Source organism: Aureivirga marina (assembly GCF_015767265.1).
Classification (GTDB): domain Bacteria; phylum Bacteroidota; class Bacteroidia; order Flavobacteriales; family Flavobacteriaceae; genus Aureivirga; species Aureivirga marina.
In genome coordinates this window covers 1-115343 of sequence record NZ_JADPIB010000009.1, presented here as the reverse complement: position 1 = coordinate 115343, position 115343 = coordinate 1, and the positions used below count along the sequence as shown (strand labels likewise).

The window sequence follows — 115343 nt, the reverse complement described above, 5'->3', positions numbered from 1 at the left end:
TTCGGCAAATTCTCCTGCTGTTCCACCAAAAAATTCAGCTGGAATCAGAGAAACTTGCTGCTTTAAGTTATCTGTAAAGTTTGCACTCACATCAATTTGTGGTAAACCTGTAGCAGTAGCTTCCCATTTTCTCTTTTTTGCAGCTGCAATATCATTTTCAGCTACACGAACATCAAAGTTGTTTTTTAATGCAAGATCAATTGCATTTTCAAGAGATAAACTTTGGGAATCTTGTGCAAAAACATGCATTTGCATCAAAGCAAATAGAATAAATATGTATTTAATGTTCTTACGCATCTTTATTTAAATTATTTAATTGTTCGATTAATACTTTCAATCCTTCTTCTGTGGCAATTGCTCGAGTATGATATTCTAAAGCTGCTTCTTCTAATTGTGCTAAATCATATTTTTCATGGTTGTGGTAATCTTCTTCATGAATACCAAAAACAATTGAAAAATAGAATCGCGAAACCACATCAATATCTAATTCTGCTCGATACAACTTTTCTTCTATTCCTCGTGTCAAATTACTTTGAACACAATCTGAAAACATACACCATTCTCTATCAATTAATTTTGCATAGGTTTTCGGATAATATTTCTTCAATTGATACATCGGAGAAGTTTTTGAATTTTTAAATAATTCTTTAAACATCTTCTTAATCTCGAAGTTTTCCTTAATCGGATTATATCCTTTTGATGTAATTGAAGTAATAATGTTGTTGATTTGAACATGAACATACTCTGTTGACTCATCCACTAATTCTTCCTTATTACCAAAATACTTGTAAATCGTCTTTTTCGAAATTCCAAGTTCTTTGGCAATGTCATCCATGGTTACACTCTTAAACCCGAAGTTTAAGAACATAAAACCTGCTTTATTTAATATCTCATCTTTCACAATTATTTGAATTGATTTAAAATAACGAGGCAAAAGTACAACAGGAAACTTAAAATACCAAAAAAGTTTCCAAAGTTTTTTTATAAAAATTTTTTAATGCAAAATTGTATCTATATTTGTATTCTATTTTTTAAAAGAAGAAACCTTGAACATAGAAAGATATAAATCGATTTTTCTTTCGCACTTAGAAGAAAAATCTATCGAAAAAGAACCAGTAAATCTTTATGCTCCAATCAATTATATATTAAATTTAGGAGGAAAAAGACTACGTCCGATTTTAGCTTTATTAAGTACAGATGTATTCAATGGAAACCCAAAAGATGCACTTGATGTAGCACTTGCAATTGAGGTTTTTCACAACTTTACACTGATACACGATGACATTATGGATGATGCTCCATTACGTCGTGGAAAGGAAACTGTACATGAAAAATGGGATATAAACACTGGAATTCTTTCTGGAGATGCCATGCTTATTTTGGCATATCAAATCTTGGAAAGTTATGATTCAAAAATCTATAAAGAACTAATGCGTGTGTTTAATCAAACTGCTTTGGAAGTTTGTGAAGGACAGCAAATGGATATGGATTTTGAAACTCGAATGGACGTAACACTTTCGGAATATATGAAAATGATTACGCTAAAAACTTCTGTTTTGGTTGCTGCTGCACTTCAAATGGGAGGAATTATCGCTGGAGCTTCTCAACAAGATAAACAAAGAATTTATGATTTTGGTTTAAATTTAGGTTTGGCTTTTCAATTACAAGATGATTATTTAGATGCATTTGGAAATCCAGAAACTTTCGGAAAACAAGTTGGTGGAGATATTATTGAAAACAAAAAAACATTCCTTTATTTAAAAGCTTTAGAAAATGCTACTTCGAAACAAAAGGAAAATTTAATACATTTATATACGACAGAAAACGAAAATCAAGAAGCGAAAATCGAAACTGTAAAAGAATTGTTTCAAGAAACTAGAGCTGTAAAAATGATTCAAGAGGAAATTGAAAGTTATACAATTCGTGCTTTTGAATATTTAGAGCAAATGAATATTGATGTGGATAAAAAACAAATTTTAGTAGATTTCGGAAACTTCTTGATGAAAAGAAATGTATAAATTTGAATTCAGAAGAAAAAAATACCTTACAATCTATTCATGATTTACAATCTGAAAATCTTTATGAAATGTTGGTGCAACAAATCATTAAAGATTTTCGGTTTGCAAACGTGGAAATTTCCTTTTCAGAAAATGTAAGTCCAGATAACTTAGTTTTAGAACTTTTTCAGATTATTAAAAACTTACTTTTAAAGGATTATAATGCATATTTGAATTTATTATACCGAATTGATGTTTCGGAGAAAGAATTAAAAAACGCAACTTTTAAAGATAATATTGAAGAATTTTGTAAGCATGTTTGCTTTTTAATCTTAAAAAAAGAAATTCAAAAAATCTATTATCGAAAAAAATACCAGTAACAACTATTGAATTTCAACGGATTATATGGTATCGTTAAAAAAAATTAACATTTAGTTGTCTGAAATAAAAAAAAGTTATAATATTGCAGTCGCAATAACAGGGACCCATAGCTCAGCTGGTTAGAGCACCTGACTCATAATCAGGGGGTCGAAGGTTCGAGCCCTTCTGGGTCCACAGGCTGAAATTGTCTATAACCTCTTAGGAAACTAGGAGGTTTTTCTTTTTTATATACTTTTCTATTTTATTTTGTCTTGGTCATTTTGGGTAAATTATAGTAAATTTACTGTAAAAACTGTCCGAAAAACGTCCGACAAAATGAAAGCAAAAATTACATTATACACGTCTGATAAAAAAGCAAAAGAAGGATTTCCAATAAAATTGATTGTTTCTTCAGGAAGTAAAAGAAAAAGAAAATCTCTTGGCTTTTATTCAACAGAATCAAATTGGGATTTTGATAAAGATTTACCTAAACGATCACATTCGCAATTTTCTGAATTATTTCCATTCCTGGCTAACATTCAATCTAGAATTATTTTACTTCCAACTATGCAATTTAACTCAATAGATGAAGTAATTAATTTTCTTTTAAAAAAACAGGCAAAAGAAATCTCTAAATGTTTTTATGAATTTGCTGACGAATTTATCCAAAGAAAAAGAAATCTTGGAAAAGAAAAAACTGCTGAAATTTATCGTACTGGAATCAATCAATTAAAAGTTTTTTCTCCAGATTTAAATTTTGATGAATTGACGTATTCTCTTTTAATGGATTTTAAAGAGTATAAACTTGCTGGAAAAACTTCTAATAACACAATATCAAATTATTTTAGAACATATAGAAGTATTTATAATGATGCTTGTAAACGAGGAATAGCAGAAGATAAAAGTCCATTTAAAGGAGTATTTTCTGGATTAAAAACTAGAGCTGCACAAAACAAAAAGAAATATCTAACAAAAGAAACTGTAAAGCTATTAGAAAATGCAGAATTAACTGGAGTAAAAGATAAAATTAGAAATATGTTTCTTCTTCAGTTCTTTTTAGGTGGGCAAGATTTAAAAGATATTTATTACTTGAAATGGAATCAAATATATGATGGTAGAATATTTTTTAAAAGAAGTAAAATTGGACAAAAAGGATATGAATTTGATTTAAAAATATTTGATAAAACTCAAACAATTTTAGACAAACTTTCTAGTGATGATTCTATTTATGTTTTAGATGGTAGAAAAGACTTTACAGGCTATGAAACTTTTCGAAGAAGATATACTCGTTATTTAATCCAGATACAACAAGAACTAAAAATAGAAGTACAACCAAAAGGTGGAAATCTTGGAATAAAAGTAGCACGACACACTTTTGCTAATATTGGAAAAAGAGAACTAATTGAAGAAGATTTATTACGTGAACTTATGGGACACGAAAGAGATGATATTGATAATTGGTATAAAGATCGTTTTCCAGAATCAATTAGAGATAGAGCTTTATGGAAAATTATTTGTTAGTTTATTCTTAATTTTGGAATTACAAATTTAAACGCAGTATCAATTTTAACTTTTGGAAATAAAGTATCATAATAACCTAAAACATCTTTATATTCAATAAAAGAAAATCTACATAAGTCATTAAATACTTGGTTGATTAATTCAATTTCATTAGTAGTTACTTCTAAATTAATTGGATTTAAATTGTAAGTTATTGAAAAGGGGGGGCTTTTTAAATCATCTATTTCTATTTCGATAGGATTATTATTTTTAAATTTTAAGACTTCCTCTTCTAAATTATTTAAAACATCTAATAAATTACAAAATGATAAATTTTTATTATAAAAATTTTCTATTTCATGTAAGTCTTTAAAATTACTATTATAATCATTTATTCCTTCAAAAAAAAGATTTGAATTCTTTTCTATAAATAATTTATTTCCTTTTAAAAGTAAGTTTTCAGGAGAGTTTTCAGGAAATAATGAAGAATATAATCCTAATTTATCATAAAAATCAATATCAAATCTATCTTCTAATTTCTCAAGTACTTTTTCAAACTCTTCAACATGTTTATAATAATTATTAAAAGTATTCTGAGCTTCTGAAGTTTTAATATTTAAATGCATTTGTTTTGCTCTAAAATTAGAAACTGCTAAAGCACCTAAAGGAAACATTAAAGTAGCAACAAATAGAGGAAATTTAAACCAATTCATGATATATGTTTTTTCATCATGACCTGCTATTGTATATTCTACAGAGTCATCATATATATAATAAATCAAAATAATAGCGATTATTAATGGTATTAAAATTGAACTTAATACAAATACATCATAGAATATATTTTTTTTATTTTTCATTGAATTATTTATTGTTAGAATCCACGTTGTTTTGAATAGATTTCTCTAACTTCTTTTTTTAATATGCTTAACCATTTATTATTTTCAAAATCTAATACAGAATAATTATTTTTAACTTGACTAAAATTTAATAAGTCATTTAATACTTCTTTAATTATAACTAAATCTTTGAAGAACTCTATATCATTGTAACTAATTTCATAATAATTAAATTCAGGTAATTCTTCTAATTCACCACGAATTAGTACATAAGATTCTATTTTAAATCTTAATTCTCCTTTCAATGAACAAATTTTATCTAAATATTTAAAAATTGTATAATTATTATTTTCTTTAGGTTCTTTATCTATTTCTTTACATAAATCAATTAAACTATTTATATAAGTAATATCGCCAATTAAGTTTAAACTATTTTGAGTATTTTCAGGGAATAATAAATTATATAGTTCAAATTTATGTGTGAATTTAATTCCATAGCTATTTTCAAGTTTAACTAATCTTTTCTCAAACTCCTCAACATGCTTATAATAATTATTAAATGTATTTTGAGCTTGTGTTGCTTCAATATTATTAAGAGCAATTTCATGATTTGATTGAGCCAATTCTATATTTTTTTGAGCCGTTTCTAAATTATGATGCATCTGTTTTGCTCTAAAATTTGAAACAGTCAAAGCTCCTAAAGGAAAAGCCAAAGCAGCAGTATATAATGGTATTTTAAACCAATTATAAAAGTTCTCAAATCCTTGTATAGTTAATTTTGGTCTCAAAAAATTATCATTAAAATATAGTTCTCCCAAAAAAATGGAAACCATAAATATAAAAGCCAAAATTAATGGTGTTAAGATTGACCATATCACTAATTTATCTTTAAATATATTCTCTTTATTTTCAAATTTTTTCTCTTCTTTCATAATTTATCTCTTAATATTTTCATTTTTTCGCACACCTAAAATAAACAAAAAATCATCAACCCACACAAAGAATTCCCCCCCATTTTCCAACCAAAAAACACCCAATTCCACACTTTTTTGTAAATTTTTTCAAAAGAAATGCAATTTAAAATCGCAAATTGTCTTACATTAGTATTGTAAAGTATTACACGAATGTTTATCACGGAATATTTGTAACAAAGTTTTTAGTTTTAATTTTTAATAATCTTAAATTTGAGTTTATTCAAAAAATTTAAAAATTTCTATTATGAAAAAATGTTTACAAGTACTTACAATCGTGATGCTTACATTATTTACAATCTCGTGTGAAAAAGAGGACGATACTGAATAAAACTTAAATCTAAATGAAAGTACCATTTCAGTAAGAGAAATCAAACCGCATCATGTGTACTTCGACTGCGATGAGCATCAAGAAGAACATAACATCTACTTGGAAGACGGAAGATTATTCCACAACTGGGGAAGATGGGAAGCTCCAACAGAAAAAACAAATTGGAACTACTGCTTCGAACACAAAGAAAACCACATCAGAGTTTTGGAAAACGGAAGAGCTTTACACGACATCGGAAAAGACGAATTGAATCCAGAAGACTTTTAAAAGCTTAACCTCAATAATTATGTAAAAGGCAATGTTGCTATAAAAACTAACAACATTGCCTTTTATTCATGATATTTTTCCTGCTGAAAGTACTGAGAGGTTTATGGGATTTAGAAATCATAGAGTTTTCACATATATTTCAGGCTCACATATTTTTAGCTTAATCGATTGGTATATAGCTTTTATGCTTGCAAAAAACAAAGAATTCCGTTTTGCTATCCTAGTTCCTTTAGGAATTCAAGCATATCAGACTGCTGGATATGTTTTTAATATAAAAAAAAACTATTTTTTTGAATACGAATTTAAGTTTGTTGCAATCATACTTGCAGCAATCTTTTTTACTATTGTGTACTTTCAACAAGATAAAAACCAAATACTAAAATAATTGCATAATGAATTTTGAAATCATTAAATCAATACTATTAATTAAGAAACAAGAGGGAAATGGGAAATTGGATGATGCAAGTAAAAAAATTGTGGAAGAAAAATTGGTAGATGAATTAGAGAATAAATTAAAAAAATTAATACGAAAAATCAGTAAAAACATTAACGGTTACTAGATATAACCTAAAATATATTTTTCTTGCCAAGTTAAATTTTGTTGAAAACCTGTATAAATGAAAAACTGACCCAAAATTGGGTCAGTTTAAATTATTTAGCTTTTATAATTACCTTATAAAAAAAATTTATTTTAAAAAATTTCAACAAATTAGAAATAAAGTCTCTTCTATTAATCTTCTATAAATACCATTCTACTTCCTTTCCAACTATTCCCCACTCTTGTCATACCCATAAAATTTACTTTTATTTCAGAGAAATCGTATAGTTTTCCTAATTCAAAAGCATTAAAATAAGTACCTACTTCATCCCAATCATCAAAATTAGTAGAAACAGATCCATTATTATTAAAACTCATAGTAAACTTAACTTTAAAGCCCCAATCTGCAGCTAAAGTGTTTTTAAGTTTTCTAGCATTAGTTTTTCTTTTAGTTACATCTACATATTGAATGTAAACTTTTTGTGGTGTTTGGTAGATGTATGTAACTGGTTTTTTTTCTCCTAATTTATCCATTAGACTTTCAGCATTACTCCAAGCGTTTTCCCAAAACATTTCATTTAACTTTTCTGATTCAAGTGTAACATTACCAATTTCACCAATTAATGGTAAGTTTGCTATTTGATGAATTACTATATCATCTGTAAAAGGTGTACTTGGTATCCATTCACCAGGAATAGAATGTCCAATATAACTAGCTAAAGGAATCTTATCTTCTTCATAAAGTTTCCCATCATAATAATATAATCTACTATTAGAAGTTAAATTTTGGTAATCTGGAATTTGTTCTGGAGCTTCTACAGCAAAATAGACTTGATCCATAATTACAGCTAATTCATCAGCTTTTTTCCTATGCCATCCTAAGATTTTGAAATTTTTTTGATGTTTAACTAGTACTCCAACAGACTTATAAATTTGATAATCTTCATGCCAAAAAATTGTTTTCGCTCTTATTTTATCACTATGATAAGCAAAACATTTTTCTCTTGTTCCAAATGGAGACCAACCTCTATTTTTACAAGGTTCTTCATTTCTTAAATAGTTTGCTTGATCTAACATTGTAAAACTATGCTCATTAGCTGCTTCCCAATGACTAGGACCATCACTACCTGTACAAGGAATTGACGAAATAAAAACATCTGCTTCATTATAATTTCCAAATCCATTATCTACTGCAATAGGAGCTTCTGTAGTATTATGTTGCCAACAAGGACTTTCTAATTGATATGTATTACCTGGAGCAAAAGAAGTAACAGTTTCAGATACTTGTATTTCCCCACGAGTTATTTGATACGGATCATAATTATCTTTTAAATGTAAATTATTATCCGTTATATAGTTATCGACATCATTTTTATTTTTTATATCTGAAGATAAAACACCAATTGAAGTATATCGATAAAATTTATTAGCTACAATTACTTCTCTTTTCACAGTTAATACTGCTGCAAAACTTTCATCATTTATAATATTATCTTCTTGATCAATTTCTTCCCCATTTGCTCTAAGTTTTTTTTCTTCAAGCCAAGGTTCAAAATTTTCCATATCATCTAATCTAAAAAATGGAAATAAGGGAGTAAAACCTTGTTCATAATAATTATACATCATTTCTGATACTTCTTCATCAGTATCTAAATCCTTTATTAAGTCTACAAAAGATTTTAGTTGTTCTTTAGTTTCAAATTTTAAAATTCCATTTTCAACAGTTGGTTCAAATTTAGAAAGTTCTCTCTTCTGAGCATTGTTTACATCTTGCGTTGTTATATTTTCTTCTTTTTCGCAAGATGAGATAAGTAAAAATATAGCAAATATTTTTACTAAAAAAATCGTCTTTTTCATATTAATTTAGGGTTATTATTTATTAATTCAATGTTTATCAAAAATCATTGTTATATCACTTAATTCTCCTTCAACTGGTAATCTACCCTTTAAAGTAAGAATTGTTTTATCTTCATTTAATGTATAATCAAAATGATAATCTTCTTTATTTCCATCACTTGCAATAAAAATAAGGATAATCCCTTCTCCATTTTTAGCAAAATCTCCAGAATCACTAATTGACTCAGCACAATTTTCATTAAATGTTACTCTTTTAAAAGTTCTATCTTGTTTAAACTCGTAGTAATCTTTTTCACAATCAGGCATATGGTCATATAATCCAAACACATCATCTATACCAACAGAATTAAAATCCCACCTCCCTATAATTTCTGTTGGAACTAAAAAATCTGGATCTGGATTAACTATTACAAAAGTACCATCATCATCATCATTACATGATATAAACATTATTGAAGTGACTAATACAAATAAAATTTTGGTGATAAATTTAATATTTTTCATTTATAAAAATTTTAATGATTCAATTACAATTTTATATATTCTCATTACATAAATTTTCTTTAATCAGATATTAAAAAAAATCCCTTCTATTCTATTTCTCTTTTATAGCTTTTTTCTAATGAATCTATAATATAACTATTGTTATACTTACAAATTATTAAGTCTTAACAATTGCAAAGTTATAAATTTCTAGTTATAATATTAATTTTTTGTGTTTTTTAAAAAAATTTCACGGTTTTCCGTTATTTCCTATTATTTTTTTTAAAACCGAAATTGTTTAAAAATATTGTATTAAAAATCAATAATTTAGATTATTCATTCTAAAATATATATAATCTAAAAATGAGGGAATAAAATAAGATGGTATTAAATAAATAGAAAGGCTTATTGAATTTTACTGATTTTATGGTAAAGATTTAATTGTTCTTTTTAGTTGTCTTTTATTTTACTAATATCAAGCGTAGCAAGACTAATTATAGTTGAAATAGCTTCCAAATGTTCTTCAAACTCTTCCGTTTTTGCATTATTCTTTTCGTGAAATAAAGTAATAATATCCTTAAATTGATCCATTATCTCATTTGTTCTATCTAACTTATTAGATAAACTCAGAAAAGCATCTTTATTTGAACGAACTTCATTCTTAAGCTCATCTAAATCTATTTTTTTCTTATTGCTAAAATCAGCATAAAAATCAAGTGGTGTAACTTCAAACAATTTAGCTAACTTATTGATTTCATTATATTTTAATTTTGTAATATCTTCTTCATAATTATAAACTGTTTTCACAGAAACACCAATTGCTTCAGCTACTTCAGTAATTTTTATTCCTTTCTTTTCTCTAAGAGTTTTTAAAATATTATTAGAATCAAATTCAATTTCTGGTTTATTTAAAATTTCAGATTTATATGATTCCAAAGGCTCTTTTACAAGAGAATTCTCATCTTCTTTCAACATCTGATACAATTTATCGAGCATTTAAAATCCTTTCAAAAAAAGGTTTGATAGAATATATTAAACATAATAAGAAAGATTATGTTCGACTTTTGAAAAAAGGAAAAGGTTGGAATTCTAGCAATTTTAATAACTCGGAAATGAATCCGAAAAACCCACTAACTCGGATTTGAATCCGAAAACGAAAACAGTACCTCAGATACTATAAAACCTGAAAATTTGGTCAAAAACTCGGATTTCAATCCGACAAATAATAATAATAATAATAATAATATAACTAGAGATAATAATTTCTCTAATGATAAAGAGAGAGAAATTTTTCATTTTAATTCTTTAAAAAAGCAAATGGAAAGTGCTTTAAGTTGTCCAACTTGGAGAGAACATTTGCAAAGAATTTTTAAAAGCGATGAAATAGAATATATTCCTGAAGAAGTAAATAAATATCTCGAAACTTTTATGAAATCAAAAATCGCTGGCAACGATTTAAATCACAATACTTCAAGAATTCGCTCCATGGCATCAAGCTATCTCTACAAATGCTTAGCGAATAATCAGAATTCTGGTAAATCTACTTTTCAACAAAATCAATCATTTCAACTTTCTCCAACAGATTTAATCATTGCGAGAAAACAACAAGAATTTCAAAACTATGGCAGAAAACAATAAAACTATTCAGATTCCACACGATTTGGAAATCGAGAAAGCTGTTTTAGGAGCAGTTTTAATCGACAAAAATGTAGTAGATACAATGCTTACAACGATAAAAAACAAAGAAGTTTTCTATAAAACTTCACATAGAATAATCTACCAAGCAATTGAAAATTTAAATAATCAACAAATTGGAATTGATATGTTGACGGTTGTAGATGAAGTAAAGAAAATTCTAAAGAATGGAGAAAATTTAGATGCTGAAATTGTAGGAATCACACAAGCTGTCTCCTCCTCTGCTCACCTCGAATTTCATTGCAGAATTTTACATCAAAAATGGATTAAAAGAGAAATTCATTTTAATTCATTGAAAATTGCAAATGAAGCTTTAGACAATGATTCGGACGCTCTTAATGTGATGGGAAAAGTGGAAAAAATCATTGAAAACATAAACTCAAAAATATCTGGAGATGGTCAAGAAAAAAGCATGGAAGATGTTTTGATGGAACTTGGAAAAAAAGCTGAAATACTCTCGAACCTAAAACCAAATGAAGTTTGCGGAGTTACTTCTGGAATTGCAGCAATTGACAAACAAACTGGAGGTTGGCAAAATTCTGATTTAATTGTTTTGGCAGCTCGACCAGGAATGGGAAAAACAGCAGCAGTTATCAAAACCATGAGTGCAAATGTACAAAAAGGCGATGCAATTGGTGTTTTTTCTTTAGAAATGAGCAAAAAACAATTAGTTATGCGCATGATTTGTAATGAATCTGATTTTCATATGGACCATTTTACAAAAATTGGTTTTAAAGAAAAAAATCAAATCGAAACATACATGGATGTTGCTAGTAAAATGAAAGATTATCCACTTTTTGTAGATGATAGACCAGGATTGCACATCAAAGATTTATGTCACAAAGCAAGAAGTTGGAAAGCAAAACATGATATAAAAATGTTGATTGTTGATTATTTACAACTGATAAATGCAGAAGATGGAGCTGGAAAAAGAAATAGAGAGCAAGAAATATCTACGATTTCAAGAAGCTTAAAAGGTTTGGCAAAAGAATTAGATATTCCAGTAATTGCCTTATCTCAATTATCACGTTCTGTAGAAAATCGTGGAGGAATGAAAAGACCATTACTTTCTGACCTTAGAGAATCTGGAGCAATCGAACAGGATGCAGATATAGTTGCCTTTTTATATCGTCCAGAATATTATGGAATGGAAGTAAGTCCTGACTTTTTTCCACACCTAACTCAAACAAATGCAAATTCAGAATTTATTATTGCAAAATTTAGATCTGGAGCAACAGATGTGATTCCAATTTTCTTTGATAAGAACAAAGCAAAGTTTATGGATCCAAATGAACGTGAATTCATTTCGAAAATTCCAGAAGAGAATGAGATTCCTTTTGCCTAATGGAATTTATTAAAACTACTCCTACTCTTTTAAACGAAACACATTAAACAATTCAAAATTTATGATTACCTCAAATAATACTCAACAACAAATTTTAGAATTGCAAGCCGAACATGAACTTTTAAAAAAACTGGCTACTGCAAAAGGTTTTTATGATGAATTTTTTAGAATCATCAAATTTCATAGGAATTATATTGAAGCTTTTAACTATCTAAATGATAAATATTTTGATTTGGTAGGAGAATATAAATATTCGAGCTATAACAGCTTTAGAACTGTGAGAGATAGGATTAGTAAGAGGAAATAAAAAACCATTGATTAATGGTTCTTTATTTTTATTGTTAATCGATTGGCTTATACAAATTAACAGGGTTTATTTTCTTTGTGTTATCTGACTTTATTAATATTTCTTTATTAAAGAAACCATTTCTTAATTTAAGACTTGAATCAAACCAAACACAATCTACAAGAGATGAATTTATAGAATTAATTGTCATTATAGGATACTTATATCCCTTAACTGTAACAGTGTCTCCTTTTTTTAGCTCCATGTTATAAAATTTAAATACATCTAAATTAAACAGTTAGATGTTTCCTGTCGGATTTTTTTTGTATTTTGGATATAAATCATATTTTTGGTCTTCCAAACTTAAACTATGATTTGTTCATCCAAGGTTAATAAAATCTCACTTCTTAACCTTCATGGAAATTCTAGACAAATTATATACCAGTGTTAATATACTGACAAAAAGACAACTAAAGGCATTATTTTACCGGAATAATGTCTTTATTCTTTTAAAATTATGTCATATATATTGAACTTTTAAGATTAAAATAGAGAAAGTCATCTTTGGAAGTGACTTTTCGTCATTTATCTTAAAATGATACTTCTAATTCATCTGAATTTCCCATTCACTTGAATCTCCTACAAACAATTCTTTTAAAAAATCAAAAACAATATTTCCAAAAAATTTTCCGAAGAAAACTGTGAAATAGTATTTAAAACCTTCTTTCGAAGAACTGCAAGTGGAGATTTTCTTTTTACTCATAATTTTGATTATTTTGTGTTGTTTACATTACTCTTCCATCAAAGAATTCCTAGCTATTTTGAAACAAATCAATTCAATATGAACATTCTTTCATAACATAGATTTAATCTATCTTGGGGAGCAATTTGTTAGGTTTGTTTCCGCAAAGGTAATGAAAGAAAAATGACTTAAACAAGAAAAATTTCATTTTTTTTTAAATTTAACCTGTCACTTTCCCATTCAATTTACATTATGTTCATTTATTAACATATTATGTTGTTATATGCTTAATTATATTAATAAAACACTTATTTGATAGATTAAATAAATTTTTTTATAACTATAACATATATCTATACCTAATTGATTAAATAAAATATATTATTAACTGTATATAGACTCATATAATTAATTAAATATAAATTAATATTAACTATAAAATAGACACTTATAAATTAATATAAACCAGTATTAACTATAATATTGACACTTATAATTAAATATAAACCAGTATTAACTATAATATAGACACTTATAATTAAATATAAACCAGTATTAACTATAATATAGACACTTATAAATTAATATAAACCAGTATTAACTATAATATAGACACTTATAAATTAATATAAACCAGTATTAACTATAATATAGACACTTATAAATTAATATAAACCAGTATTAACTATAATATAGACACTTATAAATAAACTTATTAAATATCTTATAATATTATTTTTTTAATATATAATTTTCAATCTTTAATTGATCTTTTTATTATATAAAACCATGTATAACGTTTAGACCTATAACTTTTATTTTTTTCAATCTACTTTCATCTATACAAAGGCATTTCTACTTACCGTTTTACCTCACTTTACATGTTGATTATAAGCCTTTTTTATATTAAAAGACTTATTCAATTTCTTATAATATTAATTTTTCTGTTTATCTTCTCATTATATTATATTCTATCCTAAATTGATTATTATATCATATAAAAATTAATATAACGTTTAAACCTATTGTTTATGATTTTTAAATAGAATTTGTCCTCTATTTTTGAGCATATTTATCTATTTTCTTAATTATATAAATTAAGTTTTAAATTTATTTTATTAATTCTCTTTTATTTATTTTAATTATTTTCTTTATATCTCAAATTAATTATTATTATAAATTATAAAACTATAATAATAGCTGTTATTATTAAGTAATAAAAAACCCGTTCTAATGAACGGGTTTAAATTTGTTTTAAGGAATATTTTCAATTATACTTTGAAGATATATTGAAAACATTTTAACAATTACTAAAACAGATATTTTTTTTATTATCTTTGTAATTGACCATTTGAATACTTTTTGAATCATATTCAAATTGGTTTTTTTGATTGTTTTTTTAAAAAACTTGTTCATTTCAATTCGTTTTTTTAAAAAATTATATAATCATTTTTAAAAGCTTTGTATTGCCGTACAAAGCTTTTCTTACCTCCTTCAAATGTACAATCTTATTTTAAAATACAGTTACGAATTAAGTATATTTTTTTAAAAACAACGTATTTTTTACTATAAAACAGACTTAACATTTACACTTAACACATTATATTAGCGAATTAACTAACAATTCCATACTTACATATAGGGTTAGCATAGTGACCTATCCTTTTATTTTACTTCATAGGTTGTCCTTGATACTATCATTACATAAGATACCATAATGACTTTGCTTTTAAGTATAGTCATAACTGAATACTATAACTTAAAGCGGTAGTTTAATAACCTATAGAGTATTATTATATAAGCATTCATTATACTCCATGGCATTTAATAATTTAATTCTTCTATATGGATATATTTGTTTATTTAATTTCTACTCTAAATTGTATAATAAAAAAGCCACCCAATAATGGATGGCTTTTAATTTTAGTTTTTATTAAAGAAGATGTATAAACCCTCATATATCCATATTCTATAATTTATCCATTTCAGTATCTGAATTAGCACCTCTAGAAATAGTTTCATCTTTTTTCAAATAACCACTTTTATCGCCAAGACGACTTTTCACCGCAAAAAATAAGCCTAATACTTTACGTCTCCTTACTTCCACATTTTTGGCTATTTTCTTTAAATCATTTTCTATGTTAAATTTCAAAATCGTTCCATTTGTTTGGGCATATTTTTGATCTACCCTTTCACTTGCAGGCACTTCTAAAATATCACTCTCTTTTGCTAAATTTTGTTGGTTAATTATAGTCAATGCTTTATTTAAATTTATTAATGATTTTCCTACCTCTGAACCAAGTTCTTGATGATATATTGGAGAACTTCCTATCCCACTTCCTTGTGAACCATGAAGTTTGTCTGCATCTTCAGAATCAATAAAAGAAATTAAATCTTTACTTGTTGGATGGTGATTTTGACTTACTTTACCTCCTAAATCACTATGACGAGTCACTGATTTTAATACAATATATTGTGTTGCTATATTTGTGTAACCTTGATAACTTAAATGAGTCATAACTTTTCCATCACTTGTTTTTGGTAATTCTTCTGGATGTTCTAAATCATACAAAACTCTTTCTGCTGTCTTACTTGTGATTAATTGCTCATGTTCACTTCCTGCTCTTACATAAGTATCTGTATAGTATTTTGCAGCTGTAGGTATTTTAAATAAAGTTATGAGTTCTCCTCTATATATATCCCATTTCCCTCCACTATCAGATGGATGTGTAATAACTTCATTTAATGCATTTCTTACTTTACCATGCATACTATTTCCTGATATTCCTTCAGCATTTATAATTGATTTGATTTTATCAGTAAGAGATTGATCCACAACTTTTGAATCTTCTGAAGGAACACTTTCCTTATTTAAACTGAAATATTTTACTGCTGTAAATTTAGGCCCCCCATTAGAAAAACTTGGAAATAATTCATCATTTTTACGAAGTATTAGGATTGATTCTAATATTTGATTCCAAGTTAAACTTTTTTTTTCTAGAATGTTAATTAGATTTTCCTTAGATATTACATCTTTCGATGCAAAATTTTCTTTAATGGCTTTTAAACAGATAATAGCTCTTTCCCCTGGTTTTTTTAATTTCTTTTTATAATAATCTTCCTTCTTAAGAAATTCTTGATTCTCCAACCATTCAATTGCCCATAAATCCCACTCTGAGCGTTTTGGTAAAAGATTAAATTCATTTATAAGAATCTTAATATATTCTAGATTAATTTTATAAGTTTCATCTTCATCAAAATGTTTAAATCCTGTGTCAAGCAAAAAACCCCATATAAATGCTGCTTTATTTTCATCATGTGTTCCTGGAATATCTCTACCATCAATATAAATAACTGTTCTTTGAATAGGTAAAGAATTAGTTGAGTTAAACTTTTTTAAACTTTGCGCATCTTTTCCTTTAGTAGAAAAAGCTAAAGCTTTAGCCCCCATTAAATCTGCTTCTTTTTCTAATCCAGCATCATCATTAATATTAACCTTTCCTTTCATTTGAAAAGTAGGTTTAACTCTATCTTGTTTCTGCTGAACTACATGCCAAGCTTCATGAGGTAAATGTTTTTCTTGTCCTGATGCAATATGTATTTGGTTTCCTTGAGCATAAGCGTGAGCCTTTAATTGAGCAGGTTTATCGGAATTATAATGCACTTTTACATCATCCATAGAATACCCTGAAAGATTTTCTATTCCAGATTTTAAATTATCAGGTAAACCTGTATTATTTTCTTTTTTCTGAATAGATGGTTGTTTTTTAGTTGAATTATTATTAATAATAGACTGTAATTGAGCTGTCTTTTTAACTTGTGGACTATTATTAACCATCTCATATAACTTTTTTTGAGCAACTACTTCAGGTCTATTGTCCATAAACTGAAAAGTAGATTCTCCACTACCCTGCATTTGACAAACAGCATTCAAAATCGATTTACTCTTATTGTCTTGTGTTTTTTCAGTGCGAGTATTCATAATTCATTAATTTTCAGAATTTGGTTAAACACTTACATTAATTTAACAATTAATTACCTTATAATCAACTATATAAATACAAAAAACCATCCATAATGGATGGTTTATAAATTTTAGCGTTTAGATAAATCTTTCATCATAGTTGTTTATTTTTTTTAAATTTTTCTACTTGAAGATTTAACTCTTCCAATTTAGATTGCCAGTACTCTAAATTTTTAAATCTGTTATTATACACCTCTGTTCCTGGTGTTGCTTCTTCAACTCTTTTTGTGTAGATATTTATATTGTTATTAATTTTTGATTTATCAACACGAGTGTTTTTGTGTGCAACTGTGTGTATATCTGTTAGCTCCTGTCTAGACAAGGATTGCAGCTGTGTTGTTTTTTTGTTTTCAGCTGTTTTTTTGTCTGTTTTTTTGATTGCTGAAACATCAAAACCAATTTGCTTTTGTTTCTTTTTTGAGTTTAAAAGATAATTTTCATTTGAAATTAATGTTGGAGTAGGAACTACAAAATCTTGAGAATTCGTATTCTTTAAAGAATAGTAGTAGATTGCTGTTTCACTTAGCTCTGAATGAGTTCTATATTTATACTAAGCAATATAAAACATGAGTGGAAAATAAAGGAATTGCAAAATAACCGCCACTAATGCAAGAGTATTTCCAGTAAGCTTAATTTCTTGTTTTTGCTTGTTTATACTCTGTTTATATTCTGTTTTTGCATCTGAAACTGTTTCTCTATTTTGCTTTTCAACTTCTGCAATTTCTTTAAGCATTTTTTCTTCTATTTGGTTTGCTCTTGAAATCTTAGAAAGATATTTCTGTTGATTTTTATTAGAGATTTTTCCTTTCCATAATTTAGTTTTTCTCCATTCTCTTGCTTCCTGTTTTTTCTTGTTTATTAGCTGTGTATATCTGTTTTTAATGCTTTCTGTTTCTAAAAGAGAAGGATCATTATAAACAATTTTCTTAGCAGTTTGTTCAGGAAAAGTATAACCACCTTGATAAGATGCAAAAACAGCAAACCCAGAAATTACAATAGAACAGAATCCTGTTGCTATTATTTCTCCCAAATAATTATTTGTAGTGTGATAATGTTTTAAAAGTTTATAAAGATGAAAATGGTGATTTTACTCAAAATTATGTTTATGCTAATAAGAATCGTTATCAGGAAAAAGGATTAAATGAGTTAAAGTATTTGATTTTTGAGAAATGTTTAATAAAAAAGAAAAATGCTAATTCTAATATGGATTTTGAATATATTTTAGGGTAAAAGAAATCAAGATTGATTAGTTTGTAATTAAAAAATTGTATTTCTTCTGAAATCATTACCAATATCTATCTTTTCTATTCTAGAAAAAATGATAAAAATTCAATATATAAAACATTATACAATCTATTAATTGAAATTAAAATTTACACTTTAAACTTATTGGTATTATTGTATTTTTGTTTTACCATTTAGAAAAATATCATATTCATGGATATAATTGAACAAGGAATAGAAAAAGGACTTATCAGATTTGATGAGGATAGAAAAAATATTTATTATATACACCAAGATAACAAACGTAGAAATTACAACAACCCTGAAGAAAAAGTTCAAGCAGAAGCTTACTTAAAACTTGTTTTAAACTATGGTTATTCTACTAATAGAATAATACAATTTAAATCTGTAACAATGGGTGCTTCTATAAAAGAAGTTGATATTGTGGTATATAATGATGATGAATGTACACAACCTCATATTGTAGTTGAATGTAAAAAAGAGGATATTTCTGAATTAGAATTTGAACAAGCAATAAAACAAGGTGCAAGCTATGCGTATGCTCTTTCTGGAACTGTGAAATATCTATGGGTAACTTCAAAAATTAAAAATGAATCTTTTTTAATTGACAAAGAAAGTGACGAAAGACAAACTATTCCAGATATTCCTAGATATGGTATTACAGAAATACAAAAATACAAATATGTCAAAGGTGGTAGAATTGGAAGCGAAAAAGCAACAAACGACATCAAGGAAAAGTTTTTTGAATTAGAAGTAATCAGTGAAGAAGATTTAACAAAAGCATTTAAATCTGCTCATAATTCACTTTGGGCTGGTGGTGAATTAAATCCTTCAGAAGCATTTGATGAATTAGATAAACTAATTTTTTGCAAAATATGGGATGAAAAAAATGATAAAAAAATTGGAGATCCTTACGATTTTCAAGTTTTTAACGAACCAATCCCTAAGCATGCAAGCAAAGAACAAAAACTAAAAATAGAAGAAAAAATCACAAATGATTTATATAATCGTGTAAAACGTTTATATTCAATTGGAAAAAAAGAAGACCCTGAAGTTTTTAAAGATAATATTAGATTATCTCCACAAAAAGTAAAAACGGTAGTTTCTTATTTAGAATCTATAAATCTAAACGAAACAGATTTAGATAGTAAAGGTCGAGCTTTTGAAGTTTTTTTGGGTAGTTATTTCAGAGGGGATTTTGGACAGTATTTTACACCAAGACCAATCGTAAAATTTATAGTCAATTCTTTATCTATAAATAATAAATCAAAGGTATTAGACACTTCTTGTGGTAGTGGTGGTTTTTTACTTCACGCTTTAGATAAAGTAAGAAAACAAGCCGATAAAATGGCAGAAGAAGGTTATTTTGATAAAAATATACCTTCAGACTTCGAAAAATGGAAGAAACATTGGCACAGTTTCGCATCTAATAATCTTTTTGGAATTGAAATAAACGAACAAATTGCTAGAACTGCTAAAATGAATATGATCATTCATGAAGTTGGACAAACAAACGTGATTTCTTCTGATGGTTTATTACGTGCAGATGTTATTCAAAAAAATACAGGAAATAAAGGTTTTGAATATGGTACTTTTGATTACATCATTACCAATCCACCTTTTGGTAGTTCAATAAAACAAACTGAAAAAGCATATTTACACCAATATAGTTTAGGTAATAAAGATGTTAGTTGGTTAGATACTAAAAACTCAGCTGTTAAAGGTCGTACAAATCAAAGTACAGAAGTTTTATTTATAGAGCAATGTCATAATTTCTTAAAAGAAAACGGTTTTTTAGCAGTTGTAATTCCTGACGGAATATTAACTAATAGTAGTTTACAATATGTTCGAGACAATATTGAAGAATGGTATAAAATAATTGCAGTGGTTTCTTTACCACAAACAGCTTTTGCACATACTGGTGCAGGTGTAAAAAGTTCTGTTCTGTTTTTAAGAAAATGGCCAAAGAATATTACTGAAAAATATCAAACATTAAAAGCAGATTTACAAACTAAAATTAAAACTGAAAACAATTATTTAGAGGAAGTTACACGAATAGAAAGAGAAAAAAAAGCAACTATAAAAAACCATACTGGTTTTGAAAATACAACAGAAATAGAAGACAAAAAAGAGCTTGAAAAAACAGAGTTATTTAAATCTTGGAAAAAAGAAACTGGAGAAAGTTTTAATCAACAAATTATTGATCTAAGAGAAGATTTAGCAGATAAATACATTGCTTTAAAACAAGAAATGTTAGATGATTACTCAATATTTATGGCAATTGCAGAAGATATTGGATATGATGCAACTGGTAGAGAAACAGGAAATAATGAATTAGAATTAATTGAAACAGAATTAACTCGTTTTATCCAAAATTTAGATTAAATATTATGGCAGAATTTAAATTAAGTGATAAAGTCAATCCTAATAAAGTTTTTATTCTTAAAACTTCTGAAATTGAAAAAAGACTAGACCCTTTTTATTATATACCAGAAATTAAAGAGCTTGAAAAAAAGGTTAGAACAAAAGATATAAAACCACTAAGACATTTCGTTAAGAATGTTTCAAGTGGTGCAACACCCAAAACAACAGAAAAAGAAAAATATTACTCTGACAAAGAAAATGGAATACCTTTTCTACGAGTTCAAAACCTATCTCCTACAGGGATTTTAGACTATGAAGATTGTAAGTATATAAATAAAGAAACACACGAAGGATATTTAAAGCGAAGCCAAGTTAATGGTGGGGACTTGTTAATTAAGATAACAGGTGTTGGTCGAATGGCTGTTGCTTCTGTAGCACCTGATGGTTTTATAGGAAATACAAATCAACATATGGTAATTATTAAAACTGGCAGTAAAGAAGTTAGTACAATTTTAGCTTCTTATCTAAATTCTGATATTGGAGAAAAACTGGCAAGCCGAAGAGCAACAGGTGGAACTCGTCCAGCACTTGATTATCCAGCTTTGTTATCAATTCCAATTTTTTATGATGAGCGTATTTTAACAATTACTAAAGAATCAGTTGACAAAAAAAATAAAAAACAAAAAGAAGCCAAAGACTTATTAGCAAGTATTGATACTTATCTATTAGACGAATTAGGAATTACACTACCAGAAAAAGACAATTCTCTTGAAAATAGAATTTTCACTACCAAATTAAGTGAAGTTAGTGGAGTTAGATTTGACGCAATTAGTGTCAATAATTCATATTTAACTGAGGCCTTAAAAGCTGGAAAGTATCCAGTTAAAAAATTAAAGAAAATCACAAAAAATATAAGAACAGGTACTACTCCAAGTTCTAAACTTAAACCTTATGAAAATAAGGGTATAGTGTTTTTAAGAAATAGTGATTTACAAAACGGTGAAATCACTTTGAAAAATGTTAAATATGTAAAAGAAAGTTTACGCGAACATTTAACATTTTCAACTTACAATGATATAATAATTTGTATTGCAGGTACTGTTGGAATTTCTGCAATAAACAAACAAGATGTGGATATTTCAATCAATCAAAATGTTTCTTCAATAACCATAAAAAAAGAAAAGATAAATATTGAATTCATTAATTATTATTTCAACACAAAGTACAATATTTCAATTGTTAGAGGTTTTTGCTCTGTTGCGACAATTTTATATTTAAATAATGAAAATTTATTTAATATTCCTATTCCAATTCCACCAATAGAAAAACAAACTGAAATAGCAAATCATATAACAGATATAAGAAATCAAGCAAAACAATTAGAGTTGGATGCAGAACAAATAATGATAGAAGCAAAAACTAAAGTAGAACAAATAATCTTAGGATAATGAGTATAGTTAAAATACAAATAAACCATACTAAAAACTTAAGTAAAGAGAATTTGGCTTTTTATTTATATGATTTAATTGGAGAAGAATACAATTTAAGTGAAGAAGATGTAGAAGATTATTTTGAAATTGAAAATGTGTACAAATTACCTAGTAATAATTTTATTAGCATTTTTACAATTGATTTTCCAGAACTATCACATAACAGGGATTTTCAACCAAAAGATACCATAAAATCCTACTTAGATACAATAAATAGTTTAGAAGAAGTAATTAGTTTAGTTAAACTACAAGATGCTTTTTTACAAGAAATTGCAAATCAATATTTCAATAAATTATTCATTATTGAAATGGAATTAAGAAATGTGTTAACCTATATTTTAACTTATGATGAAAAGGCTATTGAGAAAGGAACTTTTAAAGAATTTGGTGTACAGTTAGCAGAATCTTATGACAATAACAATGTTTCCGACAATTATGAAAATGGTTTGTACTATATACTTTTCAATCATTACGCAAGTTTTGGAGAACCTAAGAGATTAAAAACAGACCAAATTTCAGAAATATTACAAGATATAAGTTTATCCGATTTTCAAGAGTTTAAAAAGCGACTTCAACAAAGATATATTTCAGAGGAAAGACATACAGAATTTTTATTTTCAATTAAACAGAAATTGAAACCATTAGAAAATATGCGTAATTCTGTAATGCACATTAGAAATCTTTCAGATACAAAAATGGCAAATTTTGATAAAGCAGTTAATGATGCTAATTTAGAAAAAGGAATACAAAGTCTAATCTCGGAATTTTGGAGAGCAGAAAATGATATCTTAAAAGAACTAACTTGGTTATCTTTAGCTGAGAAAGAGTTAGAAAAATACCAGTTAATAAAAAAGGATGAAATTTTATTAATTAATTATCCTATTAATCAATCTTTACCATTACTTAATGATTTGGATGGATATGATAATTTGGGTGATGTGAAAGATTATATTTATGAAGAATTAAAAGACAAAATTGAAATAAATGATTTTATTCCCGAATGTAAAGAACAAATAGATCTTTGGATAGATCAAGTAAAAGTTCTAGAATACAATCAAATCAATATTTCTTAGTATTTCATTGTAACATCTTAAATAAATACAAAAAAGAGCTAAAAGATATTAGCTCTTTTTTATCAGTTATAAAATAATATTATAATTTTGGACTTCAAATAAATTGTTATGAATCAAAAAGAAATTATTTCTGATATTTCTAAAAGACTATCTGAACATCTATTAGAAGAAAATAAAATTTATGAAAAAGAGGCTTCTTTTTTAAATCTATTAATAGGATTATCTTCAGGAAGTTTTATTCTTATCTTTTCTCTAATATTTAAAAATAATACTGAAAAAGTAATATCAAATTTAAATTTAATTACTATTGTAATTTGTTTTATTTTAATGTTAATATTTCTTATATGGCATCAAAGAGCAATTAAAAAAATTTCTTTAGCATATTTCCATCGAAGGTTTCTTTTTGATCTTCAGGAAAATATTCTGATACAACGTGAAGTTGAACTTAAAACAGCAAGCGATATTATTAAATTTAAAGATGCTTTTTTTAATTATAAATATATAGAAAATGAAAAGAACAAAACAGATATTTTATTTCAGATTAGTCTATATCCATATTTAATTCATCGCAAAATAAGTTATTTTTCAGTTATAATCTTATTTATAATTCAATATATTTCTATAGCAAAAATTATACTAACTATTATTAATTAAAATATTTTTTTGAGTTTCAATTTTAAAAATCAATAGTAAAGTCATCTAAATAATCTTCTGGTAGATAAACTTAAATATTTTTCTAAAGTTTTAATGTTAGTATGTCTATTGATTGTAAAATAATTTTATTTTAGATTCTATAGGAGTCTGTCCGAAAAATATCCTTATTAATTTAAAATAAAACAAAAAAACCTATTATTTACAGTAGTTTAAACAAAAAAATAAACCTGACTCATAATCAGGGGGTCGAAGGTTCGAGCCCTTCTGGGTCCACAGGCTGAAATTGTCTATAACCTCTTAGTTTCCTAAGAGGTTTTTCTTTTTTATATCTAAAAGTTTTCTAAATCTGACAAATTGATAATTTTTAAAGTTTAATTATGTGATTTTAAAAATTCCCAATAAGGATCTATTTCTTCACTTTTCAATCTATTATTAGAAATTATTGATTTAACTCCTTTAGTTAGTGCATAACCTAAACCACCAACTGCTACTGGTACAATTGAAATAGCCAAAATTCCAGCAAGCATTCCACCACCAACAGTCGCTCCAATTGCTGCTAATCCTGATGTTATTCCTGCTGCTGACAATCCTACAACTGCTCCAGAAGCTCCAATAGCAGAAGTTATTGTTCCAAATCCTAAAACACCACCACCTAAAGCTCCAATTTTTTCAGAAATCTTTTCTTTATCAGCTTTTGTTAATTTTTTATATTCTTCAAATCCTATAGAAATCATTATACCAACTTGTTTGATCATATTTGAAGTGGCAAATGTTTTTTTAGCAATAATTCTTTTTAAAGTAGCTATTGAACAATTAATTTCTTTAGCAACTTCTTTAATCTCTAATTTATTTTCTTTCATAAATACAGCTAAGAAATGTGGGACATTTTCTACGTTAATTTCATCCATATATTTTATTTTTTAAATTTTCGAAATCCAAAATATTTTTAAAAAACTTAAAATTGAACCTATTAAAACATCTAATTTTTCAAAAAGAAGAAATTAAATCTTTATAATTTCATTAATAAATCATTTTAAGTTTCATTTTATTAATTACTCCAAAATTCAAATTTCTGTTTCACATTTCCTTACGGGAAACCGTAAATAAAAAAAATACTTCTTCTAACCCATTCACAATAAAAATCTTATAGAAAAAAATTTCAAAAAAACTGTAATTTATATTTAGAAAATATATTACATTAGTGTTGCAAAATATTTCAAATAATTAAAAAACAATAATTTGTAACTAAAATTGTAAAAAAAACACAATCATAATGTTAAATTTGAGATATAACAATTTTAAAATTTATACTATGAGAAGTTTTTTACAAATTTTCGTATTACTATGTTTTGTTTTTACAATTCAATCATGTGACAAAGAGGAAGAAATCCAACAAATAGAAAAAGAGCAACATGAAATCAACCAAAATGCAGAACGTAAGAGAGAACACGTGTACTTCTTCTGTGATGAGCATCAAGAAGAACATAACGTCTACCTTAGAGACGGAAGATTATTTCACAATTGGGGAAGATGGGAACAGCCGAATGGAGTTTGGTTTGAATGCGACGAACATAAAGAAAAACATGTCCGCATCTTACAAGACGGAAGAGTCTTCCATGATATTGGGAAAGATGAATTGGACCCAGAAGATTTTTAAAAAAATAAGCCTTAATAACTATATAAAAGCAATGTTGCTAATATTCTTGGCCACATTGCCTTTTATTCATGACATATTTCCAGCTGATAGCACAGAAAGATTTATGGGTTTTAGAAATACTAGAATTTTTCTTTATGCAGCTAATTCAAACATTTTCAGCTTAATTGGATGGTATTTAGTTTTCATTCTTGCTAAGGAAAGAGAATTTAGGTTTGCTATCTTAGTTCCTCTTGGTTTGCAAGCATATCAAACCGCTGGTTATGTTTTTAACATTAAAAAAACTCATTTTTTTGAGTTTGAATTTAAGTTTGCTGCAATAATAATCGCTGCAATCTTTTTCACAATATTATTTTTTAGAGGCAAAACTTTCATAAAAAAACAAAAACTTACAGATGAGTGAAGAAATTGTAAAATCGCTAATTCTATTCAAGAAAGAGAAGAGTAGAATGAGTAAAGAACAAAAAAAAGTTACTGAAAAAAATTTGAGAAAGGAGACGATGTCGATGATGGAGAAGATTATTAATAAAATAGAAGTTATTGGAGAAAACATCAATAATTACTAGACTTTATTATTCTCAAATTTTAATTGATTTCATATAGATTTACATTTAGTTTTTTAAAACTTTTTGTACTTCTATGATGAAACACACACAATTTTGATGTAAAAATTTTATATCAATAAAACACTCATTTCTAAAAAATTGCAATAAACACAAACCAATATAAAATTAAAACCTATGAAAAACACATTAAAATTCCTTGCATTTTTATGCATTGTATTTACTTTACAAAGTTTTGAAAAAGAAAGAAAACACATTTATTTCTTTTGCGAAGAACATCAAGAAGAGCATAACATTTTCCTGCAAGATGGAAGACTTTTTCATGATTGGGGAAGATGGGAAAAACCTGATGGGAACTGGAAAGGCTGTGAAGAACATCAAGAAAAGCACATTCGTATTTTAAAAGATGGAAGAGTATTTCATGATATTGGAAAAGACGAAATAGATCCAGAAGATATTTAAAAATTAAAACCTATGAAAAACACATTAAAATTTCTTGCATTTTTATGCATTGTATTCACTTTACAAAGTTTTGAAAAAGAAAGAGAACACACCTATTTCTTTTGCGAAGAACACCAAGAAGAACACAACATTTTCTTACAAGATGGAAGACTTTTCCATGATTGGGGAAGATGGGAAAAACCAGATGGAAACTGGAAAGGCTGTGAAGAACATCAAGAAAAACACATTCGTATTTTAAAAGATGGAAGAGTATTTCATGATATTAGAAAAGATGAAATAGATGATGATGATATTTAAAAAATAATTTACAATTTGCATTGTTGCTGTTTTTTTGGTGACAATGCATTTTTACATGATTTTTCAAGAATAAAAAAGAAAAAATCAGTGCAAAAATGAAGAAAGAGAAAAATAAGAGATTAGGAGAAAATTGGAAAGATAAAACAGTAGATTTATTCGAGAAATTTATCAACACTATTGAGTTTATAGGAGAAAGCATTAATAATTATTAGATTTTTCTGACTTTTCTATACAAGCTTAATTGCTCTTTTTGTAAATCATTTAAGGAGTCAATATCTAATGAAACCAAGCTCATCACTGTAGAAATTGCATCCAAATGTTCCTTTACATCTTCATCCTTTAGCGAAGCAGAATTCTCATGAAACTTTGTAATAATTTTCTGAAATTTTTCCATCACAGCAAGTGATTTATTTAACTTTTTCATCAAATCATTTGTGGTTTTATTATTCTGTTTTAATTCCTTTCTGATTTCTTTTAAATCTACTTCTTTTTTAGTTCTATATTCTGTAAAAAACTCTAATGGGGTGACTTCGAAAACAGTGGCAAGTTTCTTTATTTCACCATGTTTAATTTTTGAAATATCTTCTTCATAATTATAAAGTGTCTTTTCTGAAACTCCAATTTCTTCAGCAATTTCACCGCGTTTTTTACCACTTTTTTTGATATAATCTTTAATAATGTTGATTTCTTCTATTTCATTTTGCAATTTTTTGATTTCTTTATTTTTTCTTTTTTCATCTACGCGAAGCATTTCCCCTACTTCTCCAGCAGTTAAAATCCAAGCTGGATTTAATTCTGGAAATTTTTCTGCTAAAAGTTCAGCATCATAAGTATCTCTGTAAAACCAGTTTATGATTGCATTTGGCTTTTTTCCTAGAAATTTTGCAAAAGCAGTTTTATTTTTAAAATTAAAATGTTCAATTATTTGATCTAAAATTATTCCTTTCCTTCCTTTCATCATTTTTTAATGATATTTTTTATCATAAAAATTTTTATATATCATTTAATATGATATATTTGTATATATATAATCATTGTTAGTGTAAAGATATGGAAAATTCATCTAAAATTTAGACTAACAGCAGTTGCACAGATAAAAAAGCATGGAGTTATGTAACTTCTAAATTCAATGATTATACAACACTAAAATAGACAGCTTATAAGCTTGAAAAGATGGGTTGCAAACAAATTGAAATTTATTGCAAAATAAATTTGAAATTCAGATATAGCAAAGAGAGAATTTCATGAATGAACAAAAAGTATTTAAGTAATAAAAAATGTCTAAAAATCCCAATTTTAAGACAAGAAGTTTGTATTCTACCCTATCTCAATGACCAGTAATTGACAGATTACTGGTTTTTTCATTCAGTAATTTTATACAATAAACAAAAAAACCTGAGATTACATCTCAGGTTTTTCATTAGATAATACAAGTAAACTATTTATCATTCCCCTACAACAACAAACTCAGTTCTTCTGTTCATTTCTTGTTGCTCCTCTGTACATTTAGCACCTTTTACACAACCATCAACTGGGAATTTGTCTCCGTATCCTTTTCCAGTTAATCTATCCATTGCAATTCCATGAGCAACTAAATATTTCACTGTAGACATCATTCTTTCGTCTGATAATTTTTGATTATAAGCATCTGAACCTCGAGTATCTGTATAAGAACGAACATCCACACGAATCGTTGGATATTTTTTCATAATTTCCACTACTCTATCAAGTTCTTTTGCTGCATCTGGTCGGATATTATACTTATTAAAATCAAAGTAGATTTTGTTTGTATTAATATACTTCACACCATCTTTCATCATAAACTCATTTGGTTGTAAAATAACTTCAACAATATGAATTTTATCTTCTTCAAATGTTGTACTTAATTGATCATGGCTTGGAGAATGAAGATCCGCAGTTGTATGAATATCATAAATTGCATCACACTCTACATCAATTATAAACCCACCATTAGAACCAGTATAAACGCTCATATCTTTATTTCGCTTATGTTTAGGTTCGTGATGTTTATGTTTTTTATGATGTAATTTTACTAAAGCTCCAGGAAGAATTGGCCCATTTGCTTGTTTTACAATTCCTCTAACTTGCTGTGTACAAACGAATACAATTGGGCTTTCTTCTTCAAAATAATAAATATCATCGCTTCCAACTCCTCCTTTACGATTCGAAGAAACAAATCCCATATCTTCATTAGCATCAATAAAAAAGGCAAAGTCGTCTGCTATTGAATTAATAGGAGTACTTAATCTTTTTGGTTTACTACAATCTCCATTTGGATACACTCGAACTCCAAACACGTCTAAACCTCCTAGACTTTCTTTTCGATTAGAAGAGAAATAAAGTACATTGTCTTCTCCCATAAAAGGAAACATTTCATTGTATGGCGAATTTACATTTGTTCCTAAATTAATAGGCTCTCCTAATTCACCATCTTCTAAAATTTCAGCGATGTAAATATCAGTTCCTCCATGCGAACCTGGCATATCAGAAATAAATAATAATTTTTTTCCATCAGGAGTTACCATAGGATGTCCTACAGAAAAATTTGGATTATTAATATCTAAAGATTCAGGATCTCCAAAATCACCATTTTCTTTAATCTTTACTTTATAAATTTGAAGTTTATTCTTATGGTTTTTAGATTTTTTAAACTTCTCATCTAAGTAATTGTTACTTGTATAATAAAGCATTGATCTATCTGGTGTAACAGTTGCAGAGGCAACATGAAATTTCGTATTTATCTTCTTAGGAAGTTCTTTAATACTTGCTATTTCACGAGCATTCGGCATCCATTCACCTTTAAAAAGTTTAAGATAAGGCTGGCCATTTTTACTCCATTTCCTATCTTGAACACTTCTTACCTTTCTGGCCGAAGTAAATACAACCGTATTTCCATCTAGAAAGGTAACTCCAAAGTCAGAGTTTTTAGAATTCATATCTAAAAGTTTGACTTTGTATTTACCTGTTTCCTGAGCACACATACTATACGCAAAAAACAATGTAATAATGAATATAATTTTCTTCATAAAACAATTAATTTTAATATTTAGAAAAATCTTGGACTATAAATATTTGTTCTACTAAAGTTGAATAACAACACAATTTCATGAGATCCTGAATTGTAACGTCCAAGATTATTTAGTGTATAGTCATATGCATAAGCTACTTTAAACCCAGGAGATAAATTAAACCCAGCTAAAGCCGTTATTGCATCATTCCAACGATAAGCCATACCAAACTCTACTTTGTCTTGTAAAAGCACGTTAGCAGCTAAATTCCAAGTCAATGGACTTCCTGCTGAACCTCTTACTAAAGTCGATGGTTTGAATTTTAAATCTTCTGTAATATCAAATACATATCCTCCAGTTAAGAAATAGTTTGATTGTTCAGATGCATTTGAAATAATTCCATCTGATTTTTCAAAGTGTTTATTTTCTAACAAATTTGGAATCGAAAAACCTACATACCAACTTTCTGTATGTATAAAAGTACCAACTCCTAAATTCGGATAAGCTTTACTGACATTTTCATCAAATAATGGATCATTTTCATCCAGTGTCGTAAGTGATAACAATCCAATATCTTGGAAAGTCACTCCAGCTTTTAATCCTAAAGCTAATTTCACTTCATCTGAAAGAAATAAAGTATAAGAGAAATCTCCATAAAGGTTTGTTTCTTTTACTGGACCTATTTGATCATAAACTCCAGAAAAACCTAAACCTACTCTATCTCCAACTGGCGATTGTACGACAACTGTTGCTGTTCTTGGTGCACCTTCCATGCCAACCCATTGAGTTCTTCCTAAAATCCCTACACTAAAATCTCCTGAGGAACCAGCATAGGCAGGATTCACAACATTCATATTATAGTAATATTGTGTATATTGAGGATCTTGCTGCGCAAATATTGTCAACGGCAGAAAGACGATAATTCCTAACAGTAATTTTTTAATTTTTTTCATAAAATCAATTTATATGGTTATGAAATGAAAGAGAGTAACCAAAGAGTATAGCTACTCTCTTTTCAGAATTCTTTTTATTTATTTAAATACACCCAACCTGTTTGTGGTTTTCTATTATTATTATTGAAATTAATCACATAGAAATACGTCGCAGCTGGTGCCGTCTCGCTTGAGCTCAATGAGAAATCTCCATCATAGTACCCATCCCACCATTTTGGTGTTTGATTTGGATTACCATTATGCGCATACTCATAGATTTTATTTCCATTTCTGTTATAGATTTCATAACTAAAGTTTGGATATAATACTTGAAGGTATTTGATCTCAAATACATCGTTTATACCATCACCGTTTGGTGAGAAACCATTAGGAATTTCTAATTTTATGATTGGTTCGATAACTATTTTCGCATAGTCATCTTCGAAGATATCTCCGTTATTTGGTGTTGAATCAAAATCAAATTCATCCACAAATACTACCTCAGCAATATTTTCGTAATTACCTGTTGGCTGTACAATTACTTTTACAAATAATAATGCTGTTGCTCCACTTTCGATGAAATTAATATTCCAAATTCCAGTGCTTTCGTTATATGTACCATTAGTTGTTGAAGCTTCTACAAACATGAATCCTGATTCGATATAATCATAGATTTGTAAGTTATTAGCATCACTTGGTCCATCATTTTTAACTTCCACTGTGAAAGTGATTTCTGTATTTGCGTCTGGATTAAAGTTGTCAACTGTTTTATTTAATGAGATATCAGCTGTTCTGATAGGATAAGTTTCTACACAAGACTCGTCATTTGCAGGATCTGTATCTTCTTCAAATACATTTGTTACTGCTGCACAGTTTACATACTCATCAATTACATCATTAATTGGAAGTACTTTTGCTGTGATTGAAAGTCCTTCGCTCGCATCCGCAGGAATAATTCCAACAATCCACTCACCACTCACTTCATCATAAACTCCTACCGAAGCATCATAACTTACAAACTCATATCCTGTTGGTAATAAATCTGTAATAATTACTGCTGTTGCTTCACTTGGTCCTTCATTTGCTACTACAATATTGAACACTACATTATCTCCAACATAAGGAGTTTCATTGTTTACTGATTTTAATACGAATAAATCAACAAGTGGAATTGGCACAATGTCAACCACACAAGCTTCATCATCTTCAAAATCACTGTTATTATTAATTGTAGAATCAATATCTTTTTCATTTAATCCTGTAATAGCAGAACAGTTAATATAGCTTCCTTCAGGTTTTACTGTTGCTTCAATTTGAAGTGTTACAGAATCTCCTGCAGCTAAAATTCCAATATCCCAAGAACCAGTATATTCATTGTAAGTTCCAGCACTTGGATTTGAAGCTACGAAGTCAAATCCTGTTTCTAATAAATCTGTTACAACTAAACCTGTTGCCATACTTGGACCATCATTCGTTACAGTTAATGTAAAGAATACATTCATTCCAACATATGGAGTTAAATTGTCAACAACTTTTTGGATACTTACATCTACAACTTGTGTTGGATAAACTTCCACACATGCATAATCATCTTCTAATGGATCTTGGTTTCCATTGTTTGGATCAGAATCTGGATCAAATTCATTTGAAGCAATTACTTCCGTACAGTTTGTATATTCTGCCTGTGTTTTATCTGGAGTAACTGTCGCAACAATTGTTAATGTTTCAATTGTTGGTCCATTTGCTTCTACATAAGGAATTGTCGTAATTGACCAATCACCTGTTCCATTATCATATGTTCCATTTGTAACTGTGTGTGATACATAATCGAATCCAATTGGTAATAAATCAGAAACTAAAACATCTGTAGCATCACTTGGTCCACTATTTACTAATTTGATTGTAAATGTTACATCAGTTCCAACATCTGGAATTTCATTATCAACTTCTTTGAAAATTGATAAATCTGCAACTTGGATTGGCACTAAAGTGATACAATCTTCTAAAATTGGTGAGTTTGTATCTTCATCTGAAGTAATTGTCACACAGTTTTGATATTCATCAATTGTTCCAGTTGTTTTTTCTACTTTCGCTGTAATTGTCATTACTGCTGTATTATTAGCAGGAAGTAAATCAAACAACCAAACATTTGTCAATGGATCAAATTGTCCAACAGAAGGTGCAGTACTTACAATTGTAAATCCTGTTGGTAATAAATCTTCTAATTGAACTTGTGTCGCATCACTTGGTCCAGCATTGAAAGCTGTAATAGTAAACACAACATTATCTCCAACAAATGGTGTTAAATTATTTACAGTTTTAGTAACATTTAAGTTCACCACTGGAATTGCGTTAATACTAACTTCTGTAGTATTGTTTTCCCAAAGTGGATCTACTTGATCTAATTGTGTAATCTCAGTGATGTTAGAATAATTTCCTTCTGGATTAACAGTTGCTTCAATTTCTAAGAATTTAACTTCACCAACAGCAAGACCTCCTACATTAAATAATCCAGTTGCTGGATCATAATTTACTCCATCTGTTATATGACCTACATATGTAAATCCTGTTGGTAATAATTCATTAACTAAAACTCCTGTTGCATCACTTGGTCCACCTTCTAAAACATCTGGGAATTGTGTAAGATCAAGTGGTGTTGGATTCGCAACTTCAATTAAGAAGAATACATTTGATCCAACTTCAGCTTCTGTAATTAAGTTTGGTGTTCCAGCTTGTGGATCATCAAATACTTGTTTTACAATTTCTAAGTTTGAAATTGGATTTGGATACGCTTCTTCTTCCGCTGTATTATTTGTTTCATCTAAATCAACCTCAACTGGAGCTCCTGGAGCATCAATTAAAGTAATTGTTGTGAAATTCTTTAATAATGGTGAATCTCCATTTGCAATTCTTACAGTTGTAAAGTCACTTTCAATAAATAGAAGAACTGTATAAACAACTTCCTCTCCTGGTTTTAAGTCGAAAATACTTTCATTAATATTTCCTGAACCAACTGTTGTTGGAATTGTTGGTGTTCCTGTTACAGAAGTAACTTCCCAGAATGAAATACTAGATTCAGCTGGTGCATCATTTGCAATTTGCACTTCTGTAGCTGTACTTGGTCCATCATTCTTAACTCTAATTTCATATTCGATTTCCGTTCCAGCAGTATAAACTACGATTCCGTCTTCCATATGAACTTTAATATCCGAAACTTGTGTTGGTAATGTGTCTTCACAGATATAATCATCTTCTAATGGATCTCCATTTCCTGGAGTAGAATCTGAATCAGTTTCATTTACATTTACAATCTCAGCACAATTTTCATAACTAATTACAGTTCCTGCTGCATTTCCATCATTTACAATTGCTGTAAGTGTTAATACCATTGTTGCATCTTTTGGAAGTGCATCTACTAACCAATAATTATCTTGATCTGTATTATCTCCATCATTATCATCTGGAATAAATACTCCCATTGAAGGATTTGCACTAACAAACGTATATCCATTTGGTAAATAATCTACAATTTCTAAACCTGTTGCAGTACTTGGTCCGTCGTTTCCAACTGTAATTGTAAATACAACTTCCTCTCCTACATTTGGCTCATCATTATTTACTTGCATGATAATTCCTAAATCAACAATCGCTACTGGAGCTGTATTATCCTCTACAATGTTATTTGTTAAATCAGGATCTGTTTGGTTTAATGCTACAATTGCAGTTACATTAGAATAATTTCCTGAAGCATTTACTTGTGCTACAATATCAAATCCTTCTGTAACTCCTTCTGCTAAATATCCTAAATTCCAAATTCCTGTTGCTGGATCATAAGTTCCTGCACCTGTATCTGAAACATAAGTATAACCATCAGGTAATAATTCCTCAACTAAAACTCCATCTGCATCACTTGGTCCAAAGTTTACAACTTCAATTGTAAATGTCACATTATCTCCAACATTTGGTGTTGCATTATTTGAAACTTTTGTAATCTCTAAATCCGAAACTGGATATGGATGATCTGTATCAACATGAGTACTATGTTGAGGTTTTAAATTTAATGTTGCACTTGTTGCAGTTACTTCAAATTCTAAATTTGGTGAAGCAGCATTTACAATTGTGAAATCACTTTCAATAGCTAATTTCGCTTGTAATACTAATTTTTCACCTGGATCAAAATCTAAAGTTCCTCCAAATGCAGCCGCATCTAAAGTAATTGGTCCTGTCAATGGTGTTGCAGGCAATCCTAATCCTGTCATATCTACAGAAGTATCAGGATTTACAACAGTTAAATCAGTAATTTCCGTTCCTGCTGGAATTTCAATTAATATTTCTGTATCTAATGCTGGACTTGGTCCTTCATTTTCTAAAGTAATAATGTAAATATTATCATCTTCAGTTGGAGAACCTGCTGCTCCTGTTCCTGCTGTATATTTTGTTTTATTATCTGTTGCTTCAATTTTCAATGTTGCATTTTGAACTGGAACTAATGGGATACATTGTTCGTTTACATCATGCTCGTTTGAATCAATTGTTGCACAAATATCATATTGGTCAAGAATTCCTTGATCTCCATTTACTAATACATTAAATGTCAACACTTCTGATTGTCCACTTGGTAAATTTCCTACATCCCAAATTTGTAATGCATTATCCCAAGATCCTGCCGAAGGTGTATCATTAATATATGTATAACCTGGTCTAATAATATCTAAAACTTGAACTCCTGTTGCCGTACTTAATCCATTATTTACAATTTCTACATTAATTGTAAGTTCATCTCCTGCAAATGGAGCTGTATTATTTACAGTTAAACTAACAGCCAAATCTACATTTGGTGTAACAGTTAAACCTGCTTCTACAACATTGTTCCCCCAATCTGGATCTGTCTGATTCAATCCTAAGATTTCAGTTACATTAGAGAAATTTCCTGTTGGTTTAACAACTGCTTGAATTTCTAATGATTTTAAATCTCCATTTCCTAATGCTCCAAAATTCCATACTCCAGTTTCTGGAGAATAATTTGTTGGTGGATCAAAGAAAATATTATGATTAACATAAGTATATCCATCAGGAAGAAGTTCATTTACAAAAATTCCATCTGCATCACTTGGACCATTATTAGAAACTTCAATCAAGAAATACACAGTATCTCCCGCTTCTGCTTCTGTTATCAATGTCGGTGTTCCTCCTTGAGCATCGTCAAAAATTTGTTTAGCAATAACTAAATCCGAAATTGGATTTGCTCCATCAATATCACTTGCAATTGCAGCTCCTGGATTTGGATTTGGTAAATCACTTGTTGCTTCTACAGTAACTTCTAATTCTGGTGCAGTAATATTATTGATAGTAAAATCGCTTGGAATAATCAATTCAAACTGAATTTCTATCATTTCACCTGTATCAAAAGTAACTCCTGGTAAACTTGCTGGATTATTAATTAAATTTTCCGCTTGAATTTGTGTAAGTGGAACAGCTAAGTTTGTTAAGATTGTGATATTTCCAATAGAAGTTCCTGGAGGAATTGTAATATCTGTATCAATTTCTCCAACTAAACTTGGTCCAATATTTTCTACTTGAACAACATAAGTGTTTGGAACTCCAGCCGTATATGTATCTTGATTATCTGTAATTTGCGCAACTAAATTAGCTACTTGACTTACAGTTAAATCAATCACAGCTTCTCGATCTGGTGCTTGTGGATTAATTACTTGTGGAGGAGGTGTTCCATCAATTCCTGCAACTGCTACAAAATCATAAGCTGCATCTGGTAAAACCTCAACAAGCATTTCCATATTTACTGTTGTATTCTTTTGAAGATTTCCAACAGTCCATGTATCTAATCCATCGAATGCTCCAGCAGAATTATCATATTTATAATTCAATCCAGAAGGAAGTGGAATATCTACTTCTACTCCATGCGCATTACTTGGTCCTTCATTCTTTAAAGAGAAAGAAATCAAAATTTCATCTCCAGCATTTGGAGTTGCATCAGAAACTGTTGCTTCTAAATATAAATTGATTCTCTTCACCGCTTCTACATGTGTAGTTGTTTCATCATCCTCAGAAGGATCGAAATTGTTTGGTGTAGAATCTATATCCTCTTGATCTGCGGCAACAATTTGTGCCATTAAGTTATAAACTCCAGAATCTAAAACAGTCATCGTGATTATTAAATCTTCTGAATCACCTGCTGCAATAGTAGGAATTGTCCAAGCTCCTGCATCTTCATTATATTCTATAGAAGGTGTTGCAGAACCAAACTCATATCCTGAAGGTAATAAATCACTTAAAATTACATTTGTCGCTTCACTAGGTCCAGCATTATCAACTGTAATTGTATAAACTACAACATCACCAACATCTGGTGTTGTGTCTGAAATTAAAGCTGAAACAGATAAATCAATAATTTGATTTGGAGCTAAAAGTAATTCAACACTATCATCCTCATCTGGTAAAGTCGCATGGTTATTTGGACTAGAATCTGGATCATCAATTGGTGTTGTCATCGCTTCTAACTGACTAATGAAAGAATAAGTTGGTGCATCTGGTAAAACTGTTGCAACAATTGTTGTTGAAACTACTCCACCTGCCACTAAACTATTGATATCCCATTGTGGGAAATCTGGACTTGTAGAAGTCATTCCATTTAATGCTGCTTCTACATCTAAATCACCAACATCACTTGGTCCTTCATTGATTAAAGTTAAAGTGAATGTTACATTATCTCCTACATTTGGTGTTGGATTATCCACTTCTACAAATAAAGCTAAATCCGCTATTGGATCTGGATTAGGAACTGGGCTTAAAGAAGCTTGATTACTTAATGCTGAAGAATCCAAATCATTATCTGGTGAAGATGTAATTTGAATCGTATTTCCATAGTTTAAAGCTCCTGGAAGAATTAAAGCTTCTACTGTTAAAGTTTGCTCTTCTCCTTCTGCTAATGCTCCAATAAACCATTTATTCACTCCTGGATCATAATTAAATGAACCTTTATCTGCTTGATAAGCTACAAACTCATATGCTGCATTATTTAAAATATCCTCAACAACAACTCCAACTGCATCCGTTGGTCCGTCATTTCTTACAGTAATTGTAAATTCAATTGGTGTTCCAACATATCCTGGTGTAGCTGGATTCGCTGTGTAAGCAACAATCATTGGATCTGTTTGAAGAACTGGTGTTGCTGTAAACGAACAATCTCCCGCACCACTACATACTGGAGTAGGATCAATTGTTGCAGTTGAAACTTCAAAATACTGAATTAAATTATCAGTCATATCACTAGGAACAGCAATACTAATTGTATAAGTTACATCATCTCCTGATGGTAAATCAATTAAATCTGTAAACATTCCTGTTCCATTATTTCCACCTGCTGTTGCAGTCCAAGAAATATCTGCTGGATCAATATTGATTGGAAGTGGCGCAATAATTTGCACATCTTCTGCATCATTTGGTCCATTATTCGTAACTACAACTGTATATTGGAAAGGTGTTGCACTTCCTGGTGTAAATGTTGCAGGATATGTAATTGCAACATCAATATCTGCTTCAACTATTGTCTGTCCAGCTTGATTATTTTGTGGAACGTTATCATTTTCATTTCCAAAAATTGTTGCAACATTCATATAATTTCCTGTTGCATCAATAATCGCTCTAATATTTAATGTTTCAGCAGCAGCATCATCTAAATCACCAACTGACCAAACTCCTGAAGTATAATTATAATCAGGATCAAATTCTGGATCTCCAACAGTATAAGGAAGAACTGTATATCCAGAAGGAAGTAAATCTTGTACTGAAACTCCTGTTGCAGCACTTGGTCCATTATTTTGAATATTGATTTCAAAAATTAAGATTTCTCCTTGAACATAATCAGGAGCTCCTCCAAATTCATCTGTTGGAGGATCGAACCAAACTTCTAAATCTGTAATTGGATTTGGTAAATTTGTATCAAATGCAACATTATTATTTGTGTCTTGCTCAAATGTTGTTGTTGTAACAGAAGCATCTACATTCAAGTTTGGTGTGTCTCCTGCAACTAACGTATAATTTGATGGAACATCTATTTCAATTTCTAAAATTAAAACTTCTCCTGCTGGGAAGGTTAATCCTGTAATTGTAAATCCATCATCAATTGTTCCAGGGAAAGAAGGTACAATCGTTCCTGGATCTGTTGCATGTAATCCAACTGAAGTATAAATTAATTCTGTTGTATATGGTCCATTAATAATTTCTAAGAAATCATTAAATGTTATCGTTACATTTTCTGCTTCACTTAAACCTGTGTTTTGAACAGTTACAATATATATATTTGGATCACCAGCAGTATATAACTCTTTATTATCTGTGATTGTTATATCCATATTTGCAACAGGAACTGGCACAAGTGTTGTTGAGATGTAATCATCTTCTACATTTGCAGCAGGATCTGTTCCACTTGTTGGAGGTGAACCTGGATTGTTTAAGAAATCTGAATCTAAATCTGGATTTGGTGCAGATAAAATTTCTGCCCAGAAATCATAGTAATCTATAGGAGCAGCTCCATTTGGTAATCCTAAAACTTCAAAAGTAAATGTTTCTGAATCAGAATCTCCAGAGTTTAATGTTGCAATTGGCCAAGGACTTAAAGAAGTTGTTGCAGGTGTAAATCCTAAACCATTTCCTTTTCCAAAATCAACAATTATATTTGAAGCTAAAGAATTAGAAGGACCATTATTTGTTAAAGTAACAGTAATTTCAACATGTTCTCCTACTTCTGGATTTTGATTACTTACTGTAAAAGTCATATCTAAATCACTCGCCGCAGTTGGTGAAATATTTGGCATACTACCAAAATTGATATTATTTCCTAAATCATCACCACCAAATGTGTTTGGCGAATAATCTAAACTTCCAGTATCTGTCTTAATTTTTAACTTAAGTTCAATTATCTGATTCTCTCCTGCAATTAATGTGAAATTATCCCATTTATCTGTAGAAGAATCATAAGTACCATCAAGGAAATTATAAGCTAAAATATCATATCCATCAGGAACTAATTCATCAACTGTAATAATTCCTGAATCAGCATTTCCTTGATTTGTAATACTTACAATTAAATCCATTTCTTCTCCATAATAAGTTGCAGTAGGAACAGGTTCTAAGAAAGAAATATCTCCTTGTAAATCAACTATTGGAGGAAGCAAAGCACTGACAGCATTATTGGCATAATCCCAATCAAATTCTTGCATAAATGCTTCACCAACAAACTGGTAATTTCCACTAGAATTTCTATTTAAAAATAATGTAAGTTCGACATCATTTCCTGGATTTAAAGATCCAATTGTCCAAACTCCATTATAAAAAGTTCCAGCCTCAGCATTAAATGAATCTAACTCAAATCCTGAAGGAACAAACAAATTAGCATAAAGCTCTGTAGCACTAAGTTGTCCGTTATTCTGAATTTGAAAAGTAATTTGATAATCCGAAGTCGGATTTCCATCTGTAAATAAAGATGCATTAAATTCAATATCTGTATAATTCGGTGCAAAATCATGTGTAATACTCTGGATTATCCCATAAGTAGTTTGTGTAGAAACAACATCTACATCAAAACTATCATCATCATAATAATCTCCATTTGTATTCGCATCAGACGGTTCTTTTAGATAAACTGGAATATTTAATACAAAAGTAGCTCCAGCAGCGATTTCTGGCACATTCACTTGAGCTGGATTTCCAATTATCACATTAGGAATTCCACTAAAATTAGGTGCTAAATCATCTCCAAAAGTTAAATCTACATCTATATCTGCAATTGCAACAGGAGAAGTATTTTCAACAGCCAATGACATCATTGCAGTTTCTCCAATTGAAGTAACTCCTCCACTTGTAACATATGTTGTAAAAGTTGGATTTACAACTGTATATTGCATAGAATTAGTAAAGTTACATTCTGAATCCGTTTCATCATACATAATACCTGTCACCTCAACATTCTTTGTTCCAGCAGTTGTAAATGTATGCGCAAAAGAATAAGGAGTTTCATTAACATCGATAGCAACTATAGTTCCATCAATTGTCCAAACTACATCTTGGTAAAAACGAATGTCATCTAATCCCCAAAAAGCATTTGTTACTCCATCAATTGCTTTCTGTTTCCATCTAATAGCTGTATTTGCAGTTTGAGCAGCAGCAGGTAGAGCAACAACATACTTATTCCAGTCATAATACTCATTTCCTGTAACTCCCATATCAGATGGATCGTACTCCATAATATTATTCCAAGATGTTCCTCCATCCGTAGAGTATTGTAAGAAAATCCCATGACCAGAATCAAGGAATTCACAATCTACTCCTGAATCTAGTACACCTTCAGCAAATTTCATATAGAAAGTTACCATTGCTCCACTTCCAGAAAAATCATAAGATGTTGTGGTAAGTGCTCTTGGATCAGATGTATTCACAGCATCTCCAAACCAATAAAAATCACCTCCATTATAAGAAGGGTCACACATAGAGTTTGTGTGCATTCCTGGAGTTCCTTCAGTAGCTACCCAACCTGTCGGCATTGTGCTCATATCATATCCTCCCTGCTCATCTAGTAAACTAAATGTAGCATCCGTTTGAACTGCTACAGGACTCTCAGGTGACGCCGTGACTTCAGTAAAGCACTGTGCATAGACGCCATCATAGAAATAAAAACAAAAAAATAAAAGCAATAAAATCGATCGGCTTTTAATTTTGCGAAAAGTAATATTCTTCATAGTTGAATGATTTAGTTTAACAGTTATATCATTTCATTTAATTAACTATTAGGCAAATCATTCCTTAGGGTTGTACACTTCAATAAAAATACACCTAACAATCTTATTATCAGGTTATTATATTTCACTATACATAAATTTAAGCACTTTTAAAGAGATAAAAAATAATCTTAAAAAGGATAAATTATTTTTACATAATTCACATTTTTTTAAGCTTAATTAATTGATTATCAGTATTTTAATTAAAAAAAAGTGAAAATTTAGCCAAATTTTATATTTTTTTATGATTTTATTTTATACAACTATTTGATTTTAAGGTTATTAGAAATTTAATTATTTGTAAAACAGGCTCTTTTTACAACATTATTATTCCTAAACTTTTATGTATATCTTTGTCTAAATTAATTTGATTTAAAAAACTATATATATGTACCCAGAGGATTTAGTAAAACCAATGCGTGAAGAATTAGTTGCGGCTGGTTTTGAAGAATTACACACTGTAGAAAGTGTAGAAGACGCATTAAAAAAAGAAGGAACAACTTTAGTAATGGTAAATTCAGTTTGTGGTTGTGCTGCTGGAACAGCTAGACCTGGAGCTATCGCTTCTACGTTCAATGACAAGAAGCCTACGCATTTAACAACTGTTTTTGCAGGAGTTGATAAAGAAGCTACAAACAAAGCTAGAGAATTTATGGTTCCTTTCCCTCCTTCTTCTCCATGTATCGCTCTTTTTAAAGATGGAAACTTAGTTCATATGTTAGAAAGACACCACATCGAAGGAAGATCAGCGCAAGCAATTGCTCAAAATTTAGTTGCTGCTTATGACGAGTTTTGTTAATCTAAACTCTTAAATCATATAAAAAGTTTGTTCTATTTAATTATGGAACAAACTTTTTTTATTTTATCAAATTCCTTTTGGTATCGAATCTATCAAGCGTTTTGTATAAGAAGTTCTCGGAGAATCATAAATAATATCTGCATCTTCTTTTTCTTCAATTTTCCCTTTATTCATCACAATTAATTGATCTGACATATATTTTACAACTGCTAAATCATGTGAAATAAATAAGTAGGTGAAATTAAATTTCTCTTTTAATTCATTTAATAAATTCAAAACCTGAGCTTGTACAGAAACATCTAAAGCTGAAACAGATTCATCGCAAATAATAATTTTCGGTTGTAAAGCAATTGCTCTTGCAATTCCGATTCGCTGTCTTTGACCTCCAGAAAATTCGTGTGGATATCTATCGTAAAATTCTCTTTTTAATCCAACTCTTTCCAATAAGTTTAAAACATATTCTTTTCTTTCTTTTTTTGAATTTAAAACTTGATGAACTGTCATCGTTTCCAAGATTGCTTTTCCAATTTTCATTTTTGGATTTAAAGAAGCAAACGGATCTTGAAAAATCAATTGAATATCTTTTCGGAATTTTTTAAACTGATTCCTATTTAATTTTGAAATATCTTCACCTTTATAATATATAGAACCTTCAGTAGCTTTTTCTAAATGTAAAATTGTTTTACTTAAAGTCGATTTTCCACAACCAGATTCCCCAACCAATCCTAATGTTTCTCTTTCAAATAATTTAAAAGAAACAGAATCTACAGCTTTGATTTCTTTTTCTTGCTTTCCAAAAAACGATTTCTTTGGCTGAAAATATGTTTTTAAATCTTTCACTTCTAAAATTGGCTCTTTTTCATACATCACTTTTTGTCTTTCTTTTCTTTCTTCAGAAGTAAAAATTTCCTTATTTACATTATCATCAATAAAATCAGAAACAGTTGGCAATTTTTTTAAGCGAACCTCTAATTTCGGACGAGAATTTATCAACGCTTTTGTGTAATCTTCTTTTGGGTTTTCAAAAAGTTCTTTTGCAGAATTATGTTCCACAACTTTTCCTTGTTTCATCACTAAAACCTCATCAGCTATTTCTGAAATCAAACTTAAATCATGCGTAATAAAAATAATGCTCATCTGCATTTCTTGTTGTAACGATTTCAACAAATCAATAATTTCCTTCTGAACCGTTACATCCAAAGCCGTTGTTGGTTCATCTGCAATCAACAATTTTGGTTTACATGCAATTGCCATCGCAATCATCACTCTTTGTTTTTGTCCACCAGAAATTTCATGCGGATATTGATTAAAAATACTTTCTGGTCTTGGAAGTTTTACTTTTTCAAATAAAGAAATTACTTCTTGTTTCGCTTCTTTTTTTGAAATATTCTGATGTCTTTGTAAAATTTCAACAACTTGTCTTCCACATTTCATACTTGGATTTAAGGAACTCATCGGCTCTTGAAAAATCATAGAAATTTGATTTCCTCTTAAAGTTTGCATTTGTTTTTCGGAAAAATTTAGAATGTTTTCACCTTCAAACAAAATCTCTCCTGTCACTTCTGCATTTTTTGGAAGTAATTTTAAAATACTTAAACTCGTAATCGATTTTCCACTTCCTGATTCACCAACAATTCCAAGAATCGTGTTTTTAGATAAGTTAAAATCTAAATTTTGAATTATATGTATTTTTTGATTATGTTTTTTAAATTTTACGTTTATTTTATTTAATAATAACATGAATTTGTTAAAAATATAGTGTAAGTGTTAAAATTTAGTTAATTATATTTCAAAATATTGTATCTTTATGTAAAGATTTGAATATGAGAGAGTTCTGAAATCAGTTATTTATAGTTAAACAAAAAATGATTTTGGCAGAGCTTTAAATCCTCTTCGCTAAAATAACCAATCAAATGAAAAAAGAAAAGGTATTTTAATCAGAGATTCAAAAGAAACAATTAAAATATTTTTTGAAAATTTTAGTAAAAATTTTCTACGTTCTATCATGTTTTATAAATATTACACACTTCTATTTTCTTAATGGAAGTGTGTTTTTTTTGCCAACCCCAAAACGCAAAAAGCATTCCTATTGTTATGGTTATTTTAAAATACATCTGATTTTATTTTGATAATTGTTCCATATTTCAACAAGTGAATTTATACGATACTAGGATCCAATTTATAAATTCATCATAATACAGCGCGCAATTTCGAAATTAGAATGATTTAAAGTAAAAGCAGATTGTTTAATTGTTTAACATTCAAATTTTTTTAAATCAAAATGAAAAAAAACTACGTAAGTCCCTTAGTTTTTTCTCTTTTCTGTGCATTCTCCCTAACTGTTTCTGCACAACAAAGAGATGCTGTTAAAAACCAACATACAGATGCATTCGGGACACCAAAGTTTATCAACTTCCAAGAAGATGTAAACTTATCTCAAAAAAACATTCAATCAGCTTTTTCAGAATATCTGAAATTAAATCCTGAAGACACATTTATTAAAATCAAACAATTTAATGATGATCTTGGTTTCATCCATGAAAAATACCAACAATATTACAAAGGTATTAAAGTAGAATTTGCTACGTATTCTGCTCACTTCAAAAGTGGAAAACTAAATTCTATGAATGGTGAAATGTATCGTATTAAAGACTTAAACACTTCTCCTTCTATTTCGGCTTCACAAGCTTTTAATAATGCTTTAAGACATATTGGAGCTACAAATTACCTTTGGGAATATCCGCAAAGTGCGAAAGCAATGGATAATTATGAAAAACCTCAGGGGGAACTTGTAATTATTCCTAATTATGAAACTGTCGAAAATGGCAGAGATATAGAGGATAATGTAAAATTAGCTTTCAAATTTGATATTTATGCGACAAATCCGCTTAGTCGTGGAGATGTTTATGTAGATGCACATACAGGAGAAATTATTCTTTATAATGCAACTATTAAGCATGCAGGTGAATTTGGACACACAGGACATAATCACGCAACGGAAGTAGCAACTGTTCCTAATTATGAACCAATGGATGAAGCTCCAATGGCAGTAGCTTCTGGAACAGCTCAAACAAGATATAGTGGAACACAAACTATTACTACAGGTACAAGTGGAGGAAATTATATCTTAAGCGATTCTGGTAGAAAAGTATATACTAGAGATGCTAAAAATCAATCAACGGCAGGGTATCCGTATGTAAATAATTATAATCAATTTACTGATAATGATAACAACTGGACAACTTCAGAGCATAGTCCAGGAAAAGATGATGGAGCTTTAGATGCTCACTGGGGAGCAATGAAAACTTATGATTATTTCCAAGCAAAACATAACAGAAATAGTTTTGATGGAAATGGCGCTCAAATTAGAAGTTATGTTCACGTTTCTTCAAATTATGACAATGCTTTCTGGAATGGTTCTGTAATGTCTTATGGAGATGGAAGTTCTAATGGAAACGAAGGAAATGGATATTTCGATATTTTAACAAGTATTGATGTAGCAGCACATGAAATCGGTCATGCTGTTTGTACGTATACTGCAAACTTAGTTTATCAAAGAGAATCTGGAGCAATGAATGAAGGTTTCTCTGATATTTGGGGAGCTGCTGTAGAAGTTTATTCAGGAGCTACAGATAGCGATAAAGATGAGTGGCTAATTGGAGAAGAAATTGATAGAAGAAGTGGTTCAATCGCTTTACGTTCAATGAGCAATCCAAAAGCAAAAGGACAACCAGATACTTATGGTGGAACTTACTGGAAAAATGTAAACTGTGGAACACCTACACAATCTAATGATTATTGTGGAGTTCATACAAATAGTGGAGTTTTAAATCACTGGTTCTATATTCTTTCAGTAGGAAAATCTGGAACAAATGATAATGGTGACAGTTATAATGTAACTGGAATTTCTATTGATAAAGCTGCTAAAATTGCATATCGTTTAGAAAGCACTTATTTATCTTCAAATTCAACATATGCAGATGCTAGAACTTTCGGAATTCAATCTGCACAAGAATTATATGGAGCAGATTCTCCTGAAGTAATTGCAACAACAAATGCTTTTTATGCAGTTGGAATCGGACAACCTTATGGAGATAATACTTCTAATTATTGTAACTCAAAAGGAACAAATGTTAGTGATGAATATATCAACAAAGTACAATTAGGTTCTATCAACAATACAAGTGGATCTAATGGTGGATATGCTGATTTCACTTCAATGTCAACAGATTTAGGTAAAGGACAAAATTACACAATCACAATCACTCCAACTTGGACAGGTTCTGTATATAGCGAAGCTTATGCTGTTTGGATTGATTACAACAATGATATGGATTTCAGTGATGCAGGTGAATTAGTTTGGTCTAAAGCTGCTTCTACAGATACTCCTGTAAGTGGAACGTTTACTGTTCCTACTTCTGCTACATCTGGAGAAACTAGAATGAGAGTTTCTATGAAATATAATGGAATTCCTTCTGCATGCGAAACATTTACTTATGGTGAAGTAGAAGATTATACAGTAAATATTGGAAGTGGTGGTGATACGCAAGCTCCTTCTGCTCCAACTGGATTATCTGCTTCTGGAACAACACAAAATTCAACAAATTTATCTTGGAATGCATCTTCTGATAATGTTGGTGTAACTGGTTATGATGTTTATAGAGGAAGTACAAAAATCGCTACAACTGCTAGTACTTCATATACTGCTTCGGGATTATCTGCAAGTACAACTTATACTTTCAGAATTAAAGCTAAAGATGCTGCAAATAATATTTCAGGATATAGCAATTCTGTAAACGTTACTACTTTATCAAATACAACTTCGTATTGTTCTGCAAATGGAACGAACACAAGTTATGAGTATATTGATTACGTAGGATTCTCAGGAATTGCAAATACTTCTGGAGATAATGGTGGATATAAAGATTTCACAAACCTTTCAGCTTCTGTTGGAAGAGGTGGTTCATATACACTTTCTTTAAGAGCTGGATTTAGTGGAAGTGCTTATACTGAAAACTGGAAAGTATGGATTGATTTTGACAAAGATGGAAGCTTCGAAGCTAGCGAAGAAGTTGCATCTGGATCTTCTTCAAGTACAAGTACAGTTAATCATACTGTAAACATTCCTTCTTCTGCTGCAACAGGAACAACAAGAATGCGTGTTGTTATGATGTATGGAAGCGGAACTGTTTCAGCTTGTGGAAGTTTCCAATATGGTGAAGTAGAAGATTATTCTGTTAACATCGCTAGTTCTGCAATTGCTGGAATTTCAACAATGGATACACAACATTATGAAATTGGATTTGAAGCTCCTAATTTCACTTTAGAAGTTTATCCAAACCCTGTAACATCTGGAGAAATCAGTATTTATACAGGAGAACGTAGTGAAACACATTTCACTATTACAAATCTATTTGGACAAGTACTTAAATCAGGAAAAGTAACACAAAAACCAATTAGTGTGAAAGATTTAAATACTGGTGTATATATGATTAATGTTAACGATGAACAAAGAAGCTTAACGAAAAAACTTTTCATTAACTAACCATTTTTAACTAGATAAAAAAAAGGCTTTTCGAATATTTGAAAAGCCTTTTTAATTATAAATATATTTTAAAATCTAAATTTTTTGTAACCATTTACGCATTGAAACTTCTTCTTCAATAATAGAACGAAGTTCAGAAATTGGTACACGCTTTTGCTCCATCGTATCTCTATGACGAATTGTAACTGTATTATCTTCTAGAGTTTCATTATCTATAGTAACACAATAAGGTGTTCCAATTGCATCTTGCCTTCTATATCTTTTACCAATCGCATCTTTTTCATCATAAGCTACATTGAAATCGAATTTCAAATCATCTACAATTTTATGTGCGATTTCAGTTAATTTCTTTTCTTTCTTCACTAATGGTAGAACAGCAACTTTATAAGGAGCAATCACTGGTGGTAAATGTAAAACTTTTCTTACTGTGCCATCTTCTAAAGTTTCTTCTTCATAAGAATTTGAGAAAATAGCTAAGAATAAACGATCCAACCCAACAGAAGTTTCCACTACATAAGGAGTATACTTCTCTTTTGTTTCATCATCAAAATACTGAAGTTTCTTTCCAGAATGTTCTTCATGTGCTTTTAAATCGAAATCTGTTCTTGAGTGAATTCCTTCTAATTCTTTAAATCCAAATGGGAATTTAAATTCAATATCTGCTGCTGCATCTGCATAATGCGCTAATTTCTCGTGATCATGGAAACGATAATTTTCTTTACCTAATCCTAAAGATAAATGCCAATTTAATCTGTTTTCTTTCCATGCTTCATACCATTTCTTTTGTTCTCCTGGGCGAACGAAAAATTGCATTTCCATTTGTTCAAACTCACGCATACGGAAAATAAACTGGCGAGCTACAATCTCATTTCTAAAAGCTTTTCCTGTTTGTGCAATTCCAAAAGGAATTTTCATTCTACTTGTTTTTTGTACGTTTAGGAAGTTTACAAAAATACCTTGCGCTGTTTCAGGTCTTAAATATAAATCCATCGCAGAATCAGCAGAAGCTCCTAATTTAGTTCCAAACATCAAGTTGAATTGCTTCACTTCTGTCCAGTTTTTAGAACCAGAAAGTGGACAAGCAATTCCTAATTCTTCAATTAAAGCTTTTACATCTTCCAAATCTTCATTTGTCAAAGATTCTCCTAATCTCTTTAAAATTTGATCTTGTTTTGCTTTATAATCTAAAACTCTCTTATTAGTTGCAACAAATTCCTCTTCATTAAAAGCATCTCCAAAACGTTTTGCAGCTTTTTTGATTTCTTTCTCAATTTTAGTGTCAATCTTGCCCACATAATCTTCAACCAAAACATCTGCTCTGTAACGCTTTTTCGAATCTTTATTATCAATCATTGGATCGTTAAAAGCATCTACGTGGCCCGATGCTTTCCAAGTTGTTGGATGCATAAAAATTGCAGAATCTAATCCTACAATATTTTCATTTAATTGCACCATTGCTTTCCACCAATAATCTCTAATGTTTTTCTTTAATTCGATTCCGTTTTGAGCATAGTCATAAACTGCACTTAAACCATCGTAAATTTCACTTGATTGGAATACATATCCATATTCTTTCGCATGTGAAATAACTTTTTTGAATTGATCTTCTTGTTTTGCCATATAGCAAAGAGTTTTTTAGGTATTAAGATTTAACACTATATTTTCAAGGATTTCTCCTTTTCTGAAAATTTTTTATTCTTTCATTTTAAATGAAGGTCAAAATTAAAAAGAATTATGTAAAAAATACTTCTATATAAAAACTTAATTCTTCTTTCTTCCTTCAGAAATAAAAAAAGGCCTCTAAATTTTAGAGACCTTCTTTCTTTTTTTAATTTCTTATTAAGAAGCTGCCTTTTGTTTGTTTATTTCATCTTGCAGTTTTCTCATGATTTTTTGCTCGCGTTCTAAAGCTCTTTTTCTATGTGCATCGAATTCTTCTTGAATTTCTTCTAAATCTTTCTTTGCTTGAACAGTTACTACATTACTGCTTTTAAATTTAGAAATAAAGAATAATAATAAGATTAAAAGAATTACAACAATTGACCACATAAAAGTTTTATAAGAACTTTTTGTCATTTGCATTCCAATAAATGTAATGCTATCTTTTTCTTGATTAATTGAAGATAATTTTCCATTCGTATTATCTAACTGCGATTTCAATGAAGAAATTTCGCTTTTTTGTTTATCAACAATAACATTTACTTTATGTAATTTTTCTTGTGATAATTTTAAACTATCTAGTACGTGATTTTTCAGCTGATTTAACCAACTTCTTTCAACTACTTTAAATTGTTTATAATTATTTGATTTAAGAATAACATAATCAAATTGATTCTTGATTGTTCCTTTATTTAGCGATAATCCGTCTGTCGTCTGTGTCTCCTGCGCTGCTAAATTTCCAATTAAAAAAAGTGTAACAACAAGTGTGAAAAAATATTTCGATAATTTCATTTTGAGGTGATTAAATTTTATTTGCTAAACGCAAAAATATAAACAATATTCTGTTTGTCAAGTGCTTTAACAGTAGAATAATTTGTTAAATTAATTTTCCGGGTTTTTCTATGTGTTTTTCCATGTGTTTTTGAATCTCTGACTCAATTGTTGGGAAGATTGCTGGCGCAATTCCTTTAATAGGTTTATACAAAACAGAATCTTCTAAAGTATCCTGAGAAACAAAAGGAATATTAGAATTTATTTTATTAAAAATAAATAGTATTCCGCTGATAATTACTGTAATTTTAATAACGCCAAAAACTCCTCCAAGAATACTGTTTATCGTTCCTAAAGATAATTTATCAGCAAATTTAGTAAATAGCTTTCCTAATAATAAAATCACCGTTACAATCACAGCAAACGTAACAATATAAGCTAATGCAGTTATATATTTTTGTTGCCATTCTAAAAATCCCAATAAACTTTCTACAATACTTGAAAATAAAATCGCTCCTAAAACTCCTCCAACTAAAGATGCTAAAGATGCGACTTCTTCAAATAAACCATTCAGATTTCCTCTAATAAAACCTGTTGTCATTAATACAAGTGCAATAATATCAAATAGATTCATTTTTTATTTTTTTATAAAATTCATTTTTCAATCTTCTGTAAAACATTAAAATAATGCATTATAAATATCCTCGATTTTAGAAACCTGAATAATCTGAATTCCTGTATTTGTTACTGTCAATTTGTTAAATCTTGATACAAAAATTCGATTAAATCCAAGTTTTTCTGCTTCTAAAATTCGTTGGTTTACTCTCGGTACAGGACGAATTTCTCCTGAAAGTCCAATTTCTGCTGCAAAACAATAGTCATGCGGAATCGGATCATCTTCATTAGAAGATAAAATTGCTGCAATAACTGCCAAATCAATCGCTGGATCATCCACTTTTATTCCTCCTGCAATATTTAAAAAGACATCTTTTGCTCCCAATCTAAATCCAGCTCTTTTTTCTAAAACAGCTAAAAGCATATTCATTCTTTTTAAATCATATCCTGTTGCAGAACGTTGAGGCGTTCCATAAACTGCTGTACTAACCAAAGCTTGAATTTCAATCATCAATGGTCTTGCTCCTTCTAAAGTTGCAGCAATTGCAGTTCCGCTCAAAGATTCATCTTTTTGAGAAATCAAAATTTCAGATGGATTGGAAACTTCTCTTAGTCCAAAACTTTGCATTTCAAAAATTCCCAATTCTGAAGTCGATCCAAAACGATTTTTATTCGCTCTTAAAATTCGATAAGTATGATTTCTATCTCCTTCAAATTGCAATACAACATCCACCATATGTTCTAAAATTTTTGGTCCAGCAATGTTTCCATCTTTTGTAATATGACCAATAATAATCACTGGTGTTGCAGTTTCTTTTGCAAATTTCGTAAGTTCTGTAGTCGTTTCTCGGATTTGTGAAACAGTTCCAGCAGAAGCTTCTACATAATCGGTATGTAAAGTTTGAATGGAATCAATTATCACCACATCAGGTTCTACCTCATCAATTACTTTAAAAATGTTTTGTGTTTTAGTTTCTGTAAGAATCATACAATCTGGATTTACATTTTCCAGTCGTTCTGCACGCATTTTGATTTGCTCCTTACTTTCTTCACCTGAAACATACAACACTTTTTTCTCAATTGACAAAGCAACTTGAAGTAATAAAGTTGATTTTCCAATTCCTGGTTCTCCACCAAGTAAAACCATAGAACCTAAAACAATTCCATCTCCTAAAACATTGTTGAATTCATTGTTCTTCGTGGTAATTCGCTCTGATTTATCATAAGAAATTTCACTTACTTTATAAGCTTTTACTTTTTTAACTTTTGGTTTTTCAGAAGCTACATTCCACGACTTTTTCTCTTCTTTTTGAATTACTTCTTCAACAATTGTGTTCCATTGATTACAAGCTGTACATTGCCCTAACCATTTTGAAAATTGAGTTCCACAATTCTGACAGAAAAAAGCAGTTTTAACTTTAGCCATTTTTATTAAAATCGTTTTGTTTTTGGGTAAAAATAAAAGAAATTGAACTGATTTCAAGAAAAATCCATCAGTTCAATTAAAAAATTACTTATTTCAAAGGAAAATTAAAAATTATTCTCCTTCCAATTTTGAAGAAATTTCAAACCAGCGTTCTTCTTTTTCTTCTATACTATTCATTATTTCTTGTAATTCCATCGAAGTTTTCTGTACATCTTCTACTTCTCCATTTGCAAAAAGCACTTCGATTTCTTTTTTCTTTTCTTCTAAAGTTGCAATGTCTTTTTCCAAATTATCAAACTCTCTCTTTTCATTGTAGCTTAGTTTAACTTTCGTAGTTTTTTCTTTGGCAACTTTTTCTATTTTTTCTTTTTTCGGAGTTTCTTCTTTTGGTGTAGAATCTTCATAAACTCGGAAATCAGAATAATTTCCAGGAAAATCTTCAATTACAGCATTTCCTCTAAAAACAAATAGATGATCTACAATTTTATCCATAAAATAACGATCATGCGAAACCACAATTAAATTTCCAGGATAATCTAATAAGAAACTTTCCAGAACATTTAAAGTCACAATATCCAAATCATTCGTTGGCTCATCCAGAATTAAAAAGTTTGGATTCTGAATTAAAACTGCACATAAATAAAGGCGTTTTTGTTCTCCTCCGCTTAATTTTTCTACATAATCATATTGCTTTTTTCTATCAAAAAGAAAACGTTCTAAAAGTTGAGCAGCTGAAATTTTTCTTCCTTTTGTAAGAGGAATATATTCACCAAACTCTTTAATCACTTCAATAACTTTCTGTCCTTCTTTGATTTTAATTCCTTTCTGTGAATAATATCCAAATTTAATTGTTTCTCCTGGAACAACTTTTCCTGCATCAACTTGCTCTTTTCCTGTAATAATATTTAAAAAAGTAGATTTTCCTGTTCCATTTTTCCCAATGATTCCAATTCTTTCTCCCTTTTTAAAAACATATTCAAATTGCTCTAAAATCTTTAAATCACCATATGATTTTCCAATATTATGAAGCTCTAAGATTTTACTTCCCATACGTTCCATATTGATTTCCAACTGAACGACATGATCTTTTCTTCTTTGGTGTGCTTTTTTCTTAATCTCAAAGAAATCATCAATTCTAGATTTCGATTTTGTAGTTCTAGCTTTTGGCTGTCTACGCATCCAATCTAATTCTTTATTAAATAGATTTTTCGCTTTTTCTACAGAAAGTTGTTCAATAGCAATTCGTTCTTCTTTCTTCTCTAAATAATAAGAATAATTTCCTTTATATCGATATAATTTTCCATGATCTAATTCGATGATTTCATTACAAACTCTTTCTAAAAAATAACGATCATGTGTTACCATGAAAAGTGTCATTTTTTCTTTTGCAAAATATTTTTCTAACCATTCAATCATTTCTAAATCTAAATGGTTTGTTGGCTCATCAAGAATTAATAAATCTGGTTTATTAATCAGTGCGATTGCAAGTGCAAGACGTTTTCTTTGTCCTCCAGATAAACCGCTGATTTTTGTATTAATATTTTCTAATTTAAGTTTAGAAAGAATTTGTTTGTATTGTGTTTCAAAATCCCAAGCATTGTGTTGATCCATCAATTCAAAAGCTTTTTGGTAAGCTTCTTCGTTTTCTGGGTTTTTCAAAGCTTTTTCATATTGTTGAATAATTTTCAACGTTTGATTTTCGGTATGAAAAATAGCTTCTTCAATTGTCAATTCAGGATTAAAAGTATCGGTTTGCGCAAGAAATGCAATCGTAATTCCTTTTCTTGTAATAATTTGCCCTGAATCTGGAGTATCATTTCCAGCAATAATATTTAAAATTGAAGTTTTTCCACTTCCATTTTTTGCTACAAATGCTACTTTTTGATCTTTATTAATTCCAAACGATAAATTTTCAAATAAAACTCGTTCTCCAAATGCTTTGGATATATTTTCAACTGAAAGATAATTCACAATAATCTAATTTTTTACAAAGCTAGTAAAATTAAATTGTTGCTAGAATTTACTTGCTTTGGATTTACTTTTAAACAAAAAACCAAGGATTTCTCCTCGGTTTCTTTAAAACTATTTAATAAAATTTTTATTCTTCGTCTTTTTTTAATGGATTCCAACCTTTCGCAACCATTTCTACTTTTTGATTCGCTCTTGTAATCAAATGCACACCTTCATCTTCTGGTGTCATGTGTCCAATAATTGTAAAGTTTGGATTTGCTTTAATTTTAGGATAATCTTCTTGTTTGATTGTAAAAAGCAATTCATAATCTTCACCTCCACTTAGAGCCATTGTTGTACTATCAACTTTAAATTCTTCACATGTAGAAATTACTTGTGGATCTAAAGGAATTTTTTCTTCAAAAAGATTACAACCAACTTTTGATTGTTTACAAATATGTAGAATCTCAGACGAAAGTCCATCAGAAACATCAATCATACTTGTTGGTTTGATATCTAAAGCTTTTAAAAGTCCAGGAATATCTTTTCTTGCTTCTGGTTTTAATTGTCTTTCGATTATGTAAGAATACATATCTAAATCAGGTTGCATATTTGGATTTACTTGGAAAACTTGTTTTTCTCTTTCCAAAACTTGTAAACCTAAATAAGCACCACCAATATCACCAGTAACTACTAATAAATCTCCGCTATTTGCTCCATTTCTATAAACGATATCTTCCTCGTTTGCTTCACCAAAAGCAGTAACAGAAATCAACATTCCTTTTGTAGAAGATGTTGTATCACCACCTATTAAATCAATATTATATTTCTCACAAGCCAAACGAATTCCTTTATATAATTCTTCCACAGCTTCCAATGGAAATCTATTAGAAATTGCAATAGAAACTGTAATATGTGTAGCTTCTGCATTCATTGCATAAACATCCGATAAATTCACCATTACAGCTTTATATCCAAGATGTTTTATCGGCATATAAGCCAAATCAAAATGCACTCCTTCTACTAATAAATCTGTCGAAACTACAGCTTTTTTATTTTTAAAATCTAAAACAGCAGCATCATCACCAATACCTTTTATGGTAGAAGAATGAGAAATTTTAATATTTTTTGTCAAGTACTCAATCAAACCAAACTCTCCAAGCTCTCCAATACTTGTTCTTTTAGGATTTTTATCTTCTATCATTATTTTAATCGTTTATTTATATTCCGTAACATTTTTGTTTTCCTTACCAAGCAAAGTTCTTGCATGTTTTGTAAAACGCATCATTTTATCGTAATCAGTTTTTCTTTTAAAGAATTTCTGATTTGTTTCAAATTCTGAAACTGGTAAAATGTAATATTGTTTCTGTCCATTTACAATTGGCTCATAAACCCAAGTTAACTTATACTCAGCTTTGTCAATAAATGTATTGTTTTCGTTGTCTTTTACTAAATCTATTTTTAATACTGCTCCTCCATCTCTGGGAAAAGTTCTTTGATGCGAAACAAAGTTTCCTAAAGAATAGGCGACAAAGTTACCACTTTCTTTGTCAAAAACCATTGGTTGTAAAACATGTGGATGCGCACCGATTACCATTGTAATTCCTTCTTTTTTAAAGAAAGCGTACCAATCTTTCTGATATTGTGATGGTAAATCTTTATATTCTTTACCCCAATGAACAAAAGCAATTATTTGATCTGCATTAGCAGCTTTTGCTTTATCAATATCTGCTTTAACCACTTTTTTATCTAAATAATTAACCACATTTGGCTTTGTTGGCGGAATTCCATTAGTTCCGTAAGTAAAGTTGATAATTGCGATTTTAAATCCGTTTTTCTCAATAATTAAAGGAGAAGTTTTTTGTTTTACTTCACTATTGATAAACGTTCCTGTATGTGCAATATCCAAAGAATCTAAAACAGCAATTGTTTTTTCAACTCCTTTTTTTCTTTTATCACAAGAATGATTATTTGCTGTCATCAATACATCTACTCCAGCTTCTTTAATCGCAGAAGCATAAGATTCAGGAGAACTAAATTGTGGATAACCAGAATAAGGTTTAATTCCTAAAGTAACTTCAAGATTTCCAATAGCAACATCTGGTTCTGACAAAGTTTCCTTAATATATTTAAAGCATTCTGTATAATCGTAGGTTTTAGTCTGTTTATTATAAGCAGCGTTGATTTGGTCCATATGTCCCATAAAATCACCAATAAATAAAAGAGAAATTCGATCCGAACCCTCCTGCGCATTTGTTAAAATTACGCTTAAAAACAAAATAAAAGGTAAGAGTCTTTTCATAATAATTTGTTATTGATTTACTTTGCAAAGATACACTTTCATAGATGATAACTATCGTAATATTAATTATATTAATATATTAAACATGATAAATATCATATAAAAGTAATACCTTTGCAAAGAAATTAGACTTAATCTACCTAAAAATTATGATAAAAGTTTCAGATACAGCTAAAAAGAAAGTCATTGAGTTAATGACAGACGATGGTTTTAACCCAGAAACAGATTACGTTCGTGTGGGCGTAAAAAGTGGTGGTTGCTCCGGACTTTCCTATGATTTGAAATTTGACAATTCACAAGGGGAAGACGATAAAATTTTTGAAGATAATGGTGTAAAAATTATTGTGGACAAAAAGAGTTTTCTATACTTAGTTGGAACTACTTTAGAATATTCTGGTGGTTTAAACGGGACAGGTTTTGTGTTTAAAAATCCAAACGCAAGCAGAACTTGTGGTTGTGGAGAAAGTTTTTCATTATAAACAAAATAAGATTTAGTACTTTTGTACATCTTTTTTATACGACATTATGAATAAGTTTACTGAAGACGACTTAAAGAAGGAGTTAGAACATAAAGAATATGAATATGGTTTTTATACTGATATCGAATCAGAAACTTTTCCAAAAGGACTGAATGAGGATATCGTAAGAGCCATTTCTAAAAAGAAAAACGAGCCAGAATGGATGACGGAATGGCGTTTAGAAGCTTTCCGCATTTGGCAAGATATGGAAGAACCAGAATGGGCAAATGTTAAATATGAAAAACCAAATTTTCAAGACATTAGCTATTATTCTGCTCCAAAGAAAAAAGATAAATATGAAAGTTTGGATGAAGTAGATCCTGAATTATTAGAAACATTTAATAAGTTAGGTATTTCATTAGACGAGCAAAAGAAACTTGCTGGTGTAGCCGTAGATATCGTAATGGATTCTGTTTCTGTTGCTACAACTTTCAAAGAAACTTTAGCTGAAAAAGGAATTATCTTCTGTTCTATTTCAGAAGCAATTCAAAATCACCCAGAATTAGTAAAAAAATATATAGGATCAATTGTTCCTAAAACAGATAACTTCTATGCAGCATTAAATTCTGCTGTATTCTCAGATGGTTCATTCTGTTATATTCCAAAAGGTGTAAGATGTCCAATGGAACTTTCTACATATTTTAGAATTAACGAAGGAGGAACAGGACAATTTGAGCGTACTTTAGTAATTGCTGATGAAGGAAGTTATGTAAGTTACTTAGAAGGATGTACAGCGCCACAAAGAGATGAAAACCAATTACACGCTGCTGTGGTTGAATTAATCGCTTTGGATGATGCTGAAATCAAATATTCAACTGTACAAAACTGGTTCCCTGGTGATGCAGAAGGAAAAGGAGGAGTTTTCAACTTTGTAACAAAAAGAGGACTTTGCGAGAAAAACGCAAAAATTTCTTGGACACAAGTAGAAACAGGTTCAGCTGTAACTTGGAAATATCCATCTTGTGTATTAAAAGGAGATAATTCTGTTGGAGAATTTTATTCTATAGCAGTAACAAACCATTTCCAACAAGCAGATACAGGAACAAAAATGATTCACTTAGGAAAAAATACAAAAAGTACTATTATTTCTAAGGGAGTTTCTGCTGGAAAATCACAAAATAGTTATAGAGGATTAGTGCAAATTGGAGCTAGAGCTGAAAATGCGCGTAACTTCTCTCAATGTGATTCTTTATTAATGGGTAATGAATGTGGAGCACACACTTTCCCATATATTGAAGCAAAAAATAAAACAGCTCAAATCGAGCACGAGGCAACTACAAGTAAAATTGGTGAAGATCAATTATTCTATTGTAACCAAAGAGGAATCGATACGGAAAAAGCGATTGCATTAATTGTAAACGGATTTAGTAAAGAAGTATTGAATAAACTTCCAATGGAGTTCGCTGTAGAAGCACAAAAATTATTAGAAATTAGTTTAGAAGGATCTGTAGGATAAAAATATATTACGATGTTAAAAATTAACAATCTACACGCAAGTATTAACGAAAAAGAAATCCTAAAAGGGATTAACTTAGAAGTAAAACCAGGAGAAGTACACGCAATCATGGGACCAAACGGTGCTGGAAAAAGTACTTTATCTTCTGTTATTGCTGGAAGAGAAGATTATGAAGTTTCAGAAGGAGAAATCATCTTAGATGATGAAGATATCATCGAATTAGCTCCAGAAGAAAGAGCACACAAAGGTATATTTTTATCATTCCAATATCCTGTTGAAATTCCAGGTGTAACGGTAACAAACTTCATCAAATCTGCAATCAACGAAACAAGAAAAGCAAAAGGATTGGAAGAAATGCCAGCCAAAGATTTGTTGAAAACAATTCGTGAGAAATCTGAATTATTAGAAATCGATCGCAAATTCTTATCTCGTTCTTTAAATGAAGGATTTTCAGGAGGAGAAAAGAAAAGAAATGAGATTTTCCAAATGGCAATGTTAGAACCTAAATTAGCAATCTTAGATGAAACGGATTCTGGTTTAGATATCGATGCATTACGTATTGTTGCAAATGGAGTAAATAAATTAAAATCTGAGGATAATGCTGTAATCGTAATTACACACTACCAAAGATTATTAGATTATATCGTTCCTGATTTTGTACACGTTTTACACGATGGAAAAATCGTTAAATCTGGAGGAAAAGAATTAGCTCTAGAATTAGAAGAAAAAGGATACGATTGGATTAAAAATAGTTAATGCTTTTTTGTTTTTTAAAGAATTGATATTTACCTTTAAGTAAATTAATTCTCGAAAACAAAATGGCTTTGAATTTAGATGAAATGGAATTAAAAGATAAATTAGTATCATCATTTTTGGCGTTTGAAAACAATGCAAGCATTGACTTGGATTCTAGTATTCATGACATTAGAACAAAAGCTATCAATAATTTCGAAACTCAAGGATTCCCAACAAAAAAGGATGAAGAGTGGAAATATACTAGCTTACGTTCTGTATTAAATCATGATTATAGTATTTTTCCAAAAGCTTCTTCAAACATTGATTTAAGTGATGTAAAAAAATACTTTGTACACGGAATAGAATCGTATAAATTAGTTTTTATCGATGGAGTTTTTAACTCTTTTCTTTCTGATGCTACACATGATGGTTTAGATATTTGCGTAATGTCTTCTGCTCTTTCTAAACCAAAATATAAAATGATCGTTGACAATTATTTTAATACAATTGCAAAAGAAGATCAAAGTTTAGCAAATTTAAATACTGCTTTTTCTAAAGAAGGAGCTTTTATCAATATTCCTAAAAATACGGTTGTTCCAAAAGCAATTCAAATTTTAAATTTCTCTACAGGAACTGAAAAAGAATTGTTAGTTCAGCCAAGAAATCTTGTAATTGTCGGTGAAAATTCTCACGTTCAAATTATTGAACGTCACCAAAACTTAAGCGAATCTAATGTAACTCTAACAAATAGCGTTACTGAAATTTTCGTTCATAAAAGAGGAATTGTAGACTATTACAAGGTTCAAAATGACACAGAAAATGCTTCTTTAATTGACAGTACTTTTGTATCACAAAAACAAGATAGTATTGCTTCTGTGCATACTTTTTCTTTTGGAGGAAAATTGACGAGAAATAATTTAGAATTTTACCACGAAGGAGAGCATATTACTTCTAACTTAAATGGTCTTTCAATTATTGGAGGAAAACAATTAGTTGACAACCATACTTTAGTTCACCACAAACATCCAAATTGTGAAAGTCATGAATTATACAAAGGTATTTTTGATGACAAATCAAATGGAGTTTTCAACGGAAAAGTAGTTGTGGAAAAAGAAGCTCAAAAAACAAATGCTTTCCAACAAAATAATAATATTTTAATTGGAGATTCTGCAGCAATTAATGCAAAACCTCAATTAGAAATATTTGCAGATGATGTAAAATGTTCTCACGGTTGTACAATTGGACAATTAGATGAAAGCGCTTTATTCTATATGCAGCAAAGAGGAATTTCTAAGGAAAACGCAAAAGCTTTATTAATGTATGCTTTCGCAAATGAAGCTTTAGATCATGTAAAAGTTCCTGCTTTAAAACAGAAAATAAATCAAATCATTGCTAAAAAACTAAACGTTGATTTAGAATTTGATTTGTAATTTTATATTAATATTATTTTATCTAAAAAATCCAGATGCTTTGTGTCTGGATTTTTTTATTCTAGATATTCATATTCAATTTTCACAGCAGGAATTCCAAAACGCTTCATTATTGAGAATCTTTGTTTACCATACCAAATTTCATTTCCATAAAGCCCCAATCTTCCTGAAAAATTATTAAGAAAAATATTATTTTCTAAATACACTCTTCCAAAAGCAATTGTAAAATTTGTATGACTAACAAAACCCATAAATATTTTTGATTTATTTTTATTTACAAAAGTTTTAATAGGAATATCAAACCATTCGTGTTTGATTTTCCTATTAATTTTCATAATCTTTTGATGTGGATATAAATATATTTTGTTTGGGTCATTTAAACTATCTGCAACAAATATTTCTGGTATTAATTCAGAATTTTTATATTTTGTATTTCGAATGTAAATACTAAATTTTTTAATTTTAATTAAAGTATCTATAGGAAATGAATTTAAACTTCCAATCTCATAACCATAATAATGACCTTTTTTATACAAATTATTTATAGTTCCTAAAGTCTGAATTTTATTTGAGTTTAATTCAACTTCTCCAATATAAAGTTGTTTCCTAATAAATATTAATGAATTATGAAATGCTTTTTTAGGAATATTTTCCTTATACCAAGAATCAAAATGTATTACAATTGAATCTGCTTTACGAATTATTTTTTTAGTCAATTCTATTCCATTATTTTCATTTGGTAAAAGTTTCTTTTCCTTATTTTTAGAATATATATGAAGAGAATAATAAGAAATAGTGTCTAATTTTTCATCATTAACAAAATGAAAAGTATTTTGAGCTAAATTTTTACTTGTAAATAATACGAATAAAATTAATATCAAACTTTTTCCTAACATTTTTTAAAGCAAATATAAAAATTATCAAAAAACCTTTTCCTAAACTTTAAATCCACTTTTTCAAATACTTTCTACAAATCATTATCTTTGCGGCAGAAAAAAATCAAAATCATGACTACAGACGTTCGAGTACGATTTGCACCTAGTCCAACAGGACCATTGCATATGGGAGGTGTAAGAACAGCATTATTTAATTATTTATTTGCAAAAAAACACAATGGAACATTTGTGTTAAGAATTGAAGATACAGATCAAACAAGATATGTTGCAAATGCCGAACAGTACATTATTGATTCTTTAAATTGGTGTGAAATTCCTTTTGATGAAGGTCCAGGAAAAAATGAAAAATTTGGTCCTTATCGTCAATCGGAACGTAAAGCGATGTATAAAGATTATGCTTTTAAGTTAATCGAAGAAGGAAAAGCATATTATGCTTTCGATTCGGCAGAAGCTTTAGACGCACAAAGAAAAGAACACGAAGAAAAAGGTCAAACTTTTAGTTATAGTCATCATAATAGAGAACAATTAGATAATTCTCTTGCACTTTCTAAAGAAGAAGTTGAAGCAAAAATTGCTGCAGGAGAAAAATATGTAATTCGTTTTAAAACTCCAGCAGATAGAATTTTAAAACTTTCAGATGAGATTCGTGGTGAAATTTCAATTGATACAAATACTTTAGATGATAAAGTTTTATTTAAATCAGATGGAATGCCAACATATCATTTAGCAAATATTGTAGATGATCATTTAATGGAAATCACGCATGTAATTCGTGGTGAAGAATGGTTACCTTCTCTTCCACTTCATTTCTTATTATATGAAGCTTTTGGATGGGATGCCCCAAAATTTGCACATTTACCATTGATTTTAAAACCTGTTGGAAAAGGAAAATTAAGCAAACGTGATGGAGATAAATTAGGTTTCCCTGTTTTCCCGTTAGAATATACAAATGAAGTAAATGGAGAAATTTCTAGAGGATATAAAGAAGATGGATATTTCTCTGAAGCTTTCATTAATATGTTAGCTTTCTTAGGTTGGAATCCTGGAACAGAACAAGAACTTTTCTCTTTAGAAGAATTAGTGGAAGCTTTTTCTTTAGAAAGAGTAAGCAAAGCTGGAGCAAAATTTAGCCCAGACAAAACAAAATGGTTCAACCAACAATACATGCAGAAAAAATCGAATAAAGAATTAGCTACTTTATTTATACCAATTTTAAAAGAGCATAATATTGAAGCTTCCGAAGGTTTTGTAGAAAAAGTAGTTGGATTAATTAAAGAAAGAGCTGTTTTTGTAAATGATTTATGGGATTTAAGTAATTTCTTCTTCGTAAATCCTACAGAATATGATGCAAAAGGAGTAAAGAAAAACTGGAAAGAAGGAACAAATGAATTGATGACAGAATTAATTTCTGTGATAGAAGCTATTGAAGATTTCTCTTCTGCAAATGTAGAGACAATCGTAAAAGAATGGATTGGAACAAAAGAAGTTGGATTCGGAAAAGTTATGCAACCTTTACGTTTAAGTTTGGTTGGAGCGATGAAAGGTCCACATTTATTTGATATCATCGAAATGATTGGAAAAGAAAACACTGTTAAGAGAATTCAAAACGCAATTCAAACAAACGGTTAATTTCTAACCATTTTGTCTTAAATAATCTAAAAGCACTTCAAATTTGAAGTGCTTTTTTTGTATTTTTAAGCAAAAAATTAAAAATTATGAGTTATCAATACATACCCTACATTATAGTTCTTCTATTTATAATCGTTTCTGGTTTATTTATGGTAAAACAACAAACAACTGCAGTTATCGAGCGATTTGGAAGATTTAGATCGATTCGTCATGCAGGATTACAGTTTAAAATTCCGATTATAGACAGAATTGCTGGAAGAGTTTCTTTAAAAATTCAGCAATTAGATGTAATGGTAGAAACAAAAACAAAAGACAATGTTTTTGTACAGTTAAAAATTTCTGTTCAGTTTAAAATTTCACCTGATAAAGTATATGATGCTTTTTATAAACTTCAAAATCCACATGATCAGATTACAGCTTATATCTTTGATGTAGTTCGTGCAGAAGTTCCAAAAATGATTTTAGATGATGTTTTTGAAAAGAAAGATGATATTGCAATCGCAATTGAAAGAGAATTAAAAGAAGCAATGCTAAATTATGGTTATAACATCGTAAAAGCACTTGTTACAGATATTGATCCAGATTCGCAAGTAAAGAATGCAATGAATAGAATTAATGCAGCAGAAAGAGAAAAAGTAGCTGCACAATTTGAAGGAGATGCACAACGTATTCGAATTGTAGAAAGAGCAAAAGCAGAGGCAGAAAGTAAACGTTTACAAGGACAAGGTATCGCAGATCAAAGACGTGAAATTGCTCGTGGATTGGAAGAGTCTGTTGATACATTAAACAGAGCAGGAATCAATTCTCAGGAAGCTTCTTCTCTAATTGTAATTACACAACACTACGATACTTTACAAGCAATTGGACAAGATACAAACAGTAATTTAATTCTATTACCTAATACACCAAATGCTGCAAGTGATATGTTAAATAATTTGGTGACAAGCATGGTTGCTGCAAATAAAATAAGTGAAGCAAATCAAAGACCTCGTAAGAAGAAAAATGACGACGAGCAGAATATGATGTAAAAAATAAAGCAATAAAATTCGGGTTTTAAAAGAAATAATTCATAAAACTCTAACTTTCAAACAACTATTTTTAATTATCAATAAAAATAATAGGAATATCAAAACAATCAATTTCTTTTATTCATTATAGTTCATTACCTTTGAAATAGTTTATGTTTAACTTAAAAAATTAAAAACAAAATGGCTTTCGAATTACCAAAATTACCATACGCATACGACGCATTAGAACCAAATATTGATGCAAAAACAATGGAAATTCACCATGGTAAACACCATGCAGGATATACAAATAATTTAAATAATGCAATTGCAGGAACTGATTTAGAAGGAAAATCTATTGAAGATATCTTAGTAAACTTAGATATGTCAAATGCTGCTGTAAGAAATAACGGAGGTGGATTCTACAATCACTCTTTATTTTGGACAATCATGTCTCCAAACGGAGGTGGAGCTCCAACAGGAGAATTAGCAGAAGCAATTGATGCTGCTTTTGGTTCTTTCGAGTCTTTCAAAGATGCTTTTGCAAAAGCTGCTGCAACTAGATTTGGATCTGGATGGGCTTGGTTATGTGTTCAAAAAGGAGGAAAAGTAGAAATTTGTTCTTCTGCAAACCAAGATAATCCATTAATGCCAGAAATCGGATGTGGAGGAACTCCAATCTTAGGATTAGATGTTTGGGAGCACGCTTATTATTTAAACTACCAAAACAGAAGACCTGATTACATCAATGCTTTCTTTAATGTAATCAACTGGGATGAAGTTTCTAGAAGATATGCTGAAGGAAAATAATTTATAGAAAATTATAAATTAAAAGTCCAATTCAATTTAGAATTGGACTTTTTTTATGGTATTATATTTTTTAACTAATTCTGAATTTATTTAATCTCAAATTCTTTTATATCACTTATTTTTCCTTTTAAAATCTTTAGTTGATATTTTCCTTTTGGTAAATAATATTCTCCATTCTTTGCTTCAACAACTGTAAAATCTTCGTGTTTCTTTGCATATTTCTTTCCTAATTTTTCATTCATAGAAACATTATATTCAAAGAAATTAAATCCTTTTACAGCTTTAAATTTAGTTTCAAATAACGTTTTTTCATCTTCACCTAAAATATAAATTTTATATTCACCAGCTTCTTTAACATAAAAAGAAATTGTCTCTTTGGGTGTATTTGGCTCAATCCATTTGCTCCAAGCACTTCCCCAATTTTTAGAAAAGCGAATTTTAGGAATATCAATAATTGCAACATCTGAATTTTTCACCTTTTTATATTGTTGTACAGCATTTAAATCCATCACATAAATCGAACGACCATGTGTTCCAATAACCATTTCTTTCGCTTGTTTTTGAATTGCTAAATCATGTACAGCAACTTTTGGCATGTTTGCATCAATAATTTGCCAATTTGCTCCTTTATCAAAAGAAACAAAAACACCATTATCTGTTCCAACATATAAAATATCTTCATCTATAAAATCTTCACGAACAACATTAATTGAATAATTTGGTAAATTTGAACTGATGTTTTTCCAAGTTTTTCCAGCATCTTCTGTCATGAATAAATAAGGTGTAAAATCATCATTTCTATATCCATTTAAAGCAACATAAAATCTATTTTTTTCAAATTGAGAGAAAATCACTCTAGAAACCCAAAGATTTTTTGGTAAATTTTTAGAAATTAATTCCCAAGAACTTCCTCCATCTTTTGAATATTGAACATTTCCATCATCTGTTCCAATTAATAATTCTCCAAACTGAAAAGAAGATTCATCAATAGAAGTTAATGTTCCAAAAGCAACATTTCCTTTTTTTCCTCCATTTGTTAAGTCTCCAGAAATCGCTTTAAAATTATCACCTTTATCTAAAGAACGATGTAATTTATTCGAACCTAAATACAAAATATCTTGATTATGTTTTGAAAGTAAAATTGGTGTTTGCCAATTAAAACGAAGTGGCGCTTCTCCTAAATCATGTTTTGGTTGAATATATTTTTGTGATTTATCTGCTAGATTTAAGCGATAATAATTTCCAAATTGAAATCCTGTATAAACAATATTCGGATTTCTATCGTCAATCATAATTTGCATTCCATCTCCCCCCATGATAGATTCATAAGCATAATGACCTGTTTGCGTCCATTCTCTACTTTCCACATTATTATGAGGTCCAAACCAAACGCCATTATCTTGTAAACCTCCATAAACATTATAATTCTTTTGATTATCAACATTTACAGCATAAAATTGCCCAACTGAAGGTTGATTACATTTAATCCAAGTTTCTCCATCATCATATGAAATATTCAATCCTCCATCATTTCCATTGATTAAATGCCCTTCTTGTGTTGGTGAAATCCAAAGCGAATGATGATCAGCATGAACGTTATCTTTTTGAATAGAAATAAATGTTTTTCCTCCATTTTTTGATTTTAAAATTGGAACTCCACCAATGTATACATTGTTACTATTTTTTGGATCTACTTTTACCAAACCAAAATAATATCCATAAGAATAATAAATGTCTTCGATATAATCTTTATGTGTTTTTCTCCATGTTTTCCCTCCGTCTGTAGATTTATAAAGCTCCGCTCCTTTTACAGGTGTATCAAATAACATTGCATTTGCATCTTCTAAATATTTTGCAATATCAGAAGGTTTAATGTTTCCTTCTTTCACCATGTTTTTCACATTTTGCGCTCTATATTTTTCTTGAAATCCATTTTGTTTTAAAAACTTGTTTAACTTTTTATCTTTTAAGTTTAAAAAAGTTTCTACAGACATATTTTTAAAATCATCTTTTGTCAACACATTAACAGATTCCTTTTTATCTGATTTTGCTCTTCTAAATTGATTGTCTAAAAAAGCATAAATAACCTTCGAATCAAAAGCTGCTAAACCAATTCTTCCAACTCCTTCACCTGTTGGAAATCCTGATTTTTCTGTTGTTAAAAGATTCCATGTTTTTCCTTTATCTGTACTTTTATAAATCCCAGAACCTTTTCCACTTCCAACAAAGTTCCATGCTTTACGACTTCTTTCCCAAGCAGCAGCATACATTGTATTTTTATTATCTGATGAAGCAACTAAATCGATAATTCCAGTATTTTCATTAATAAAAAGTGTTTTCTGCCAAGTTTTTCCTCCGTCATAAGATTTAAAAATTCCTCTTTCTTTATTTGTTGTATAAAGATGACCGATTACAGCAACAGTTAATTCTTGTGGGTTCTTTTCATCAATGATAATTCTACTGATATGTTGCGAATCTTTTAAACCAATATTTTCCCAAGTTTTTCCTTTGTTAGAACTTTTTAAAATTCCAATTCCAGCATAAGAAGAACGAGAAGAATTTACTTCTCCAGTTCCAACATATATCACTTCATTTTTCCAATCGACAGAAACACATCCAATATTTTGCGTTTCTGAACTGTCTAAAACTGGTTCTAAACTTGTTCCATTATTATTCGAATGCCAAAGTCCACCAGAAGCATAAGCAACATAAAACTCTGTTGGATTTTTAGGATTCACTGCAATATCTACAATTCTTCCGCTCATCACAGAAGGTCCAATATTTACAGGCTTTATTTCTGAAACTACGGTTTCTTGTGCTTGAATTGCTATCGAAATAAATAGCAATGCAAACAACAATATGTATTTTTTCATAAAGATTGTTTTTTAATAAAATTGTTAAACAAATATAATGGATTCTTCCTTGGAAATTTTGAAGAAAAATTTGCGTTATTCTATTAAAAAATGATTTCTTTCTCTGAAAAGTTTTTTTATATATTTACGCAAATACCAATTAATCAATAACAAAACTACATGATATCATTACATACGATTGATTATATCTTTATTTTCACATTTTTTGCAATTACTTTAGGAATCGGATTTTATATCTCAAAAAAATCTGGAAAAAATACAGATGAATTCTTTTTATCTGGAAAAAATATGCCTTGGTGGCTTTTAGGTTTTTCCATGGTTGCTACTACTTTTGCTACAGATACACCGAATTTGGTAACGCAATTAGTTCGTGAAGATGGAGTTTCTGGAAACTGGGCTTGGTGGATTTTCCTTTTAACTGGATTATTAACTGTTTTTGTTTATGCAAAACTCTGGCGAAAATCAAATGTTCATACTGATATCGAATTTTATTCTCTCCGATATGGCGGAAAACCTGCACGTTTTTTAAGAGGTTTCCGTTCTCTTTATCTTGGTGTAATTTTTAATGTTCTTGCAATGTCGGGAGTTACTTTAGCTGCGATAAAAATTGGACAAGTAATGCTTGGTTTAACTCCTTTTCAAACTATCGGAATTGCTTCTCTTGTTACAGTTTTATTCAGTATACTTGGTGGATTTAAAGGAGTTGTTTATACTGATTTCTTGTTATTTTTTGTCGCAATGGTTGGTTCAATTGGAGCTGCGTATTATTGCGTGAATCTTCCTGAAGTTGGAGGAATTTCTAATTTAATTACACATCCGAATGTTGTTGATAAAATTGATATCATTCCGACTTTTGACAATCGTGAAGCTTTTATTGGTTTATTAATTATTCCTCTTGCTGTGCAATGGTGGAGCGCTTGGTATCCTGGAGCTGAACCTGGAGGTGGTGGATATATTGCACAAAGAATGTTGGCTGCAAAAAATGAAAATCATGCAATTGGAGCAACATTTTTCTTCAATATTCTTCATTATGCTTTACGTCCTTGGCCATGGATTTTAGTTGCCTTGGCTTCTCTTGTGATTTTCCCTGATGTACAAAGTATTCATGATGCTTTTCCTGATATTACAGAAGATAAATTAGGTCATGATTTAGCTTATTCTGCAATGCTAACAAAACTTCCTTATGGATTAATGGGAGTTGTTCTGACTTCATTAATTGCGGCTTATATGAGTACAATTTCAACACATTTAAATTGGGGATCTTCTTATATCGTTTATGACTTTTATAAGGAAACAATTCGACCAAATGCAAGTGAAAAAGAATTGGTTTTTATCGGTCGAATTTCTACACTAATTTTAATGATTCTAAGCGCAGGAATCGCTTTACTTTTAAATCATGCTGATCAAATTTTTGATTTTATTATCATGTTTGGTGCTGGAACTGGATTGATATTTATTCTTCGTTGGTTCTGGTGGAGAATTAATGCTTGGAGTGAAATTACTGCAATGTTTGTTTCTGGAGTTATTTCTATTTTATTTCATATTGATGCGATTGAAACTTTCCTTTTTTCGGCTGAAAGTGGAATTTTACCTGCTTGGAGTTCCATGCCAATAGCAGTTTTTTCTACAACATTCATTTGGATTTTAGTTACTTTTCTTACAAAACCAGAATCTGACAAAGTTCTTTTCGATTTTTACGAAAAAATTCAACCAGGAGGAAACGGTTGGAAAACAATCATTGAAAAAGCAAAAAAAGAAAATCGAGAAATTAAAGATCCAAAAGAAAAATGGACAGTTCCTTCTGGAATTTTAGCAATGTTTTTAGGTTGTTTGGTGATTTATGGTAGTTTATTTGCTACAGGTTATTGGATTTATGGTGAAACAACTTTAGCGATTATTCTGACTATTTTTGTTTTAATTTTCACAGCACTTTTAATTAAAGTTTGGCAAAAAATTAAAGTACATATTCTTTAACAATGACACATTCTTTTATTCAAAATATTCAAAAACATGTTTCTCTTTCTATAGAAGAAATTTCTTATATCGAATCTTTTTTAAAGTTGAAAAAGCTTAAAAAGAAGGAATTTTTACTTCAAGGAAAAGAAATTTGTACGAATTTATCTTACATTGATAAAGGATGTTTAAAAATATTTACCATCGGAGAAAATGGTGAAGAACACATCATTTTCTTTGCAATTGAAGATTGGTGGGCGTTGGATTTAAAAAGTTTTATCACAAAAGAACCTGCTAGATTTTTTATTGAAGCAATGGAAGATTCTGAAATTAGCCAAATAAGTAATGATAATTTTCAATTGCTTTTAGATAAAATTCCAAAATTGGAAAAATGGTTTCGGATTTTACTTCAAAATGCATTAATCGCTTCTGAAAATCGGATTGATCATAAACTTTCCCTAAATGCTGAACAAAGATATTTCGAGTTTTCAAAGAAATATCCTTCTCTGGAAACTAGAATTTCTCAAAGACAAATTGCTTCATATTTAGGAATTACACCTGAATTTTTAAGTAAACTTCGTGCACAAAAATGGAAATCAAAAAAACCTTAAACTAGATTAATTTTTTTCATTTCTAAATGTAGAAACTTTGCAATATCAGAAATACAAAAACGAAAAACGATGTTACAAAGTGAAATAAAAAAATCTGTTGAAGAGTTAATTCAAATGGTAGAAGAAGGAAAAACTTTAGAAGCTTTCGAAAAGTTTTATCATGAAGATTTGGTGGCGCAAGAAAACCAAACAGAGCCTAGAATTGGAAAAGAGGTTGGACGAGAATTTGAAGCAAATTTTGTAGGAAATATTGAACAAATCAGAACTTATAAAGCTGTATCAACAATGATAGGTTCAGGAGTTTCTGCAATTGCTTGGGAAATTGATATTGATCATAAGGAATGGGGAACTGTTCAAATGACCGAAATTAATCTTCAGACTTGGAAAGATGGAAAAATTATTCGTGAAACTTATAATTATACACTATGAAAAAAATAATCATCCAAGGAAGCTCAAGAAGCAAAGGAAATACTTTTGATATTACACAAGCTTTAAAAGAAAAATTAGATTGTGATTATATAGATTTATCAACGAAAAATATACAACTTTTCGATTATGAATTTAAAAATCAAGAAGACGATTTTCTTCCGTTAATCAAAGAATTATTGGAGAATTATGATGTTTTCATTTTTGCCAGTCCAGTTTATTGGTATACGATGAGCGCTACTTTAAAAATCTTTTTTGATCGATTTACAGATTGTGTTTTAAAAGAGAAAGAATTAGGTAGAAAATTTGAAGGAAAACATATGGCAGCTCTTTGTTGTGGATCCAGTGAAGACGAAATTGATAGTTATTTTATTCCTTTTCGAGAAAGTGCAAAATATTTAAAAATGAATTATATCGGAGATGTTCATACGTGGAAAGATTCCGATGAAATTGATGAAAAAGTTATTCATAAACTTCAGTTTTTTTCAAATTTAATTGAAAGTCAAAATTAACTTTTAAAACAAAAACAAGGTGAAATAACGATAATTTCCCCTTGTTTTTTGTTTAATAATTCACAACTCTAAGCTATTTCATACAACTTAAGATATTCATTTTCAAAATATAAATAAAAAGTCTATTTTTAGTGTCCCTATTTATCTCAAATACTAACTTAAATGACTTTAACAAAAACAATCAACAAAAATGTAGAAACAAAAGCCCTTTATCATCAAAAAAGTAGAAAACTAAAAGCAGAAAGAAATTATCAGAAAAACCTAGAAAGTGGGGAATGGAAGTGTTATTACAGCAACGGAGAGTTGGAAAATGTAATAAACGGTGAGAAGAGTAAAAGAAATGGTCTATGGGAATCTTATGATAAAAATGGTCAGTTAGTGGAAATTGGTTACTACATCGATGATGAACAAAACGGCGAATGGAAATTCTACTATGAAACGGGTCTTCTCCGAGAGATTGGTATTTACCATTTTGGGAAACTTCATGGTAAATGGTCATACTATTTTCGAAATGGTAAAATGAGAAGTGAAGGTAACTATGAAAAAGGTTTAGAATCGGGCGAGTGGAAAACTTATTATGAAAGTGGAAAGTTAAAGGGAATCGGTTGTTATGAAAATGGCGTTAAAAATGGTTTATGGAACTATTTTCATGAATCTGGACATTTAAAAGCCGAAGGAAGATACTTCCAAGGTATGAAAATCAAAAAGTGGAAATATTACACTAAAGACAATCAATTAAATTCAGTTGAAATCTTTAAGAACAAAATTATGAAATGAATCTTTTCGACTTCTTTGCGCTAAGGATTGAAGTGAAAAGCTTTTGTTTTTCGAAAAATTAGAACTTCTTAACAAATGTAGGCGACCAACGGAAGCCCACAAATTGTTTAGAAGTTCTTTTTTTTGAATATAAAACTTGTAACGAAAAGCCTGACTTTTCTTTGTCTTTTTGAAGCAAAGAAAAGAAGCGTCCAAAATTTAATAATTAGACATTACTTTTCTTTGATTCCATGATTTATTAGGAAAATCCGTTGGTAAATTTACTTTTTCATCAAATTGTTTTTTATCTGAAAGTGCTTTCATAAACGCGATAATATCTGAAATTTCTTGTTCTGAAAGATTTAGTGGAGCGTCACTCAACGTTTGATTTTCGACATCCATTCCTTGTCCAGCTCCTCCTCCATTATTGTAAAATTCCATTACTTCCTCCAATGTATTAAAAACACCGTTATGCATATAAGGAGCTGTATTAGCAATATTTCTCAGAGTTGGTGTTTTAAATGAATTCTTATAATGAATTGCATGTTCTTTTGGACGTTTATTTCCATATCTTCCTAAATCTTCATCAATAATTTTTTGATTTTCTTTCGTTTTTGGAACGCCTAAAACTTCAGATTCTGTATCGAGATAAGCAGGTGGAACTGTTCCATTATATAGAGGGATAAAATGACATGTTGCGCATGCTGCTTTTCCAGTGAAAAGATTGAATCCTCTTTTAATTTCTGGTTTTAAAACTGCTTTTTTATTTTGAAAATACAAATCGATATCATTGTCAAATGGCGTTAAATCCATAATAAAAGCTGTAATTGCATGATCGATTGTTGTCGTTGAAATTTCTTTGTTTTCAAAAGCTTCAGAAAACATTTTTTGGTATGTTGGACTTGTATTTAAGTCTTTAATAATTTGTTGGTAAGAAGAATTAAATTCATCAGGATTAGTAATTACGTGTTCATATTGATCTTCTAATCTATCTGCTCTTAAATCGTGTAAATATTTTGTAGCAAAAATTGCATAATTCAAAGTTGGAGAGTTTCTTTTTACAAATTCACCAGCATTAGAAATACTTGTTTTTTGTCCGTCCGTAAATGCTTTATCTGCATGATGACAACTTACACAAGCCATCTTTTTTGTAGAAGAAAGAATCGGATCATTGAAAAGTAATTTTCCTAACTCTACAACTTTTTCGTGATTTTTTTCAACTTTATATGTGGTAAAATACTCTTTGTTTACAAAGTTTTTTTCAAATAAATTTTCCACTTCATAATTTGTTGTTTTCTTTCCAAAATAAACCTCATCAATAGTTTCATAGCCTAAAGCAAAATGCATTTTTTTAATATTTCCATACAAAGGATTGATTACTTTTTTGATAAAAATTAAACGATTAAAAGAATTAAAATCATCTTTGTTCAATTGTTGAATTCCTTCTTCAAATTGTTTAATTGTTTCTTTGTATAAATCAATTCTATTAATATTTCTCATTTCACTTTCATATGCTTGAATCAGCATTTTCATTTCAGAAAAACTACTTTTAGCATCTGCAATTCCTAATAAAGTTCCTGGTGTATCAAATCCAGTAATTCCAAGCGTTGTAATTCGAATTAACTCTTGACGAATCAGTTCAAAAACCTGTCTATCAGTCAAATTTAATCGAGAAACATACAATTTAATATTCTTATAATTTTTGATTAATTGACTTACTTTTTGTTGTAATTCCTTTTTAATTTCTTCTTCTTTTATATTCTCTCCCATCAATTCGTCAATCACTTGCATTCCTTTTGGTTCTACAATCGAAAGTTCAGGAGTTTTTTTCATGATTTTTAAAAGAGGAGCTCCATTTAAAAATCGATCATTTGCTTCAGGATCCAGATAAGCAATATATAATCCTGTTTTTTTGAATACTTTTCGAAGATTCTTATAAGATGTAAAAACTTCTTTTGAAGAAAAATCAGAGTTTAATAGCTTTTCAAAAGTAAAAAGTTTAGCTTCAAAATTATTTAACTTAGATTGAAATTGAACATTTATTTGTTTGATACTTTTTTCACTATAGGTTCCGTTTTTCTTTTGAGAAGAAAGTAATGTTGCGATAATAATGATTCCAATAGAAAGAATTGAAAAGTATTTTAATGCTTTCATTTTAATAGATGATAAATTGTTTTGTATGAATTGAAGAAGGTGTTTAATAAGGAAAAACCAAGTACTTTGAGTTGAAAAAGTACTTGGCTAAAAATCTCACTACAATAGATATATTAAAAAAATAAACTATTTAATTACTAATTTCTTAGTTTCTTTGTCTTTAGTAACTACGAAATAAACTCCAGGATTTAAGTTACTAACATCAAAAGATTTTCTGTTTCTGTAAACAGCAACTCTTTTTCCAGTTACTTCATATAAAGCAACATCTGTTTTCTTACTTAAATAAACTAATCTTTCTACTGGATTTGGGAAAATCTCAAAAGAATCCGAAGAAGTTGGAACGAAATCTGTCACATCTAAAGCATTTACTAATTCATCTACACCGTGTAAAGCAACAGTTAAAGAATTGTTGTAAGGAGCAGGATTATCTGAGCTCGGATGTTGTGAATTAAACATAATTGTTTTTCCGTCAGGAGTTGGACAAACACCAGTAATTTCAGCTCCAGCAGGAGTTTGAGCGATACGGAACAAATTGTCAATTGTTGGATTTTCAACAGACATATCTAACATATATAATTCACACATTTTGTTAGAAGCATATTCAGCTGGCATTCTTCCGTAAGAAGTTCCATTTAAATCTTCACAAATTAACATATATGTCTTATCTCCAGAATATAATAAATTCAATCCATCAGGATTTGATAAATGTTTTTCAGGATAATCAGCTTCTGCAACATTCTCTTCAGTCATTTCTGGACCAGCAGCTAAATAAACAGAAAATTCATTTGTAGAAGGATCAAATTCTAAAACTCTTCCATAGTAATCTGTATAATTTTCATCAGGAGTTGCCAATCCTTGTGCAGCAGCTCTAGTAACATGATGTGGTGCGAAAACAGCTCCAGCAGCAGCTTCATCAGCCCATTTTTCACCAATATTATCTCTACCTGTTTCAGTTAAATATACTTTACCAGTATTTTTATCAACAGTTACCCATTCGATACGATTATACATTGTTGCATTTGCAGCAATTGCTTCGTCAAAATAGTTTAACATTTTATCAAAATCATCATTATCGATTTCCACCCATTTTTCAGCAGCATCGTGTTTGTAAACATATAAATTTCCTTTTGTAAAATCTCCAGGAGTATCTGCAACGAATTTTGTGAAGAAAGTTGGGTTTGCATCTACGCCTAAATAAACAGTTTGATTATCTGGTGCGATAGCTCCACCTTCAAATCCTTGACGTCCCCAGTTATATTGTTTACGAATTGCTTTTGCATTTCTTGGATCAATCTCCACCATCCAGTTAAAATTCTGATATTTTTCAATTGTTTGAAAATTTGCAAAATCAAAATCTGTGTATTTAATTGTATAATCAGAAATATCTCTTACACCATCTCCTCCATCATTAATAGATTCATTACTTGTTCTGAACCATTCTTCAGCTGTCCAAACTCTACCATCAATTGAAGAATTAATTCCACCACAGTTCATTCCAGTTTCTCCAACTGCACTAAAATCTACATTAAAGAATTTTCCTTCTCTTCCATCTGATAAAGATTGATCTAAAACTTCAAAAGTTCCATCTTCTAATCTTTTAACTAAAAAAGAAGTCATTCCTCCTCCATCACCAATTTTATCATCTTTAGCAATCATTTCATGATTGATAGAAATCCATCCATATGCACCTTCTGGAACACAGTCTTCATCAGTTACTGGCGTAAATCCGATGAAATCATGCCATTGCTTTGCTAAAGTTTCTCCTGATCTTGTTTGAACCATATCTACTCCTCCTGTGAATAAAATTTGAGAAGTTACAGGAGATTCATTCATTATAACCATTTCTGTTGCATCCCAGTCTGGTTGTACTTCTGTTGGGAATTCGCTTTGTGCAAAAGCACCAGTCATCATTAAAAAAGTAGATGTTAAAAATAAAGTAGTTTTTTTCATTGTTTTTGGTTTAGTTATGCTTCAACAACTTTCTTGTTTTCTGCATTACAAACCTATTTGGTGAAATTAAATTAATGTTATCTAAAATGAAAAGTAATTTTTATTTTAAAGTTACCTTTATTAACAAAACATCAATAGAATATTGATTAATTATTTATTATTTAAAATTTATGTTAATAATTAAAAATATTTATCTATAAAACAATTTTTTACTATTTTATTTATAAAAAAATAGAGCTATTCAAATTTGAATAGCTCTATTTAAAAATGTTGTTATTTATATCTTATAGATTGATTACAACAAAATCAACTCTACGGTTATTAGCTCTACCTTTCCAAGTTTTATTTGAATCAATTGGGTTAGTTTCACCTAAACCTTTTACTTCAATTCTTGAAGCATCGATTCCAGCTTTTACTAAGTATTTCTTAACACCTTCAGCTCTCTTCACAGATAACCTTTCGTTTAATTTATCTGAACCAGTGTTATCAGTGTTTCCTTCGATTAAGAATTTAGCATCTTTATTTTCTTTCATTAAAGTAACAATCTCATCTAATTGCTTAGATTTTCTTGGAGTGAAGTAAGAACTTCCTACACCAAACTTGATTGCTTTTGCATTTTCTTTAATTTTTGCTACAGCATCTCTAGTGATTACCGGTTTTGGACATCCACCTTCACCTGCAATTCCAGCTTCGTTTGGACATTTATCATCTTTGTCTAAGATTCCGTCACCATCAGTATCTGGCCAAGGACATCCATTGTTTTCTTTTGGTCCAACTTTGTTAGGACAAGCATCATCTTTATCAGCTACAGAATCTCCATCTGAATCTGGACATCCTCCGTTTTTCTCAGTTCCTTTAGCATTTGGACAAGCATCGTTTTTATCAGCGATTCCGTCGTTATCTGAATCAGGACATCCTCCTAATTCTTTTTCTCCTGCTACATCTGGACAAGCATCTTCAGAATCTTTAACACCATCTCCATCTGAATCTGGACATCCGTTGAATTCTTCTAAACCGAAAGTTTCTGGACATTTATCTTTTTTGTCAACAATACCATCTTTATCAGTATCTTTTGCTCCAAATCTAAATACAACTCCAGCAGAATGTTGGAAGTGTCTAGCAACATCTTCTGGTTTTAAAGTTCTTTTGTACATAGTTTGTACATATAAACCAAACTTTTCAGCAAACCAAATATTAAATCCTGCAGTTCCATTAACAGATGAAGTAGCTTCATCTTCTAAAGAAACATATCCAAGACCTAAACCTAAATAAGGATCAAACCACCCAGTTTCTCCAACTAAATTGTTGATGTCGTATTTAGCTCCAGCATCAAATGCTAAATAAGATAAATCATTATCTAATTTTTCTTCTCCAAATCTATCGATTGTATTTAAAGATAAAGCAGCTTCAACACTAAAACCAGACCCTAAGTAACGAGCTCCTGAAAATCTTAAAGAAGATCCATTAATGTTGTAATTATCAAACTTGAAAAAACTATCAAATCTTCCATTTCCTGTAGATCCAGCTGAGTTAAAGTCAACAGCATTATATCCAATCCCTACTAACCATGGATTGTCAGAATCCTGAGCATGTATCGTATTAACACATGCTAATAATAAAAAGGCTAAAAAAGCCTTTGTAAAATGTCTCATTTCTTCGTGTATTAAAAATTTACTATTTTTTTGCAAAAGTAAATCCTAATTGACTATTTTCAAAGGCTTTTCGTTAATTTCTTATTAACATTTTCTTATTTTTCTAGCACTCCAAGCTTTTTACCCACTTTTATAAAGGCATTTATTGCTTTGTCTAAGTGTTCTTGCTCATGAGCAGCAGATAATTGTACTCTAATTCTAGCTTTTTCTTTAGGAACAACTGGGTAGAAGAACCCAATAACATAAATTCCTTCTTCTAAAAGCATATCTGCCATATCTTGTGATAATTTCGCATCGTATAACATTACTGGAACAATTGCAGAATCTCCTTCTACAATATCAAATCCAGCTTCCGTCATTCCTTTTTTGAAATAGTCTGTATTCCATTCTAATTTATCTCTTAAAGTAGTATCTGAAGAAAGTAGATCAAATACTTTTAAAGAAGCTCCAACAATTGCAGGTGCTAATGAATTCGAGAATAAATATGGCCTAGATCGTTGACGTAAAATATCAATGATTTCTTTCTTTCCTGTAGTATATCCTCCCATTGCTCCTCCAAGTGCTTTTCCTAAAGTTCCTGTTACGATATCTACACGTCCCATTACGTTTTTCAACTCTAATGTTCCTCTTCCTGTTTTTCCGATAAATCCTGCTGCATGACATTCATCTACCATTACAAGCGCATCATATTTATCTGCTAAATCACAAATCTCATCTAATTTTGCAACAATTCCATCCATAGAGAAAACTCCATCAGTTACGATAATTTTAAATCTATGATTTTGCTCATTAGCTTTGATTAATTGCTCTTCTAAACTTTGCATATCATTATTATCATAACGATATCTTGCAGCTTTACAAAGTCTAACTCCATCAATAATTGAAGCGTGATTTAATGAATCTGAAATAATCGCATCTTCTTTTGATAATAATGGCTCAAAAACTCCTCCATTTGCATCAAAAGCTGCTGCATAAAGAATTGTATCTTCTGTTTGGTAAAATTCTGCAATTTTTGCTTCTAAATTCTTATGAATATCTTGAGTTCCACAGATAAAACGTACAGATGACATTCCAAATCCGTGTGTATCCATCGTGTCTTTTGCAGCTTGGATTACTTCCTTATTATTTGATAATCCTAAATAGTTGTTTGCACAAAAGTTAATCACTTCTTCTCCTGTAGAAATCTTGATTACTGCATCCTGAGAAGATGTAATAATTCTTTCTTTTTTATACAAACCTGCATCTTTTATTTCTTGAATCTCTTTTTGTAAAGTTTCTTTGATTTTGCCGTACATATTTTTTTAGTTTTGAGATAAAATTCTTTTTATTAAAAGTTTAATTATCGACTTTGAAAATCTTAATGTTTACAAATGTAATTAATAATTATACTTCTTCCACTACAATCTCTTCATCAATATATACTAAATATTTCTTCGAAACTTTATAATTCATTTTTTCGATAACTTCCGCATATCTTTCTAATTGTTTGTGATATGTAAAAGATGGTTTTCCTGTTTTATAATCAATAATTATTGCTTCATTATTAGGTAAAACAACCATTCTATCTGGAATTAAAATCTCATACGTTTTGATCTTATCTTCATTTAATCCTTTCATTCCAGATTCATATGCAATTTGCTCTTTTGTTTTCGGAACCATAATTTCTCTTTCATTGTAAACTTTAATTCCTTCTTCATAAAAAGCTTGTAAAATCGGATGTTCTACAATTGCAAAAAGTTTTTGTATAATTTCTCCTCGTTGTTCAATTTCTAAAACTCCTTCAAAAACATAAGTATCAACAACAGATTCAATATCTTTTTTAGTGATAATTTTCGAAGCAATTTCATGAATCAAATTTCCATAAGAAATCGCTTCTTCTTGTTCCGTATCCCAAAGTAAAGAAGCACTTGTCACAATCGAAATCTGATGATCTTTCCATGGCGTCGATAAAAATCGCTTTTGTTGTATTGTTTCAATTTCTGATGTTTCTTCTTTTGGTAAATGTTTTCTTTCTTTGGAACCAAATTCATATACATCTTTATTTTCATCCCAAGCATTTTCATCCGTAAACATTTTTAAATAATTAATGAATAAGCCAGAATAGTTATTTAATCGCTCATTTCCTTTCGAATCTAAGTTCTTTTCTGAAATAATATATAATTGCTCCACAGGTCGAGTTAAAGCCACATATAACAGATTAAAATTATCCAACTCCAAATCGTGTTCTCTCTTTGTTGCTAAAATTTCCGCAGCTCCACCAAGCAATTTAAATTTCTCAATATTATAATCAATTTTTAAAGATGGAAATCCTTGGTAAATTTCTGGATCTAGAGGATACCAAAACTTTCTAGTTATTTCGCCATAAATATGTAAATCATAAGGAAAAATTACCACTGGAAATTCCAATCCTTTTGACTTGTGAATTGTCATGATTCGAACAGCATCTTGTCCCTCTGGCGAAATAATCGTTTTCTTATCTTTCTGTTGTTCCCAAAAAGACAAAAATCCCAACAAACTGTTTCCTTTCGAATCTTGATATTCCATCACTAAATCCAAGAAAAACTGTAAATACGCATCTGTTTCTTGTGTTAATTTAAAATCTCGAATGATTTGTTCTACTCCATTTATCAAAGGTTTTTGAAGAAAATCAGCATAATCAAATACAATAGAAAATTCGGCTAATTTTTCAAAAAACTCATTATTATTTAAATGAATAAATTCTGCTAAAAAATGATGCTCTTCTTCTTGAATTTCTAAATGTTTATACAAGAAATATAATGCATCAATTTTCACTTGTTTATCTAAATCAAAATGAATAAACTTCAAAAGATTGATGATAAATTGTACTTTCTCCGAATTATTGATTAAAAGTGTTTCAGAAGAAACAATATCAATATTATTTTCACTTAAATATTTTGCAACAGCTCTTGCATCTTTTGTTTTTCGAGTTAAAATACAAATGTCTTTTCGTTGAAAAGCCGAATCCATATTCTGAATTATCTCTAAAACTTTTTTCGGATACACCAATTCTTTTTCTTCTGCATCCAAATTTTTCTTATCTACAAAAGAAATTTCTACATAACCTTCTTTATTCGAATTAATGTTTTGTTGATTTCCTTCTACATATAAATTTTGATAAGATTCATTATTTAAAAATTTAGAAATATGTGTAAAAAAGTCATTAGTGAAGTCAACAATCGCAGAGTGACTGCGGAAGTTTGTTGTCAAGTTCTCCAAAGATTTCTCAATATAAAATGGATTTTCTTCCGTTTCAACTTCTAAATATTCCTCATCTTCAAACTCAGAAAGTTTAATAAATTGTTCTGCTTTTCCACCTCTAAAACTATAAATTGCTTGTTTCGCATCACCAACCAATAACAAAAAACCTTTTGTTTTATCATCGTATTCACTATGCAAAGCATTTCCAATTAAAGGAATTAAATTTTCCCATTGCAAAACAGAAGTATCTTGCATTTCATCAATAAAATAATCCGAATATCGTTGTCCAATTCTTTCATAAATAAAAGGAACAGGTTGTTTGCGAATTTCATCATTAATGATTTTATTAAATTCAGCATTTAAACGAATATTATTTTCTTCTTTTAATTGCTCTAATTCATGTCGAACAGCATTTAAAACAGACATCGGAACAATGCTATTTAAATATCTTTTATTCAAATAATAATATTTCCCATATCGCATGGAATCTTCAAAAAGCTCTTTTAATTTTGGAGCTATTGCATCAATACTTTGTTTAACATTCGCTGGTTTCGATTTTGCGTAAAGTGTATTATTTTCAAAATGTTTAAAAGCAGTTACATCTGGAAGAAAATCGTTGTCTTTAAAAGCATCTCGAAGTTTTTCAAAATATTTTGGAATCACAGAACGATTAAAATCTTTTATTTCAATTCCATTCGATTCTATCAAATCCAAAGCTTCTTTTCCTATTTTTTGCGCTTGTTCTTCAATAATTTCATTTTGAGATTGAATAAATTTTCGAAGCTTTTTATAATCTTGAATTGATTTATCTTTTACTTTTTCCAATTCTCGAATATCATCTTCATTCAATAAAGTTCTTGCAAATTCTTTCAATTCTTTAGAAATATCCCAAGATTTATCTTCTTCTGATTTTTGAAGTGAAAACTGCAAAAGTAAATCTGTAACTTCTTTGTCTTTTCCAATTTTTGCAATTAAAATATCGACAGCTTCTTCAATTAATTTTCCACCATCCATTTCTACTTCAAAATTCAAAGACAAACCTAAATCTTTTGAAAAACTTCGAATAATTCGATGTGTCAAACTATCAATTGTCGTTACACTAAAAGCTGCATAATTATGTAGGATATTTTCCAAAACAGTTTTTGCGCGATTGCAAATCAACTCTTTTGAAATTGGCTTTTTTTCACTGATAATTTGAAATACATGATCCAACATATCATTCTCTTTTTTATCAGCAAAAAGTTTTAGATAATGAATGATTCTTTCTTTCATTTCTCCTGCAGCTTTATTCGTAAACGTAATTGCCAAAATTCGTTTATAACGCATTAAATCATTCGTCGAAAGCAGTAATACCAAGGTTTCTTTCACCAACGTAAACGTTTTTCCACTTCCAGCAGATGCATTATAAACTATAAAAGTTGATTTTTCAGACATGTTTTGTTATCAGTTTTTCTATTTGATAATTTATAAGAAAGTTATCTAATTTATTTGGAAAGCAAAAAAGTTCAAATCGAAATTTAATCCATAAAAAAAGTTTAACCGAAGTTAAACTTTCATTTTTTCGCTTGAGCAAATATATTAAGTTATGATTATTTCATGCTCTTCTAACAGTGGTAAATTCTGGAAACGTAACAAAAGTTGCGCAACAGTAATTGTGTCTTTTTCGCAATAAGTAATTATTCTATCAATATCTTTTTCTTTATAAAAAACTTCTGCAACCTGACTTCCATCAATGTCATCTTTCGGTGAAGGAATATTTAAAATAGTTGTCAAAAGTTTTAAAGAAGTATAATGTTTAAAATCTCCAAATTTCCACATTTCCATAGTATCAATATGTGGAATTTCCCAAGGTTTTTTTCCGAATAAATTTAATTTTTGAGGTAAAGAAATTCCATTAATTACCATTCGTCTTGCGATATAAGGAAAATCAAATTCTTTTCCATTATGTGCGCAAAGCAAATATTTTGAATGTGCAAAATAACTTTCCAGAAGATTTTTAAATTCATTTAAAAGTTGTCCTTCTTCTCCAAAAAACGATTTTACTCTAAAATTTCTATCTCCTTCTTTCTGTTTGAAAAAACCAACAGAAATACATACAATTTTTCCAAATTCTGCCCAAATTCCAGCTTTATGATAAAACTCTTCTGGAGTTTCTTCATCTTTTCTTTGGTATTTCGTCTTATCAGCAAAAAGTTGTTTTTTAATATCAGAAAGTTCTTCAAAAGTTTCAGTTTCAGGAACTGTTTCAATGTCTAAAAATAAAATATTCTCGAAGTGAATTTTTGGTTGTTGCATTAGCTCTTTTTTTTTAGTTTTTAATTTTACTTTTTCTTTTCAATGAACTCAAATATACGGAGAATTTTAAGGATTATTTGACTTATTATAAAAATCTATTATTTCGTTTTTTTCTTCTGAAAATATAAAACCATTTTGTTTTGAATCTCTTACTTTATAAATAAATATTCCTTCTTTTAATTTCTTTTGATTATAAATATTTATAGAATTATAATAGAAAGGAAAATCTGAAAGATTTTTATATAAATCTAACTCTATTTTTTTCTTCATTGTAGTTTTTGAATTAAAATAAATAAAAGTAGATTTTGTATCAAAAACCATGATTCCATTATATAAAGTCAATAAATATTCAAGAGAATTTGTTTGAAAAGTTATTTTTTGATTTGTAAAATGATACGTTTTATTCTCGAAATATGCTTGAATTCCGTTTTTATTTAAAAAGAATATTTGTTCTCTTCGCAACTTTTCAATCTCTTTAGATTCTTCTGATTTTTTAATTTTAAACATTAATTCATCAGCTAATTCTGAATATTTAATAATTATTCTTTTTTCCTGTTTAAAATCATTTTTCATTGCAAATTCTAAAAGTTTCAATGTTTCCCAAATATTGATTTTTTTAAAATTATAATCGTTAAAAGTAATTCCAAAAACTTTCCCATGAGCTTTATTATCCTTTTTAATTTCAGAAAACCGAGATTTATAAGTAGAAGTTTTATGTTTAAAAAATAATAGAATTGGGTCTTTATAAGAAACTTTTTCGGCAAGCTTTGCTGTTAATTGTGTTAAAATATCAAAGTCATTTATATTTCCATCATTGTTACATGCTGTAATATAAGTTCCCGAAACATTTCCATATTGAAAATTTCTTACTACATTTTTATGTACAGAGAATGATTTGAAAGAAATTACAAAACAAATTAAAAGTATAGATTTTTTCATAGCATTTTTCTAATTAATAATTATATATAAAAACAAAAAACCCACAGAAATATTCTGTGGGTTTTTTAATATTTTGAAATTGTATTTTACAACAATTCTGTATTCTTAGTTATTTAAAGCTTCCGCTCCACCAACGATCTCTAAGATTTCGTTTGTAATTGCAGCCTGACGAGCTTTGTTATAAGTTAATAATAACTCATTTTTCAGTTCAGTTGCGTTATCTGTTGCTTTATGCATTGCAGTCATACGAGCACCATGTTCCGCAGCGAATGAATCTCTTATAGCTTTTAATAATTGTGTTTTTAACGATTTAGGAACTAAGTCTAAAACGATTTCATTTTTAGATGGTTCAAAGATATAATCTAAAACAACATTAGAATCTTTCTCCACTGGTTTGATTGGTAAAAATTGTTCTACAGTAGCAATTTGCGTGGCAGCATTCTTAAATCTATTGTAAACAATTTCTATTTTATCGTAACTACCATCAGCGAATAAATTCATTAATTTTTCCGCAATTACAGAAACATTATCATAAGTAATATCATCAAAAATCTCATTGTTATTTTCGATAGTATTAAATTCTTTTGATAAAAGATCGTTTCCTTTTTTTCCAATAGTTAAAATATCAATTTCTTTTCCTGAATATTGTGTAGCAACTCTCTTCGTCTCTTTGATAATAGAAGAATTGAATCCACCACATAAACCTCTGTTAGAAGTAATAGGAACAAGTAATACTTTAGATACTTCTCTTTGCTCAGAATACACACCACCAGCATTATCATCTAGTGTTGCGCTTAAACTTTGTAAAAGTTCAGTTAACTTATCAGCATAAGGGCGCATTTCTGTGATTGCATCTTGAGCTTTTTTCAACTTTGCAGCAGATACCATTTTCATGGCACTAGTAATTTGCATAGTTGAACTAATAGATGTGATTCTGTTACGTATTTCTTTTAAGTTTGCCATAAGTATAGAGTTATTTAGTATTGAGTATTCAGTAGTAAGGAATGAACCTTACTACTCAATACTAAAAGCTTTATTAAGCATATTTTGCTGATAATTCTTTTGCTACATTAGCTAATACAGTAGTTACTTCGTCTGTTAATTTTCCAGCCTTTAAAGTATCTAATGCATCTCTGTGTTTTGCGTTTAAGTACTCGATGTAATCTCTTTCGAATTCTTTAACTTTATTTACAGGAACATCTTTTAATAAGTTCTTAGAACCTGCGTAAATGATAGCAACCTGATCTTCCACAGTAAATGGATCGTTTTGAGCTTGCTTTAAGATCTCCACGTTTCTCTTACCTTTTTCAATCACGTTCATTGTTGCAGCATCTAAGTCAGATCCAAATTTCGCGAATGCTTCTAATTCACGGAATTGAGCTTGATCTAATTTTAATGTTCCAGATACTTTCTTCATTGATTTAATCTGTGCAGAACCTCCTACACGAGATACTGAAATACCTACGTTAATCGCTGGACGAACTCCTGAGTTGAATAAATCAGACTCTAAGAAAATCTGTCCATCAGTAATAGAAATTACGTTTGTAGGAATATATGCAGAAACGTCTCCCGCTTGTGTTTCAATAATTGGTAATGCAGTAAGAGATCCTCCTCCTTTAACTTTACCTTTTAATGAATCTGGTACATCATTCATTTGAGCAGCAATTTTATCATCGTTGATAACTTTTGCAGCACGCTCTAATAAACGAGAGTGTAAGTAGAATACGTCTCCAGGATAAGCCTCACGACCTGGTGGTCTTCTTAATAAAAGAGATACCTCACGGTAAGCTACGGCTTGTTTAGATAAATCATCATAAACGATTAATGCAGGACGTCCTGTATCACGGAAATATTCTCCGATTGCAGCACCTGCGAATGGAGCATATACTTGCATTGGAGCTGGATCAGATGCGTTTGCAGCAACAACTGTTGTATAAGCTAAAGCACCTTTTTCTTCTAATAAACTAACGATTCCCGCTACTGTTGAAGCTTTTTGTCCAATTGCAACATAAATACAATATACTGGGTTACCAGCATCGTAAAATTCTTTTTGATTTAAGATTGTATCAATTGCTACAGTTGATTTACCTGTTTGACGGTCACCAATGATTAACTCACGTTGTCCTCTTCCTACAGGAATCATAGCATCTACTGATTTGATACCAGTTTGTAATGGTTCAGTTACAGGCTCACGGAAAACTACTCCTGGAGCTTTACGCTCAAGTGGCATTTCGTAAGTTTCACCTGCGATTGGTCCTTTACCATCGATTGGATTTCCTAATGTATCAACAACACGTCCAACAATTCCTTCTCCTACGTTTAAAGATGCAATTGTATTTGTACGTTTTACTGTTGATCCTTCTTTTACTTCTTTAGAGTCTCCTAATAATACAACCCCAACATTATCTTCTTCTAGGTTTAGTACAATTCCTTGTAATCCTGATCCGAAATCTACTAACTCACCATATTGTACATTTGATAAACCATATACACGTGCAATACCATCTCCTACTTGTAGTACTGTTCCTACTTCATCAAGCGATGCATTTGCCTCGAAACCTGATAATTGTTGTTTCAAAATTGCTGATATCTCAGCTGGATTTATTGCTGCCATTTTATTTGTTTTTAAAAACTAAAAAATTTTGCTATTAAAATAGTATTACACTTATGCTGTGTAACGATTATTTTCAAATTTTACTTTTAATGCCTTTAATTTACTAGCTACACTTGCATCGAATTGAACATCTCCAACTCTTAAAATGAATCCTCCAATTACTTCAGGATCAATAATGCTTTCTAATGTAGCGTCATTTCCAGTGATTTCTTTAACTTTTGCTAAAATTTGCGCTTCTAACTCAGCTGTTAAGGCTACTGCTGTAGTTACTGTTGCAACTTGTTTTCCTGCTAAAGTATCTGCTAAAGAAATGTATCTTTCTGCAATTACATCAAGAATATCAATTCTTTTATTAGTGATTAATAATTGCATTAAGTCCATAGACACTGCATTCACTTTTCCACCAAAAATAGATTCTAAAGCACCCTTTTTTACATCAGAATGTAATAATGGACTTTTTAAAAGTGTTTGCAAATCTTGACTTTCTCTGATAGTTTCCACTATCATGTTCATATCGTTATACACATCTGAAGCAACGTTCTTTTCTGTTGCTACATCTGCAATTGCTTTTGCATATCTAAGTGCTACTCTCATACTGCTCTACTCTTTTTTGGTTAGATTAGTTTAAAGTAACGTCTTTCACTAAAGAATTTACTAATTCTAATTGTTTCTTATCATCAGATAATTCTGACTTTACAACTTTCTCAGCGATTTCTAATGAAATTTCAGCAACTTGACCTTTTAAATCAGCAATAGCAGCATTTTTCTCATTCTGAATAGCAACTTGTGCTTGCTCTATTAATTTAGATGCTTCAGTTTGTGCTTGCTCTTTTGCCTCATTAATCATGTTATCTTTCATTTCACGCGCCTCTTTTAACATTGCATCTCTTTCAGCTCTTGCTTCGTTTAAGATACGCTCGTTATCAGCTTTTAAATTAGCCATTTCTTTACGAGCTTCCTCAGCAGCTGCTAAAGCATTGTTGATTGAGTCTTCTCTGTTTTTAACAGCAGTCAAAATCGGTTTCCAAGCTACTTTCTTTAAGATGAAAAAGAAAACAACGAAGATAATTGTTGTCCAAAAAACTAAACTTTCAGGTGCGATAAGATTCATAACTGTATATTTAAGTATCTATTTTTTAATGTTTTTCTTTGTTTAATTCTTTTGAAAGGAGCACTGCAACCAACCGTTGCAGTGTGTTCCTTTACTTTTTTGTTTTTTCAAAAATTACTTTGCAATTAAAGCAACTACTACTGCGAATAAAGCAACCCCCTCAATTAAGGCAGCAGCAATAATCATTGCAGTTTGAATTTTTGAAGCAGCTTCTGGTTGACGTGCAATAGCGTCCATTGCAGATCCACCAATTTTACCAATACCTAATCCTGCAGCTAATGCAGCGATTCCAGCACCAATTCCAGCTAAAACCATAATATTAAAATTTATAATTAATAATTAAACAAATTCTTTTTTAGTGATGGTCATCTACAGCTTGACCAATAAATAATGCTGATAAAAGTGTAAATACATACGCTTGTAATGCAGCAACTAATAGCTCTAAGAAACTCATGAAGATTACGAACGCTCCAGAAACTGGTGCGATAAATACTGTCTTAAAGATGAAAATTAAAGCTACTAATGATAATATGATAATGTGTCCCGCAGCAATATTCGCGAATAAACGAATCATAAGTGCGAAAGGTTTTGTAAACATTCCAATAATCTCAACAGGAATCATTAAGATCCATAATGGCCATGGTACTGGTGGAGCAAAAATGTGTCCCCAATAGTTTTTATTTCCATTAAATGAAGTGATTAAAAATGTAATAAATGCTAAAGTAAATGTAAACGCTAAGTTTCCTGTAAGGTTTGAACTAAATGGGAAGAATGGAATCAATCCAATTAAGTTATTAATCCAAATAAAGAAAAATATTGTTAATAAATAAGGCATAAACTTCGCATATTTCTTAGCTCCAATGTTTGGAATAGCAATATCGTCACGAACGAAAATTACTAAAGGTTCCATTAATCCAGCGATTCCTTTTGGTGCCATTTTATTTTTCTTGTATGATCTTCCAACCTTAGCAAAAATTAAGTATAAGAAGATAACTGAAAGAATCATTGAGAATGCATTCTTTGTTAAAGAAAAGTTTAAAGGTCGAACGTTAAAGTCGAACGCTGATGCTAAATCTTTTAATTCCTCTGGGTGAATTTCAGCTACTTTATCAGCATAATAAATGTTTCCATTTACTAATTCGAACTTCATTCCATTTTTTTCTACAATCTTTCTGTGGTGGTCAGTTCTTGTGAACTCACTAGCTTTTTTATCTCTGTAAGCTCCATGTCCGAACTCAGACGACATAAAAGTTACTAATCCTTTCTCTGTCCATAAAATTACAGGTAATGGTAGAGAAATTGCGTGCCCACCCCAATCAGCGATGTGAAACTCGTGTGCGTCTGCAATATGATCATTAATAAATTCACTAGGATTAAATGCTTCTTCTTCGTGGTGAGAAGATTGATCATGTCCGTGAGAAGATTCTTCACCATGATGTCCTTGTGCAAATAAAGATCCTACTAATGAAACGGATAGCAACATTGATAGGATAAATGTCTTGATAGATTTCTTTGCTATAATCATTTTTTAGATAGTAAAAAATTATGCCTTTAAAATTCCGTGCAAAGCTACATAATAAATTGGAAAATCAAACTATTTAGTCAGCTTTATTTTCAGTTGAGTTCAACAACTTTATTGTAAATAGCATTTCATACAATAAAAACATAAAGAATGGAATAAAGAATTGGAATACATCTGGGATATAATTTTCTTTACCACTTTGTATCAGAGGTATTAAAAACACTATAGATGCAAACATTTTTAGCACGCTCATTGCTAAATATCCTAGCCCTGCTTTCTCTGGTAAAATTTTATGAATTGCTACCATTCCAACACAAATTAATCCTGTAACAATTGTATGAAAAATATAAATGGTTATTGTTGAATAAAACATTTCATCTTCCAATTTTAATGATTTTACTAAGAAAAATTGAGCTATAAATAGTAAAATTGCAAATGGTAAATATGTTTTTAACAGATGTATGTATGGCGATTTCATCAGATATTTATTTTAAAATCGGCACAAAACTACAATTAAGAATCTGAATTTTGGAATTTTGAGAAGTTAATTTTCGTCTTTTTTATTTTTTTTATTGATTTGTAGTACTTGTCTTACAACATTATAGATTGCTGCAAATACAGCAAGAAGTGAGAAAATTACGGTATAAATTTGGTAGGGATTTGGGTATTTTTTATCAAGCCATTGCCCAAAAATGGCTCCTACAGCAATGGTAACTCCCATTTGAAGCCCCATTGCTGAAAAGCGAATATAATTATTAAGCTGTTTTTTCTTTTTTGACATTTCCATTGTGTAATCCTTTTACACCATCTGACATATCAATATTACCAGTTATAACGGCATTAATTTCTGCAGTAATTTTAGCTGTGAATATTTCTCCAGAAACTTTTGCTGTTGATTTTAATGATAATAATTGATGAACTTTTAAATTTCCAATAAATGTTCCTTCAATATCTGCATTTGCACAAGTAATCGTTCCTTCTACTTTCCCATCTTTTCCTATAACTACTCTTCCTGAGGTTGTAATATTTCCTTCTACAAAACCATCAATTCGAAAATCTCCTTCCGAAGAAATATCTCCTGTTATAGAAGTACTTTTTGCAATTGTATTTCTCTCTAAAGTTTGAGGGGTCGTTGTTTCTTTTACTTTTTTATCACTAAACATTTTCTTGTGTTTTAAAAATAATTATTTTTTATCCTTTAGAATTTTCATCACTTCGGAAGCTTTTTGTCCTTCTTCTGTATTAGGATAATTCAAAGCTACAAACTCTAAAGCTTTTATAAAATCTTTTTTACCTTGTTTTTTTCCAATTGCATATGCTTTTAATAACTCAAACTTTGGAATTAAAGGCATATCTGCAAATTGTCCGATAGCACTATTACAATCTGAAATTGTTTCTTTATAAAGTTTACTTTTATACTTGACAAAAACTCTTTTGTATACATTTTCAGGTGATGATTCATCATCTTCTCTTGCTAGTAATTGCTCTGGATTTGTAATAATTAATGCGTATCTAGAATCTGGATAATGCTCAACAATATCTTTCTTATATTTTTCAGCATTTTCCTCATCATTTAATAATAAATATGTTTTGTATAGATTATATTTTGCTGGCAATTCTAACATTTGCTTTGGTTTATAATCTAATAATTTTTCAAGCTTATTAACTGTTTGTGGATATTTTCTAAAGTTTTCTTTATAAATTAATCCTAAATTATAGTAAGCATCATCTCTAAGTTCTTTAATAGAATCTAATTCTGATTGGAAAACTGGAACTTGAAATACATAAAAGTTCACATCATATTTAGAAAATCCTTTCTTTTTTTCATCTAATTCAGCATTTAAACCAGCTTCTGTTTCTTCTACTTCTACTTGCTTAATTATGCTTTTATCTGAAAGTCTCCAATTGTCCTCCAATGGACGATTTCCCCATGACTTCTTAAACTCTTGTTTTCCAAATCCAACTGTTTGTGCATTGTAAAAATACCATTTTCCACCTTTATTTTTTGCACCTATACCATTAGAGTTAGAACTTCCAAAAGCATATAAATTTGCATTTAATTGTTTTTGTTTTTCTTCTTCCTCTTTTTTCTTTAATTCATCAATATATTTTTGATAATATTTTTGTTGTTCAATCGGCGTAAGTCCTGCAACATATAAAATACTATCATTTCTATGTGCAATTTCTTCGTATTTAATTACATTATCTAAATTTTTACGCTCTCTTTTAACACGACGAACTCGCTTTGATTTTGGATGTTTCGTAATATCTAAAACACTATCATAATAAGCTCCCGAAAGCATATATTTTGATTCATCAAAATAAATATCTCCAAGCTTTTCATATGTTAATTCCTTTTGAAATGGTGTTGAAACTTTTGTTCTCAATGATTTTTTAAAGTTCATTGCAGCAATAGAATCTTTATCTTTTAATCGGAAAACATTTCCTAAATGATAATAAATTTGCTCTAAATATGGACGATTATCTCTGTTTCTGATTAATTTATTTAATTTCTTTTCTACAGCAGCTAAATTTGACTTTTCATTAATATTTTTCACTTTTTCAAGCTCAGCATTAATCTTATATTTATAAGGAATATTCTTCATTTTAGCGACTCTATAAAATGCAAAATTTGAAGAATCCACTTTTTCTTCATTTCTGTATAATTGTCCTAAAATAAATAAATTTCTTGCTGTTTGTGCTTTATTTTCTGAAGTTCTAGTTGCACTTTTTAAATAATCAATTGTATGTTGTACACTATCCAAACTATAATAAGCCATTGCTAAAGCTGTATTTGCTTTTTCACGAATTGCATTTGGAAGTTTTCTTCTTTTTAGAAGTTTTTTTAATTCTTCAATTGCTTGTTCTTGATTTCGAAGTCTAATTTCCGTTTTTGCTTTCCAATAAATGGTTTCATTTATCAAACTTGCATCAGGATATTTTTGAATAATATAGTTGAAAGCCTCTAAAGCTGGAACAAATCTTTGTGAATAATATCTCGATTGTCCTAATAAAAAGAAAGCTTCATCAATTTGTGAGTTTCTTTCTTTTCCTCCAATATTCATTGAATGTTTTTGAACTGCTTTTACTGCTTTTTCTTCAGCTCTTTCGAAAGATTTTGAAGTATTTTTTTGTTCTTCACCAATTGTTGGCATCAATTGCTCTTCAATAGTAATTGGCTCAATAGGCAAAATTTCCCAAAAATTATCAGAATAATTTTGTTCTAATTCCTTCACTCCATCTTCAAATGCTAATCGACCATTATACATCACATTGTATTTGGTTGTCAAACCATGATACTGTCTGTTAATGAATTTGTTTTTCCTTGTAGAACAACCTATAACGGTCAATAACCCAACTAGTCCAAAATATATGTAATAACTTCTTTTCAAAATAATTGTATTTACCTAAATTCTTAACTTCATTCTTGTTAGAATATTGTTAAAGGATGGTAAAAATACAAATTTATTCAGAACAGTTTGTTTCTAGTCAATTTTTTATGAATAAAAAAGCCTGATTCTTTTAATAAAAATCAGACTTTTTGCATTTTATGGTATTTTATCAATAATTTCTCGGATAAATTGTCAATCGTTGTCCTACCCGAATATTATTAGATTTTAAATTATTCCATTGTTTTATTTTTCGAACAGAAACTCTAAATTTTTTCGCAATTCTACCTAAATAATCACCAGATTTTACTTTGTAACGAATTCGATTACTCATTTCCGTGTATTTTGGCAATGGTTTTTCTCGTTTTGCATCTTGTGCCTCTGCATATGCGTAAATATCTTTTTCGTTTTCTACAAACTTCGCAATTGCATCTTTAGGCAACGTCAATGCATATTTTCTATCCTTTACAAAAGGAATAATATCCAGTTTATATTGTGGATTTAAATAACGAATTAAATCCATATCTACATCTACTTTTTCTTGAATTTGCTTGAAAGTTAGTAACCTTTTTACTTGAATTGTGTCTGTTTCAAAAAAAGCTACTTTGTTTGATGAAGCAAATAAATCATGTTCATCTGCATATTCAAATAAATATAATGTCGCATAAAAAGCTGGAACATATCCTGCTGTTTCTCTTGGTAAATAATTACGTAAATTCCAGTAATTCTTACGTCCTCCAGAACGACGAATTGCTTTAGTCACATTTCCTGGACCAGAATTATAAGCTGCTAAAGCTAAATCCCAATCTCCGAAAATTTTATATAAATCTTCCAAATATTGACAAGCAGCTTCCGTTGCTTTTAAAGGATCCGAACGTTCATCTACATAAGAACTTACTTTTAAATTATATTGTTTTCCTGTTTGATACATAAATTGCCACAATCCTTTAGCTCCTGCCCAAGATTTAATTCTTGGTTGCAACGCAGATTCTACAATTGCAAGGTATTTTATCTCTAAAGGCAAATCATATTTATCTAAATGTTCTTCAAACATCGGAAAGTAATATTGTGCTCTTTCCATTACTTTAGATAATGATCTTTTTCTTGTTTTTAAATAGTTATTGATTAAGTTCTCTAAAATTGGATTGTATTCAATATTAAAAGGCGTTTTACTATTTAAATGTTCTAAACGTTTCTTTAATTCTTTTGTAGAAACCAATTTTGTTTCGAATTTCATCATTTGTGTATCCTTAATCAAAAAAGGAACGGTATCGTATAAAGATGATTTATACATCTCGACTAACCATAAACTATCTATTTCTCTAGCTGTTTGAAATCCTTCTTTTTTTAGAATAGATTTTTGAATAGAATCATTTTTAGCTAAGGTTAAACTATCTTTTTTAATAGTTTTTGATGAAATTACTTTTTCTGAACTCTTTTCTACTTTTGTAGAATCAATTTGTGCATAAGTTGAAATTGTACTTAAAAACAATAATGTGACAATTAGTCTTCTCATAAATCTTACTCATTAAGTAGTTTCGAAATCTCATCTAAATTAGGTTCCAAGATGATTTCGATTCTACGATTTTTTGCTTTACCTACTTTTGTTTTATTTGTTTCAATAGGTACATATTCACTTCTTCCTGCCGCAGAAATCTGCTTAGGACTCACTCCATTTCCTTGTAAAACACGAACGATGGCAGTTGCTCTTTTTGTTGATAAATCCCAGTTATCTAAAATAGCTCCACGTTTTGCAAAAGGTACATTATCTGTATGTCCTTCAATTAATACATTAATATCTGCATTTTCACTTAAAACACTTGCTAAAGTTTTTACTGCTTTTTTACCTTCAGTTCCAACAGCCCAACTTCCTGATCCAAATAGAAGCTTGTTTTCCATAGATACATAAACCTTACCATTTTTATGTTCTACAGTTAAACCTTTTCCTTCAAAAGCTTTTAATGCATTAGAAACCGCACTTTTAAGAGCTAACATTTTTTCATCATTAGCTTTCATTAGCTTTTCTAACTCATCAACTCTTGCAGATCTTTGTGCTAATTCTTCTTGTAATTTACTTAAACGAGAATTTTCTTCTTTAAGTGCTTTCTCTTTTGCTTCAAGTTGTGACAAAAGATCTTTATTTCTCGCTAAATTCTTCTTGATTGTTGAAGAACTTTTTGTTTCTAATAAATCGTAATCTTTTTGTAATTTTTCATACTGAGCTTTTAATGCATCATACTCACTTTGTAAGTTATCTTTAGCACTAGTTAAATCTCCATGTTTACCTTTTAAATCTTTTAGTTCTCCTTCTAATTTCGATTTTTCAGAAGCTAAATCTTTATTTTCTTTAGCCATTTTACGCTTAGAAGCAGCCAATCTGTTATACTTTCCTTCTAAATCAGAATAAACTTTTTTAGAAACACATGATGTAGTTAAACCGATTGCTAAAGTCCCGATTATTAGTTTTTTAATCATTGTTAATTATTAATTTTTGGTTAGTTACGATTTCATTTCAACCACAATTGGACAATGGTCTGAATGTTTAGCTTCTGGTAGAATATAAGCTCTCTGCATCTGATCTTTCAATGGTTCACTTACCATGTTATAATCAATTCTCCATCCTTTATTGTTCGCACGTGCATTTGCTCTATAACTCCACCAGCTGTAATTGTGAGGTTCTTTATTAAAATAGCGGAAACTATCTATAAAACCTTCATGAATAAATTCACCAATCCATTTTCTTTCTACAGGTAAAAATCCTGAGTTTTTTTCATTTTGTTTTGGATTATGAATGTCTATTGCCTCATGACAAATATTATAATCTCCACTAATGATTAAATTCGGAATATCTTTTTTCAATTCATTTACATAAATCTGAAAATCTGCCATGTATTTAAGCTTTAATTCAAGCCTATCTATATTTGTTCCAGAAGGTAAATACAAACTCATGATAGAATAATTTTCAAAATCAATTCGAAGATTTCTTCCTTCAAAATCCATGTATTCTATTCCAGTTCCATATTCTACATGTTTTGGCTCATGTTTGGATAAAATAGCAACACCACTATATCCTTTTTTTTGTGCCGAAAACCAATAATGGTATGGATATCCTGCTTCTTCAAATAGTTTTGTATCTAATTGTTCTTTTTGAGCTTTTGTTTCTTGAATACAAATAACATCAGGGTTTGCAGATTGTAACCAATCTATAAACCCTTTTTTTATTGCTGCTCTTATTCCGTTTACATTATAGGAAATAATCTTCATCAAATTCTTTGTTTAGTCTATCTTCATTTCTGGAATTTCTCCTTCAACGATTAATGTTCCTTCTGTAGCATTTTGGATTTCTTCAACAGAAACTCCAGGAGCTCTTTCAATTAATTTGAATCCTTCAGGAACTACTTCTAATACAGCTAAATTTGTAACAATTTTCTTTACACATCCAACACCTGTTAAAGGAAGAGAACATTTTTTCAAAATTTTAGACTCTCCTCTTTTGTTTGTATGCATCATTGCCACAATAATATTTTCTGCAGAAGCAACTAAATCCATTGCTCCTCCCATTCCTTTCACCATTTTTCCAGGAATTTTCCAGTTTGCAATATCTCCATTTTCTGCAACTTCCATTGCTCCAAGAACTGTTAATTGCACATGTTGTCCACGAATCATTGCAAAACTCATCGCTGAATCAAATAAAGAAGCTCCATCTAATAAAGTTACAGTTTGTTTTCCTGCATTAATTAAATCTGCATCTTCTTCTCCATCAAAAGGAAATGGTCCCATTCCTAAGATTCCATTTTCACTTTGAAATTCAACTTGCATTCCTTCTGGAACATAATTAGCAACTAATGTTGGAATTCCAATTCCTAAATTAACATACCAACCATCATGTAATTCTTGTGCAATTCTCTTTGCAATTCCTATTTTATCTAAAGCCATATTTCTTAGTTTTTTGGACGAACTGTACGTTGTTCGATACGTTTTTCATAATCTTTTCCTTCAAAAATTCTCTGTACAAAAATTCCTGGTACATGAATCTGGTTCGGATCTAATTCTCCTGCTGGAACTAATTCTTCCACCTCAGCAACAGTAATTTTTCCTGCCATTGCCATCATTGGATTAAAGTTTCTTGCTGTTCCTTTAAAAATTAAGTTTCCTGCCGTATCTCCTTTCCAAGCTTTTACAAATGCGAAATCTGGTTTAAAAGCTTTTTCTAAAACGTACATTTTTCCATCAAACTCTCTTGTTTCTTTTCCTTCAGCTACTTCAGTTCCGTAACCTGCTGGAGTAAAAAATGCTGGAATTCCAGCTCCTGCTGCTCTACATCTTTCTGCTAAAGTTCCTTGAGGAATTAATTCTACTTCTAATTCTCCTGAAAGCATTTGACGCTCGAATTCATCATTTTCTCCAACATAAGAAGAAATCATTTTTTTAATTTGACGTTGGTGTAATAATAATCCTAATCCAAAATCATCTACTCCTGCATTATTAGAAATACATGTCAAATTTTTTACTTTTCTGCGAACAAGCTCCGCAATACTATTTTCTGGTATACCGCACAATCCAAACCCTCCAAGCATGAAAGTCATTCCGTCTTCCACACCTTCAAGTGCTTCTTGTACATTGTTTATTACTTTATTAATCATTGTGGTATATTATTTTAAAAGCCGTCTTCTGGATCTATTTCTTCCTCTTCGATTAAACTAGTTTCATCAACTTTTTCTCCACCTATCTTCCCACAATCAATCTCAATCGATAAATTATCTGGTTTTTCGAAATCTTCTTTACTAATATTTAATTCTGGATCTGCATATAATCTCTTGTGATATAGTGCCCAAATTGGAAGAGCCATCGAAGCTCCTTGTCCTTTTGCTATTCCTCTAAAGTGAATTGAATATTCATCTCCTCCAACCCAAACTCCTGTCGTAAGATTTGGTACAACTCCCATAAACCAACCATCTGATTGATTCTGTGTTGTTCCTGTTTTTCCTGCAATTGGATTTTTAAATTGATAAGGGAACCCTGTTACAACATTATCTGGATATTTTCCATGTTTAATACGTAATCTAATTCCAGATCCTGACTGTGTAACACCTTTTAATAAATCTAAAACTACATATGCAGATTCTTCACTTAAAACTTCTTTTGTTTCAGGAATAAATTCTTCTAATACAGTTCCATTTTTATCTTCAATTCTTGTTACAATCATTTGCTCAATTCGTAATCCTTTATTTGCAAAAGTTGAATATGCTCCGACCATATCATACAAACTCAATTCTACTGCTCCTAAAGCAATAGATGGATTTGGTCTAATTTCTTTCTTTACACCTAAATCATTTGCCAAACGAACCACAGTTTCTGGTCCAACATAGTCAATTAATCTAGCTGTAATTGTATTTACAGATTTTCCTAATGCTTGTTTTAAAGTTAAAATATCTCCATATTTTCCATCTGAATTTTTTGGAGTCCAATCTTTATCTAAACCATATTTTTCTTTTGGAATTGTATATGGAACATTTGGAAATTCTTTACAAGGAGAATAATGCATTTGATTAATTGCAGAAGCATATACAAATGGTTTAAATGTAGATCCTACTTGTCTTTCTCCTTGTTTTACATGATCATATTTAAAATATTTATAATTAATTCCTCCAACCCAAGCTTTAATATGTCCTGTTTGTGGTTCTGTTGACATTACACCTGCATGTAAGAAATATTTATAATAACGCATAGAATCTAAAGGTGTCATTACAGTATCTTTCACACCATTCCAAGAAAAAACTTTCATCGGTCTTTTTGTATTAAAAGATTCCATGATTTCTTCTTTTGTTTTCCCTTGTTGTTTCATTCTCCAACCTCTATCTGTATAAGGAATTTTCTTTTCGAAGTACTTATCTATTTTTTTCTTTGACATTCCATAAAAAGGCGCATTACTATTTCTTTTTTGCTCATTAAAGAATACTCTTTGCAAATTTGCCATGTGTTCTTTCATCGCTTCTTCTGCATGCTCTTGCATTCTTGAATCAATAGTAACATAAATTTTTAAACCATCTTTATATAAATCATATGGAGTTCCGTCTTCTTTTGGATTATTTGCAATCCAATCTTTCATAAAAGAACGCAAATGTTCTCTAAAATATGTTGCATAACCATCACTATGATCTTCTTTATGAATATCTAAACCTAATGGAAGTTTTCGTAAAGAATCTTTTTCTTTTTCAGTGATATATTCAGCTCTAGCCATTTGTCCTAAAACAACATTTCTTCTATGTAGAACTGTATCAATTCTTTTTGCTCTCATTGGGTTAAATAAACTAGAGTTTTTCAACATCCCAACAAGCATTGCTGATTCTTCTATTTTTAAATCTTTTGGTTTTTTTCCAAAATAAATTCTTGATGCAGAACGAACTCCAACAGCCAAATTATAGAAATCATAATTATTCAAATACATTGTAATAATTTCATTCTTTGTATACTGTCTTTCTAAACGAACGGCAATAATCCACTCTTTTATTTTCTGACCAACTCTTTGAAAAATACTTCTAGATGGTCTTTTTGTAAATAATCCTTTGGCTAATTGCTGAGAAATTGTACTTGCTCCTCCATCTTGTCCTAGCTTTACAACTGCTCTTACAGTTCCATATGCATCAATTCCCGAATGTTCATAATATCTTTCATCTTCAGTCGCAACTAAAGCTTCAATAATATTTTCAGGTAATTCTTTGAAAGTAACAGGAGTTCTGTTTTCTTTAAAATATGTTCCTAGAATTTTTCCGTCTGAAGAAATAATTTCAGTAGCATAATTTCTTGAAGGATTTTCAATTTCTTCGAAAGTTGGTAACTCTCCAAAAACTCCCCAAGATGTTAATAAAAAGATTAAAACAATTGAAAAAATACCGCTGGAAATTAGAATCCAGAACCACATGATGTATTTCTTTAATTGATTTGGCGAACTTTTTACTTGTTCTGTCATTTTAATTATTTGTTATTAATTTTTAACTTTTTCTACTCTAATTCCTACGTCAGAAACACCTTCTAATGGGTCATTTCCTTCAACATCCGAGCTTTTTCTCATAGCTTGCTCCACAAGAATCTTGTAAGTTCCTTCCAAGTAAAACTTAACATTCTCTTTATAAAAAAGAACGTTTTCTTTTATATCCGAACTTCCTTTCCCTAACCAATGTCCATCTTTCGTAGTCATTTCGTATTCGAGCGTGTCTACAACATTCGTACCATTCGGAAACTCTATTTGCGTAATTAAGAATAAGTTATTGAATTCATAATCTTTGTTATTCCTCAAATTTATATAAATATTATTTCGAGAAATAGTATCCGTTATTGGAACTTCAAATTCAACAACATTTTCAGCATCCCAAGAACTATTCGGAATCGCTTTGTATTGATCATAAACTCTATTTGAATCACAAGCAATCAAAAATAAACTTGCAATGAAAATCATCATTAATTTACGCATCTCTATTGGTATCTTTTGGAGTATTCGGTTTTCTTTTCTTATTATTATTTCTATTTGGTCTTTTCTTCGCTGCCGAATTTCCTTTATGATTTCCATTTTCAACTTTTGAACTTGGATTCGGATTTGGCTTTTGCTTTGTATTTTTAGGAATTGGTTTTTTCTGATTTCTAGAATTTCCATTTCCTTGTTGATTTCTCGACTTTTGCTGCTTATTATTTGGTTTCTGTTTCTCTGTATTTTTCTCCTGATTTGCAGCTTTTTTAGGTTGTTGTTTTCCTTGTTGCTGCTTTCCTTGCTGGTTTTGCTTTGGAGAATTATTTTTCTTTACAGGTTTATTATTATTCTCTGAACCATTTTTAGCTCGCTTATTCCCTTGTTGCTGTTTTCCTTGCTGATTTTGTTTTGGAGAATTATTTTTCTGATTTCTTCTATTTCCAGAACCATTTTGCTGTTTATTCGCTGGTTTATTACCATTTTCAGCTTTTACTTCTCCTTGTTTTTTCTGATTTCCGTTTCTTTTATTTCCTGAAACTTCTTTCTTTTTATTTGTTGAATCTGAAGTTCCATTTTGGTTCGAAGAATTTCCTGCTTTTTTCTTATTTCTAGTAGGACGTTTTCTTCTTCTCTTTTTTGGAGCATCAAATCTTGTCAAACTATCTTGTCCAACTACTTTTTCAAAGTCAACTTTCTCTAAATCTTCTCCTCCTTTTTCTTCATATTCGTCTAAAGCTAAACCTGGTTCTCCTTCTTCATTTAATTCAATGATTTCTTTCACCTGTTCTAACTCTAACTTATACCATTTTGAGCGATCTTCTTTATAAGTATACCAAAGTAATTTCTTAAAAATGTCCATTTTAATAAATACAGCTTCTCCTTTTTCTGTATTTAAAATAACATCTTGTTTTGGATATTCTTCTAGTGCATCTAAATAAGAATCTAACTCATAATTCAAACAACATTTTAACTTTCCACATTGTCCAGCTAATTTTTGTGGATTCAAAGAAAGTTGCTGATATCTTGCTGCCGCAGTATTTACCTTCCTAAAATCTGTTAACCAAGTCGAACAACAAAGTTCTCTTCCACAAGATCCGATTCCTCCTAAACGAGCTGCTTCCTGACGAAGACCAACTTGTTTCATTTCAATTCGAATACTAAATTCACTTGCAAAATCTCGAATTAACTGACGGAAATCTACACGATCATCCGCTGTATAATAAAAAGTAGCTTTATTTCCATCTCCTTGAAATTCCACATCAGAAAGTTTCATTTTCAACCCAAGTTTCCCAATGATTTCTCTTCCTTTTCTTTGTGTTTCAATCTCTCTACTTCTAGCATATTGCCAAGTATCAATATCTTTCTGAGATGCTCTTCTTATAATTGTCTTTACATCCTCGCTGTCCTGAGCAACATCTTTTTTACGCATTTGCACACGCACTAATTCACCTGTCAAAGAAATAGTTCCAACATCAAATCCTGGATTTCCTTCAACAACTAAAACATCTCCCATAGAAACAGGAGATTTCAATGTATTTTTATAAAAACCTTTTCTTCCGTTTTTAAATCTTATCTCTACAATATCAAAAGGCTTTTGTCCTGTTGGTAAAGTCATGTTTGACAACCAATCAAAAACTTGCAATTTCTCGCTACTACAGTTACCTGAAGCACAACTTCCATTGCTTTTACATCCTTTTGGCACTCCGCCCTTCTTGGTTGAGCAACTACTACAACCCATAGTTTAATATATATATTTAGACGTCATTCTTTTAATGACGATTGGATTCTTACTAATTTTTCCTTAATCAACTGGTAAAGATATAACATAATTTAAAAACACTAAAATTTAGATTTTTTTCAAACACAAAAGCTTTTGTGTTTTTTCTACATAAAATCAATGATTTAAAAATATATCTTTCAATTATTTCTAAATTTCGTTATTCTTTTTTAATCAAAAAAACACTTACAAATTTTAAATGTTATTTCCATCAAAATCGTAAAATAATTAAGAAATATTGTTCTTTTATTTATCAAATTCCTTTAAATCTATTTTTACTTTATAAATTCGACTTAAACCATTTTCATATTTCCCAACATTTTCTTGAAATTCTTCTACATTTTTTACTTTTTTAGAAACTACTTCATTTCGTTTACTTGTAAAATAAAGTGTCTGTGTTTCAAAATCATAAAAAGGACAATAATCCATTCTATCTGAATTTACTATAGACTTTAAATGAATTGGTTTTTGAAATTCTCCATTTTTCGATTTAAAACTTATAAACAAATCTCCACTTCCAATTCCTTCTGGAGCTTTATAAATTGTATACATCAAAAAAGATTCATCTGGAGCGATAAACGCATTAAATTCATAACCTTTTGTATTAATATTTTCACTGACAGAAACTGGATTTTCATAATTTTCACCATTCCATTTACTCAGAAATATTTCATCTTTTTTGGTTTTATTTAAAGAATCAGAAGTATAATATAGGTTATGATTTAAACTCACAGAAGGATAAAATTCATTGAATTTTGTATTAATTGGTTTTCCAATATTTTTTGGTTCTGACCATGCATCTTTTATCGATTTTCTTTCAACATACCAAATATCAAAATCTTTTGCTTTTGTTTCATTTTTTAAAATTGGTCTATCAGAAGCAAAATACAATCTTAAATTATCTGGCGATAAAAAAGGCTCAATATCTCTGAAATTTCCTGAAAAATCAACCATTTCCACTTTTTTCCATTTTCCATTTTTCTGAATTGCTTTTACAATAATTGCTTGCTTTTCATCCAAACTTTGTAAAGAAAAATAAGCTTCTTTCTGATTTTTGGAAACTGTAAAATCTCTTGCATTTAAATATTTTTGAAAAGAAATGTCTACAGGTTTTACTTTATTTTTTTGGGCAAAAATTGAAATAGTAATACAAATGAAAAATAAAAAGGAAGCAGTTTTTTTCATGGTTTTCGGTTTAGTTTCGTTAATTGTGCTCTAAAATAAACCTTTATTAAAAGAAAAAGCTCCTAATTTGAAATTAATTAAGAGCTTTTAAAATAATTAGACTTTAAATCAAAACAGTTTTTTCCAAAACATTGCATCGAATTTCATCCAAAGTCATTTCTTTGACTAAAACTCCATCTTTAAAAACTGTTTCTAGCAGACCTTCTTTTTCTTCTTCTTCAGTACATGCATCTTTGAAGCAAATTTTCCCATTTTCTTTATAAATTTTCAATAATCCTTTCGCTGATTTTTTAGTTCCATTGTCTGTGATTGGATCTTTAAAAATATTTCGTTTTTCGCCATTCACTTCTACATATGTTGTTTTCATTGCGAAACCAAAAGTATCTCTCGTATTATATTGATACGTAAATGAACCTATTCCAAGAACAATATTCGTAGAAGCAAATCCTTTTTCTTTTAATCTTTTACAAATTTCTTCCGCTCGATCTAATGTGATACTATCTCCGTAAATTGCTCCGATTTTCGGGTGTAAAACTTTATAACCTTTCTCATTAATTTCTCCACCAAAAATTTCCCAAAGCAATTCTATCACACCTTTTCTTTCCATTTCTTCTTCACTTTCCAGATTTCCACAAATAATTAAAACTGGATCTCCAGAATCTGGGCGAATAACAACTTTTCCGTCTCTTTCTAAAATCTCCTTTTTAAGTTTAGGCAAAAATTCAGAAATCACTTTCCATAAATCCCAAGTATCCGAAACTATTGAAAGAATTCCTTCAGGATAAATCTCCAATAAACGTTGAAAAGTTTCTAATTCATTTTCTTTATTTCCTGCACACATCACACTATGTTCTGTTGCATTTACACTTCCAATAGCATTTTCTTTTTGATAATATTTTTTTAAAGCATAAGAAACAGGCAATGTATCACTTCCAGAAAAATAAATCGAATGTGCCATTCCACTTAAAATAGAAGCATCTTTTCCTGCCATTCCTCGCATCGAAAAATCATGTCCTTGCCAAGTCACAAAATCAATTTCATTTGGATTTGTTTCTAAAGCATATTTATGTAAAATTTCATGATATTTTTTCGCAATAGTTGCAGAATTACATGGAAGCCAAATAGAATTTGAAATCAATGTTTCCAAATAATTCGTCAACCAATAAAACTCAGGAATTGTATTTTTCATCGTAAACATTGGCGTTCGAATAGGCACAGCAGTTCCTTCTTCCAATGCTTTAATTTCAATAGGTAAATAGCCTAAATCATATAATTTTTCGATATGTGAAATATCATAATCTTCATTCAAATAAGCATCTACATAATCTTTATATTCTTTCAAAACTTCTTCTCTATTTCTTTGGAAAAAATTTTGATTAAATTGATCGATTAAATACTCTTTGATAAAATATTGTAAACCAAAAAACACAACTTCTTCAATTCCCTTCATACGACTTTTTCTTGGTGTCCAATTTGAATAAACTAATGTAGTTTTCTCAGGATATTGTCTATGATGACCTAATTTATATCCGTCTGTAAGCAAAAGTGGATTCATCGTTGTTTTATTTTGCGTTAATATTACACAAATATAAAATCTATTTTTTAATAAACAAATTATTTTGCGTCTTTTTTACATTAATTAATTTTAAAATTGAATTGTAACATTTTTTTATCTTCCGTCACTTATAAAATAAAAAGTAAAAAAATGGTAATTAAATTTTTACAATTAGAGTTTAAGAAGTTTTTTAGATCTTCATATTGGCAAAAAAGTATTGCTTTAAATATTTTAATGTCTTTTGGAGCTCTTTATTTTCTTGGAGTATTTTTAGTTCTAGGAATTGCAGGATATATGGTTTTGGAAAAAACTTTTCCAAATCAAGAACCTTTTGACATTGTAAATTCATTTTTATGGTATGGAATTATTATGGATTTAAGTATGCGTTTTTTCTTACAAAAAATGCCGATGATGAATGTAAAGCCATTATTAGTTCTTCCGATTAAGAAATCTAAAATGATTCATTATTTAATTCGAAAAACCATTTTTTCCTTTTTTAATATTTATGCATTTGTCATTTTAATTCCATTCAGTATCTTTTTAATTTTAAAAGGAGATTTAAATGCATTACAAGTAGGAACTTGGTTTTTCAGCTTGATATTTTTAGTATTAACAAATAATTCGATTAATGTTTTAATAAATAAAAATGATAAATTTTTTATATCACTTCTTAGTGTTATTGTTGTTTTATTCGGATTACAATATTTTAAAATCTTTGACATCACGATTTATTCTGAAATGATTTTCTCATCATTTTATAAATATCCAATAACAGTTTTAATTCCTTTGGCTTTATTTATCACTTCTTATATTGTCGAATTTAAATACCTTAAAAATTTACTATACTTAGACAAATCACTTAAAAAAGTAACAAAAGATGTAGACGCAGCGAATCTTTCTTGGTTAGATAAATTAGGAGATGTAGCACCTTTTATTAAAAATGATATCAAACTTATTTGGAGAAATAAACGTCCAAGAAGTGTTTTATTCATTTCTGCTGTTTTACTTGGTTATGGTTTAATTTTCGTAGACAATCCAAAATATTCAGACATGACATTTTTTAATGTTGTAATTTATTTATTAATGACTGGAGCGTTCCTTTTAAATTTTGGACAATTTATTCCAGCTTGGGATGCGTCTTTCTACAAAATGTTGATGAGTCAAAATATCAAATATGAGCAATATTTAAATTCGAAAAGATATTTAATGATGATGGCAACAACTATTTTATTTCTTCTTGCCATTCCTTATGTATATTTTGGAATTGAAAATTTATACTATTTGATTGCTGCATATTTATACAATATTGGAGTAAATACTTTTGTTCTACTTTTTATTGGAGCATATAATAAAAAGAAAATCGAACTAGGAAAAGCTTCTGCATTTAATTATCAAGGAACAGGACTTGCACAATGGCTTACAGGAATTCCAACTTTTGGTTTACCAATTGCGATTGTTTCTATAGGAAGTCTTTTAGGACATCTTTATATTGGATTAGGAATTTTGGGAGTTTTAGGAATTGTTGGATTAATTTTCCAAAATTTCTGGATGAAAAAAATCGCAGAATTATACATTAAGAGAAAGTATATTACAATTCAAGCATTTTCAAACTAATAAAAAGAAAAAGAATGATACAGATTAATAATATTTCAAAAATTTACGGTCAAAATAAAGTTTTAAGCATTTCTAATTTACACATTCCTAAAGGAGAATGTTTTGGATTAGTAGGAAATAATGGAGCAGGAAAAACAACGCTTTTTAATTCTTTATTAGATTTAATTCAACCAACAACAGGAACAATTACAAATAAGAATATTGAAGTTCACAAAAGCGAAGATTGGAAACAATTTACAGGATCTTTTATCGATGAAACTTTCTTGATTGATTATTTAACACCAAATGAATATTTCGAATTTATCGCAGGAATTAGAAATGTTTCTCATGGAGATTTACAAAATTTATTAAATTCTTTTTCAGAGTTTTTTAATGATGAAATTCTTGGAGCAAAAAAATATTTAAGAGATTTATCAAAAGGAAATCAGAAAAAAGTTGGAATTGTTGCTTCTTTTATCGGAAATCCAGAAGTGATTATTTTAGATGAACCTTTCGCAAACTTAGATCCAACAACGCAAATTCGTTTGAAAAATATGTTATTAAAATTAGTAGAAGACAAAGATGTTACTTTGTTAATTTCTAGTCATGATTTAGGACATGTAACCGATGTTTGTAACAGAATTGTGGTGTTAGAAAAAGGAGAAGTTATCAAGGATATCCAAACTTCTGAATCTACTTTAAAAGAATTAGAAACAATTTTTGCTGTATAAAATTTAGATACCAAATAATTATAAAAAAAGAGGTTACTAGAAATAGTAACCTCTTTTGATTTCAAACAAATTATATTTATTTAAAAGCGCATCGTTACGCCAACTAAGAAATTTCTTGTTGCTTGTGGATAATATCCAGCTCCATAAACTGTTGTAACTTGATCAGGATTTGTCCAAGTATCATCAAAACTAAAGAAGTAACCATTAGAAACATATTCTTCATTAAATATGTTATTGATTAATCCTGTAAACGTAATACTTTTAAACAATTTCTTTGGTAAAATTGTGTATTGTACACTTAAATCATTTACAAAATAACTATCCAATTTTGAAGCTTCTAATTCTAAATTACTCATATATTGCTCACCAACATATTTTGTCAAGAATGAAAAGTTTAAATTTTTAATTGGAGTAAATGAAATAATATTTCCTGCAATTACATTTGGTGAAAATGATAAATCTGTATTTCCAAAATTCTTTTCTTGTCCATCTTGACTTGCTGTATAATCAATAATTTTATTCATACTAAGCGCAACATTTGGTTGGATTGCTAAAACATCTTTAAATAATTGAATTCTAGCATCAATCTCTATACCTGCTCTATAACTATCCTTAACATTTTCAGCAATAGGGCTTCCTACATCATTTTGTGCTCCAGTTAATACTAATTGATTATCATAAGACATATAATAGAAGTTTGTATTTAAAATAATATTTTCCTTATTTAAACGCCACCCTAACTCAAAATCATTAAGAGTTTCATGTTTTGGTTTATTATTATTTGGTCTTCCATAATCATTTTCGTAATCTGTTCTTTTAGGTTCTTTATTTGCTCTTGCATAAGAAAAATAAAGATTATTTGAATCATTTAAACGATATGTAATTCCAGCTTTTGGATTAAAAAAATTAAAAGTATCATCAACTAATTCAGGAGCAACTCCATTTGCTTTATAATTTACAGTTCTATATTGTAAATCTCCGAATAATTCTACTTTGTCAGAAACTCTAAATATTCCTTTTACATAAATATTCGCATCATTTTTATTTCCATAATCATTATAATATTCATGATCTGGTTCACTTGTACTAGCATATCTTGCCCAAATTACTCTTCCAAAATGCAATCCATTATATCTACTTAAAGCTCCACCAATCGTCACATCCATGCTTTCATTGTGAAAATCCAAAGAAAAAGTAGTTCCATAATAATGATTTTTTAACCATTTACGACGAACTAAATCTGTTGTTTCAATTGTTTCTCCTCCAATTGTAATTGGCTCTAAACCATAATCGGAAAAATCTTCATCTTCTTTATAATTCTCATAAAATCCTCTACCAAAAGTATAATGAAAAGCAACATTTCCTGTCCAATTTTCATTGAATTTATGGCTAATATGTAATTGAGCATGATCTTGCTTATAATTATCTACTTCATTTTCGTAATATCTTGTATTTCCAAACTCATCTGTATATTGTCCAGCAGGATTGAAAGTTCTATCTTTCTCTAAAGTCTCCTTATCAATTCCATTCCAAGCTTGATATGTAACTTCTCCTCCTCCAAAAAGTAAAGCTTTAATAAATGTATTTTCATCTTTATAAGAACCTGTCAAAAAATAAGATTTTAAATCTGATGAAGCTCTATCAATATATCCATCCGATTTAATCACAGATAATCTTCCTGAAAAATTAAAATGCTCATTGATTAATCCTGTTCCAAACTTAAAAGTATGTTTATGTGTATTAAAAGATCCAACCGAATTTGCAATTTCTCCATAAGCTTTCTCTGAATCTGCATCTGTTAATAAATTGATCGAAGCTCCAAAAGCTCCAGCTCCATTTGTCGATGTTCCAACTCCTCTTTGTAACTGAATACTTTGCGTAGAAGAAGCAAAATCTGGTAAATTTACCCAAAAAGTTCCTTGCGATTCTGAATCATTTAAAGCAATTCCATTTATTGTAACATTAACTCTTGTTGCATCACTTCCACGAACTCGAATTCCTGTGTATCCAACTCCAGCTCCAGCATCTGAAGTAGTAACTACAGCTGGTAAAAAATTCATTAAAACAGGAATATCTTGTGCTAAATTTCTTTCTTGAATTTCTTTTTTATTCAAATTTGAATGTGTCACAGGTGCAGTTTCTGAAACACGAACAGATTTTACTAAAACTTCTTCTAAAGCAACTTCATCTGATGTCATCATAAAAGTTAAAGATTCATTCGATTTAATATGAAGTTCTTCAACCAAAGTTTTATATCCGATGTAAGTGATTTGAATTTCATACGTTCCTTCTTCTAAAGAAAGTAAAAAATATCCATCTGAATCCGAAATAGTACGTTGATTTCCAATTGTAATATTTGCTCCTGAAAGTGGAGTTTGATTCAGATTTATTACTTGTCCTTTGAATTGGAATTTACTTTGTGCTTGTAAAGCCAAAATCGAAAACATAAAAAAAGTTACTAGAAACTTCACTTTTTTTAACGTAAATAAATAATTCATTAAATATATAAATGAATAAAAAGAGGTAATTATTCAACGATGTTTATGATTGTTGATAATTAATTTTCCCTTAGCAGCATTACCTGCTCAGGTTCATTGGGTATGATCTCAGCCGATGTTGGCACCCCTTTGTTGAGATGAAGCAAAGTTATAGCAAAAGAAAAATATGACAGTGTTAAAATTTAAATATTTATTAACACTTTTTTATCATTTAAAATAAAACAATAATTCTATGTAGTTTGTACATTTGAACCATCTATTATTTTATTGCTAATCTAAAAACCTAAAAATATGGTAGTTGTAGTATTATCTCTTATGGCTCTTTTTTCTTATTTGTTTGGATAATTTTCTTTATTAAATTCAATAGATAAATAATTCAATTCTTTATTTATAATTTTTGAGAATTTTTCTGCTCCTTTTAAATTTAAATGATCATCATTTTTAAAGTCTGTTACTTTGAAATTCGGATTTTGCTCAAAATCCATTACAACAATGGAAGGATATTTTTTTTCTAAATAAGAAACAAACTCAAGTCTTCGTTCATTTTTGTCTTTTAAATAACTTTTATAGTAACTTTTGAATACAGGTGGCATTAATATTATTGGCTGAATTTTTCTGTCTGAACACAATTTAATCATCTGTTCAAAAGATTTTTTATTCTTTTTATATGCATTTAAATCTTTATATCTATGCCTAGTTAAAATCATGCTATTTGTATCACTCATTATTTTAGCTTCATCATAATTATGATTTAAAAATATTTTATCCACTTCGTCATTCGTCATCTTTGTCAAATATCCATATTTATTCAAATCTACTTTTTCTTTATTTGGATTTAAATATCTTAAATAAAAAATAGGGTTAGATAGAAAAATAGAATAATCTTTAAAATTTACTTCTCTTTCAAATAAATTAATATCATAATATTTAAAATACAGGTTATTCTTAAAGTATTTTGCATCAAATTTATGTTCTAAATTATGATAAGATAATTCAAAAAACACATATTTTAAATTTGGTAATTTATCTATATAAGTTTCTAATAAGGCTTCATCAATTCGCAAAGTTTGTCCTCCCATTGCTAAATTAGCAACGTTTAAATCTGAGAATAATTCAGGATTTAAAGCGTCTTGGTTATGTGAACTTCCTAAAATCAAAACCTCAATATTATCCATATTTTGCTTAAAATATTTTGCCTTAATTTGAAATGTTGAAGGAAAATTAGATAATTCATTTTCAGCATAAAATAAAAACACTGAAAGTACAACGACAAGTGGGATAAAAAACGAAAAAATCCTTTTTAAAAAATACTTCATAGTCTTAAATTAAAATTGAAAATAAATGAAATCTTGTTCTGAACCACTAGACCATAAAATAGCGATAATTATTCCATAATAAGCAATTGTTCTAATTGGTCTTTTCCATTTTAAACCAATCTTTTCAATTGCATATTGATCTCCTCTTCCACTCCATTCCACTAGAATAAAAAAGATTAAAAATAAAATAGTATAAAATGCTCTTCGCTTATATTCAAATTCTGGCATTTGTAATAATGAACTTGAAAACATCTCTTGAATATAACTAAATGCATGTGTTAAATTTTCTGCTCTGAAAAAAATCCAAGCTAAAACAGCCAAACTAAAAGTAAAACTCATCATTATAAATTCTTTAAATGATGGAAGAACTTTTCCTTTTGCAACCACATCCATATTACTTCTATTTTTTTTCATTAATAAAAGGGGCAGAAAATAAAGTGCATTTAATAATCCCCAAATTATAAATGTCCAATTTGCTCCATGCCAAAATCCGCTAACTAAGAAGATGATAAATGTATTTCTAATTCGCATCCAATTTCCTCCTTTACTTCCACCCAAAGGAATGTATAGATAATCTCTAAACCATGTAGATAATGAAATGTGCCAACGACGCCAAAATTCTGCCATATCTCTTGAAAAGTATGGAAAATTAAAGTTTTGCATTAAATTAAATCCAAATAACCTTGAAGTTCCAATCGCAATGTCTGAATATCCAGAAAAATCTCCATAAATCTGAAATGTAAAAAATATCGCACCCAAAACTAAAGTACTTCCATTCATATCAGCAGAATTATTGAAAATCTGATTTGCAAATTCCGCACAACTATCAGCAATTACTACTTTTTTAAACAATCCCCACAATATCTGACGAAGTCCATCAATTGCTTTTTCTGAATTAAAAGTTCTTTTTTTATAAAATTGAGGAAGTAAATTTGTTGCTCTTTCAATTGGACCAGCAACTAATTGTGGGAAAAAACTCACAAAAGCCGCAAATGAAATAAAATCATTCGTTGGTTCTAATTTTTTCTTGTAAACATCAATTGTATAACTTAATGTTTGAAAAGTATAAAAACTAATTCCAACTGGTAAAACAATATCTAAAGATGAAACCCCTATTTCTTTTCCAAAAAATGAAAATGCGGAAGCAAAATTATCAATGAAAAAATTAAAATATTTGAAAAACCCTAAAAATCCCAAATTAATCAGAATACTAGTATAAAGTAAAATTTTACGTTTCGTTTGATTTTCTTCTGATTTTAATCTTAATCCAATTGTATAATCTATAATTGTACTAAAAATAATCAATGATAAAAATCTCCAATCCCACCAACCATAAAAAATATAACTAGCAATTAATATTAAGAAATTCTGATATTTCAAATTTTTATTAGTTACAAACCAATAGAGAATAAAAAATATTGGTAAAAAAATTGCAAAATCAATGGAATTAAATAACATGTTAATTTTTTATTTTAGGTAATTTTTCTCTTTTTAATTTAGAAAGACGAAGATATTAAAATTCATTGATATGATTATAAGCTTTTATTTTCTTAATTAATTTCAATAAAAGAGTAACTTAGCTTTTCATAGGTTTATTGTCTATATTGCAAAAGAATATATGTTAAGATTTTTCTTTCATTCTAAAAAATGGAACCTACAATCTTATAATTATAAATAAAGTGAAATTTCAAAATAAATACATTAATGACTAAAGGGAAAACGCTTATTTTATTATGTATCTTATGCTTTTCAAGTTTTATAGTAAAAGCACAAGAAAAAGAAAAACAATCAGAAGCCTGGTTTTTACTTCTAAATCATTACAAAATAAATGAAAAATGGAGTATCGGAAATGAAGTTCATTGGAGACAAACGAATTTTCTAAAAGATAAATCTCAACTTATTTTACGTCCATTCGTAAATTACAATATAAGTAAAAGCGTAATCGGAACAGTTGGATATAGTTATTTATTAAACTATTCTGATACAAATGAATTAACGGATGTTAATCAACCAGAACACAATGTTTGGGAACAAATTACACTTAAACATGGTGATGGAAAACTAAAATTTGCTCACAGATATCGTTTAGAACATCGATTTAGAGGTGTTTACAATGTAGAATTAACAGAAATTGAAGAATATAAATTTACAAATCGTGCTAGATATCGTTTAACTGTTAAACATCCAATTGGTCAAAAATATTTCGTGCAAGCTTTTAATGAACTTTGGTTTAATCTTGGAGAAAATTTTGACAACATTGACTTCGATAGAAATTGGCTTTATCTTGGTTTAGGTAGAAAAGTTTTTGAAAATGGAAATATTCAACTTGCATATGTTCATCAATATATCAAAAAGAATGCTGATTTATATTTCATCCGTCCAACTGTTCAAATGACAATTCAATACGATTTTTAAAATATTAAAAGTGGATATAATTTTCATATCCACTTTTTTAATTACAATTTCCAACCAAAGCAAATTCATTACTATAATATTGCTTCACTTCTTCTAAAGTGATTCCTTCCAATCCATTATCATTTGGTAAAAGTGGAATTTCCTTCAACCAACCTCCTTCAATAAAAGCGACTTTCTTTGGAATTGCAGGCTCATATATTTCTATTATTTTTTCTAACCCTTCTGGAAAAGTCAATTTTAAAACTGAATTTTGTAAAGCTTCTTTTGTTTTAAATTTATCTGTATGAATTAATTGTTGCGCTTTACAAATAGCTCTGGAAATTCGGACTAATGTATTTCGATTCGTTTCCACATACTCTGATTTTGCAACTAACATATGTATATTTCTATTTGACAAACCATTTAATTCAGCTCTTGATAAATTGATCAACATATAACCGTTTTGATTCATCATTGCTTTTTCTAAATAAGGAGTATGTGTAAATAGTCCATCTACCTCTCCACTTTCAAAAGCTTCATTTTGATCATGAACAATTACTTTTCTAATCAAATCATCTATTACCAAATCTTGAGATTCAAATAAATAATCTAATCTAGGAATTGGACCTTGTGCTAAACCTATATTTAAACCATTTAAACCTTCTAGTCTTTCTTTTAAAGATAAACTAGAGGTTAATCCTCTTTCTTCTGCAATTTCTTTCTTAATGATTAAATTAATCGGTTCATTCTCTAACAAATTCGCAAATGCCAAAATTGATACTTCTTTTGCTATAGATTGCCAAAACTGTGTTCTTGTTTGAATCGCTATTTCTGCCTCTCCATCTAAAAATGAATCATTTGGATTTTCTCCCCAAATAATCTCTAATCTAATTCCTTCTTCCTCAAAATAATTAGCTCCATCTGCAACCCAAAAATTCATCCATTGTAAATTATCATTAACATTAATTTGAATTTTTACAGTTTCTACCTCTATTTCCTCTGGAATTTTCACAAAATCATCATCAGAACTACAAGCTTGTAAAAACAAAAAAAGTACTGGAATCAAAAATCCTAAATCATAGAATTTTTCATGAAGTTTTAAATTTTTATACATAACTCATCCATTTAAAAATGTCTAGTTAGTATTATTTCAAAGTTACCACAATAAATCAAAAAGTTTTCTTTTTTATCTTTTCATTAACTTCTTAAAACTTCAAATATATTTTTTAAAATCTTTGGGCGTTTCCCTCCGTCACAACTTCGGGTCGGGCTTTCCGCTATATCTTTTACCGCAAATCTGCAAGCAGCAAAAGGATGCCGCTACAATCCCTAACGCAACCGTTTTTCAAACAAAAAACAAGAAAATAAAGAAAGACGAAGTAGCTGAGTGAAGTCGAAGCTAACATTTGTCAAAATCAAACACAATATTATCTAAGAAAATAAAAAACGGTGGCTGAGCGCAGCCGAAGCCAAAACATTTATTTGTAGTAAAAGATATTTTTCTATTCACAACT

General features: G+C 29.4%; 92 protein-coding genes, 2 tRNA genes and 2 pseudogenes (1 of these 96 running past the window's edge). 37 read left to right on the top strand and 59 right to left on the bottom strand.

Features of this window, described 5'->3' with window-relative positions:
• Window positions 1–297 carry the 5' end (the start) of a TolC family protein gene (locus tag I1A51_RS16270; protein ID WP_196895855.1) on the bottom strand. 1050 nt of this gene lie to the left of the window's left edge, so the window shows 297 of its 1347 coding nt (coding positions 1–297); it begins with the start codon at window positions 295–297; its stop codon lies beyond the left edge, outside the window.
• On the bottom strand, window positions 290–901 hold the full coding sequence (locus I1A51_RS16265) for a TetR/AcrR family transcriptional regulator (RefSeq protein ID WP_196895853.1): 612 nt from the start codon (window positions 899–901) through the stop codon (window positions 290–292). Before I1A51_RS16265 ends, I1A51_RS16270 begins: the two co-directional genes overlap by 8 nt.
• Before the next feature lie 145 nt (window positions 902–1046).
• On the opposite strand from I1A51_RS16265, the gene I1A51_RS16260 reads away from it, so the two are divergent.
• The 4 genes from I1A51_RS16260 (at window position 1047) to I1A51_RS16245 (ending at window position 3878) form a co-directional block, all read left to right on the top strand.
• Entirely contained in the window at window positions 1047–2018 is a 972-nt protein-coding gene (locus tag I1A51_RS16260; protein WP_196895851.1) for a polyprenyl synthetase family protein, read from the top strand.
• Between the two features lie 2 nt (window positions 2019–2020).
• Window positions 2021–2377 carry a hypothetical protein gene (locus I1A51_RS16255; RefSeq protein WP_196895850.1) on the top strand — a complete coding sequence of 119 codons (357 nt, stop codon included), beginning with the start codon at window positions 2021–2023 and terminating at the stop codon, window positions 2375–2377.
• Between the two features lie 101 nt (window positions 2378–2478).
• Window positions 2479–2552 (top strand) — tRNA-Ile (locus I1A51_RS16250).
• 141 nt (window positions 2553–2693) lie between these two features.
• The gene (locus I1A51_RS16245; protein WP_196895848.1) at window positions 2694–3878 is read left to right on the top strand and encodes a site-specific integrase; all 1185 of its coding nucleotides are present in this window, start codon (window positions 2694–2696) and stop codon (window positions 3876–3878) included.
• Here the strand turns inward: I1A51_RS16245 and I1A51_RS16240 are convergent.
• A complete protein-coding gene (locus I1A51_RS16240; protein WP_196895846.1) occupies window positions 3875–4717 on the bottom strand; it encodes a hypothetical protein in 843 nt (280 codons plus the stop codon). The genes I1A51_RS16245 and I1A51_RS16240 overlap by 4 nt on opposite strands.
• Window positions 4718–4731: 14 nt before the next feature.
• Window positions 4732–5628: a hypothetical protein gene (locus tag I1A51_RS16235; RefSeq protein ID WP_196895844.1), complete on the bottom strand. Its 897-nt coding sequence runs from the start codon at window positions 5626–5628 to the stop codon at window positions 4732–4734.
• Between the two features lie 424 nt (window positions 5629–6052).
• Here I1A51_RS16235 and I1A51_RS16230 point away from each other — a divergent pair, with 424 nt between their 5' ends.
• From I1A51_RS16230 to I1A51_RS16220, 3 genes are read left to right on the top strand one after another with little or no spacing between them, the layout of a single operon-like run.
• The gene (locus tag I1A51_RS16230; protein WP_196895843.1) at window positions 6053–6265 is read left to right on the top strand and encodes a hypothetical protein; all 213 of its coding nucleotides are present in this window, start codon (window positions 6053–6055) and stop codon (window positions 6263–6265) included.
• A 55-nt stretch (window positions 6266–6320) separates the two neighbouring features.
• Window positions 6321–6650 (top strand): hypothetical protein, encoded by a 330-nt coding sequence (locus I1A51_RS16225; protein WP_196895841.1) that lies wholly within the window; start codon window positions 6321–6323, stop codon window positions 6648–6650.
• Between the two features lie 7 nt (window positions 6651–6657).
• Window positions 6658–6825, top strand: coding sequence for a hypothetical protein (locus I1A51_RS16220; RefSeq protein WP_196895839.1), 168 nt, complete (start codon window positions 6658–6660; stop codon window positions 6823–6825).
• Window positions 6826–6995: 170 nt separating this feature from the next.
• Here I1A51_RS16220 and I1A51_RS16215 read toward each other — a convergent pair whose 3' ends face one another.
• The 3 genes from I1A51_RS16215 to I1A51_RS16205 all read right to left on the bottom strand — a co-directional run bounded on the left by I1A51_RS16215 (window position 6996) and on the right by I1A51_RS16205 (window position 10139).
• A complete protein-coding gene (locus I1A51_RS16215; protein ID WP_196895837.1) occupies window positions 6996–8660 on the bottom strand; it encodes a hypothetical protein in 1665 nt (554 codons plus the stop codon).
• Window positions 8661–8687: 27 nt separating this feature from the next.
• Entirely contained in the window at window positions 8688–9164 is a 477-nt protein-coding gene (locus I1A51_RS16210) for a lipocalin family protein (protein ID WP_196895836.1), read from the bottom strand.
• A gap of 429 nt (window positions 9165–9593) precedes the next feature.
• The gene (locus I1A51_RS16205) at window positions 9594–10139 is read right to left on the bottom strand and encodes a helix-turn-helix domain-containing protein (RefSeq protein ID WP_196895835.1); all 546 of its coding nucleotides are present in this window, start codon (window positions 10137–10139) and stop codon (window positions 9594–9596) included.
• A 195-nt stretch (window positions 10140–10334) separates the two neighbouring features.
• Here I1A51_RS16205 and I1A51_RS16200 point away from each other — a divergent pair, with 195 nt between their 5' ends.
• The 3 genes from I1A51_RS16200 (at window position 10335) to I1A51_RS16190 (ending at window position 12490) form a co-directional block, all read left to right on the top strand.
• Window positions 10335–10781: a hypothetical protein gene (locus I1A51_RS16200; RefSeq protein ID WP_196895834.1), complete on the top strand. Its 447-nt coding sequence runs from the start codon at window positions 10335–10337 to the stop codon at window positions 10779–10781.
• Entirely contained in the window at window positions 10765–12183 is a 1419-nt protein-coding gene (gene dnaB, locus I1A51_RS16195) for a replicative DNA helicase (protein ID WP_196895833.1), read from the top strand. The genes I1A51_RS16200 and dnaB overlap by 17 nt, the downstream gene beginning before the upstream one ends.
• A 61-nt stretch (window positions 12184–12244) precedes the next feature.
• Window positions 12245–12490, top strand: coding sequence for a hypothetical protein (locus tag I1A51_RS16190; RefSeq protein WP_196895832.1), 246 nt, complete (start codon window positions 12245–12247; stop codon window positions 12488–12490).
• Window positions 12491–13073: 583 nt separating this feature from the next.
• Here the strand turns inward: I1A51_RS16190 and I1A51_RS16185 are convergent.
• From I1A51_RS16185 to I1A51_RS16170, 4 genes are all read right to left on the bottom strand, one after another.
• Window positions 13074–13232 (bottom strand): hypothetical protein, encoded by a 159-nt coding sequence (locus I1A51_RS16185; RefSeq protein ID WP_196895831.1) that lies wholly within the window; start codon window positions 13230–13232, stop codon window positions 13074–13076.
• Between the two features lie 1948 nt (window positions 13233–15180).
• A complete protein-coding gene (locus I1A51_RS16180) occupies window positions 15181–17193 on the bottom strand; it encodes an eCIS core domain-containing protein (protein ID WP_196895830.1) in 2013 nt (670 codons plus the stop codon).
• Window positions 17194–17329: 136 nt separating this feature from the next.
• Entirely contained in the window at window positions 17330–17557 is a 228-nt protein-coding gene (locus tag I1A51_RS16175; protein WP_196895829.1) for a hypothetical protein, read from the bottom strand.
• Window positions 17558–17785: 228 nt separating this feature from the next.
• Window positions 17786–18265 carry a hypothetical protein gene (locus tag I1A51_RS16170; RefSeq protein ID WP_196895827.1) on the bottom strand — a complete coding sequence of 160 codons (480 nt, stop codon included), beginning with the start codon at window positions 18263–18265 and terminating at the stop codon, window positions 17786–17788.
• 407 nt (window positions 18266–18672) lie between these two features.
• Here I1A51_RS16170 and I1A51_RS16165 point away from each other — a divergent pair, with 407 nt between their 5' ends.
• The 5 genes from I1A51_RS16165 (at window position 18673) to I1A51_RS16145 (ending at window position 24334) form a co-directional block, all read left to right on the top strand.
• Window positions 18673–20865, top strand: coding sequence for a restriction endonuclease subunit M (locus I1A51_RS16165; RefSeq protein ID WP_196895825.1), 2193 nt, complete (start codon window positions 18673–18675; stop codon window positions 20863–20865).
• Between the two features lie 5 nt (window positions 20866–20870).
• Entirely contained in the window at window positions 20871–22292 is a 1422-nt protein-coding gene (locus I1A51_RS16160) for a restriction endonuclease subunit S (RefSeq protein WP_196895823.1), read from the top strand.
• Window positions 22292–23407, top strand: coding sequence for a hypothetical protein (locus tag I1A51_RS16155; protein WP_196895821.1), 1116 nt, complete (start codon window positions 22292–22294; stop codon window positions 23405–23407). The genes I1A51_RS16160 and I1A51_RS16155 overlap by 1 nt, the downstream gene beginning before the upstream one ends.
• Before the next feature lie 108 nt (window positions 23408–23515).
• On the top strand, window positions 23516–24061 hold the full coding sequence (locus tag I1A51_RS16150) for a hypothetical protein (protein WP_196895820.1): 546 nt from the start codon (window positions 23516–23518) through the stop codon (window positions 24059–24061).
• Between the two features lie 204 nt (window positions 24062–24265).
• Window positions 24266–24334: transfer RNA gene (locus tag I1A51_RS16145), tRNA-Met, on the top strand.
• Between the two features lie 98 nt (window positions 24335–24432).
• On the opposite strand, the gene I1A51_RS16140 is transcribed toward I1A51_RS16145, so the two are convergent.
• Window positions 24433–24969, bottom strand: coding sequence for a hypothetical protein (locus I1A51_RS16140; RefSeq protein WP_196895818.1), 537 nt, complete (start codon window positions 24967–24969; stop codon window positions 24433–24435).
• 404 nt (window positions 24970–25373) lie between these two features.
• On the opposite strand from I1A51_RS16140, the gene I1A51_RS16135 reads away from it, so the two are divergent.
• From I1A51_RS16135 to I1A51_RS16115, 5 genes are all read left to right on the top strand, one after another.
• Window positions 25374–25718: a hypothetical protein gene (locus I1A51_RS16135; RefSeq protein WP_196895816.1), complete on the top strand. Its 345-nt coding sequence runs from the start codon at window positions 25374–25376 to the stop codon at window positions 25716–25718.
• Window positions 25693–26118 carry a hypothetical protein gene (locus I1A51_RS16130; protein ID WP_196895814.1) on the top strand — a complete coding sequence of 142 codons (426 nt, stop codon included), beginning with the start codon at window positions 25693–25695 and terminating at the stop codon, window positions 26116–26118. The genes I1A51_RS16135 and I1A51_RS16130 overlap by 26 nt, the downstream gene beginning before the upstream one ends.
• A complete protein-coding gene (locus I1A51_RS16125) occupies window positions 26111–26281 on the top strand; it encodes a hypothetical protein (RefSeq protein WP_196895812.1) in 171 nt (56 codons plus the stop codon). The genes I1A51_RS16130 and I1A51_RS16125 overlap by 8 nt, the downstream gene beginning before the upstream one ends.
• Window positions 26282–26455: 174 nt before the next feature.
• A complete protein-coding gene (locus I1A51_RS16120; RefSeq protein WP_196895810.1) occupies window positions 26456–26740 on the top strand; it encodes a hypothetical protein in 285 nt (94 codons plus the stop codon).
• Window positions 26741–26752: 12 nt separating this feature from the next.
• Window positions 26753–27037, top strand: coding sequence for a hypothetical protein (locus tag I1A51_RS16115; protein WP_196895808.1), 285 nt, complete (start codon window positions 26753–26755; stop codon window positions 27035–27037).
• A 208-nt stretch (window positions 27038–27245) separates the two neighbouring features.
• Here the strand turns inward: I1A51_RS16115 and I1A51_RS16110 are convergent, their stop codons facing one another.
• The 4 genes from I1A51_RS16110 to I1A51_RS16095 all read right to left on the bottom strand — a co-directional run bounded on the left by I1A51_RS16110 (window position 27246) and on the right by I1A51_RS16095 (window position 41752).
• Complete coding sequence (locus I1A51_RS16110; protein WP_196895806.1) at window positions 27246–27995, bottom strand: helix-turn-helix domain-containing protein; 750 nt, start codon at window positions 27993–27995, stop codon at window positions 27246–27248.
• 487 nt (window positions 27996–28482) lie between these two features.
• On the bottom strand, window positions 28483–30084 hold the full coding sequence (locus I1A51_RS16105) for an OmpA family protein (RefSeq protein ID WP_196895804.1): 1602 nt from the start codon (window positions 30082–30084) through the stop codon (window positions 28483–28485).
• A 20-nt stretch (window positions 30085–30104) separates the two neighbouring features.
• Entirely contained in the window at window positions 30105–31019 is a 915-nt protein-coding gene (locus tag I1A51_RS16100; RefSeq protein ID WP_196895802.1) for a PorP/SprF family type IX secretion system membrane protein, read from the bottom strand.
• 74 nt (window positions 31020–31093) lie between these two features.
• Window positions 31094–41752: a T9SS type B sorting domain-containing protein gene (locus I1A51_RS16095; RefSeq protein WP_196895799.1), complete on the bottom strand. Its 10659-nt coding sequence runs from the start codon at window positions 41750–41752 to the stop codon at window positions 31094–31096.
• Window positions 41753–42179: 427 nt separating this feature from the next.
• Here I1A51_RS16095 and I1A51_RS16090 point away from each other — a divergent pair, with 427 nt between their 5' ends.
• Window positions 42180–42590 (top strand): BrxA/BrxB family bacilliredoxin, encoded by a 411-nt coding sequence (locus I1A51_RS16090; RefSeq protein WP_196895797.1) that lies wholly within the window; start codon window positions 42180–42182, stop codon window positions 42588–42590.
• Window positions 42591–42656: 66 nt separating this feature from the next.
• On the opposite strand, the gene I1A51_RS16085 is transcribed toward I1A51_RS16090, so the two are convergent.
• The gene (locus I1A51_RS16085; RefSeq protein WP_196895794.1) at window positions 42657–44330 is read right to left on the bottom strand and encodes an ABC transporter ATP-binding protein; all 1674 of its coding nucleotides are present in this window, start codon (window positions 44328–44330) and stop codon (window positions 42657–42659) included.
• A gap of 541 nt (window positions 44331–44871) precedes the next feature.
• Here I1A51_RS16085 and I1A51_RS16080 point away from each other — a divergent pair.
• A complete protein-coding gene (locus tag I1A51_RS16080) occupies window positions 44872–48135 on the top strand; it encodes a M4 family metallopeptidase (RefSeq protein WP_196895792.1) in 3264 nt (1087 codons plus the stop codon).
• A 75-nt stretch (window positions 48136–48210) separates the two neighbouring features.
• Here I1A51_RS16080 and I1A51_RS16075 read toward each other — a convergent pair whose 3' ends face one another.
• The 9 genes and pseudogenes from I1A51_RS16075 to I1A51_RS16045 form a co-directional block, all read right to left on the bottom strand.
• The gene (locus I1A51_RS16075; RefSeq protein ID WP_196895790.1) at window positions 48211–49755 is read right to left on the bottom strand and encodes a glycine--tRNA ligase; all 1545 of its coding nucleotides are present in this window, start codon (window positions 49753–49755) and stop codon (window positions 48211–48213) included.
• Window positions 49756–49974: 219 nt separating this feature from the next.
• Entirely contained in the window at window positions 49975–50586 is a 612-nt protein-coding gene (locus tag I1A51_RS16070) for a tRNA (guanine-N1)-methyltransferase (protein WP_196895789.1), read from the bottom strand.
• Between the two features lie 85 nt (window positions 50587–50671).
• Entirely contained in the window at window positions 50672–51199 is a 528-nt protein-coding gene (locus tag I1A51_RS16065) for a CvpA family protein (protein WP_196895787.1), read from the bottom strand.
• A 45-nt stretch (window positions 51200–51244) separates the two neighbouring features.
• A complete protein-coding gene (gene radA, locus I1A51_RS16060) occupies window positions 51245–52606 on the bottom strand; it encodes a DNA repair protein RadA (RefSeq protein WP_196895784.1) in 1362 nt (453 codons plus the stop codon).
• Window positions 52607–52717: 111 nt separating this feature from the next.
• Window positions 52718–53098, bottom strand: a complete 381-nt coding sequence (locus tag I1A51_RS17790) for a hypothetical protein (RefSeq protein WP_449500866.1) — start codon at window positions 53096–53098, stop codon at window positions 52718–52720.
• A 150-nt stretch (window positions 53099–53248) separates the two neighbouring features.
• Window positions 53249–53563 (bottom strand): annotated as a pseudogene (locus I1A51_RS17785) (ATP-binding cassette domain-containing protein); the annotation flags it as partial.
• Between the two features lie 183 nt (window positions 53564–53746).
• A pseudogene (locus I1A51_RS17780) lies at window positions 53747–54577 on the bottom strand (ABC-F family ATP-binding cassette domain-containing protein); the annotation flags it as partial.
• Between the two features lie 127 nt (window positions 54578–54704).
• Window positions 54705–55760: a thiamine-phosphate kinase gene (gene thiL, locus I1A51_RS16050; RefSeq protein ID WP_196895750.1), complete on the bottom strand. Its 1056-nt coding sequence runs from the start codon at window positions 55758–55760 to the stop codon at window positions 54705–54707.
• 12 nt (window positions 55761–55772) lie between these two features.
• The gene (locus I1A51_RS16045) at window positions 55773–56858 is read right to left on the bottom strand and encodes a CapA family protein (RefSeq protein WP_196895749.1); all 1086 of its coding nucleotides are present in this window, start codon (window positions 56856–56858) and stop codon (window positions 55773–55775) included.
• 149 nt (window positions 56859–57007) lie between these two features.
• Between I1A51_RS16045 and I1A51_RS16040 the strand changes: the two genes are divergently transcribed.
• The 4 genes from I1A51_RS16040 (at window position 57008) to sufD (ending at window position 60997) form a co-directional block, all read left to right on the top strand.
• Window positions 57008–57337: a HesB/IscA family protein gene (locus tag I1A51_RS16040; RefSeq protein WP_196895747.1), complete on the top strand. Its 330-nt coding sequence runs from the start codon at window positions 57008–57010 to the stop codon at window positions 57335–57337.
• Window positions 57338–57383: 46 nt separating this feature from the next.
• A complete protein-coding gene (sufB, locus tag I1A51_RS16035) occupies window positions 57384–58832 on the top strand; it encodes a Fe-S cluster assembly protein SufB (protein ID WP_196895745.1) in 1449 nt (482 codons plus the stop codon).
• Window positions 58833–58844: 12 nt separating this feature from the next.
• On the top strand, window positions 58845–59588 hold the full coding sequence (sufC, locus tag I1A51_RS16030; protein ID WP_196885687.1) for a Fe-S cluster assembly ATPase SufC: 744 nt from the start codon (window positions 58845–58847) through the stop codon (window positions 59586–59588).
• An 83-nt stretch (window positions 59589–59671) separates the two neighbouring features.
• Window positions 59672–60997: a Fe-S cluster assembly protein SufD gene (sufD, locus tag I1A51_RS16025; RefSeq protein ID WP_196895935.1), complete on the top strand. Its 1326-nt coding sequence runs from the start codon at window positions 59672–59674 to the stop codon at window positions 60995–60997.
• Window positions 60998–61053: 56 nt separating this feature from the next.
• Here sufD and I1A51_RS16020 read toward each other — a convergent pair whose 3' ends face one another.
• The gene (locus I1A51_RS16020; RefSeq protein WP_196895743.1) at window positions 61054–61893 is read right to left on the bottom strand and encodes a hypothetical protein; all 840 of its coding nucleotides are present in this window, start codon (window positions 61891–61893) and stop codon (window positions 61054–61056) included.
• A 111-nt stretch (window positions 61894–62004) separates the two neighbouring features.
• On the opposite strand from I1A51_RS16020, the gene gltX reads away from it, so the two are divergent.
• The 3 genes from gltX to I1A51_RS16005 all read left to right on the top strand — a co-directional run bounded on the left by gltX (window position 62005) and on the right by I1A51_RS16005 (window position 65339).
• Entirely contained in the window at window positions 62005–63522 is a 1518-nt protein-coding gene (gltX, locus tag I1A51_RS16015; RefSeq protein WP_196895741.1) for a glutamate--tRNA ligase, read from the top strand.
• Window positions 63523–63608: 86 nt separating this feature from the next.
• Window positions 63609–64550 (top strand): SPFH domain-containing protein, encoded by a 942-nt coding sequence (locus I1A51_RS16010; protein WP_196895739.1) that lies wholly within the window; start codon window positions 63609–63611, stop codon window positions 64548–64550.
• Window positions 64551–64730: 180 nt separating this feature from the next.
• Window positions 64731–65339: a superoxide dismutase gene (locus tag I1A51_RS16005; RefSeq protein ID WP_196895738.1), complete on the top strand. Its 609-nt coding sequence runs from the start codon at window positions 64731–64733 to the stop codon at window positions 65337–65339.
• Window positions 65340–65425: 86 nt separating this feature from the next.
• On the opposite strand, the gene I1A51_RS16000 is transcribed toward I1A51_RS16005, so the two are convergent.
• Window positions 65426–68212, bottom strand: coding sequence for a VPS10 domain-containing protein (locus I1A51_RS16000; RefSeq protein WP_196895737.1), 2787 nt, complete (start codon window positions 68210–68212; stop codon window positions 65426–65428).
• Between the two features lie 159 nt (window positions 68213–68371).
• On the opposite strand from I1A51_RS16000, the gene I1A51_RS15995 reads away from it, so the two are divergent.
• The 5 genes from I1A51_RS15995 to I1A51_RS15975 all read left to right on the top strand — a co-directional run bounded on the left by I1A51_RS15995 (window position 68372) and on the right by I1A51_RS15975 (window position 72491).
• The gene (locus tag I1A51_RS15995; protein ID WP_196895736.1) at window positions 68372–70186 is read left to right on the top strand and encodes a sodium:solute symporter family protein; all 1815 of its coding nucleotides are present in this window, start codon (window positions 68372–68374) and stop codon (window positions 70184–70186) included.
• A 2-nt stretch (window positions 70187–70188) separates the two neighbouring features.
• Window positions 70189–70776, top strand: coding sequence for a Crp/Fnr family transcriptional regulator (locus I1A51_RS15990; RefSeq protein WP_196895735.1), 588 nt, complete (start codon window positions 70189–70191; stop codon window positions 70774–70776).
• A 69-nt stretch (window positions 70777–70845) separates the two neighbouring features.
• A complete protein-coding gene (locus I1A51_RS15985) occupies window positions 70846–71205 on the top strand; it encodes a SnoaL-like domain-containing protein (RefSeq protein WP_196895734.1) in 360 nt (119 codons plus the stop codon).
• Window positions 71202–71714, top strand: a complete 513-nt coding sequence (locus I1A51_RS15980) for a flavodoxin family protein (protein ID WP_196895733.1) — start codon at window positions 71202–71204, stop codon at window positions 71712–71714. The genes I1A51_RS15985 and I1A51_RS15980 overlap by 4 nt, the downstream gene beginning before the upstream one ends.
• Before the next feature lie 162 nt (window positions 71715–71876).
• Complete coding sequence (locus tag I1A51_RS15975; RefSeq protein ID WP_196895731.1) at window positions 71877–72491, top strand: toxin-antitoxin system YwqK family antitoxin; 615 nt, start codon at window positions 71877–71879, stop codon at window positions 72489–72491.
• A 198-nt stretch (window positions 72492–72689) separates the two neighbouring features.
• Here I1A51_RS15975 and I1A51_RS15970 read toward each other — a convergent pair whose 3' ends face one another.
• The 27 genes from I1A51_RS15970 to I1A51_RS15840 form a co-directional block, all read right to left on the bottom strand.
• A complete protein-coding gene (locus tag I1A51_RS15970; protein ID WP_196895729.1) occupies window positions 72690–74624 on the bottom strand; it encodes a cytochrome-c peroxidase in 1935 nt (644 codons plus the stop codon).
• Between the two features lie 126 nt (window positions 74625–74750).
• Window positions 74751–76574 (bottom strand): alkaline phosphatase PhoX, encoded by a 1824-nt coding sequence (locus I1A51_RS15965; RefSeq protein WP_196895727.1) that lies wholly within the window; start codon window positions 76572–76574, stop codon window positions 74751–74753.
• 284 nt (window positions 76575–76858) lie between these two features.
• Entirely contained in the window at window positions 76859–78226 is a 1368-nt protein-coding gene (locus tag I1A51_RS15960; protein ID WP_196895725.1) for an OmpA family protein, read from the bottom strand.
• A 95-nt stretch (window positions 78227–78321) separates the two neighbouring features.
• Window positions 78322–79521, bottom strand: coding sequence for a glycine C-acetyltransferase (gene kbl / locus I1A51_RS15955; RefSeq protein WP_196895723.1), 1200 nt, complete (start codon window positions 79519–79521; stop codon window positions 78322–78324).
• A gap of 88 nt (window positions 79522–79609) precedes the next feature.
• A complete protein-coding gene (locus I1A51_RS15950; protein WP_196895721.1) occupies window positions 79610–82879 on the bottom strand; it encodes a UvrD-helicase domain-containing protein in 3270 nt (1089 codons plus the stop codon).
• A gap of 144 nt (window positions 82880–83023) precedes the next feature.
• Window positions 83024–83740: a 3'-5' exonuclease gene (locus I1A51_RS15945; protein WP_196895719.1), complete on the bottom strand. Its 717-nt coding sequence runs from the start codon at window positions 83738–83740 to the stop codon at window positions 83024–83026.
• A 66-nt stretch (window positions 83741–83806) separates the two neighbouring features.
• Window positions 83807–84679, bottom strand: a complete 873-nt coding sequence (locus I1A51_RS15940) for a hypothetical protein (RefSeq protein ID WP_196895717.1) — start codon at window positions 84677–84679, stop codon at window positions 83807–83809.
• A 105-nt stretch (window positions 84680–84784) separates the two neighbouring features.
• On the bottom strand, window positions 84785–85642 hold the full coding sequence (gene atpG, locus I1A51_RS15935) for an ATP synthase F1 subunit gamma (RefSeq protein ID WP_196895715.1): 858 nt from the start codon (window positions 85640–85642) through the stop codon (window positions 84785–84787).
• A gap of 73 nt (window positions 85643–85715) precedes the next feature.
• Window positions 85716–87293, bottom strand: a complete 1578-nt coding sequence (gene atpA, locus I1A51_RS15930; RefSeq protein WP_196895713.1) for a F0F1 ATP synthase subunit alpha — start codon at window positions 87291–87293, stop codon at window positions 85716–85718.
• 51 nt (window positions 87294–87344) lie between these two features.
• Window positions 87345–87887, bottom strand: coding sequence for an ATP synthase F1 subunit delta (gene atpH, locus I1A51_RS15925; RefSeq protein WP_196895711.1), 543 nt, complete (start codon window positions 87885–87887; stop codon window positions 87345–87347).
• 25 nt (window positions 87888–87912) lie between these two features.
• Window positions 87913–88404, bottom strand: coding sequence for a F0F1 ATP synthase subunit B (locus tag I1A51_RS15920; protein ID WP_196895709.1), 492 nt, complete (start codon window positions 88402–88404; stop codon window positions 87913–87915).
• Window positions 88405–88518: 114 nt separating this feature from the next.
• The gene (gene atpE / locus I1A51_RS15915; RefSeq protein ID WP_196895707.1) at window positions 88519–88719 is read right to left on the bottom strand and encodes an ATP synthase F0 subunit C; all 201 of its coding nucleotides are present in this window, start codon (window positions 88717–88719) and stop codon (window positions 88519–88521) included.
• A gap of 40 nt (window positions 88720–88759) precedes the next feature.
• On the bottom strand, window positions 88760–89929 hold the full coding sequence (gene atpB / locus I1A51_RS15910; protein WP_196895705.1) for a F0F1 ATP synthase subunit A: 1170 nt from the start codon (window positions 89927–89929) through the stop codon (window positions 88760–88762).
• Window positions 89930–90002: 73 nt separating this feature from the next.
• Window positions 90003–90404, bottom strand: coding sequence for a hypothetical protein (locus I1A51_RS15905; protein WP_196895703.1), 402 nt, complete (start codon window positions 90402–90404; stop codon window positions 90003–90005).
• Window positions 90405–90470: 66 nt separating this feature from the next.
• Window positions 90471–90713, bottom strand: a complete 243-nt coding sequence (locus I1A51_RS15900; protein ID WP_196895701.1) for an AtpZ/AtpI family protein — start codon at window positions 90711–90713, stop codon at window positions 90471–90473.
• Entirely contained in the window at window positions 90682–91089 is a 408-nt protein-coding gene (locus I1A51_RS15895) for a bactofilin family protein (protein ID WP_196895699.1), read from the bottom strand. Before I1A51_RS15895 ends, I1A51_RS15900 begins: the two co-directional genes overlap by 32 nt.
• 21 nt (window positions 91090–91110) lie before the next feature.
• Window positions 91111–93276 carry a type IX secretion system periplasmic lipoprotein PorW/SprE gene (gene porW / locus I1A51_RS15890; protein WP_449500865.1) on the bottom strand — a complete coding sequence of 722 codons (2166 nt, stop codon included), beginning with the start codon at window positions 93274–93276 and terminating at the stop codon, window positions 91111–91113.
• 211 nt (window positions 93277–93487) lie between these two features.
• The gene (locus I1A51_RS15885) at window positions 93488–94831 is read right to left on the bottom strand and encodes a lytic transglycosylase domain-containing protein (RefSeq protein ID WP_196895695.1); all 1344 of its coding nucleotides are present in this window, start codon (window positions 94829–94831) and stop codon (window positions 93488–93490) included.
• A gap of 5 nt (window positions 94832–94836) precedes the next feature.
• Window positions 94837–95790 (bottom strand): OmpA family protein, encoded by a 954-nt coding sequence (locus I1A51_RS15880; RefSeq protein ID WP_196895693.1) that lies wholly within the window; start codon window positions 95788–95790, stop codon window positions 94837–94839.
• A 24-nt stretch (window positions 95791–95814) separates the two neighbouring features.
• Window positions 95815–96579: an exodeoxyribonuclease III gene (locus tag I1A51_RS15875; RefSeq protein ID WP_196895692.1), complete on the bottom strand. Its 765-nt coding sequence runs from the start codon at window positions 96577–96579 to the stop codon at window positions 95815–95817.
• A 12-nt stretch (window positions 96580–96591) separates the two neighbouring features.
• Window positions 96592–97251, bottom strand: coding sequence for a CoA transferase subunit B (locus tag I1A51_RS15870; protein WP_196895690.1), 660 nt, complete (start codon window positions 97249–97251; stop codon window positions 96592–96594).
• 5 nt (window positions 97252–97256) lie between these two features.
• Window positions 97257–97958: a CoA transferase subunit A gene (locus tag I1A51_RS15865; protein WP_196895688.1), complete on the bottom strand. Its 702-nt coding sequence runs from the start codon at window positions 97956–97958 to the stop codon at window positions 97257–97259.
• Window positions 97959–97972: 14 nt separating this feature from the next.
• Complete coding sequence (locus I1A51_RS15860) at window positions 97973–100285, bottom strand: transglycosylase domain-containing protein (RefSeq protein WP_196895686.1); 2313 nt, start codon at window positions 100283–100285, stop codon at window positions 97973–97975.
• Between the two features lie 15 nt (window positions 100286–100300).
• Window positions 100301–100786, bottom strand: coding sequence for a gliding motility lipoprotein GldH (locus I1A51_RS15855; RefSeq protein WP_231374058.1), 486 nt, complete (start codon window positions 100784–100786; stop codon window positions 100301–100303).
• Complete coding sequence (locus I1A51_RS15850; protein ID WP_196895677.1) at window positions 100779–102518, bottom strand: PSP1 domain-containing protein; 1740 nt, start codon at window positions 102516–102518, stop codon at window positions 100779–100781. Before I1A51_RS15850 ends, I1A51_RS15855 begins: the two co-directional genes overlap by 8 nt.
• 285 nt (window positions 102519–102803) lie before the next feature.
• Window positions 102804–103742: a TolB-like translocation protein gene (locus I1A51_RS15845; protein WP_196895675.1), complete on the bottom strand. Its 939-nt coding sequence runs from the start codon at window positions 103740–103742 to the stop codon at window positions 102804–102806.
• A 103-nt stretch (window positions 103743–103845) separates the two neighbouring features.
• Window positions 103846–105297, bottom strand: a complete 1452-nt coding sequence (locus I1A51_RS15840; protein WP_196895673.1) for a nicotinate phosphoribosyltransferase — start codon at window positions 105295–105297, stop codon at window positions 103846–103848.
• A gap of 150 nt (window positions 105298–105447) precedes the next feature.
• Between I1A51_RS15840 and I1A51_RS15835 the strand changes: the two genes are divergently transcribed.
• Both I1A51_RS15835 and I1A51_RS15830 read left to right on the top strand, forming a co-directional pair.
• Window positions 105448–106911, top strand: a complete 1464-nt coding sequence (locus I1A51_RS15835; protein WP_196895672.1) for a DUF5687 family protein — start codon at window positions 105448–105450, stop codon at window positions 106909–106911.
• Between the two features lie 14 nt (window positions 106912–106925).
• On the top strand, window positions 106926–107621 hold the full coding sequence (locus I1A51_RS15830) for an ABC transporter ATP-binding protein (protein WP_196895671.1): 696 nt from the start codon (window positions 106926–106928) through the stop codon (window positions 107619–107621).
• Between the two features lie 80 nt (window positions 107622–107701).
• Here the strand turns inward: I1A51_RS15830 and I1A51_RS15825 are convergent, their stop codons facing one another.
• The 3 genes from I1A51_RS15825 to I1A51_RS15815 form a co-directional block, all read right to left on the bottom strand.
• Window positions 107702–110068, bottom strand: coding sequence for a TonB-dependent receptor (locus tag I1A51_RS15825; RefSeq protein ID WP_231374060.1), 2367 nt, complete (start codon window positions 110066–110068; stop codon window positions 107702–107704).
• Window positions 110069–110448: 380 nt separating this feature from the next.
• Window positions 110449–111435, bottom strand: a complete 987-nt coding sequence (locus tag I1A51_RS15820) for a hypothetical protein (RefSeq protein ID WP_196895669.1) — start codon at window positions 111433–111435, stop codon at window positions 110449–110451.
• A 9-nt stretch (window positions 111436–111444) separates the two neighbouring features.
• Complete coding sequence (locus I1A51_RS15815; RefSeq protein ID WP_196895668.1) at window positions 111445–112893, bottom strand: MBOAT family O-acyltransferase; 1449 nt, start codon at window positions 112891–112893, stop codon at window positions 111445–111447.
• Between the two features lie 246 nt (window positions 112894–113139).
• Here I1A51_RS15815 and I1A51_RS15810 point away from each other — a divergent pair, with 246 nt between their 5' ends.
• Window positions 113140–113850: a DUF2490 domain-containing protein gene (locus tag I1A51_RS15810; protein WP_196895667.1), complete on the top strand. Its 711-nt coding sequence runs from the start codon at window positions 113140–113142 to the stop codon at window positions 113848–113850.
• Window positions 113851–113887: 37 nt separating this feature from the next.
• Here I1A51_RS15810 and I1A51_RS15805 read toward each other — a convergent pair whose 3' ends face one another.
• The gene (locus I1A51_RS15805) at window positions 113888–114943 is read right to left on the bottom strand and encodes an ABC transporter substrate-binding protein (RefSeq protein ID WP_196895665.1); all 1056 of its coding nucleotides are present in this window, start codon (window positions 114941–114943) and stop codon (window positions 113888–113890) included.
• Window positions 114944–115343 lie beyond the last annotated feature (400 nt).

What these genes read in the sequence shown, in the direction of transcription:
- I1A51_RS16185 (WP_196895831.1), bottom strand. Translation starts at nt 13,232, where the DNA reads ATGAGTAAAAAGAAAATCTCCACTTGCAGTTCTTCGAAAGAAGGTTTT.
- I1A51_RS16220 (WP_196895839.1), top strand. Translation starts at nt 6,658, where the DNA reads ATGAATTTTGAAATCATTAAATCAATACTATTAATTAAGAAACAAGAG.
- I1A51_RS16215 (WP_196895837.1), bottom strand. Translation starts at nt 8,660, where the DNA reads ATGAAAAAGACGATTTTTTTAGTAAAAATATTTGCTATATTTTTACTT.
- atpG (WP_196895715.1), bottom strand. Translation starts at nt 85,642, where the DNA reads ATGGCAAACTTAAAAGAAATACGTAACAGAATCACATCTATTAGTTCA.
- I1A51_RS15965 (WP_196895727.1), bottom strand. Translation starts at nt 76,574, where the DNA reads ATGAAAAAAACTACTTTATTTTTAACATCTACTTTTTTAATGATGACT.
- I1A51_RS15970 (WP_196895729.1), bottom strand. Translation starts at nt 74,624, where the DNA reads ATGAAAGCATTAAAATACTTTTCAATTCTTTCTATTGGAATCATTATT.
- I1A51_RS16085 (WP_196895794.1), bottom strand. Translation starts at nt 44,330, where the DNA reads ATGTTATTATTAAATAAAATAAACGTAAAATTTAAAAAACATAATCAA.
- I1A51_RS15870 (WP_196895690.1), bottom strand. Translation starts at nt 97,251, where the DNA reads ATGGCTTTAGATAAAATAGGAATTGCAAAGAGAATTGCACAAGAATTA.
- I1A51_RS16130 (WP_196895814.1), top strand. Translation starts at nt 25,693, where the DNA reads ATGAATTGGACCCAGAAGATTTTTAAAAAAATAAGCCTTAATAACTAT.
- gltX (WP_196895741.1), top strand. Translation starts at nt 62,005, where the DNA reads ATGACTACAGACGTTCGAGTACGATTTGCACCTAGTCCAACAGGACCA.
- I1A51_RS16070 (WP_196895789.1), bottom strand. Translation starts at nt 50,586, where the DNA reads ATGAAATTATCGAAATATTTTTTCACACTTGTTGTTACACTTTTTTTA.
- I1A51_RS16165 (WP_196895825.1), top strand. Translation starts at nt 18,673, where the DNA reads ATGGATATAATTGAACAAGGAATAGAAAAAGGACTTATCAGATTTGAT.
- I1A51_RS16135 (WP_196895816.1), top strand. Translation starts at nt 25,374, where the DNA reads ATGAGAAGTTTTTTACAAATTTTCGTATTACTATGTTTTGTTTTTACA.
- I1A51_RS15820 (WP_196895669.1), bottom strand. Translation starts at nt 111,435, where the DNA reads ATGAAGTATTTTTTAAAAAGGATTTTTTCGTTTTTTATCCCACTTGTC.
- kbl (WP_196895723.1), bottom strand. Translation starts at nt 79,521, where the DNA reads ATGTACGGCAAAATCAAAGAAACTTTACAAAAAGAGATTCAAGAAATA.
- I1A51_RS15960 (WP_196895725.1), bottom strand. Translation starts at nt 78,226, where the DNA reads ATGAGACATTTTACAAAGGCTTTTTTAGCCTTTTTATTATTAGCATGT.
- I1A51_RS15905 (WP_196895703.1), bottom strand. Translation starts at nt 90,404, where the DNA reads ATGAAATCGCCATACATACATCTGTTAAAAACATATTTACCATTTGCA.
- I1A51_RS16000 (WP_196895737.1), bottom strand. Translation starts at nt 68,212, where the DNA reads ATGAAAAAATACATATTGTTGTTTGCATTGCTATTTATTTCGATAGCA.
- thiL (WP_196895750.1), bottom strand. Translation starts at nt 55,760, where the DNA reads ATGATAGAAGATAAAAATCCTAAAAGAACAAGTATTGGAGAGCTTGGA.
- sufD (WP_196895935.1), top strand. Translation starts at nt 59,672, where the DNA reads ATGGAATTAAAAGATAAATTAGTATCATCATTTTTGGCGTTTGAAAAC.
- I1A51_RS15830 (WP_196895671.1), top strand. Translation starts at nt 106,926, where the DNA reads ATGATACAGATTAATAATATTTCAAAAATTTACGGTCAAAATAAAGTT.
- I1A51_RS15815 (WP_196895668.1), bottom strand. Translation starts at nt 112,893, where the DNA reads ATGTTATTTAATTCCATTGATTTTGCAATTTTTTTACCAATATTTTTT.
- I1A51_RS15900 (WP_196895701.1), bottom strand. Translation starts at nt 90,713, where the DNA reads ATGGAAATGTCAAAAAAGAAAAAACAGCTTAATAATTATATTCGCTTT.
- dnaB (WP_196895833.1), top strand. Translation starts at nt 10,765, where the DNA reads ATGGCAGAAAACAATAAAACTATTCAGATTCCACACGATTTGGAAATC.
- radA (WP_196895784.1), bottom strand. Translation starts at nt 52,606, where the DNA reads ATGGCTAAAGTTAAAACTGCTTTTTTCTGTCAGAATTGTGGAACTCAA.
- I1A51_RS15845 (WP_196895675.1), bottom strand. Translation starts at nt 103,742, where the DNA reads ATGAAAAAAACTGCTTCCTTTTTATTTTTCATTTGTATTACTATTTCA.
- I1A51_RS15895 (WP_196895699.1), bottom strand. Translation starts at nt 91,089, where the DNA reads ATGTTTAGTGATAAAAAAGTAAAAGAAACAACGACCCCTCAAACTTTA.
- I1A51_RS16020 (WP_196895743.1), bottom strand. Translation starts at nt 61,893, where the DNA reads ATGTTAGGAAAAAGTTTGATATTAATTTTATTCGTATTATTTACAAGT.
- I1A51_RS15825 (WP_231374060.1), bottom strand. Translation starts at nt 110,068, where the DNA reads ATGTTTTCGATTTTGGCTTTACAAGCACAAAGTAAATTCCAATTCAAA.
- I1A51_RS16095 (WP_196895799.1), bottom strand. Translation starts at nt 41,752, where the DNA reads ATGAAGAATATTACTTTTCGCAAAATTAAAAGCCGATCGATTTTATTG.
- I1A51_RS15875 (WP_196895692.1), bottom strand. Translation starts at nt 96,579, where the DNA reads ATGAAGATTATTTCCTATAATGTAAACGGAATAAGAGCAGCAATAAAA.
- I1A51_RS16105 (WP_196895804.1), bottom strand. Translation starts at nt 30,084, where the DNA reads ATGAAGAAAATTATATTCATTATTACATTGTTTTTTGCGTATAGTATG.
- I1A51_RS15945 (WP_196895719.1), bottom strand. Translation starts at nt 83,740, where the DNA reads ATGCAACAACCAAAAATTCACTTCGAGAATATTTTATTTTTAGACATT.
- I1A51_RS16090 (WP_196895797.1), top strand. Translation starts at nt 42,180, where the DNA reads ATGTACCCAGAGGATTTAGTAAAACCAATGCGTGAAGAATTAGTTGCG.
- I1A51_RS16180 (WP_196895830.1), bottom strand. Translation starts at nt 17,193, where the DNA reads ATGAATACTCGCACTGAAAAAACACAAGACAATAAGAGTAAATCGATT.
- I1A51_RS16110 (WP_196895806.1), bottom strand. Translation starts at nt 27,995, where the DNA reads ATGAAAGGAAGGAAAGGAATAATTTTAGATCAAATAATTGAACATTTT.
- I1A51_RS17790 (WP_449500866.1), bottom strand. Translation starts at nt 53,098, where the DNA reads ATGGATAAAATTGTAGATCATCTATTTGTTTTTAGAGGAAATGCTGTA.
- I1A51_RS16235 (WP_196895844.1), bottom strand. Translation starts at nt 5,628, where the DNA reads ATGAAAGAAGAGAAAAAATTTGAAAATAAAGAGAATATATTTAAAGAT.
- I1A51_RS15885 (WP_196895695.1), bottom strand. Translation starts at nt 94,831, where the DNA reads ATGAGAAGACTAATTGTCACATTATTGTTTTTAAGTACAATTTCAACT.
- I1A51_RS16205 (WP_196895835.1), bottom strand. Translation starts at nt 10,139, where the DNA reads ATGCTCGATAAATTGTATCAGATGTTGAAAGAAGATGAGAATTCTCTT.
- I1A51_RS16005 (WP_196895738.1), top strand. Translation starts at nt 64,731, where the DNA reads ATGGCTTTCGAATTACCAAAATTACCATACGCATACGACGCATTAGAA.
- I1A51_RS16210 (WP_196895836.1), bottom strand. Translation starts at nt 9,164, where the DNA reads ATGAAAAATATTAAATTTATCACCAAAATTTTATTTGTATTAGTCACT.
- I1A51_RS16240 (WP_196895846.1), bottom strand. Translation starts at nt 4,717, where the DNA reads ATGAAAAATAAAAAAAATATATTCTATGATGTATTTGTATTAAGTTCA.
- I1A51_RS16065 (WP_196895787.1), bottom strand. Translation starts at nt 51,199, where the DNA reads ATGAATCTATTTGATATTATTGCACTTGTATTAATGACAACAGGTTTT.
- sufC (WP_196885687.1), top strand. Translation starts at nt 58,845, where the DNA reads ATGTTAAAAATTAACAATCTACACGCAAGTATTAACGAAAAAGAAATC.
- I1A51_RS15805 (WP_196895665.1), bottom strand. Translation starts at nt 114,943, where the DNA reads ATGTATAAAAATTTAAAACTTCATGAAAAATTCTATGATTTAGGATTT.
- I1A51_RS15855 (WP_231374058.1), bottom strand. Translation starts at nt 100,786, where the DNA reads ATGCGTAAATTAATGATGATTTTCATTGCAAGTTTATTTTTGATTGCT.
- I1A51_RS16115 (WP_196895808.1), top strand. Translation starts at nt 26,753, where the DNA reads ATGAAAAACACATTAAAATTTCTTGCATTTTTATGCATTGTATTCACT.
- I1A51_RS16010 (WP_196895739.1), top strand. Translation starts at nt 63,609, where the DNA reads ATGAGTTATCAATACATACCCTACATTATAGTTCTTCTATTTATAATC.
- I1A51_RS15880 (WP_196895693.1), bottom strand. Translation starts at nt 95,790, where the DNA reads ATGATTAAAAAACTAATAATCGGGACTTTAGCAATCGGTTTAACTACA.
- I1A51_RS16120 (WP_196895810.1), top strand. Translation starts at nt 26,456, where the DNA reads ATGAAAAACACATTAAAATTCCTTGCATTTTTATGCATTGTATTTACT.
- I1A51_RS15810 (WP_196895667.1), top strand. Translation starts at nt 113,140, where the DNA reads ATGACTAAAGGGAAAACGCTTATTTTATTATGTATCTTATGCTTTTCA.
- I1A51_RS15985 (WP_196895734.1), top strand. Translation starts at nt 70,846, where the DNA reads ATGTTACAAAGTGAAATAAAAAAATCTGTTGAAGAGTTAATTCAAATG.
- I1A51_RS16040 (WP_196895747.1), top strand. Translation starts at nt 57,008, where the DNA reads ATGATAAAAGTTTCAGATACAGCTAAAAAGAAAGTCATTGAGTTAATG.
- I1A51_RS15990 (WP_196895735.1), top strand. Translation starts at nt 70,189, where the DNA reads ATGACACATTCTTTTATTCAAAATATTCAAAAACATGTTTCTCTTTCT.
- I1A51_RS15840 (WP_196895673.1), bottom strand. Translation starts at nt 105,297, where the DNA reads ATGAATCCACTTTTGCTTACAGACGGATATAAATTAGGTCATCATAGA.
- I1A51_RS16160 (WP_196895823.1), top strand. Translation starts at nt 20,871, where the DNA reads ATGGCAGAATTTAAATTAAGTGATAAAGTCAATCCTAATAAAGTTTTT.
- I1A51_RS15865 (WP_196895688.1), bottom strand. Translation starts at nt 97,958, where the DNA reads ATGATTAATAAAGTAATAAACAATGTACAAGAAGCACTTGAAGGTGTG.
- I1A51_RS15950 (WP_196895721.1), bottom strand. Translation starts at nt 82,879, where the DNA reads ATGTCTGAAAAATCAACTTTTATAGTTTATAATGCATCTGCTGGAAGT.
- I1A51_RS16075 (WP_196895790.1), bottom strand. Translation starts at nt 49,755, where the DNA reads ATGGCAAAACAAGAAGATCAATTCAAAAAAGTTATTTCACATGCGAAA.
- I1A51_RS15975 (WP_196895731.1), top strand. Translation starts at nt 71,877, where the DNA reads ATGACTTTAACAAAAACAATCAACAAAAATGTAGAAACAAAAGCCCTT.
- I1A51_RS16140 (WP_196895818.1), bottom strand. Translation starts at nt 24,969, where the DNA reads ATGGATGAAATTAACGTAGAAAATGTCCCACATTTCTTAGCTGTATTT.
- I1A51_RS15860 (WP_196895686.1), bottom strand. Translation starts at nt 100,285, where the DNA reads ATGACAGAACAAGTAAAAAGTTCGCCAAATCAATTAAAGAAATACATC.
- sufB (WP_196895745.1), top strand. Translation starts at nt 57,384, where the DNA reads ATGAATAAGTTTACTGAAGACGACTTAAAGAAGGAGTTAGAACATAAA.
- I1A51_RS15995 (WP_196895736.1), top strand. Translation starts at nt 68,372, where the DNA reads ATGATATCATTACATACGATTGATTATATCTTTATTTTCACATTTTTT.
- I1A51_RS16080 (WP_196895792.1), top strand. Translation starts at nt 44,872, where the DNA reads ATGAAAAAAAACTACGTAAGTCCCTTAGTTTTTTCTCTTTTCTGTGCA.
- I1A51_RS16045 (WP_196895749.1), bottom strand. Translation starts at nt 56,858, where the DNA reads ATGAAAAGACTCTTACCTTTTATTTTGTTTTTAAGCGTAATTTTAACA.
- I1A51_RS15940 (WP_196895717.1), bottom strand. Translation starts at nt 84,679, where the DNA reads ATGAAAAAATCTATACTTTTAATTTGTTTTGTAATTTCTTTCAAATCA.
- I1A51_RS16150 (WP_196895820.1), top strand. Translation starts at nt 23,516, where the DNA reads ATGAATCAAAAAGAAATTATTTCTGATATTTCTAAAAGACTATCTGAA.
- I1A51_RS16190 (WP_196895832.1), top strand. Translation starts at nt 12,245, where the DNA reads ATGATTACCTCAAATAATACTCAACAACAAATTTTAGAATTGCAAGCC.
- I1A51_RS15835 (WP_196895672.1), top strand. Translation starts at nt 105,448, where the DNA reads ATGGTAATTAAATTTTTACAATTAGAGTTTAAGAAGTTTTTTAGATCT.
- atpB (WP_196895705.1), bottom strand. Translation starts at nt 89,929, where the DNA reads ATGATTATAGCAAAGAAATCTATCAAGACATTTATCCTATCAATGTTG.
- I1A51_RS15980 (WP_196895733.1), top strand. Translation starts at nt 71,202, where the DNA reads ATGAAAAAAATAATCATCCAAGGAAGCTCAAGAAGCAAAGGAAATACT.
- atpE (WP_196895707.1), bottom strand. Translation starts at nt 88,719, where the DNA reads ATGGTTTTAGCTGGAATTGGTGCTGGAATCGCTGCATTAGCTGCAGGA.
- I1A51_RS16245 (WP_196895848.1), top strand. Translation starts at nt 2,694, where the DNA reads ATGAAAGCAAAAATTACATTATACACGTCTGATAAAAAAGCAAAAGAA.
- atpA (WP_196895713.1), bottom strand. Translation starts at nt 87,293, where the DNA reads ATGGCAGCAATAAATCCAGCTGAGATATCAGCAATTTTGAAACAACAA.
- I1A51_RS15850 (WP_196895677.1), bottom strand. Translation starts at nt 102,518, where the DNA reads ATGGGTTGTAGTAGTTGCTCAACCAAGAAGGGCGGAGTGCCAAAAGGA.
- I1A51_RS16155 (WP_196895821.1), top strand. Translation starts at nt 22,292, where the DNA reads ATGAGTATAGTTAAAATACAAATAAACCATACTAAAAACTTAAGTAAA.
- I1A51_RS16100 (WP_196895802.1), bottom strand. Translation starts at nt 31,019, where the DNA reads ATGAAAAAAATTAAAAAATTACTGTTAGGAATTATCGTCTTTCTGCCG.
- atpH (WP_196895711.1), bottom strand. Translation starts at nt 87,887, where the DNA reads ATGAGAGTAGCACTTAGATATGCAAAAGCAATTGCAGATGTAGCAACA.
- I1A51_RS16125 (WP_196895812.1), top strand. Translation starts at nt 26,111, where the DNA reads ATGAGTGAAGAAATTGTAAAATCGCTAATTCTATTCAAGAAAGAGAAG.
- I1A51_RS15920 (WP_196895709.1), bottom strand. Translation starts at nt 88,404, where the DNA reads ATGAATCTTATCGCACCTGAAAGTTTAGTTTTTTGGACAACAATTATC.